Raw genomic sequence first — 115,343 nt, 5'->3', positions numbered from 1 at the left:
AATACTCGTCGGCCTTCTTCTCCTGGTCCTTGGTGGTGAAGATGCCCTGCGCCACGCTTGGATCGAATTCGTTGACAATCTTGGCGGCGCGCTCACGCAGCGCGGCAATTTCCGCCAGGCTCTTGAAGCCGGGGATGACGATGTAGCCATCGCGCTCGTATTGTTGCTTTTGTGCTTCGTTCAGCATGGCGGGGACGCCCTTGGTATGGATGGTGCGCCATTGTACGGCTGCCCCGGCGGCGTCACAATCGGCAAACGGTTGACACATTGTCCGCAAAATGAAGACAATGGCTGATGGATCAGCTCAGAGCAATGGAAATATTTGTCGAAGTGGCACGGCTGCGCAGCTTCAGCGAGGCGGGCCGCCGGCTGGGGCTGACGCGCGCCATGGTCAGCAAGCACATCATGCAGCTGGAGGACAAGCTGCAAGCGCGGCTGCTGCACCGTTCCACACGTGAAGTGAGCCTGACCGACATCGGCCAGGCCTATCTGGAACCGTGCATGGCCACGGTGGCGCAGGCGCGGGAAGCCGCGCGCGCGATTGCGCACGCCGGCGGCGAGCTGGCCGGGCCGCTGCGCATCCAGGCGCCGTCCAGCTTCGGCAGCATGTGGCTGGCGGACGCCGTGGCCCGCTTCAGCCTGCCGCATTCGCAGCTGACGCCGCTGCTCTACGTGGACGACGCGCTGCTCGACCCCATCGAGCACGGCTTTGATTTGACGATACGCGTGGGCGGTATTCCGGACAGTCACGCGCTCGCGATGCGGCCGCTGGCGCCGTGCAAGGGCGTGCTGTGCGCCAGCCCGGATTACCTGGCGCGGGCCGGCAAGCCTGCGGCGCCGGAAGACCTGGCGCAGCACCAGTGCCTGCACTTCAGCCATTTGACGGACGGCGCCACCTGGCACTTCAGCCAGGGCGAGCGGCGCACGTCGGTGCGCATCAACGCCGCCTTCACCGCGAACAACGGCCTGGTGCTGCACCAGGCCGCCTTGCGCGGGCTGGGCATCGTCTACAGCACCACCTTCCTCGCCTGCGAAGCGCTGCGCGACGGCACGCTGGTGCCCGTGCTGGACGACTGGGAACTGCCGCTCAACTACCTGAGCGCCCTGTACCCCGCCAGCCGCCAGCCCTCGCCCAAGGTCCGCGCGCTGATTGATTTCCTGGTGGCGGAATACCAGCCGGTGCCGCCGTGGGACAAGGCGCTGCCGGTTCAGTGAGCCGATGGCTATTGAATATCAAATCAGTAGATATTAATTATTTGATATTGATTAGTATTTAATTGACTCATAGGATTTTTTTTAATAAATTACGTTTGGTAAATAATTAAAATTTCCAAAGAGGCTATTAAATTGAAAGTATTTTTCCGGTTGGCTTTCGTGTATTTTTGCAGTGGCTTCTTTGCAAACCCTATTTTTGCGCAGGATAGTGACATCCCGCGAGTTTTTGTGCCGGGGGACAGGTGCGACGGCTATGTGGGGACGATGAAATATGCGTGCCAAAATGGTCGAGATACTTTCTATGAGGCCGGCGGTGGTAGCACGCCGTCGGCCGGTGGCGGCGGCGGAGGTGGCAGTCCCGCCACCCAAGAACAGCAGAAGCCGTCAACCGCATCAGATTCCGGAACTTCCGCCAAGACCTGCAAGCCGGTCATTTTAGCCACCGGCGAGAAAGTCAAAGAGGAAATAGATTACGTCGCGCACGGCGCGTATGGGCTTGGTGTATCCCGAATGTATCGCAGCAAGCAGACCAGCGGCGCGATGTTCGGCCCCAACTGGATGTCAAGCATCGAGGTTCCCCGGGTAATGTTCACCTTGGCTGGCTGCTCAGTAAAGCAAACCGGAGACTGCATTCCAGAGACCGTCACCATCGCCCAGCCGGATGGAACCAAGTTCACCTATAAGTTCAGCAGTATCGTCTTGGCCGCCGCGATGTCCTCCGCTGAGAAGACCAGGGCCAGCCGCGCACGCACTCTCATTAAGACTCCAGGCAAATCCGCTACCACGATGGCGGAAGGCGATACCTATGTCTATAACGTCGGCGGTTCAGCCTCTACCGGAGAGCTTTGGTATACGCCAAATAATAGCTGGATCCTTATTAAGGATGAAATTGAATACTATTATGATGCAAGCGGCTATATTATCAGCGTGCTTGAAAACAGCGGTGTTGGCGTCAGCTATACGTACGTCAACAGCACCTCCCGCGTGGATAAAATTACCCATACCAACGGCAAGTTTATCCAGCTGACGTATGGCAGCAATGGCCGCGTGAGTACGCTGAAGGATACATCGTCCAAGATTTGGACTTACGGCTACAACACAAATGGAATGCTGACATCGGTTACCGCGCCGGTGCAATCCGGTCAGACCGCCGACGTCCGGGGCTATCTCTACGAAAACGCCGATCCGACTTTATTGACCGGCATTACCATCAACGGCGTCCGCTACAGCACATACAGTTACTATCCCGACAAGCGTGTCAGTCAAAGCGCGCTGGCGGGCGGCGAAGAGAGCGATAGCTTTGTTTACGGCACGAACAAGACCACGGTAACGAATGCACTCGGGCAGCCCACGGTGTATAACTTTACGACTGTGCTGGGCGAGCAAAAAATCAGTTCCGTCGAACGCACCGGCACATCGACGTGCGGCGCTTCCAGCGCGAGCACCTTCTACACAGCCCAAGGCTACATTGACTACACGCTGGACTGGAAAGGCAACCGCACGCAATACAACGTCGATGGCACCGGCCGGATTCAAAGTGTGACGACCGCTTATGGCACGGCCGATGCCCTAAAGGTGAGCAACATCTGGTCGGGAAACCAGATCGACCATGTCGATTTCATCGGCACGAATGGGGTTGCCTATGCCCGTACCACCTACGGCTACCACACCTCCGGCGTGGCGAATGGCCGAATCGCCAGCATTACGATGGATGACCTGAAGACCGGCAAGCAGAAGAAGACCACGTACGCCTACACCTTCAACGCCAACGGCACCATAGCCACCAAGACCATCACGCGTACCCTGCCTGCGGGTACCACTTCGGTCACGACGATCACCTACGACGCCTACGGCAATATAGCAACGCGCACTAACGGGCTTAACCAGCAGGAATCCTGGAGCAACTACGATGGGCTGGGGCGCCCGGGCACGTACACCGATATCAATGGCGTGAGCACGACCATGGTGTTTGCGCCGAATACGAATTTGCTCAGCACGACCTTGACCGTGCCTGGCGGCGGGACGCGAACGACCACCTATACATATAACAACAACAGGCAGGTCACCGACATCAATTTTGGCGATGGCCGCGTCAAACGCTATCGCTACAACGCTGCGACCAGGCTCTACCAAACTGGCGACGCGCTGGGCAAGTTCGAGACGGTGGCAATCAACGCTCCCAATAAAACAGTGACCAGCAGTTCGGAACGGCATGTCGCCGCCGGCAGTACACCTACGGCATCTGTATCCGGCAGCTTCAGCTCCACTACCGCACTCGATTCGCAGGGCCGGCCGTACACGGCGTCCGGCAACGCGGGCCAGCTGGTGAACTATCGCTACGATCTCAACGGAAATGTGGAGAGCGTGACCGACGCGGCCAGCCACGTCACCCGTTACGAATACGACGCGCAGAACCGCCTGACCAAGAGCACGGCTGCCGATGGCGGCGTGACCACGCTTTCCTACGACAACGACGGCATGCTGGAGTCGGTGCAAGATCCGCGTCTGCTCACGACGACCTACACCTACAACGGCTTTGGCGATGTGGTCTCGCGCACCAGCCCCGACACCGGCACCACCACCTACGCGTACGACAGCATAGGCCGGCTGTACACGGAGACGCGGGCGGACAACGTCACCATTACCTACGGCTGGGACAAACTGGACCGTCCCACCACACGCACCAGTCCCGGCATTGCCAACACCTTCACCTATGACGAAGGCACCTACGGAAAAGGCCGCCTGACCCGCACCAACGACGGCACGGGCCAGATGGCCTTTACGTACAACGCCGCCGGCGAGCTGACCAGCAAGGCCAATCAAATCTACGGCAGCACCTACACGAACGGCTGGACCTACGACACGGTCGGCAGGCTGAGCACCATGACTTATCCGTACGGCCTGGTGCTGACGTATGCCTACGACAGCTATAGCCGCGTTTCCGGCATCACCAGCAACGTCGGCGGCGCGTCGGCCACGCTGGCTACCAACTTCCTGTACCAGCCGGCGAATTTGCAGCGCTATGCCTGGCGCTTCGGCAACGGCTTGCCGCGCCTAGTGACGCTCGACACGGATGGCCGCATTGCGCAGATGAGCAGCAGCGGCGTACACAACGTCACGCTGGGCTATAACAATGCAGACCTGATCAACAGCCTCACTGATGGCGTGTACAGCGCCATGACGTCCGGCTTCGGCTATGACGCTGCGGACCGCATCAACTCTGTAACCCGCAGCAGCGACGCGCAAAGTTTTAATTGGGATAGCGCGGGGAACCGTACCAGCCAGAGTCGCCAAGGCACGGCCTATACATTTACGCCCGACACGCAAAGCAACAGGCTCGCCTCCTGGAGCGGCGGCGGCAAGTCGCGCAGTTTTGGCTATGACGCTATCGGCAACGTCCGCACCGAGACGCGCACCGATGGCAACCGTACCTACGACTACGACCTGTTCAACCGGATGAGCGCCGTCACCATCAGCGGTGTGCAGGTCGGCGACTACCGCTCCAACATTTACAACCAGCGCGCTTACAAAAACATCGGCGTGGGTACCGCCTACGTGTATGGACCGCAAGGAGAGCTATTGACCGAAACCGGCGCCACGCCAACCAGCTACGTCTGGATAGGTGGTGAGTTGCTGGGAATCGTGCGGAGTGGCCAGTTCTATGCCAGCCATAATGACCACCTTGGCCGGCCCGAAGTGCTGAGCAATACCGCAGGCGCTGTGGTGTGGCGTGCGGAAAACGCGGCGTTTGACCGCAAGGTGGTTGTCGATACTGTAGGGGGATTGAATGTCGGCTTCCCTGGACAGTATATCGATAACGAAACTGGGTTGTGGTATAACTGGAATCGTTATTACGACGGCACGATTGGACGCTATCTTCAAAGCGACCTGATCGGTCTTGCTGGTGGGATCAACACATATTCCTATGTGGAAGGGAATCCGATCGGCAACATCGATCCGCAGGGGCTGGCCGACATGAACTTGTTTAATCCCCGAGGGCTTTATCATGATGAGGTTACCTATCCAGGTGGAAATGCTTGGTCAGCACCTTGGGCCTACACAGTAGCCGGCCACGGAAATCCAGGAAATATGGAGGATCGGCGGGATGGAATTAGACCTATTTTCCCTAATGATCTTGCAGAAATGATTCGCAATGATCCGAATTGGAAAGGTAAGCCCGTAATTTTAGGGGCATGTAATACTGGAGTCTCAGTCAATGGAAAACCTTCATTCGCGCAACAGTTGGCTAATAAACTTGGTGTAGATGTAACTGCGCCGCTGAATTTTACTTGGTATGATCTCTCAGGCTTGCGAGGATCTGGTCCTTACCCAAGCGGTCCTCCGCAAGGTGTTCCTGGCTCTTGGAAATCTTTTTCACCTATACTTAAATGAAGATAATTGCATTTTCTATGGTTTTTTTATTTTTGCTTTTGGTTGGCTATGCAATTTTAAAAAAGGAACCAAACTCTATGGCTGTAAGCCCCAGTTCAGAGTTTAATTTGACTTCGAAAGAGATCATTGATCTTGAAATAAGTGCACGTAACGGAGATTGTCAGGCAGCCTATAAGCTGGCTAGGTATCACGGAAACTTTACGCTTAAATCCGTAGACGCAATAATTTGGTTTCGTGAGGCAGTGAAATGCCCCGGGATCAATCCAAAGTTGGAATTAATTGCCTTATTGATGGGTGATGAAAATCCCATGCATAAAGCAGAAATTGCGAAGTTAATTCATGAGATAGGTAAGGCAGATCCCGCAGCCGCTAAGCGAGCCGAAGAGGCCGTGCAGGCGTCGAACAGTGCTCGGCGGCGTGGTGGTAAAGAACGGTAAACGTTGATGCTTCGCTCTAATATTTTGAAGTGGACTGGATACATATCTGGCTAACAGGGACTTGCAGTTTTTTGGGAGCTTCGCACGAAGCATGTCCAATCCGATAACTCATACATTTGTCGCTATAACTGGCAGTGATGGGGCTATCGACCTGACGTACAGCTGGGGAAATGATGCGAACTTGCGCGGATGGAATCTAAATCAACCACTCGAACTGAAGACCGCTCAGCAGGCATTGAAAGATGGTCTCGCGCAGAAGGTTGGTAATGCCACATTGGACCCATTTGTTCGGTTGGCATTCGACACTATGAACAACGCGAGGAATAAACATTCAAATGGAATCGTGACCAACAACTGCAAAAGCGAGGTGGCCAAGTTATTGGATCTGGAAAATCGCCTTCGCGTGAAAATCCCGGAGTAGAATGGAGGCGGTGATGAATGAACCCGGTATGATGTTGGGGGCTATTAGTTTTGCTCGTATCCTCGCTGCATCCGTTCTTATCCTATGTGCGTTGATTGGAGGATACCTCTGGGTTTTGCCGATGCTCGGAAAAAAATAATGGAACCTACATACCTTTGATGGTTGGGCTGCTTTTTTTGTTTTCATATAATGGATGGGTTTTTTATTCTGGATTTAAAGGAGCGGCACTGATTAGGATTATCCTCTCGATGGCTGTTGGTATTGCCACCGCAGGTGTGGCTCTGCTTGTTTTTCTGGGATTTGTGCTGAATGTGCGTGGCTCGTGACGCGCCTGGCAGGCTGCTGAAATACCGCCTCAACAAGGCTGCCGAGGCGGTTCATCCAATGGTTGGCTGACACCCTCCTACGCATATGTTGAGGGAAATTCATTGAGCCGGATTGATCCGACGGGGCTGGAACAATGTGATATTGATGCTGCAGAGAAGACTGCAAGAGAGCGTGTCCCTAATATGAATTTTGGTAAAGGTTCGCCAAAATTCGGCTACGCCGGAATGGGATGGTACGGGCAAGCTCAAATTCTAGGGCGGGAAGAAGGTTTTGACGGTTATATACACCTAAATAAAATGTTTCTCAAACCACTGGACGCGAGAATGCAATTCAAAGTCCTGGAAACCTATTATCACGAGGTCGGACATTTTACGTGGCAGGAAGCATATCACGATGTAATCTATCCTTACGCCGCCAAGAATGCCGAGGCAAGTTGGGAAAGATTCCAGGCCATGCGCAGTAAGCTCTGCAAATGTGCAAAATAATGTTGCTTTCATCTTCATCTATAAGTTGCAGAGCCCGGATGATGGTTCTCGTTATACTTGTCACCGCCTGCTCGATTCGTGTCCACGCTGGTGCTGTTGAGGAACAACCCACGCCCAAAGTGCCAATAACGTGCCTTTTGATTGAAAAGGCTTCAATTGTTACCAAGCGTTTTGATGAGCCGCCTTATGGGCAGGCCAATGTGGGGCACCAGATAGGTGTAGGCACGCGAAATGTATTGTCTATTCGAGCATGGGAGGACTTGGCTGACTCTGATACCTCGCAACTGTGGAAAGCAACTTTGGAGTTTGCGCCTATAACTGCTGCTATGACTTTAGGTGAAGTTAAGCATATTCCTGTGTTGCGCAGCTACTTCACGTACGGGGGATTGTTCTGGTTGAGTGGTGGGGGGTACGTTTGGGGCGAAAATACTATTCGCCAAATCGATTTAATCAGAACGAAAACAGGGTTCGAGGCAGTGGTTAATGGCCCAATTGCTGCTACTGCTGCGCTTAGCGGAGCCCCTACACGTACGAAAGGCGTATGGCGGTGTAATGTCATTCGGCGAAAAGTTACCCAACTTGATCTATGGGAGGGGAAGCCAGGAACGAAATTTGAGTCTTTTCACCCAGCTAACACGCTACGGCCGGTTGATCACCTGTAATAGTCAGCGTGGTACGGAGGCCCGATGCTGTTGAAAATAGAGTTGACTACGTTTTATTCGACGCGTGATGAGGATCGTTTTTTTCAAAGGCTCAAGGTTATTTCGTCCATAAAAGATGTTCGTCGCGTGGGACGTGGGCTTTTCATTGAGTTGACGTGCGCTCTCTTAGTAACGACGTGTTACGTGGGTTAATTGCGTTGCTTTGGCGCTATCAGATATGTCTGATGCCGTTGGGATAGCGCGGGGAACCGTACCAGCCAGAGTCGCCAAGGCACGGCCTATACATTTACGCCCGACACGCAAAGCAACAGGCTCGCCTCCTGGAGCGGCGGCGGCAAGTCGCGCAGCTTTGGCTATGACGCGATCGGCAACGTCCGCACCGAGACGCGCACCGATGGCAATCGTACCTACGACTACGACCTGTTCAATCGGATGAGCGCCGTCACCATCAGCGGTGTGCAGGTCGGCGACTACCGCTCCAACATTTACAACCAGCGCGCTTACAAAAACATCGGCGTGGGTACTGCCTACGTGTATGGACCGCAAGGAGAGCTATTGACGGAAACCGGCACCACGCCAACCAGCTACGTCTGGATAGGGGGCGAATTGCTGGGAATCGTGCGGAGTGGCCAGTTCTATGCCAGCCATAATGACCACCTTGGCAGGCCCGAAGTGCTGAGCAATACCGCAGGCGCTGTCGTGTGGCGTGCGGAAAACGCGGCGTTTGACCGCAAGGTGGTGGTGGATACCGTTGGGGGCTTGAACGTGGGTTTCCCTGGGCAGTATGTGGATGCCGAAACTGGATTGTGGTACAACTGGAACCGCTATTATGATGCCGCGCTCGGACGTTATATCCAATCCGATCCGAGTGGACTTGCGGGAGGAATAAATACATATGCCTATGTGGGCGGCAACCCGCTGAGCGGTATTGACCCGAGCGGCCTTGATGTAATGGTCATCACCGGCGGTGTGCGCGATGGAAGCCTCAATTTCTTCGGGCATACGGGGTCGGCCGTGCAGGGATATGGCATGGCGAGTTACGGAAACGACACGCCGCTGGGAAGTTCTGTTGGGGCATACCTCTCCAGCCAGAGTGCCTCACGTGCGCAGCAGGTGACCATCGTGCCGACGACTCCTCAGCAGGATGCTGCTGCAATTGCTTTCATCAAGGCGCACCCAGACATGAATGGCATCGGGAAGCTAGACAACTGTGCGGTTAGAACCAACCAGGTTCTCAACTCGGCGGGAATTCCAACCAATGGTGTGCCGTTCCCTGGCGGCTTGGCGCGTGATGTCCAAGGATTGCCAGGCGCCATGACGTATTTCATTCCCCAGGGTGGACCAATTCCTCCTGGATTGGCCGGGGTGCTTGGGAAGTTCGGACCATGACGGCGGCTTCAAAGGGAAAAAGCGTGCTGACAGTCGTTCTGCTGCTTATCGGTGTAGCCGTTGCCGGAAGCATTGGGGCATGCTCCTACAAGTCACGCGTTCGCAATTCGGCCTTCGACGCTGTACAGGTTGGAGACACGGAGGCTTCTGTGATTGCCCGCTTCGGCACGCAGCCATCTGTCCGAGAGAAACCTGGCGCGCTGTTCGCACGCTATGCAAGTCAACCGTGTGGCGGCGAGTGTGCAGAACGGCTCTGGTTTGAGAACCGGTTGTCGCTCGACACAGAGGCTTGGTCGGTGGAATTGGATAAGAACAGCCACGTCATCAAGAAGTCGCGCTGGGTCTCGCCGTAGAGCATTGTGGCTCGCGCGCTGTGTTCGAGGTGAAGCTGCGGGTCCAGGCTGACCGCCAAGCCACCCGCAGGGCTCGGCCTTGACGCGGCGGCGCAACACCCGACGCTCGCCGTGAGCGGTGCCTGCCGGGGTTCCTGGCTGGCACCGTGACGGCAGAGGGCGACTCGCTCCCTTCCCCGGGAAGGGGGGGATTGGGATGGAGCCGCTGCCGCAGGACAGCGGGCACGTCAGGCAGGCGCCTGGCCTCACCGATGGCAACCGTACCTACGACTATGACCTGTTCAACCGGATGAGCGCGGTCACCATCAGCAGCGTGCTGGTCGGCGACTACGCTCCAACATTTACAACCAGCGCGCCTACAAAAACATTGGCGTGGGCACTGCCTACGTGTATGGACCGCAGGGGGGAACTGTTGACCGAAACCGGCGCCACGCTAACCAGCTACGTCTGGATCGGCGGTGAATTGTTGGGAATCGTGCGGAGCGGTCAGTTCTACGCCAGCCACAATGACCACCTTGGCCGGCCCGAGGTGCTGAGCAATACCGCCGGCGCAGTCGTGTGGCGTGCGGAAAACGCGGCGTTTGACCGCAAGGTGGTCGTCGATACCGTGGGGGGACTGAATGTTGGCTTCCCTGGCCAGTATATCGATAACGAAACTGGATTGTGGTACAACTGGAACCGGTATTACGATGCTGCGCTTGGACGTTATATGCAAAGTGATCCAATTGGGATTGCAGGTGGGATCAATACGTACGCATATTTCGAGGGCAACCCCGTTAGCAATGTGGACCCAGGAGGGCTGCAGAAAGGGATGCCTCAGGGGACGATGTATCGAGGGACTGGCGACATCAACGGACAGATTTGGATTGGCAATCAGATGCGAAATGGTGCGATTCAGAATTTCAGTTCAAGAACGCGTAATGCCTACGATGCCTGGGGTCCTAAGGTTCAGTCGGTCTGCTTGGTGAGCGTTACCCATATTCCGCAGCCGCCGCTCCAGTGCTCTGCGTCCAACCCGACTGGTGCCGCTACGCTGCCGACGACTGGCCCAGTAATGTCGTCGCCGGGCCAGGGCGGCTCTACAACTTGCCTGCAATGGGGCTTGGCGATGGTGCAATAAAGATGGACCTCTTTGTCACCGTCATCCAGATTCTCAAAGACCTTCTCGGTAGCCTGAACCCATTGCGCTTATTCAAGCCGGGTTATCGAGATTCGTTCAGAGAGGTTTGGCGACAGGAGCCTCTTATCTTCCGTATCGGCTATGTCCTCGGAATAGTCGGCCTGCTCGTTTTGATTGCGCTGGTAGTGCTGTGGTTCGTGCGAGGCCCTTAATCTTGAGTCCCGAGTGCGGGGTAGAATTGGAGTCGCTGCCGGAGCGAAGCATAGGAAGCCAACCCGGCCGAAGACGGGGCGTCCAGCCACGAAGCGAGCGCTGGCACGGTGCACGTTCCTTGGCATATGCCTACGACAGCTATAGCCGCGTTTCCGGCATCACCAGCAACGTCGGCGGCGCGTCGGCCACGCTGGCTACCAACTTCCTGTACCAGCCGGCGAATTTGCAGCGCTATGCCTGGCGCTTCGGCAACGGCTTGCCGCGCCTAGTGACGCTCGACACGGATGGCCGCATTGCGCAGATGAGCAGCAGCGGCGTACACAACGTCACGCTGGGCTATAACAATGCAGACCTGATCAACAGCCTCACTGACGGCGTGTACAGCGCCATGACCTCCGGCTTCGGCTACGACGCGGCGGACCGCGTCAACTCCGTGACCCGCAGCAGCGACGCGCAAAGTTTTAATTGGGACAGCGCGGGGAACCGTACCAGCCAGAGTCGCCAAGGCACGGCCTATACATTTACGCCCGACACGCAAAGCAACAGGCTCGCCTCCTGGAGCGGCGGCGGCAAGTCTCGCAGCTTTGGCTATGACGCTATCGGCAACGTCCGCACCGAGACGCGTACCGATGGCAACCGTGTCTACGACTACGACCTGTTCAACCGGATGAGCGCGGTCACCATCAGCGGTGTGCAGGTCGGCGACTACCGGTCCAACATCTACAACCAGCGCGCTTACAAAAACATCGGCGCGGGTACGGCCTACGTGTATGGACCGCAAGGAGAGCTATTGACGGAAACCGGCGCCACGCCAACCAGCTACGTCTGGATAGGCGGTGAGTTGCTGGGAATCGTGCGGAGTGGCCAGTTCTACGCCAGCCACAATGACCACCTTGGCAGGCCCGAAGTGCTGAGCAATACCGCAGGCGCTGTGGTGTGGCGCGCTGAGAACTCGGCGTTCGACCGCAAGGTAGTGGTGGATACCGTTGGTGGCTTGAATGTCGGCTTCCCTGGGCAGTATCTGGATGCCGAAACTGGATTGTGGTACAACTGGAATCGGTATTACGATGCTGCGCTCGGACGCTACCTGCAAAGCGATCCGATCGGGATCGCCGGAGGAGTTAATACCTATGCATATGTCGCAGGAAATCCGATAAGTCGTGTTGATGCGAGTGGGTTAGATGACTCTTCGTACGATTTTTCGATACGATCCAACCAAAACCCAGTACGACAGCTTTGGATAGCAACAACAGATGCGCTCTCTGGAGCAGTCCGTGGCCCGGACTATATCGCTGCGTCCGGAAACATCTATATTGTATCCGTCGGAGCAGCAGTAAACCTTCATAATGGAAACGTCTACATGCAAGGCAGTCTATTCAGAGGATATCCTGCACCAGTTTCAAAGCCCGGGGCGTGCATCGTGGCGGGCAGCATCGTTGGATCCGGAGTGGATGGAGCCAAAACTGACTCCTTCTTAAACGGTGCGGGAAATCAAGCCACTATTTTCGTGCCTGCAGGCAATCCTTTCATTGGAGTGGGTGGCGGTGTATCGCACGCGATAGGTGGGGCATATTCGATTGAATACGGTGTCGGGTCTGTAGGGGCAAGCGTCTCGCCAATTACATATGGAAAATAATGAAAAAATCTATGCGGCAATTGCTTAGAGATGGGTTCACGAAAACTAGAAATGAACAATATGATGAAATGTCTCGAGGAGAGAAAATTGGGTATTGGATATTTTGCGGCGTCGTTTTTTCTTTAGTGTTAATAGGTTGGATTGTTGCGTGGAAATAATGCGTGAAATCCTCTTGGAGCGGCGGCGGCAAGTCGCGCAGCTTTGGCTACGATGCGATCGGCAACGTCCACACCGAAACGCGCACCGATGGCAACCGTGTCTACGACTATGACCTATTCAACCGGATGAGCGCGGTCACCATCAGCGGTGTGCAGGTTGGCGACTACCGGTCCAACATCTACAACCAGCGCGCTTACAAAAACATCGGCGTGGGTACGGCCTGCGGTGGTCAAGTAATTTCGGACACTACGATAGGTTCATGCACTGCCATTTTCCGTTCATAGACGGCGGGCGGCAGATTGCCCAGTGCTGAATTGATGCGCTTGCAGTTATAGAAGCCGACGATGTAGTCGGTGATGTCGGTCTTTGCCTCGGCGTGATTGGCGTATTGGCGCTGCCAGACGCGCTCCATTTTCAGGTTCAGGAAGAAGCGTTCTGCTACGGCGTTATCCCAGCAGTTTCCTTTCCGGCTCATGCTGCAAACAAAACCATGCGTCGCCAGCAGGTCTTGGTAGAGCTCGCTGGCGTATTGGCTGCCCCGGTCCGAATGGACGATCAGGCCGGGTCCTGGGCGCCGCTGCTGGATGGCCATGTTCAGGGCCTCGCAGACGAGCTTGGCAGGCATGCTTGGCGCCATGGACCAGCCGACCACCTTGCGTGCGTACAAATCTATCACGACGGCCAAGTACAGCCAGCCGGAGCCGGTGCGGATGTACGTGATGTCCGATACGTATGCCATGTTGGGCGCGGGCGGATTGAACTGCCGGTTCAGCACATTGGCGGCGATCGGCAGGTCGTGCTTACTGTCCGTCGTGTGAACGAACTTGCGTTTCCAGACGGGCTTCAAAGCCGCTTGGCGCATCAAACGGCGCACCTTGTAGCGCCCGATGTGGAAGCCGGCGTTGGCCATGGCCGAAACCAGACGGCGGCTGCCGTAGCTTTGCCCGCTGGCTTGAAATTCGGCTTTCAGATGCACGCTAGCCTTGCACACCGCCGGTTTGGCGGAGCGTCGTTGCGCGGCGTAGTAGCCTGATCGGCTTACCTCCAGAACGCGGCAGCTTTGTTGGGCCGGAATGGCCTCCTTTTGCAGTTGATGAACGAGCTGATAGATCATTTCATTTCGCGGGCAAAGAAGGCCGAGGCCTTTTTTAAGATGGTCACATCCTGCCGCAATTGCTGATTTTCCAGTTCGAGTTGCCGAATGCGCTGCTGCTCGGCGGTGAGTGGTTTGCCGATGCCCGGCTGGCCGCTTTGCTCGGCACTGTATTGCGCCAGCCAGCGCCGGATAGCAGGGTGTTCTCAAAGACCAAGTGCAACACCTTTTGCTGTAAGGTGCCGCCATGGCGAGAATCTACAAACATTTGACAACCCAGGAGCGCGCTGTCGTCATGACCATGCGCGACGACCAGTGCTCCACCCGATCCATTGCTAAACGCCTTTGTCGTTCTGCCAGCACGATCAGCCGCGAACTCAAGCGCACCAGCGGCGTCGGAGTCTATGACGCCGACGCCGCCCATGCGCAGTGTCAAGCCCGGCGCGTGCTGCCACGCCGCCTGCCGAAACTGCATCCGGACGGCGTGTTATTCCAGGTGGTCCGGCATCACCTGAATCTTTTCTGGTCACCGCAGCAAATAGCGCGCAAACTCAAGGCCCTTTGGCCAGACGACCCTACCGCGACCGTGTCCCACGAGACTATCTACAACGCCATCTACGTGCATCCGCGCGGTGAACTCAAGCGCGAGTTGATCGCCTGTCTGCGCCACCACAATCAAGTCCGCAAACCCCGCAGCCGGGGCACTGACCGGCGCGGCCAAATCCCGGATATGCAAAGCATCCATATCCGTCCAGCAGAGGTTGAGGACAGGCTCATCCCTGGCCACTGGGAGGGCGACCTCATCAAAGGCGCCGCCAACCGCTCGTCGGTCGGCACGCTGGTCGAACGCACGACCGGCTTTGTGGTGCTCGCCAAGATGGACAACGCCACCACCAAGGCGGTCATCGACAGCTTCTCCGCTGTGCTCAACCGCGAGCCGGCGGCGATGCGCAAGACCATGACTTACGACCAGGGCCGCGAGATGCACGGCCATAAAATCCTTACCGCGCGCACCGGTGTCCAGATCTATTTCGCCGACCCGCACAGCCCTTGGCAGCGCGGCTCGAACGAGAACACCAATGGGCTGCTGCGCCAATACATGCCGAAGGGGTCCGACCTGTCGATCTACTCGCAGGACGAGCTCGACGCCATCGCCTTATCGCTCAATACGCGCCCCAGAGCAAGGCTCAATTACGAATCGCCACTCGTCGTTTATACTCAACACATCGAACTGCTACAACATTCAACTGACACTGTTAATTAACCCAGTGTTGCGCTTGGTATTTGAAACCGCCCAGTTTGGCCGATGTCCATGCTTTCGCTGACGTTCTGGATGCTCAGGCCCTGTTCCTTGATCATTCTGACCACCTCCAGCTTCAGGCTCGGATCGAATGTCTTGCGTTTTCTTGTTGTCATGCTTTAACTCCTCAGATGGTGAATTTTCCACCTATTGAGGTGTCCAGGCAAATTAGACCACGGCAGCCTACGTGTATGGACCGCAAGGAGAGCTATTGACAGAAACCGGCGCCACGCCAACCAGCTACGTCTGGATAGGCGGTGAGTTGCTGGGAATCGTGCGGAGTGGCCAGTTCTACGCCAGCCACAATGACCACCTTGGCAGGCCCGAAGTGCTAAGCAATACCGCAGGCGCTGTCGTGTGGCGCGCGGAAAACGCGGCGTTTGACCGCAAGGTAGTGGTCGATACGGTAGGGGGATTGAATGTCGGCTTCCCTGGACAGTATATCGATAACGAAACTGGGTTGTGGTACAACTGGAACCGGTATTACGATGCTGCGCTTGGACGCTACATCCAAAGCGATCCCATCGGGCTTGCAGGAGGGATCAATACCTACGCCTATGTCGGTGTAAACCCGCTCGCTTACTCCGATTTCTTGGGCTTGGCGCCAGGCGATCCTTACCGGACCGCGAACTTGGCTGCTGTCGCGGCAATAAGGGACATTTTCCCGCTGACGGCGAAGTCCGGCAACGAGTAGGGTGGACGGGTCTATCAAATGCCTAACGGGAAATATTCATACACCAACCCAGAGGAGGGCAATACCAAGGACATGGGCAAGGTGCCGCCACTCGAGTGTCCGAACGGTGGCAAGAATGTCGGTATGTACCACACGCATCCGAATGTTGCCACTGCCGCCAACGGCACGGGCAACCCGAACATTGTGTCCGGTGGCGACCAGATATGGGGAGACAGAGAAGGCGCCATTTTCATCGGGGCTCCCAATGGAAATATTTTGAGATACACGGCAAATGGAACGGCTTTCGATGGAAAAGTCGACATTATCGGAAGAATCAGGTAGAAACCCATGGACAAACGTACTGCTCCGAGAGGAAGCAACTATATGAAAAGTGTGTCGGCATGGCTGCTATCTGTTCTTTTGGCATTGACGATTGGCGGTGCCGCGTACGCGGACGAACCCCGGGATGTGTCGATAATCCAGTTGATCACCAATCCGGAGCTGTTCGATGGAAAGTTGGTCCGCGTTATAGGGTTCATGCACCTCGAGTTTGAAGGCGACGCTGTGTATCTGCACCTGGAAGACTTTGAATATTCGATGGAGAAGAACTCACTGGCGATCGAGTTGAGTGATTCGCAAGGGCGATCGTGGCGCAAGTTGAACGATCACTACGTGATTATCGAAGGTCGTTTCAGCGCTACTGCGCAGGGCCATTTCGGTGCGCGTGCGGGATCGCTTCAGAATGTCATCAGGCTGGGTAACTGGTCCGTTAGACGGTCGTCGCTTAAACGGGATAGAAATAAGTTGTTAGCACGATAGTGATGTCGGACCTTTACATACAACGCCGCCGGCGAGCTGACCAGCATGCATAAAGCGGAAATTGAGAATTTAATTCATGAGATAGGTAAGGCAGATCTTGCAGCCGCTAAGCGAGCCGAAGAGGCCGTGCAGGCATCGAACGATGCCCGGCGACGTGGTGGTAAAGAACGGTGAACGTTGATGCCTTACTCGAATATTTTGAAAAAATAGTTGGCCCTGGGCGCCGCAGCGGGGCATTTGTCGTACCGAAAATATGGGGCCATCTGCGTAAGTGTGTGGGCTTATAATATCTAACTGGAGTAGTGGTGAGTGAGTTTGAAAAACTTGCGGTTTCTTGGATACGCCTGCATCACGCAGAATTAAACTCAGATGAATATATTAAGGAATTTTGGTCTTTTGATAAATTATCGGATTTTTGTAGAAAAAGGCCACATGATTCGTGGAGGGTTATAGTAGAAATATACGAGAGAAATTCGGACAATAAGATTATATCCAACCTGGCCGCTGGGCCTATAGAAGACCTTTTGGTGCATCATGGAAACTTAGCCTTGATTTTGATTAATCAGTACTGCCATGAAGAGCATAAATTTGTTGAGGTTATGAAGCTGATTTGGAAAAATTCCATGGCGGACGAGGTTTGGGAACAGCTTCAAAGATTGATTCGTATTCATTCTTAGGTTGGGTGACTGGTCGCTCAATAGGGCAAAAAATCCGTCAAAACGGCAAAATGGGAGTCGCTCAAGCCGCTATTTTCGTCCTTGCCGGCTATCCTTTTATTGGAGTGCGCGACGGTGTGCTGCACGCGATAGGCAGGGCATATTCGATTGAATACGGTCTTGGGGGTGGATCGTGTCTGTAGTATTAGATTGTTGTTTGTTTTAGAAAGAATCTTATATCCACGATTTTTCTTAAATGAAAATACTAGGCTTCAACTATGGGAAGGGCGGACCATAGCTGAAGGCAAGATTCTAGAAGCCGTGTAGGCTTACACCCGCCAGGCCCCATCCTGATACACCCTTTCCTCACCCAGCCAGACCGCCTCGGTCACGGCGAACACGTCCACGTGGTAGCGCGCGTCCTTGCGCTTGAATTGCGGTTTCTGGTACTGGCCGTGCTTGGCGCCCAGCGACAGGTGGATGCCGCACATGCGCTCGTAGGTGCCGATGTCGCTCACCAGCCGCTCGCGCGAGAAGGCGCGGTTCATGCCGAAGCCCAGTTCGCGCAGCCAGACTTCGCCTTCGTGGGCGCGGATGATCTCCAGCATGTTGTCGAACTCGGGCGTGGAGTCGATAGCGCCGGTGACGCGGCCGTTTTCCACGATCATGGTGATGGGCTGGGCCGGGTGGTTGACGTGGAAGGAGGTGTCGCCGAACACGAACACGCGCACGCGGCCGTTCACCGCTTCCAGGTCCTGCGCTTCGGTGAACACTTCGCCGATGGGGAACTGGCCGCCCACGTTGTTCATGCCGCTGTAGTCGCCGATGTTGAGCTTGGCCGCTTCCAGCGGCGAGTCGAAGCGCAGCAGCGCGCCCGCGCCGCTGTCCACCACGGCCGACGGCGCCGCGTTGATGCGCGCTTGCAGGGCACGGCCCACGCCGCGGTAGTAGGCCGGGTCGTAGGCCAGCGAGGCGATGTAGTGCAGCCCCTGCTCGCCGGGCATGCGCGACAGGTGCACGTGCTCGATCACTTTCAGGCCGCGCTTGAACAGTTCGATGCGGATGCGGAACGCTTCCAGGCGGAAGCTGGTGGACTGTATCAGCACCACCAGGTCGTGCTGGCCCAGCTCGGCGAACGCGGCCAGCACGTCTTCCGGCGCCACAGTGTCGAAGTCGATGAAGCGGCCGTCCGGCAGCGAGCGGCGGTAGGCTTCCGTCAGCGCCTCATTCAGCGCGCAGCGCCGGTCGTACACCACCAGCGCGCGCTGCGGCGGCGCGTATTCGATCGCCCCGGCCAGCAGGTCGCGCACGTTGACCGCCGCCGTGGCGATGGCGTCTGCGGGGAGGGCGCCGTGGGGCGCGGACGGGGGGAGGGGAGCCGACTGTGTCATTTTTTAATCAGAAGTAATACTTATTGGAAGCTTGAGCATTATATGCCCTGCATATTCCTTGTACAGCGCAAGGGAGCGGCGTAGAATCATTGCAATATAGCCGGACGGCAACTTTACAGATTCGGCGTCACATTACAGGTTGGAGGCAGCGATGAGCTCAGTGAAGGGAATGGATTTACCGCTGGAACGGCCTGATGACGGCGATGGACGGGCGGCGCTGTTCGTGCCGACCACGGCCATCAAGGAAGACGTGCTGCAACTGGTGCGCAAAGGGGCGGCCGTCGTGGGCTTCGGCAACCATGACCGCACCCTGACCATTTATTACGAGAGCAACCGCTTTTCGGAACCGGCGCTGGCGAAGTGGGAGCAGAAGGCGCGCAAGTGCTTCGAGCGCCTGCTGGACAACCTGCCGACCACCAACAAGATGGTCAGCAAGCCGGAGAACTTCGAGCAGGTGGGCTATATCAGCAACAAGGGCATCGTGATCCGCCGCATGGAAGTGCTGCAGCGCTGGCTGGAGTACTCGGACGCGCTGGACTCGGCGCCCGAGAGCGAAACGGTGGCGTTTGCGCCGCCGCCGCCGCCCAAGAAGATCGTCGCCGAGTAATCCTCCTCACACCACCATGATGCTGGCTTGCGCCTTCAGCGGGCAGGGCAGCGTATCGTCAAACGTGATCTCGACCGCGCTCGCCACGAAGAAGCCGCCGATGTGCTGGGCGGCGATCTCAGGCGGCGTGCCCGGCTTGGTCAGGTTCACGTCCTGCGCGAACAGGAAGATGCGCCATCTGCCATACACCGTCTGGCCGTACTTGAGCAGCAGCCGGTAGGCCAGCTCCAGGCTCAGGCTGGCCGCGTACACGCCGTCGTTGGCGCCGGGGTCGAAGCCCAGGCCGTCGTCGGTAAGCGGTATCACGAAGTTCAATCCTTGCGGCGCCTGGAAGATGGCGAAGGAATACAGGTCGGTGCCGTGGAACAGGCTGCCGTCCTCGCGGTGGAATTTCGCGCGCACCCACAAGGGACTGAAGGCCTGCACCTGCGGCGGCGCTTCCACGTCCACCGGGCCGGCGGTGTGGATGTTGGTTTGCGTCTCCGTCACGCTGTAGCTGTAGGTGGCGCCGGTGGTGATGCGCTGGTAGGTCCAGCTGACGTCGGTGGCGTAGGGCACGCCGGCGTTGGGCGCTTCCAGCATGGTCCACTCGGCCACCACGCGCTCGCCCACGGTCAGTTCGCCGGCGGCGGGCGGGGTGGCTTCCTGGCCGCGCCAGAACGGGTCGGCCGCGTCCGAGCAGGCCACGGCAATGGCCACCGAGGCGATGGCCGAGGCCACTCCCGCCACTGTGTATTCCGGCTCGCCCGAGCTGGCGCCCTCCAGCGAGCAGCAGGTGACGCTGGGGTCGGTTTCCTCCACGCTGCCGCCCACATTGAAGCTGGCCTTGCCCGCGCCCAGCGCCGCCGCGATGATGGCCACCAGGGCGGCGATGATGGCGATGATAATGGCGAGTATCTTCCACCACGGGTCGGCAAAAGGCAGCTCGCCGTGCAGGCCGGGGAAGGCGGGATTCGGCGCCCAGGCCATGGCCAGGCCGGTGGGCACGATGGGGCCGCCGCCCGGCGGGCAGATGCATTCCTTGCCGTCCGGCCCGGTCTGGCCCCAGCGCTTGCCGGGCAGGTGGCCTTTCAGATTGGACACCGTCAGCGTGCCTTCCTGCACCGTGCAGGTGTAGGTGTTGCTGGTGGCGTCGAAGCGGGTTTCGGATACGAAGATCTGCTGGATGGAGCGGCGCGGGGTAAAGCCGTCGGCGCGCGCCAGGATGCTGACCAGCGGCTTGCCGGGGCTGGCGTGCTGGAAGTTTGCGTCCCACATCACCAGCATGGCGGCGCCGGCGGGGATGGTGGCGAAGTAGTGGGTGCGCGCCACCGGCGCAATGCCGGGGTCGCCCACGCTCTCCAGCCAGACGGTGACGTTGGTCAGCGCGCTGGAGGACAGATTGGTGATGTGGGCGGCAATGCGCAGGCCGTAGATGGCGTTGTCGAATATGCCGTCCGGCAGCATGATGCTGGTCACGGGCTCGATGGCGAACGGGCGCGTGAGCACCTGGAGTGGGGTGGCGCTCATTTTTTGTCTCCTTGCAGCTGGACTACAACGTAGCTGACGCCGCCGGCCACCTTGCCCTGGCTGCGTTCGATAATGTGCACCAGCTGGTACTGGCCGGGCCGCAGGCCGTCCACGCTGAAGGCGGCGTACACGGCGGTGGCCGTGCCGCGCGGCAGGCGCACGCGCAGGCCGTGCTTGCCGCCGTAGTCCGCGTCCGGCCCGGCGCCGCCGGCGGCCGCACCCATGTCATCCTCGGCGGCGCCCGGTTCGTTGCCCAGTGTTTCGTCGCCGCCCACTTCCGAGCCTGCGCCGTAGCCGAGCGGCTCGGCGGCTTCATGGCCGTGCGGATGCCGGTCCTTGCCGCCGCACAGCGGCTGCAGGCTCAGCTCAACCTGCACGGCGCGTTGCGGGGCGGGCCGCAGCTGCAGGCCGCGCAAACCCAGCAGCGCGATCTGCCGCTCGTCCAGCTCGCCGCCGTATTCCACGCTGATGAAGGCTTCCTTGTCCTGCCTGGGCAGGGCGCGCACGCTGATGACCATGGCCGCTTGCAGCATGCCGGCCATCAGCACCGTGATATTGCGCTGCGCGATCTGGTCGTGCGCGGGCGGGTCGAACACATAGCCGTTGGGCAGCGGGTCGGGGATGGGATTGGTGTCGCCCGGCCCGTGCGCGACGGCCAGCAGGCATTCGTGGCCGCCGTTCACAATCACCGGCACCCACGGCACCAGGCACAGCACGTCCTGGCCCACGGGATTGTTCGGGTCCTGCTCCGGCGCCAGGTCGACAAAGGCCGAGCCGATGGCGGTGGCGTTGCCGACAATGACCTGGGCACTGGGATCGGCCCAGTAAAAGTCGATGCGGGTGCCGTTGGCCAGGCTGTTGCCGGTGTTGGCGGCGTGCGCCCACAGGTAGGCGGGCTGGCCGGCCACCGGCGTGCCGGGCGAGCCGTTCGGGTCGGTTCCTGGTACGACCCAGATGTCGGTGCTGGCCCACCAGTACGGCGAGCCATCGCGGATGGTAATGTGAGCAGGCATGGCAGTCCTTTCGGAAGCAGCGCGGGAAGACCCCGGAGTCCAGCTTATGCCGCTGCCGAATGGGCGATTTGATGTAAATCAGACTCGGGCGTCGGGTTTGCGCAACCGGCTTGCGGAAGTCGTAGGGTTGCTGTACGGCATGTGTTATGTTGGACGTGACGGGCAGCAACGATCTGTCCGCATCGACAAAATCCACCGGAGACGACAGATGATGAAGCATGCATTCCAGGTTGTATTCGCGGCCGTACTGGCCTTGTCCCTGGGCGGCGCCGCCCGCGCGCAGGACGCCACCCACCGTGGTACGGCCGACGAGGCGGTGGCCATGGTCAAGAAAGCCGGCGCCTTTATGGACAAGAATGGCCGCGACAAGGCGATTGCCGCCTTTAATGACCCCAAGGGCGAATTCATCAAGGGCGACCTGTACGTCTTCATGTTCGGTATGACGGGCGAGCAGCAGGGTGTGGCGCTGGCGCACGGCCAGAACGCCAAGATGGTCAACAAAAACCTGATGGAGCTGAACGCCGGCGGCGTGTTTCCGATCAAGGAGTTCCTGAAGGTGGCGAACAGCCCTGCGGGTAAAGGCTGGGTTTCCTACAAATGGCCCAACTCCATCAGCAAGAATATGGAAGACAAGTCCACTTATGTCGAGAAATTCGGCGATGTGCTGATAGGTGTTGGCATCTACAAATAGCCGCCGAGGGAAAGTTCGGCCAACAACCGCGATCCAGCGCAATACGCCCCGCAAAAATGGGGCGTATTTTTTTATGGCGGCTTGCCCGAACCGCTGGGCGCTGCGTTATGATGCAAAGGACAACTTGAGCTCGCCCAGGCGGAGCCCAGGTTCCGCAGGCGGGAATCTATCCGAGCATATTCGAGCATATACATGGCATACAGGTGGGAGACTTCCGACAGCGTCTGGCTGGAGGACGATGAAAGTGGGCAATTTGAGCTGGCGTCCAGCCAGGGTTTGAGCCGCATCGAGTGGCAGGCGCAAGCGCGCACGCGCTTGCCGGACGTGGCGCAGCTATTGGGCGCGTCGCTGCCTGCGGGCTGCGCGCACGCGGCCATTTATCCCGAAGGTTTTGCTTACTGCCCAGAGTGCGGCGCTGCGCTGCGCGTGTGTGCGGCGGCGCAGCGTCTGCCTGCGTGGTGGGGACCGAGCAGCGCGCCGCTGCCGGTGAATGAGGCGCCGCTGCCGCGCCATGCGCCGCATGGTTTGCCGCTGACGGCGCTGCCGCTGGCGGCCAGCCTGGAGACGCGTCCGCCGGAACCGCAGGTGGGGCAGGCGGAATTGAAGATCCCGGCGCCGCCGAACGCGGTGTGCGTGTTTGCGGCGGCCGATTTCGGCTTTGCGGCGCAGCGCTTGCTGGCGCTGGCTTACACGCGCAATGTGCTGCAGTACTGGGATCCGGCCGCCATGCGCTGGCATGTGATGACGTGCGAGGATCACCTGGCCGATTTGTCGTTCAGCGCGTCGGCGTATGCGTGGCTGCCGGCGCACGCGGAGGCGCGGCGCGGGGAGGTGGGGCTGGTGCCGTCGGCGCAGGGTCTGGTGCGGCTGCTGATTAATCCGGTCAGCGAGAGTTTTCATACCGAGGTGGTGCTGTCGGCCAGGCTGGCCAGCGCGCCGGGCATGGTGGGGCGGCGGATCGCTTGCCTGATCGCGGCGGCAGGCGGCGTGCGCTTGTGGACGGCGGATGCGCAGGGGGCGGATGGGGAGACGCTGGAGATTGCGGCGGAGCCGGCGGGTTACGCTGCGCTAACCCGCCCTACGGTTTTCTCCACCGAGGCTGATGTTATTCCGGATCCGGATGCCGATGGCGCTGTGCCGGTCGGCGGGTGGTCGCGTCCTTTGAGTTATGACGGGAAGCTGATGTGGTTGCACGCGCAGGGGCATCTCGTCTGGCGTCCGGGCAGCGTGCCTCAGTGGCTGCCCTGGCCTGCGGGGTGGACGCCGCGCTTGCAGTTCGGGGGTCCGGCGCGCAGCCGGGATGGGCGCTTGTGGCAGATCGGGCATGACGGCCAGGCTTATTCTTTCCGTGAACTGGGCGTGGCGCAGGCGCAGCAGCGCGAGTTGGATGGCGCGCGGCTGGGCTTTGGCACGCTGCTGTTCCGCCGTGGCCACCAGGTCAAGAACGAGCCGTGGGACGTGGAAGACGTGGAGGACCAGACCCGCAACGAGGCGCTGGTGCTGCCGCTGCTGGAGAATGTGAGCAGCACGCGCAGCCAGCCGACCGGGCTGGTGCTGCGCATGGAGCGTCCGCCCGCCATGGCGGAGGATGCGCTGGGCGGCGCGGTGATACAGCGCACGCTGATCGAGTGGGTGGGGCAGCGCAATGTCATTCTGGACGAAGCGGTGCGCTTGTCGCATCCGGCCGATTGCCAGCCATTCGTGTATGACAACTGCCTGTGGCTGCACCATCCGGGCTGGAACGAGATTCGCGGCTGGCATTTGAAAGCGCTGCCATGATGCGGGCGCTGATGCAGCCATCCGCGCTGGCGCTGGCTTGCGCGCTGGGTGCGCCGGTCGCGGCGCTGGCTGCGCCGGTGTCGCACGTCTTCCTGGTGCAGAACTCGGGCTGGATGGAGCCGTTTTATACGGACCCCGCCTCGCAATACAAGGCGCTGGTGACGGAGGTGGTGCTGGCCGCCGTGCAGCCGGGCGATGCGCTGGTGCTGGCGGCCTTCAATCAAAGCCTGCCGGGTGCGCCGTCGCCGAAAGCGCTGCTGGCGGCGAAGGTGGACGACAAGCCGCAGCGCGCCGCCGTCGCCGCTGCGCTTGCGCCGCTGGCGGCAGCCAGGAAGCCTGGCAGCAGCGCGCTGGCGGACACCGATCTGGGCGAAGCGGTCAGTGCCTCCATCACGTCGGCGCTGGGCGGCAAGCCGGGGCTGATCTGGCTGTTCACCAACAACAAGAACAGTCCGAACAACGACCAGGCCACGGCGCAGCGCAACCGCGAATTCTATGAGCTGATCCACCACGGCGGCAGCATCAAGAAGGCCTTGGCCTTCCCGCTGCACATGCCGGTGCATGGCCGCTACAGCGCCAACGGCATGATGATTTACGTTTTTGCGATCCAGGACGAAGGCAAGCGCGAGCTCGATGCGCTGCTGCGTTCGGGGCGTCTGCAAAAGGTGATCACCGAACCGCCTGCGCGCCTCAAGCCGCTCGACCAGGACACCGTGCGCCTGCTGCCGGTGAAGGTGGAGAACGTGCCCGGCGTGGCGTTTTCCACGCAGCCCAACGGTACCCTGCGCGCCGATATCGACGCCGCCGCCGCCACGCAGGCGCACGCGTCCCCTGGCGATTCGCCGGCCGCGCGTATCCAATGGCGGCTGGAGAACACGATTTATCCCTACACCATCACCAGCGCCCGGCTGGCTGCGCGCTCCGTGCTGGCGGGCGCCGAGAAGCCGATTGCGCTGGGCGCGGACAGAGTGCAGGGCCTGGCGCCCGGCAAATCGCTGCCGCTGGCGTCCAGCATGCAGCTGCCGGTGGCCAACCTGCCCGGCAAGTGGTCGCTGGAAGCGGTGCAGGCCGCCGGTTCCGCCGCCGTGCTGCCGGGCGCTATCGAAGTGCAGCTGAGCGAACAGAAACTGGAACTCTCGCAAGCCTTCCGCGAACGCATGGCCGCGCTGTTCCCCGGCGATCCGCTGCCGGACATTTTCACGCCGCCCAGCCAGGTGCAAGGTTCGCGCGCCGTGCTGCCGCTGGAAGTGCGCATGCAGTTCGGCTTGGCTCCCTTGCTGGCGCTGCTCGGCGGCGTGGCAGCCCTGCTGGCCGGCGGCGCCGCGCTGGCCGTGGCCGCAGCGCGTCCGCGCAAAGTGCAGGTCACCGTCGAAGGTGAGCTGCGTACGTTGCACGTCAAGGCAGGCAACAGCCAGCCCCTGTTCGACAAGGCCGGCAACAAAGTCGCCGTGCTTAACACCACCTTATTTGGCAGCACACTGACGGACCTGCGCGAAGGCGCGCAAGTGCGTCTCGGCCGTTAATATCCAGCTCATATTCCCGCCCATATCGAGGATCACCAAGAATGCAAAAAGAAAACGACATCCAGCTGGCGCAGGCCAATACCGACCCCGGCTTCAAGGTGCCCGGCAGCCAGGACCAGAACGCCAAGCCGTCGAGCGAGCCGGCGCTGTCCAGCGTGCCGCCCGGCGGCGCGCCTATCGAAGTGGCGCCGGTGCAGGGCGCGCCCGCCACCGACACCTCCACGCGCGACCTGGCGATAGGCGGCGCCGTCTTCCTGGTGCTGCTGATCGTGTTCTTCTTTGCCCGCAACGCCTACGCCAATCACCTTGTGCGCCGCCGCGTGGCGCCGTCGTCGGCCGACACGGCTGGCTGGCTGATGTTCTTCGGCCTGTCCTTCCTGAGCGCCGCCGCCGTGCTGGCCATCCTGAACGCCGGCAAATTCCTTACCGTGGCCATTACCGGCACCTTGCTTGTCTTCGGCATCGCCGCGCTGATCGGCGCGATGCTGACGGGCCGCCGCTAAACAGGGGAGCGATCATGGCAGATTTCCAGAACAATGGCAGCGGCAAGAAAGCCGAACTCAAAGTCGACCTGCGCCCCACGCTGTTCATCGGCGCGGGCGGCACGGGCATGGAAGTGATGATGCGCATCCGCCGCCGCATCCTGTCGGCGGTCTGGAACCGCCGCCATCCCACGCGGGTGGAGGCCATAGGCCAGTTCCCGGTAGCGCGCTTCCTGCACGTGGACCTGGACAGCGGCGCCGTCATTGACGAAGGCAAATCGCAGCGCACCGACCCGTGGTACGAGCTGGTGAAGCTGAGCGACGAGGAACGCCTGGTCGAGTCGATCGACCTGCAGCAGTACCACGAGTCCGACGACAGCCTGGCGCGTTTCCCGCTGATAGAAAACTGGATGCCGCTGCGCCCGAAAAAACTGCGCTCGCTGGGCATCGATCCGTCCAAGGGCGCGGGCCAGATCCGCGCCGTGGCGCGGCTTTACCTGTACGATAAATATCCCAAGCTGCGCGGCCGCATCAAGGGCGCCTTGAATTTCCTGAGCAGTAACGCGGGCAACGAGCGCAAGGAAAACTACCAGCGCCTCGGCCTGCAAGTGGACACGTCCAAGTTCCGCATCGTGGTCATCGGCTCCAACGCCGGCGGCACCGGCGCGGGCACCGCTATGGACCTGGGCTGGATCGCCAAGGCCATCGCGCGGCAGGAAGTGGCGGACAGCCAGGTGGATCTGGTGATGTTCATGCCGTCCGGCTACGCCAAGGCCAACAAGGAGCGCACCGAAGCGAATGCCTACGCTACCTTGATGGAGCTGGAAACGGCCATGCGCGACATGAACGCGCAGGTGCGCTGGGCTGACCCCGACAGCCTGACCGGCCGTGGCGCGCCGTTCGACGACGTCTACTTCGTCGACACCGCCAACCTGGCCAACAAGGCCACGCAGGACGTGAAGGACGTCTACCAGATGGTGGCCGACTCGCTGTTCGAGGACTTCGCTTCGGCCGATTTCGCCAACCGCAAACGCTCTGTGGCGGTGAACCAGCAGCAGCACAAGCTGGGACCGTTCAATCCGCGCGTGCCGGAACAGCGCTTTGGCGACATGCGGCTGTCCTACTCCAAGGTGTACTCGGCGTTCGGCCAGGCCGTGCTGGACACGCAGCAAAGCCTGCGCGAAGACATCCGCGCCTACGAGCTGGCGGGCCTGATGGTGAAAGCCTTCTTCGGCCTGCTGGGCAGCGACGGCACCAAGGCGCGCCGCGCCGGCGACCAGGAACGCGACATCTTCATGCGCGAGCAGATGGCGATGGCCGAGCATCCCTTCGACGAATTCCCCGATTTCAAAAAAGGCACGGTGGATGTGACGCCGTTCCAGGAATACGCGCTTACCGACCGGCTGCTGATGGACAAGGACGAACGCTCGCTGCTGGAGCGCGTGGAAAGCAAGGTGCAGCTCGAGATCGACCGCATCATGGGCGACTATGAGCTGAAGCAGTGGCGCGAGAAAGTGGCCGAGCTGCTGCCGCACCTGGAGCGCGACGCCATCCGCGAGGCCGGCGCGACCGCCGAGACCAGCGAGGACCGCCTGAAGCGCCACACGGCCGAACTGCTGCAAAGGCTGAAGGGCCGCGCGCGCGAGCAGCTCTATGCGCTGCTGGACGACCGCAAGCAGGGCGGGCTGGAATTCGTGCTGTCGCTGCTGGAGCAGATCAAGGCGCGCATTTCGCAGCGCGACCTGGTGCACATGGAACGCAACGGCAAGCGCTACCGCGACATCCGCGATGCGCTGCGCACGCGCCAGGTGGAGGAATCGCTGAACAACCTGTCGCAGGCCGCAGCCAAGATGTTCGGCAGCGAGGCGCAGTCGCGCGAAGTGATGGCGCACCTGAAGCGCGACATTGCGGACTATCTGCGCTTCCACATGCTGGCCGTGGCGGCCGGGCAGTCGGTGGAGCTGCTGAACGCCATGTCCACCTGGCTGGGCGACGCGCAGTCGGTGGACGAGCAGGGCCAGGCGGTATGGAGCGGCATTGCAGGCGAGCTGCAGGAAGGGCGCCGCTGCGTGGAGGCCATGCTGGGCGTGGTGGACCAGCGCATTGCGCAGCTGCGCGCGGATGCGCAGCATGAACACGCGACCTATATGAAGCTGGCCAGCGACACGGTGCCGGAGGCGGTCAAACTGAGCGGCGACATCAGCGTGTGGAGCGAGGAAGTGCTGCTGGAGTTCGGCGGATCGGCGCGCCTGTTCCCGCAGCTGGGCGACGAGCAGCTGCGCTCGGCCCTGCTGCTCAAACTGTTCCGCCGCGCGCAGACGCAGCTGAGCAGCGAGCATCTGGACGACGGTGAAGCGCCGCCCGATCCGCTGCTGGAACGCCTGATGGCGATGTCGCCGCAGGAGCGCCAGCTTACCTTCAACGAATGGATACGCAGCGCCATGCCGTGGGTGAACGCGCGCTTCTCGGCGGAGTTCACGCCGAACGCGGACCAGTTCAAGTGCTTTATCGGCGTGGGCGACGTGAACGCGTGGCGCAAGCTGGAGGCGGAGATCAAGGCGGCGGTGCCGACCGGCTTCTTCCACGGGGACCTGGTCAGCATCGTCAATACCGGCGTGGCCGGGCGGGCGGTGTGCTATATCGAGTTGTCCGGCATTCCGATGACGGTGCTGCGCGGCTTGCCGACCTGGCGCACGTCCTACCAGATCGAGAATCCCAAGATTCCGACCCATTTGCATTTCGATTCCACGCGCTTCCGCCATCCCATCGCGCCGTCGATGGATGAGCTGAACCGGCTGGCGGACGACTACGAGTGGTTCCTGCAGGCGATTGCGCTGGGCGTGGTCAAGCGCAAGGCCGACCTGGCGGACCGCGAGGCGCTGTTCCAGCCGCGCGGACAGTATCTGTTTGAAGTGGAGCAGGGTTCCGGCGAGTGGCTGCAGATCGGGAATGAGTTCGCCATCCGTTCGAACGGCTTGCCCGCGTATTACCGCGACCAGGTGATCGGTTCGGTGCAGCAGCGCCTGGCGCGCATGGGTGCCAGCCAGTTCGTGCTGCTGGCGGCGCTGATGCGCCACTACCAGCACCGCGTGTACCAGCCCAAGCTGGAAGTGGACGAGACGGGGGCGGAGCTGCCGTCGCCGTCGCTGCCGAATATCACGGCCAAGCGTCTGCACGATGAATGGGTGAAGCGCGCGCAGGCCATGCAGGCTGGCTTGGCGCCGGGCGCGGCGCCGACGGTGGAGCGCGCGCTGGAGGCGCTGGCGGCGTGGAGCGAGCCGGTGGCCGGATCGTCCACGGACGCGTACAGCTGGGAGGTGCAGCATGCGGTGGACAAGCGCGTGCTCAAGCCCGAGATGCTGGCCAGCGACGCGGCTGCGGCGCGCGTGTTTGGCGATGCATCCGCAGCGAGTGCCGTCGCGGCGGGCGGCGCTGCGGCGCCTGCGGCCGTTGTTGCCGCTGCTGTAGGCGCGCGGTCTGCGGCTGCGGGCGGTGTGCTGTACAAGGTGTTCGTCAACAAGACGCAGCAGGGACCATACGGGTTGCATGAACTGGCCCAGCGCATCACGGCGGGCGAGGTGGACGGCAACACCAAGGTCTGGAATATGCTATGGGTGCCGCGCGTGGACCAGTGGAAGCTGGCCAGCGAGATGCCGGACATCGCACCGCTGCTGAGCGCCGCGATCCCGGACCCGCATGACGATATCCCGGACCCGGAATAAGGAAGGCTGAGTAGTGGACGTAGTGACGTACCGATGCATCAACAATGATTGTGGCCGGGTTTTTCCGCGCCAGGTGAAGTTCTGCCCGTTCTGCGGCACGCGGCAAGCCGCCGCATCAGCGGCCGCAGCGGCGGCGGCTGCGAGGCCGTCGCAGGCGGCGCAGCCTGCGGCCTCGGCGCCGCCGGCTGGCCGTCCGCAGCCGGTGGGCAAGCAGTCTGCGGCGCACGCGCAGCCTTCCGAACCGCCTTCGCAGCCTTCGCAGCCGCAGTTCAGGCAAACGGTGCCGCCCGCATCCAAGCCCGCGGCGGAGGAGCCTGTCGTCATGACGCCGGAGCAGATCGCTGCGGCCAAGGCGCGGCTGGACAAGCTGCGCGGTGCGCAGACCGCCGGCAGCGCGCCGCCCGGACGCGCCACCGGCGGCCAGCAAGGCAAGCCGCCGCTGCGCGAACCGATAGGCTGGAGCACCTGGCTGCTGGTCGCCATGATCCTGGCCGTGATCTGGTATTTGGCCAAGCCGGCCAGCAAGGACGACATCCTCGACAAACATGGCGACAAGGTGCTCGCACTGATAGGCGAATGCAAGCTGGATGCAGCGCGCGCCGAAGTCACGGCCATGCGCGCGGACAAAGCCAGCGATTTGCAGATCAAGAAGGCCAACGACGCGATTCACAGCGCCGCGCTCAACTGCGAACGAAACCGCCAGCGCACCAAGGCCTGGGCAGACTTGAAGCCTGCGCTCGAAACCGCTTTGCAAACCGGCGCCGTGGAACGCGCGGACGCCCGCCTGGCTGCCTTCACCAAGAAATGGGGCGCCGACGACGAAACCCGGGACTGGGACAAACGCATCGACGTGAAGAAGGCCGAGCGCCTGCTGGACGACGCCGACGGCTGCCTGAAAATATCCAACAGTGCCTGCCTGGAAGCCAAGCTGGTGGCCGCCGAGAAGCTGAATCGCAGCGAAGTGGCCGACCGTATCCACTCCTTGCGTGAAGCCCTGTCCAAGCTGCTGGAATCGACCGTGCTGGAACAGAAGGCGCCGCCTGCGCTGAGCAACGAACCGCCGCGTGCGGCGCCGGCGCCCCAGGTGCTGAGCACCGCGCCGCAAGTGCCGCAAGCAGCCCAGCAGGCGCGCAAGATCCTGGCCGACGCCGAGCGCGAACTCAGCCAGGGCAATTACAAAGGCGCGATGGACAAGGCGGAAATTTGTGCCACGATGATAGACGTGGGCAACCGCGAATGCGTGGGCCTGAAGCAGCGCGCCGAGCGCTTGAACCGCGACATGCTGCGCTGCGTGGCCAGCGGCGCGGACTGGATCAACGATAAATGCCACAACTAAGCAAGGAGGCGTCATGAAACGTACACTCGGCCTCACCCTGATCGCCGCACTGGTGGCTGGCTGCGCCGCGCCGGATGCAGGCCGTTCCGGCCAGCGCGGCGGCAGTAGCAGCACCGGCGGCACTGGCAGCGCCGCTGAAAACGCCGCAGCGGGTGCGGCCATCGGCGCCGTGGCCGGCTGCGCGCTGGCCGCCCTGGCGGGCAAGAAATGCGCGCAAGGCGCCGCGATAGGCGCGGCCATGGGCGCAGCCATCGGCTGGACCTCGTACTCGGAGAAAATCGCCAACGCGCAGACCGTCAACAACGAAGCGCGCCGCCAGGGCATTCCCGTCCCGGTCAATGAAATCCGCGTGAAGGATTACCAGGTCTATTCCACTTCCAGCGTGGCGCGCGCCGGCGGCGAGCCGGTACGGGTGGTTGGCGAAATCAAGCTGTACGGCGAATCGCAACGCGTGCCGGAAGTGGTGCAGAGCATGACGTTGTTGAAGGCCAACGGCGAGAAGGCGTCCGACAAGCCGCAGATCGCCCGCGTGGAACGCATCGACGGCGCGGGGCAGTACCGTGCGGTGGGCGTCTATAAAATCCCGCGCGGCATGGAGCAGGGGCAGTACACCGTGCAAAGCGTGCTGCTGCTCGACGGCCTGGAGGTGGCGCGCCGCACCACCGTGTTCCAGGTGGCGCAGATCGCCCCGCCGGCGATGGCCAAGCTATAGCGTATCAAGCCGCGCGCGCACCGCGTCCGCCTGCGCGCGCAGCGCCTGCACGGCGGACGGCTCCATCTTGCGCAGTTGCGGATACACCATGCCGATGCGCGGATTGCCCGCCAGCGTAGCCTCGTTGCGTGAGAAAAAATCCCAGTACAGCGCGTTGAACGGGCAAGCGTCCTCGCCGATGCGGGCCTTCCTGTCGTAGCGGCAGCCCTTGCAATAGTCGCTCATGCGGTCGATATACGCCGCGCTGGAAACGTAGGGCTTGGTGGCCAGCAGGCCGCCGTCGGCAAACTGGCTCATGCCCAGCGTGTTCGGCATTTCCACCCACTCGAAGGCGTCGATGTACACGCCCAGATACCACTCGTGCAGCTCTTGCGGATCAAGCCCCGCCAGCAGCGCGAAATTCCCTATCACCATCAGGCGGTGGATGTGGTGCGCATGCGCGTGCTGCAAGGAGTCGCCGATGGCGCTGGCCAGGCAGCGCATGCCGGTCTGGCCGTCCCAGAACCAGCGCGGCAGCGGCAGGCGGTGGCCGAACACATTCTCTTGCCCGTAGCCGGGCATGCGGCTCCAGTACACGCCGCGCACGTACTCGCGCCAGCCCAGCACCTGCCGGATAAAGCCCTCGGCAGACGCTAGCGGCGCGCGGCCCTCGCGCCACGCCTGCTCCACCGCCTGTACCACCTCGCGCGGATTGAGCATCTTGGTGTTGAGCGCAAAGGACAGCAGCGAATGGAACAGGCGCGATGCGCGGCTGCTCATCGCGTCCTGGAATTCGCCGAAATGCGGCAGTGCATGTTCGATAAAGCCATCCAGCTGCTGTAAGGCTTCCTGCCGGTTCAGGGGCCACGCGAAGCGCGCCGCGTTGGTCTCCCCGAAGCTGCGCGCACCGGACGCTTCGATCTCCAGCCATAGCGCCGAGTGGTCGTGGCAGGGACGGAAATCGTCCGGCTGCGGCGGCGTGCCGGGCCAGGACTTGCGGTTGTCGTGATCGTAGTTCCACTTGCCGCCTTGCGGCTTGCCGGCTGCGTCCATCAGGACGCCGTGCTTCACGCGCATGGCGCGGTAGAAGTGCTCCATGAGCCAGTGCTTGCGGCCTTCAAACAGCTGTTCGGCTTCGTCGTGGCGCGTATAGAAATGTTCGCTGTCCACCATGCGGCTGGGGATGGGCAGGTTGCGCGTGTAGCGCGCCAGCTGCTGCTCCAGGCGGTATTCATCCGGCATCTGGTATTCGAATTCGGCGGCGTCGAAATGTTCGATGGCGTCGTCCAGGTTGGCCGGTAGCGACTGGCGGTTGCGCGCGTCGCTGATCTTCAGGTAGTGCAACCGGTGCCCCTGCGCGCGCAGCTGGCGCGCCAGCTCGCGCATGCCCGCGAAGATGGCGATGATCTTCTGCGCGTGGTGCAGCACATAGTCGGTTTCCTGGCGCACCTCCATCATGACGTAGACCACGTCGGCATGGCGGTGGCGGAACCAGCTGTGTTCGGGGTTGAGCTGGTCGCCGAGTATCAGGCGTAGCGTGGTGTCGGTTTTCATGCGGCGACTGTATGCCTTGCCGCGCCCCGCGTCCAGCCGCCGCCTGTGCTGCGGCGGTTCAACTCCGGGTCAACGCGCTTGCTGTCATAGGCCTTCCTTGCGTATTTGCCGGAACAGTTTTTCCACGGTCCAGACCCGGTCCGCCTGGCGCCACTGCAGCGCGGTGCCGGCCGCCAGCACCAGCAGGTAGAGCGGGCCTATGGTCCATTGGCCGGCGTGCGCCGTCCAAGACGCCAGCACCAGGTAGGCGATGCCTATGGCGATGGCGGTCGCGCCCGCAAAGCCGAGCAGGCGGCGCGACGCGATGCCGCGCATGACCACGGCCGCGCTGGTGGTGAAGGCCAGTTCAAAGGGTAGGATGGCTGCTGCCGCAATGCGCTCCAGCGCTTCGTTCAGCGCGTTGCCGGTGGCGAGCTGGAACGCCAGGTAGGCCAGGGCGATGGCGGCCAGTGCGCACAGTTGTAGCGTCAGCGTGGAGCGGATGATGTGTGTGCCGACGCCGCTGCGGCGCAGGCCGCCCGGCAGCAGCAGCGAGCGCCAGTGCAGGTCGCGCACGGCGAGCCGGTTTGCCGTCACGGTACAGATGATGTATAGCGCCAGCGCGCGCAGCGGCGTGACTGCGCTGCCCCATTTCGAGGTCAGCATTTGCAGCAGCACGAGGTAGAACAGCAGCTCGCCCTGGAAGACATACGGCAGCTTGCTGAAGAAGGTGGGACGTGCGGATGCGTTGGTCTCGTCGTGCCAGCGCACCATGCTGTAGCGCTTGAACAGCGTGGACAGCTTGCCGGGGCCGAGTGCGCCGGGCTTGCGTTCACGCGGACGGTAGGCGGGCATGGCACCCAGGCTGCGGCGCCACAGCATCCAGCCCAGCGCGGGCCATGCCAGTGTGCACAGCAGCAGCACCGGCGCGGGCGCGGAGACGATGGCGTGCACCACGGCGCGCCAGCCGTGCAGGGTGGCCCAACCGAAGCCTGCGATAAAGCCGACGGCGCCGAGCGCGCGGCTCCATTCCAGGCCGTGCCGGGCGAGGCCGATGCGGGACAGCGCGCCCAGCACGGCCAGGCACAGCGAAAGCGACAGCAGCGCGGGCGCCACCAGCCACGGCGCCTGCGAGGCGGGCGCCAGGTAGTGCGCGGCCAGTCCCACGCACAGCGCGGCCCAGCAGCGCGTCAGCCATACCAGCGTGCCGCGCGTCCAGGCCTGCCACAGCGCGTCCGGCGCGCGGCGCGCAGCCAGCACGCGCCAGGCGTTCTCCAGCACTTCAAGCCGGTAGTTCGCCGCCAGGCCGATGACGACGCAGGCGGCGCCGGTCAGCATGGCGAGGCCGAGGTCCGCGCCGCTGGAGGGCGCGCCCGTCGTCAGCATCAGCAGCAGGATCCAGCCGATCGCCAGGAAGGCCAGCATGCCTCGGCCGGTGGCGACGGTCCACTCCGGGTACAGCAGCGCGGGCAATGCGAGAACGGCGGCGGTTTTCATGCGTTCAGCTCCATGAACAGTTCGTCGAGCGTGAGCGCGCGGCTCGCGCTGGCCAGTTCCGGCGCCAGCCGGGTGTCGATCAGTGCGCGTTCGCCGGCCTTGTTGCGCCAGACGATGGCGGCGCCGGGCGGCTCGCTGCCGGCCGGCGCGACGCGGTAGTGTTCCAGCATCGCGTCCCAGCTGTCGAGCACTTGCAGGCGGCCGCTGCGGATGAAGGCCAGGTGGGTGACCACGCGTTCCAGGTCGCTCAGGATGTGGCTGGAGATGATGACGGTGCGCTCGCGGTCCTCGCCGCTGAAGATAGCGCGCATGAATTCGCGGCGGCTCAGAGGGTCCAGGCTGGCCACGGGTTCGTCGAACAGCAGCACGTCCGGATCATGCGCGAGGGCCAGCACCACGGACAGTTTCTGCTGGTCGCCGCCGGACAGGTCGCGCACCTTGTGCGCCAGCGGCAGGTCCAGCCGCGCCGCCAGCGCCAGGCAGCGCGCCTCGTCCCAGCGCGGGTAGGCGCGGCCGATGGCGCGCAGGTGTTCCTCCGCGCTCATCCAGCCGAACAGGTCCGGCGTCTGCGCCACATAGCCCAGGCGTTCGCGCACCGCGTCGCTCAGGTCCAGCGAAGGGCAGCCCAGCAGCTCGCAGTGGCCCGCGTCCGGCGCGGCCAGGCCGGTCAGACATTGCAGCAGCGAGGACTTGCCCGCGCCGTTGCGGCCCACCAGGCCGACCACGGCGCCGGCGGGGATGTCGAAGGAAATATCGTGCAGCACGTCGATATGTTTGCGGCGCAGCGTGAGGCCGCTCGCGCGGATGACGGAGTCAGTCATGGTTTTCCTTTTTGGAGGGAGCGTTCAGACAGTGTTCAAACAAGGCGAGCGCCTCGGCGGGCGGCAGGCCGAGCTGGCGCGCCATCTGCGCCGCCGCCTCCAGCGCGGGCAGCAGCATGGCGGCCTTGTCCTGCGCGGTGGAGGCGGGCCGGGCGTCGGCGATCACCATGCCCAGGCCGCGCCGGCGCGCCAGCAGGCCTTCCGCCTCCAGCATGCTGTAGGCCTTGCTCACGGTCATGGGATTGATGGCGTGGTGCTGCGCCACCGCCCGCACCGACGGCAGCTCGTCGCCCGGCTTGAGCTGGCCGCTGGCCGCCATGCGGCGCAGCTGGTCCACGATCTGGCGATAGATCGGGACCGGGGAGGTGGTGGCAATATCGAAGTTCATGCGAATCAGTGTATCACTGCATTAATACACTGTGCAATACACTTCTCGCGGCGGGCGGATCTGGGGCCAGGGGATTCTTACTGCAGCGGCGCCATAGTGATGGGCACGCCGGACAGCACCGCGTTGCCGGACAGCGGATCGCGCAGGTTCTCGTCCAGCAGCACGTTCAGGTTCACGCCCGGGCGCTCGGCCGCCACGCCCATCTGCGTGCCGGGCAGGTTGTGGCCCCAGCCGTGCGGCAGGCTGACCACGCCGGGCATCATGTCGGCGCTCACCTCCACCTGCACCTCGATCTGGCGCGCGCCGTTGCGCACCGTGGCCTGGCCGCCGTCGGCCAGTTGCAGGCGCGCGGCGTCGTCCGGATGGACCAGCGCCGTGCAGCGGTAGGCGCCCTTGGCCAGCACCGGCAGGTTGTGCATCCAGCTATTGTTCGAGCGCAGCTGGCGGCGGCCGATGATGACCAGGTCCGCCGCCGGCGCGGCCAGGTCGGCCGCCACGCGCGCCAGGTCGTCCAGCAGCAGCTGCGGCGCCAGTTCGATCTGGCCGGACGGCGTGCGCAGCGCCTCGGGGATGCGCTGCGTCATCGGTCCCAGGTCGATGCCGGACGGCGCGGCCTGGATCTTCGCCAGGGTCAGTCCGCCGGGCGCGCGGCCGAACTGGTCGCCGTAGGGGCCGCTGCGCAGGCCCAGGTCGAGCAGGCGCTGCACGCCGCGCTGCGGCGCCAGCATGCCCATGACCGTGTCGGTCAGCGGGCCGACGGCTTTCTCCAGGTCCTCGCGCAGCAGCGCGTCGTCCAGCGCAGCGATGTCGGCGTTGGCGCCCTGGCCTTTCAGGATGGCGACCAGGCGCAGCAGGGTTTCCCACTCGTCCGGCTGGCCCGCGCTGCGCGCCAGCACCGGCGGGCTGTAGCGCGCGTGGTTGCGGTGCGAGAACTGGGTGAAGGTCACGTCGTAGTGCGCGTCCTCCAGCGGCGACACGCCGGGCAGGATCACGTCCGCATGGCGCGAGGTTTCGTTCAGGTAGATGTCCATGCTCAGCATGAATTCCAGCTGCTCCAGCGCGGCCGCAAGGCGCGGTCCGTTGGGCGCCGACAGCACCGGGTTGCCGGCGATGGCGATCAGCGCCTTCACCTGTCCCGGGCCGGGGGTGTCGATCTCCTCGGCCAGGCAGGTGATGGGCAGCTCGCCGACGACTTCCGGCGCGCCCGACACGCGGCTGCGGTAGCGTCCGCTCGTGACGCCGCGCCCGCTGCCCGGCTTGCCGCGCGTGTTGGCGGCGAAGGCGGCGGCCTTGGGGAACATCATGCCGCCTTCCTGGTCCAGGTGGCCGGTGAGGATGTTGACCACGTCGATCAGCCAGGATGCCAGCGTGCCGTATTGCTGCGTGCAGGTGCCGATGCGGCCGTACACCGCCGCCCGCTCCGTGCCGGCCAGCGTGCGCGCCAGTTCACGCATGGTGGCGGCGGCGATGCCGCAGCGCGCGGCCACGGTTTCCGGCGCGTAGGGCAGGGCGGCCTCCCGCAATTGTTCCAGACCCGTCACATGGCCGGCCAGGCGGCCCAGCTTGACGAGCTGCTCGTCGAACAGCGCATGCACCAGGCCCAGCAGGAAGAACACATCGGCGCCGGGGCGGATGAAATGGTGCTGGTCGGCCACTTCGGCGGTCTCGGTGCGGCGCGGGTCCACCACCACGATGCGGCCGCCGCGCGCGCGCAGGGCCTTGGCCTTGCCTCGGAAGTCCGGCACGGTCCACAGGCTGCCGTTGGAGACCATGGGATTGGCGCCCAGGATCAGCAGGAAGTCGCTGCGCTCGATATCGGGCACCGGCACCGACAGCCAGGAGCCGTACATCAGCCCCACGGACAACATTTTCGGCACCTGGTCCACGCTGGAGGCGGAAAACATGTTGTGGGTAGACAACGCTTTTGCCAGTTTGGGGAAATAAAGCATCAAGCTCATTTTGTGCGACACCGGGTTGCCCAGTACAGTGGCTACGGCATTGCCGCCGTCGCGTTCGATGATGGGCAGCAGGCGGCGCTCGATTTCGGCATAGGCTTCGTCCCAGCTGGCGGGCTCGAACACCCCGTTGCGCTTGATGAGCGGAGTGCGCAGGCGGTCCCCGTCCTCGTGCAAGTCCTTCAGGCCCACCGCTTTCGGGCAGAGGAAACCGGCGCTGAAGACGTCGGCCTGGTCGCCGCGCACGCGCGTCACCCGGCCCTGGCTGAGTTCCACTTCCAGGCCGCAGGCGGCCTCGCAGAAGGGGCAGATGCGGTGGGCAGTGCTGGCTTGCTGGCTGGCTTGCTGCGGGCTGGACTGTTCCATGACGGCTTCCTTGTTTAAAAGTGAACGCTCGTGCTATTGTCAGGATTTGTTACATTGATGTCAATCGTGTTGTCGTGGCCCGGGTGTATGCTGGGCTCGTTAGGAGAAGAATCATGAAACCAAGAAATCTATTCTACGCCGCGCTGGCGGTCGCCATCGTGGTGGCCAGTCTGGCGGGCTGCCAGAAGCAGGAAGAACCGGGCCCGGCCGAGAAGGCGGGCCGCAAGCTGGACCAGGTGACGCAGCAAGCCGGCGCCGAACTGACCCACGCCGCGCGCGAGACCAACGAAAAGCTGAGCGAAGCGGCCAAGAACACCAGCGAGATCCTGAACGAAGCCACCGAGCAGGCGGGCCGCAAGATCGAGAAAGCCGGCGAGAAAATCCAGGAATCCGCCCGCGAAGCGCGCGACAAGTAAGGCCCAAAAAACAAAAAAGGGGTCAGGGTTAATTATTCCGCAGGCGAATAATTAACCCTGACCCCTTTTTGCGGTTCTACAGTTTTATGGCGGGCTTGAGCTGGACGACGTTGCTGTGCTCGCCCGGAGGGGGAGACGGGTCTTGCGGGCCGCCCAGCACCACGCTGAGGTCGACGTAGCCAGCGCGCCAGGCGCGCTCGAGGTCTTGTTCGATGGCTTCCATCGAGGTCTGGTGGAAGCGGTCGAAGCCGCGCACGCCGTAGGCGCGGTTGCGGCCGTGGGCCTTGGCCAGGTAGAGCGCCATGTCCACCAGGTTGACCGCGCGCTCCCACGGCAGCGGCGTTTCGGCCGGCACCAGCGGGAAGGGCGCGAAACCCACCGACACGTTCACGCTCAGCACATGGTCCTGGTAGACGATCTGCTGCGCGGAAATGCTGGTCAGGATGCGGCGCGCGATCTCCTCCACGCCGCTGCGCGGTATCGCCGGCAGGAAGGCCAGGAATTCTTCGCCGCCCCAGCGCACTATCATGTCGGTCTCGCGCAGCGCCACGCGCAGCGTTTCGGCGATCATCTTCAGCACGATGTCGCCGGCGGCGTGGCCGTAGGTGTCGTTGACATGCTTGAAATGGTCCACGTCGAGCAGGAAGAGCGCGCCGACGATGTCTTCTCCGCCCGGGCCGCGCTTGTCCACCTGGTTGTGGCTGCGCATGAATTCCTGGAAGTGGCGCCGGTTGTAGAGCGAGGTCAGCGGGTCGAGCGAGCTTTGCGCCTTCAGTTCCAGATTCTTCACTTCCAGCTGGGCGTTGGCGTGCCGCACCTTGCGGTACAGCAGGCCGACGATCACCGCCGCCAGCGCGAACACCACCGCCAGCAGCCACCACACGCGCTGCTGCAGGCGCTTGTTGTCCAGCTCGGCGCTTGTGACCTGGTTTTCACGGCTCAGCAGTTCAATCTGGCGCTGCTTCTTCTCGGTCTCGTATTTCTCCTGCATCTCGTAGACCGCCTTCTGGCGCTGCTTTTCGAACAGCGCTTCGGAAATCGTGCGCTCGCGGTGGTAGGCCGAGACGGCGCCGCGCATGTCGCCGGCGCGCTCCAGCGCCTCGCCGTATTCCTTCAGGATCACTTGCAGCTCGGGCTGGTCGCCGGTTTTTTCGTAGTAAAGCAGGCCCGCTTCGAAGTGCTTGCGGCCCTCCGCCAGGTTGCCCAGTCCCAGGTGCGCCTGGCCCAGGTTGATCAGGGCGGTGGCGCGGGTGCTGGCGTCGCGCGTTTCGGCCGACGCGGCCAGCGCTTCGGTGGCGTAGCGCAGGGCGCGCGCGTAGTCCTGCTCTTTCAGGTAGCTGTCCGACAGGTTGACCAGGGTGTTGGCGATGAGGGTCTTGGCGCCCATCTTGCGCGCCACTTCCAGCCCGGCCTGCAGTGCCGCCAGCGCGCGTTTGGGCTGGTGCGAATCGATCGCCAGGCCGTATTCGGTGCCCTTGGCGGTGGCCAGGCGGCCCGGCGAATTGAGCTTTTCCGCCACCCGCACGGACTCGTCCAGCACGGCCCAGCCCTTGTCGTATTCCTTCATCTGCGTGTACAGCAGGGCCAGCGCATTGAGCGCCTGCGCCAGCGGCACCATGTCGTCCAGCTGGCGGCCCAGGTCGACGGCGGTTTGCAGCTTGCCCAGCGCGGCCGGGAAATTGCCCTGCTCGGCGTAGGACTGGCCGGAGGTAATGGTGGCCTGCACCCGCAGCGCCAGGTCGGCGGTGCCGTTGGCCATCTGCTCCGCTTCGAACGCGAGCTGGTGCGAGGCCTTGCGGTCGGCCATGGAGGACAGCACGTAGGCTTTGGTGAGCAGGCCCTTGGCCAGGATGGCCGGATTGTTCTGGCTGCGGCCGTATGCGATCAGTTCTTCCGACAGCAGCAGCGCCGTCTCGAGCTGGCCCAGCGCGCGCCAGGCGTTGCTGAGCTGGGACAGGAATTCAGCCTTGGTGGGCGGCGCCGCAGCGCGCGCGGCCGGCTCCATTTTCTGCAGCTGGACCAGGGCCTTGTCCGGCACGTAACGGGCCTGGTCGCGGATCTCGGCGATGCTGGCGTCCATGGCGGACTGGCCCCAGGCCAGCGCGGGCGCAAGCAGGCATGCAGCCGCCAAGTTGCGTATGCCGCGCGAAATCGCCTTATCCCCGAAGCCAGCCAACGTGTTGTCCTTGTGTGAACGCGGTAAGATGTCCAGACAATTATATTCTTGTTGCAGGCGAGAAATCAGCCGTTCAAGGGAGATATTCTCGAAAAACGCACAGTTTTCTGTCCGGCTTATTGTTATGACAATAAGCCGTTCACACCGCCAGCTGCTGCAGCAGATACAGGCGCTGGTAGAGGCCGCCTTCAATCCGCATCAGTTCCTCGTGCGCGCCGGCCTCGGCGATGCGGCCGTGGTTCAGCACCACGATGCGGTCGGCATCGCGGATGGTGGACAGGCGGTGCGCAATGGCGATGATGGTGACGCGCCCGCGCAGCTCGTCCAGCGCGGTCTGCACAATCTGCTCGGTCTGGCTGTCGATGCGCGAGGTGGCTTCGTCCAGCAGCAGGATGCGCGGCTTGCCGGCCAGCGCGCGGGCGATGGCGACCAGCTGCTTCTGCCCGCTGGACAGGCGCGAGCCGCCTTCGCCCAGCTCGGTGGCGTAGCCGTGCTCGAGCGCGGCGATAAAGCCGTGCGCGTGGGCGGCGCGGGCTGCCGCCTCGATGTCCGCGTCCGACAGGCCGCGCCCCATGTCGATGTTCTCGCGCGCCGAGGCGGCCAGCAGGAAGGGGTCTTGCGGCACCAGGCCGACGTCGCTGCGGAAGCGCGTGTTGGGGATGCCGGCCAGCGCTTCGCCGAAGATGGCGATGCTGCCGTGCTTGACCGGGTAGTAGCGCAGCAGCAGCGACAGCAGCGTGGACTTGCCGCTGCCGGTGTGGCCGACGATGCCGAAGAAGCCGCCCTGCGGAATGTCCAGCGACAGGTCGTGCAGCACGGTCTGGTCTTCATTGTAGGCAAAGCGCAGGTGGCGGATGGAGACGGCGGGCGTGCCCGGCGGATGCTCGCGGGACTCGGCCAGCTGGGCCGCGCCGGCCATGTGCTCGTCCGCCACCGGCTCGTCCAGCAGCGCCGATACGCGCGCCGTGGCCACCACCGATTGCTGCAGCTGGCTGAACTGCATGGTGATCTGGATCAGCGGCTCGATCACGCGCGCGATGTAGCTGATGAAGGCGTACAGCACGCCCACCTCGGCCGCGCTCATGGCGCGCTGGCCGAAGGCGTAGATGACGGCCGCCAGCAGGATAATGTTGAGCATGTCCAGCGCCGGGCGCAGCAGCCAGGCGTTGGCGCGGATTTCGGCCAGGCGCTGGGTGTAGTGCTCGGTGTTGGTCTTGCCGAAGCGGGCCGCGAAGCGCGCCTCGGCGTTGTTCGCCTGCAGCACCGGCATGCCGCCGATGGACTCGGCCATCTGCCCGTTGATCTCGCTGCGCAGCTGGCGCGCGCGCGTGACGGCCGGCGCGCTCCAGCGCTGGTACAGCCAGACGATGCCCAGCACCGCCGGCAGCAGCGCCAGCACGATGAGCATCAGCCGCCAGTCCAGCCAGGCCATGGCGATGATGGTGCCCACCAGCACGATGGTACTGTCGAGCATAACGAACAGCACCTGCACGTACAGGGTCTTGACGGCCTCGGTGTCGTTGGTCACGCGCGACACCAGCTGGCCGATGATGGCGCGGTCGAAGAAGGCCATGGGCAGGCGCAGCACATGGCCGTAGACCTGCTCGCGCAGGCGCTGCACCGAGCGCATGGCCAGCCCGGACAGGCGCACCAGCTGCAGGTAGCGCAGGCCGCTGGCGACCCAGCCGGTGAGCAGCACGGCGGCCAGCAGCATGGCCATGCGCGGCCAGTCCAGGTGGCGCGGCAGCAGGTGCTCGTCGATCAGCGCCTTGCCGGCGATGGGACCCAGCACTTCCAGGAAGGCGGCGGCCACCAGCCACAGCAAGGCCCAGCCCAGGTGGTGCTGGTCGGGCCGCGCGGCGCGGCGCAGCAGGCCGATGGCTTGCGCCGCTTGCTTGCGGGTGGAGGTTTCGTCGGGTTTAGAGAGCATCGAGGCTGGCCTCCAGTTGTTGATAGCGCCACTGGCTGGCGTACCAGCCGTCCTGCTGCAGCAGGCTGTCGTGGCTGCCGGATTCGCTGATGCGGCCGTCGCGCAGCACGATAATCAGGTCGGCGTTGACCACCGCGCTCAGGCGGTGGCTGGCGATAATGGCGCTGCGCTCGGCGCCGCTCTGGTGGCCGGCGCGGCGCAGCTCCTCCAGGTGCTCGAGGATGCGCGTTTCGGTGCCGGTGTCCACCGCCGACAGGGCGTCGTCGAGCAGCAGCAGGGAGTTGTTGGCCAGCAGCGCGCGGGCGATGGCCACGCGCTGGCGCTGGCCGCCGGACAGGGTGATGCCTTTCTCGCCCACCTCGGTCTCGTAGCCTTGCGGGAAGAGCAGGATGTCGTCGTGGATGGCGGCCAGGCTGGCGGCGTGCTCCACGTCGGCGCGGCTGGCGTGCTCGCGCGCCAGGGCGATGTTGTCGGCAATGGAGGCCGAGAACAGGAAGGACTCCTGCGGCACCCAGCTGATGGCCGAGCGCAGCGCGCTCAGCGTGTACTGGTCCAGCGCGTGCCCGCCCCAGCGCACGGTGCCGTGCTGCGGCGTGAGCTGGCGCAGCAGCACGCGCAGCAGGGTGGACTTGCCGCTGCCGGTGGGGCCGACCAGACCCATGGTCTGGCCCGGCTTCAGCCGCAGCGAGATGTCCTTCAGTGCCGCTTCGGCGTCGGCGGCCTGGCCGGGATAGCGGTACTCGACCTTGTCCAGCACCAGCTCGCCCGGCGGCAGCTGGGCGATGGTGCCGTGGTCGTCCACCGCCAGCGGCGCGTCCAGCATGGGCTGCAGGCGGGCGTAGGCGGCGCGGCCGCGCTCGATCAGCGACAGCACCCAGCCGGCCGCGAACATGGGCCAGATCAGCTGGCCAAGATAGATGCTGAAAGCGGTCAGCGAACCTATGGTCAGCTCGCCCTGCCAGACCAGGTAGCCGCCCAGGCCCAGGGTCAGTCCGGTGGCGGTGGTCAGCGTCAGGCCCACGGCCGGTTCATAGGCCGCTTCCCATACCTGCGCGGTCAGGCTGGCCTTGGCGGCGTGGCCGGCCAGCTCGCCGAACTGCTGGCTGCTGCGCTGTTCCAGGCCCAGCGCGCGCAGGGCGCGCACGCCGGACAGGGTTTCCTGCACGTGGCCGTTGAGCGCGGAGAAGCGTTTCAGCGAATCGGTGGAAGCGGTGTGGATGTGGCTGGAGATGCGCCAGAACGCCAGCGCCATCAGCGGGAAGGGCAGCAGGGCGATGCAGGCCAGGCGCCAGTCCACGCCCAGCAGCATCACGCCGAGCACCATCACCAGCGTCAGCGTGCCGTCGAAGCCGGCCAGCATGGCTTCGCCGGCGGCCATTTCGATGGCGTCGATATCATTGGTGGCCAGCGCCATCAGGTCGCCGGTGCGCTGCTTCTGGTAGAAGGCCGGGCCTTGCAGGGACAGGCGCGCGTAGAAGCGCGTGCGCAGCTGCACGCCCAGCAGGTAGGCGGCCGCGAACAGGCGCAAGCGCCAGCCCACGCGCAGGAAATAGATAGCCACGCCGATCAGCAGCAGCTCGCCGAGCTGCAGCAGCAGGCCGGAACCGGACAGGGTGTGGGTGGCCAGGCCGTCTATCATGGCGCCGATGCGGCGCGGCACCAGGATGCCCAGGAAAGCCACGCCGGCCAGCATGGCGCCGGCGGCAAGATAGGCCGGCCAGTGCTGGCGCACAAAACCGGCGATCAGCCTCGATAAACTCATTGTCAATCCTTGCAGCGTCAAGCCCGCTAGGATACCTCAATGAGCCCGGCTGCGCAGCGCCCTGAGCGGCGCCGGTAGCGCTGGTATTGCCGGTTTTACTTCTGGTTTTTTGCGGACTTCAGAACGACAGGCTCGCCGTTGGCGGTGGCTTTGACGGTGGCGGGCTTGGCCTTGCCGGATTTGGCGGCAGGCGCTTCTTCCTGCGCAGGCGCGCTGACGGCTTCGGACACGGCTTGGGCAACGGCTTTAGGCGCAGGCGGCGTGACCACCGTGGCCGGAGCGGCTTCGGCGGCCGGGGCGGCAGCGACGGGCTCTACAGGAGCGGCAACGGGAGCTGGCGCAGGCGCTGCCTTCGCTACGGGCGCGGCTGCCGGCGCCGGTGCGGACACAGGGGCGGAAACCGGGGCCGAGAACGGCGTTGCGCCGGCGCTTGCCAGCGGCAGCTGCTTGGCCGCAGCGGCGGCGGCGGCCGTGCCGGCGGCGGTCACATCCTTGATCTGCTCCTTCACCACCTCCAGCAACTCGGCCTGGGTGCGGCTGGCGATGTTGTAGAGTTCGCGGCTATAGGCCAGCAGGCTGTCGAGGCTGGGGCTCTGGGCGGCGTTGAGCTTGAAGAACTCGGCCGGCTCCTTGACGTCGAACAGCTGTTTCGCGGCGGCGGAGGTTTTCTCCACCGAGGCTTTGGTGGTGCTGACATTCAGGGCAATGATCTGCTGCACGCCGTCGAATGCCGTGGTGGCGTATTCGCTGGCGATATTCAACTGTTTACTCAGTTGCTGGTCCAACTGCGACTTGGCCGTGGCAGTGGCGGCGGAAAACTGTTCGGTGAACGAAAACATGACTTCTCCTGAGAACGTTTATATTGCGCTGCAATAAAATCCATTCTAGCGGCGATTGTTGGCGAAGAAAAGTTATTTTTTACGCCAAGCCAGCAGCTTGCAGAACGATATTAATGCACTGCAACATCGAGATAGTGTTTGCGCCCCGGAGCGGGCTCTGCCTACAATCGGCCATCGCAGCCTTGGGAGACAGCATGGACGCCGTGATGGACACCGTAATCAGAAACGCCACCCTGCCGGACGGCCGCCGCGGCATCGACCTGGCCATACTGGAGGGCAAAATCGCCGCAGTCGGCGCGGCGCTGGCGGCGCGCGGCGCCCGGGAGATCGACGCCGGCGGCGACCTGGTCTCGCCGCCCTTTGTCGACGCCCACTTCCACATGGACGCCACGCTGAGCTACGGCCTGCCGCGCGTGAACCAGTCCGGCACGCTGCTCGAAGGCATCGCGCTATGGGGCGAACTGAAGCCGCAGCTGACCCAGGACGCGCTGGTCGAGCGCGCCATGCGCTACTGCGACTGGGCCGTGGCGCGCGGCCTGCTGGCCATCCGCACCCATGTGGACGTGTGCGACGACCGCCTGCTGGCCGTGGAAGCGCTGCTGGAAGTGAAGCGCCGCGTGGCGCCCTACCTGGACATGCAGCTGGTGGCCTTCCCGCAGGACGGCCTGCTGCGCAGCCCCACCGCGCTGCCCAACCTGAAGCGCGCCATCGCCCTGGGCGTGGACGTGGTGGGCGGCATCCCGCACTTCGAGCGCACCATGGCCGACGGCGCCGAATCGGTGCGCATCCTGTGCGAATTCGCGGCCGGGCAGGGCCTGCGGGTGGACATGCACTGCGACGAATCGGACGACCCGCTGTCGCGCCATATCGAAACCCTGGCCTACCACAGCCACCGGCTGGGCCTGCACGGCCGCGTGGCCGGTTCGCACCTGACCTCCATGCACTCCATGGACAACTACTACGTCAGCAAGCTGCTGCCGCTGATGAAGGAAGCCGGCGTGGCGGCCATCGCCAATCCGCTGATCAACATCACGCTGCAGGGCCGGCACGACAGCTACCCCAAGCGGCGCGGCATGACGCGCGTGCCCGAGCTGATGGCCGCCGGCATCGACGTCGCCTTCGGCCACGACTGCGTGATGGACCCCTGGTACAGCCTGGGCTCGGGCGACATGCTGGAAGTGGCCCACATGGGCCTGCACGTGGCGCAGATGACCGGCCAGGACGCCATGCGCGCCTGCTACGCCGCCGTGACCGAGGCGCCGGCGCGCATCCTCGGCCTGCACCACTACGGCCTGGAGCCGGGCTGCCACGCCGACCTGCTGCTGCTGGACGCTGCCAGCCCGGTGGAGGCGATACGCCTGCGCGCCGCGCGCCGCATGGTGATGCGGCGCGGGACGGTGATCAGCGAATCGCCGCGCGCCGTGGCGCGGCTGAACCTGCCGGGCCGCCCTGAGCAGGCCGATTTCCGTCAACTCCCCTAAGCCATGCTGATACTCGAAACCGAACGCCTGCAACTGCGCACCGTCAGTCCCGACGACGCGCCTTTCTACCTGGAACTGGTGAACGAACCGTCGTGGATACGCTTTATCGGCGACCGCGGCATCCGCACGCTGGACGCGGCGCGCGCCGCCATCCTGGACGGCCCGGTGGCCATGTACGAGCGGCTGGGCTATTCGCTCTACCTGGTGCAGCGCCGCAGCGACGGCGCCGCGCTGGGCATGTGCGGCCTGATCAAGCGCGACGTGTTGCCGGATACCGACATCGGCTACGCCATCTCGCCGCGCTACTGGGGCCAGGGCTACGCCTACGAAGCGGCCGCCGCCGTGGTGGCGCACGCGCGCGGCCCGCTGGGGCTGGCGCGCCTGATGGCCATCACCTCGCCCGACAACGCCGCCTCCATCCAGCTGCTGGGCAAGCTGGGCATGCAGTTCGTCGAACGCACCCAGCTGCAAGGCTGGGACGCGGCCAGCAACGTCTACCGGCTGGAGTTGTGAAGGACAAATCTTGGCTTTTCCCTTTCCTAAGCGCATGATAGATGGACGTGGCGCAGACCACATCTCGTGCTGTATTTCCAAGGGGAATCATCATGAAGTTCTCAAACCTGAAGATAGGTGTGCGGCTGGGCATGCTCAGCGGCTTTTTCTTCGTGGCGCTGCTGGTGGTCGGCTACGTCGGCTGGGACGCGCTCAATTTCATCAAGGAACGCAACGGCGAGGGCATGCAGCGCTCCGTCACGCTGACAGAGGCGGTGGACGCGGCGCGCAGCGCCCAGGTGGAATTCAAGACCCAGGTGCAGGAATGGAAGAACATCCTGCTGCGCGGCAATGACCCCGACAATTTCAAGCGCTACTCGGCCGCCTTCGTCCAGTCCGGCAAGCAGGTGCAGGGCGAGCTGCGCAAGCTCGACGGCCTGCTGGCGAGGCTGAAGCTGGCCACGCCGCTGGTGGGCGAAGCCATCAAGATGCAGGAAGAACTGGGCGCGAACTACCTGCAGGCGCTCAAGCAGTACGACTCCGCCAATCCGGACAGCGCCAAGACGGTGGACGGCCTGGTGAAAGGGATGGACCGCGCGCCGACCCGGAAGATAGACGACATCGTGGCCTACATCGGCGCCGAGGCGCGGCGGCTGGCCGCCGACATGGAAGCGGACAACCAGTCGGCCCACCGCAGCGCCAGCATCTCCCTGCTGGTGATGCTGCTGGCCACGCTGGCGCTGGGCAGCGTGCTGGTGACGTGGATGATACGTGGCATTACGCGGCCGCTGAACCAGGCCATCGGCATCGCCAAGACGGTGGCGGGCGGCGACCTGCGCTGCCGGGTGGACGGCGCGGCGGCGGCGCGGCAGGACGAAGTGGGCGAACTGCTGGCCGCGCTGCAGCAGATGAGCGACAACCTGGCCGGCATCGTCGGCCGCGTGCGCGCCGGCACGGACACCATCGCCACGGCCAGCGCCGAAATCGCCACCGGCAACCTGGACCTGTCCTCGCGCACCGAGCAGCAGGCCAGTTCGCTGGAGGAGACCGCCTCGTCGATGGTCGAACTCACCAGCACGGTGCGGCAGAACAACGAGAACGCCGGGCAGGCGCGCCGGCTGGCGCACGCCGCCTCGGAAGTGGCGGTGCGCGGCGGCGCCACGGTGTCGGAAGTGGTGCAGACGATGGGCGCGATCAACGAATCGTCGCGCCGTATCGTCGACATCATCGCGGTGATAGACGGCATCGCCTTCCAGACCAACATCCTGGCGCTGAACGCGGCGGTGGAAGCGGCGCGGGCCGGCGAGCAAGGGCGCGGCTTCGCGGTGGTGGCCAGCGAAGTGCGCAACCTGGCGCAGCGCTCGGCGGCGGCGGCCAAGGAAATCAAGGAGCTGATAGGCAACTCGGTGGCGCGGGTGGAAACGGGCAGCCGGCTGGTGGGCGAGGCCGGGGTGACGATGGCCGAAGTGGTGGCCAGCGTGGAGCGGGTGAACGCCATCATCGGCGAGATCGCGCTGGCCAGCGGCGAGCAGCGCGACGGCATCGAGCAGATCAGCACCGCCATCAGCCAGATGGACAGCGTCACGCAGCAAAACGCGGCCCTCGTCGAGCAAGCGGCCGCGGCAGCAGATTCCCTGCAACAGCAAGCCCAGATGCTGACCGAAGCGGTCAGCATCTTCAAGCTGCACGACGGCGCCAGCGCCCCCATTCTCCCCCGCCGCCCTCTGCAAGCCCTCCCCACCTAAGCAAGCTGAGCCGCATTCCCCCCACTTCGGGGTCAGACCCCGGGGTGGGGGGAATGCGGCTCAGGCTGCTAGTAGGAAGGGAAGAACCAGCGTAGGGGGATTCCGACGCGGGCGGCCCAGGATTTTTCGTTGTGGCTGCCGCCGGCGGCTTCGTGGTAGTAGAGGTTGTCGCCTTCGCGGTAGCCTTGCGCCAGCATCACGGCGCGCATCAGGGCGGTGTCTTCCAGGCCGTCGTCTATGGTGCCGGCGTCGAGGTAGAACTTGACCGGCAGCACCGGCAGCTTGCCGATCAGGTTGCGCTGGTTCCACCAGAAGGAGCTGGAGACGCCGCCGGCCTTGGAGTAGATGTCGGGCCGGTGCGCGGCGATCAGCACCGACGCGATGCCGCCCAGCGAGGAGCCCATGATGGCCGTGTCTTCCTTGCCGGGCCGCGTCCGCAGCGTGCGGTCGATATAGGGCTTGACCGTGTCGACCAGGAAGCTTTCGTAGGCGGCGAGCTTGCCGCCGCCGTATTTGGCGTCGCAGCAGGGCGTGTATTCGTTCATGCGGTCCGGCGTGTTGTCGATGCCGACCACGATGATCTCGGCCATCTTGCCTTCCGCGACCAGCTGGTCCACGGTTTCGTCTATGCCCCATTCGGCGCCGTAGGCGGCTGTCTTGGCGTCGAACAGGTTTTGGCCGTCGTGCATGTAGAGCACGGGGTAGCGGCGCTCGGGCTGCTTGCCGTAGCTGGGCGGCAGGTAGATGCGCAGCGCGCGCTTGTTGCCCAGTTGCGGCGAGGCGAATTGCTCGATGATGCGCACTTCGCCGCGCGGCACGGCGGCCTTCTCCGCCGGCGCCGCCGCTTCCAGCTCCAGCACCAGCGCCGAGCGGGCGGGTAGCGTGATGTCGCCGTCCAGCGCATAGCGCTTGCCGCTGATGACGTCGGTTCCGCCCGGCACGCCGGCCAGCATCTCGTGGAAGCGCGCCGCCTGCAGCGTGACCGGCTTGGCATTGCGGTTCAGCGCCACCATCACCTTGTTCTGGCCGTCGTAGCGGAAGTAGACGTAGGCGTCCTGTTCTGGGCCGTAGTGCATCAGTTTGCCGTTGTGGATGACGCTGGCGCCCTTGCGCCAGTTGAGCAGCTTTTTCATGAAGGCTTGCGCGCTGCGCTGCTGCTCGCTCAGCCCAGCGCCGGTGAAGGCGTTCACTTTGTCGCCCGCCCAGCCGCCGGGAAAGTCGTGGCGGTAGGTGGCGTCCTCGCGCGTGCCGGTGCTGCTGGTCATCTGGATTTCGGTGCCGTAGTACAGCTGCGGAATGCGCGGCATGGTCAGCACGTAGGCGATGGCCATGCGGAACAGGGCGTCGTCGTTCTTCAGCTCGCTGAACAGGCGCGGCATGTCGTGGTTGCCTTCGAATAGCACCAGATTGTTCGGCATGGCGTACAGGTGGTCCTGCGATAGCGTCTCGTACAGATTGGTCAGGCTGGGCTCGTTTTCGCCCTTGCCGGTCAGGCCCTTGCGCAGCGCTTCGTTGAGCGGGAAGTCCATCATGCTGGGCATCCAGGAGGCGTAGCCGTCGTGGTTGCGCTTGCCGTACTGCCAGCGCGCCACCACGGGGACCTGGCTGCTCCATTCTTCGCCTACCAGGTTCAGCCTGGGGTATTCGGCGGTGATGCGGCGCGACCAGGCGCTGAGGAAGGCGGCGTCGGAGTAGCCGTAGGTGTCCACGCGCAGTCCGGACAGTCCGGCGTACTCTATCCACCAGATGTTGTTCTGGATCAAATAGGTGGCCACGTGGGGATTGGCCTGGTTCAGGTCCGGCATATTGGGCGAGAACCAGCCTTGCGTGAAGTTGCGCTTGTCTTCGGCGGAGCCGTAGGGGTCGGCCACCGCCACGCGGTGGTGGCGGGTGGGCACGTATTTGCCGCCGTAGTTGATCCAGTCCGGTGTGGGCAGGTCGCGCATCCACCAGTGCTTGGCGCCGATGTGGTTCAGCACCACGTCCTGGATCACGCCTATGCCCATGCTGCGCGCCTTGGCGCTGTAGCGGCGGTAGTCCTCGTTGCTGCCGTAGCGCTCGTCCACCTTGTAGTGGTCGGTGGCGGCGTAGCCGTGGTAGGAGTAGGCCGGCATGTCGTTTTCCACCAGCGGCGTGGGCCAGACCATGGTGTAGCCCATGCCGGCGATGTAGCCGATCGCGTTTTCCATGCCTTGCAGGTCGCCGCCGTGGCGGCCGCCGCCCTTGCTGCGGTCGGCCTGCTCGGACAGGCGCGGGCTGTTGTCGTTGGCCGGGTTGCCGTTGGCGTAGCGGTCCGGCATTACCTGGTAGATGGCGTCCTTGCCGGAGAAGCCGGCGCGGTCGGCCGAGCCGGCTTCGCGCGGCAGCAGTTCGTAGCGGTAGGTGGCGCCCGCACTGCCCGGGGCGGCGAAGCGGATGTCGAACTTGCCGGGCTGGGCGCTGTCGTCCAGCGCCAGGTCGATGAACAGGTAGTTGCGGTTGGCCACGCGCTCCACTTTATCGATGCGCACGCCGGGGTAGCTGATGCTGGGTTCCAGGTCGGCGATCTGCTTGCCGTGCACCATCAGCTGCAGCGTTTTGACGCGCATGCCGGTCCACCACATGGGCGGTTCCATGTGGTCGATGCGATAATCTTCGGCCGCCAGGGCGGGCAGGGCGCAGGCGGCCAGCAGGGCCGTGGCGATCAGGCGTTTCATCAGGCTGTCTCCGTGTTTTTGCAGCGTAGTACTGCTACATGTTTAACATGCTTATCGGGTGTGTCGAGGATAATACATGGGAAATGCGGAGTTTTTATATCTAGTTTGGGTACAGGAGGGGTAATGGCGCAACGCGGCCGTGTACAAGTTTTGGCTGGCCTGGGGCTGGCGCTGCTGGGCGTTTCGTTGCCGTGCCGGGCGCAGCCGGCGGCCGGCGAGGGCAGTTTTGTTGTTCTGGATAATTTCCCGTCGGCCCAGGTGGCGCCGCGCAAGGTGGTGGTGTGGCTGCCGCCCGGCTATGACCCCAAGGGCGAGCGCTACCCCGTGCTGTATATGCACGACGGCCAGAATCTGTTCGATCCGGCCACCGCCATGGGCGGCCAGGCCTGGGAGGTGCACAAGCGCCTGGCCGCGCTGGCGGCGACGGGTTCGGTGCGGCCCGCCATCATCGTCGGCATCGCCAGCACGCGCGACCGGGCGCGCGAGTATGCGCCGGCCGAGGCGGTTGAGGCGCTGGCGCCGGAGCTGCGCGCCGCGCTGCTGGGCGATCCGCCCACGCCGGGCGGCCTGCCCACGCTGTCCGGGCAGTATCTGCGCTTTATCGTCGACGAGCTCAAACCCGCCATCGATGCGCGCTTCCACACCAGCCCGGAGCGCGCCGACACCTTCATCATGGGTTCGTCCATGGGCGGCCTGGTGTCGCTGTACGCGCTGGCGCGCTATCCGGAGGTGTTTGCCGGCGCCGCCTGCCTGTCCACGCACTGGCCGCTCACCACCAATTTCAACATGCTGTTCGACAAGGAAGATCCGCGCCCGGTGCGCTACGCGGCCGCGTATTTCGACTGGCTGGCCCGCAAGCTGCCGCGTGCCGGCCGCCACAAGCTGTATTTCGACCATGGCGACGCCACCCTGGACGCGCTCTACGCGCCTTACCAGCAGCAAGTGGACGGCATCGTGCGCGCCAAAGGCTACCGTACGGGCGTGGACTGGATCTCCCAGGTGTTCCCCGGCGCGGACCACAGCGAGCCGGCCTGGCGCGAGCGGGTGGAGGTGCCGCTGCGCTTCCTGCTGTCGCGCTGAAGTGGTCTGGCAGCATATTCTGTAGTTCAACTACAGCCCCTCATGGAAGGGCATGTAGCTGAAATACAACGAGGACAGCATCTTCATAGGCAGGACAAGGGAGCAAATGCGTGATATTGCGTAGCCCGGATGAACTTTAATTGACTCCCTATCTAGTTTTAGTACAAAATTCCACATAGAACGTCTTGAGAGCGTTTGCTTTGCTGGCTCCCGTGTAGTCGAAAAACAGCCTGCGGGACTTTTGATCTGTCTAAAGAGGGGACATCCTTATGAAGAATTTCGCATCTGAGCGCTCGCAGCGCGCAGCCGTGCAACTGAGCCTGCAGCTGAGCCCTGTGGCCGCGGCATGCGCCTTGTTCGTTTCGGCACTGGCCGGTTCGGCCCACGCCCAAGTGGCAACCAGCGGCGCCGCCGCAGAAGCACCGATGGCTTCGGTCACCGTATCGGGCATCCGCCGCGGTATTGAAGATGCGATCTCGGTCAAAAAAGACGCTTCCTCCATCGTGGAAGCCATTTCGGCGGAAGACATCGGCAAGCTGCCTGACGTGTCCATCGCTGAATCGATCGCCCGCCTGCCGGGTCTGGCTGCGCAGCGCGTGGCCGGCCGTGCCCAGGTGATTTCCGTGCGTGGCCTGTCCCCCGACTTCTCCACCACGCTGCTGAACGGCCGCGAGCAAGTGTCCACCGGCGACAACCGCTCCGTCGAGTTCGACCAGTACCCGTCCGAGCTGCTGAGCGGCGTGACCATCTACAAGACCCCGGACGCCGGCCTGGTAGGCCAGGGCCTGTCCGGCACCATCGACATGCAGACCGTGCGTCCGCTGGCCTTCGGCAAGCGCACCGTGGCGCTGAACGCCCGCGGCGAGAAAAACTCGCTGGGTTCGATCGCCAACGCCAAGTCGACCGGCAACCGCTTCAGCGCCAGCTACATCGACCAGTTCGCCGACCGCACCATCGGTATCGCGCTGGGCTTCGCCCACCTGGAATCGCCCGTGCTGGACAACGAGACCGGCCTGTACGAGCCATGGAAGAAGGATTCCCGCCCGGGCGTGCCTGCCGGCACCTACATCATGGACGGCATCAAGGCCGTGGCCCGCAGCGGCGTGAACAAGCGCGACGGCGTGATGGGCGTGCTGCAATACCGTCCTAACAAAAACTGGACCAGCATCGTCGACGTGTACGCGTCCGAATTCCGCCGCGAAGAAACCGCCAACCAGATCGAGATCAACCTGAGCGGCTGGAACGGCAACAACACCCCGGCCTTCGGCTACAGCAACGCCAGCATCGTCGGCGGCGCCCTGGCCAGCGCCAACGCCAACGGCGTGTACCCGCTGGTGCGCGGCATGTACAACGACCGCAAGGACAAGATCCACGCCATCGGCTGGAGCAACACCCTGAAGCTGGACGACTGGACCCTGTTCGCCGACCTGAACTACTCCAAAGCCAAGCGCAATGAGCTGAGCCTGGAAAACAATGCGCAGCTGGGCAACGGCCGCGGCACCAACGACGGCGCGGGCAATGCCTACCTGGACTCGGCCAAGCTGACCTTCAACACCGGCACCTACTCGACCATCGGCCTGGGCCGCAACTACAGCAACCCGGCCACGCTGTTCATCGGCCCGACCATCTACGGTTCCGGCTACGGCAAGACGCCGCGCGTGGAAGACGAGCTGACCGGCTTCAAGCTGGTGGCCAGCGCGCCGGTGCCGACCATGCTGGAGAAATTCGTTTCCGGCATCGACGCGGGCATCAACTACACCGACCGCAGCAAGAAGAAGCGCCAGCCTGAAGGCAACATCAACCTGAACGGCACCAACCCGGTCAGCCTGAACACCGACTTCCTGTACGGCGCGGCAGACCTGGGCTTCGCCGGCGCGGGCATGATCCCGACCTGGAACGTGCCGGCCATGGTGGCCAAGTACATGACCTTCAAGCCGACCGATACCGAGAGCTACCTGATCTCCAAGGGCTGGGACGTGAACGAGAAGATCACCACCACCTTCGTCAAGGCCAACCTCGAGGCGGACCTGGGCAACGTCACCATGCGCGGCAACGTGGGCATCCAGGCGCAGCACACCGACCAGTCGTCGGACTCGAACTACTACGACGGCACCGCGCCGGTGGGCCAGCAAGTCAAGCCTGTGCATGACGGCAAGAAGTACACCGACTACCTGCCAAGCATGAACCTGGCGTTCGCGTTTGAAGGCCAGCAGACCCTGCGCCTGGCGGCAGCCAAGCAGATCGCTCGTCCACGCGTGGACCAGCTGCGCTCCGCGCTGGACTTCGGCGTGTCCGACACCACCTTCAAACCGGGCGGCAGCGGCGGCAACGCCAAGCTGGACCCATGGCGCGCCAACGCCTTCGACATGTCGTACGAGAAGTACTTCGACAAGAAGGCCTACTTCGCCGTGGCCGCGTTCTACAAGAAGCTGAACACCTACATCTTCACCCAGACCAAGGACTACGACTTCTCGAAGTTCATTCCTGGCACCAAGGCGCGCCAGGCGATCGGCGACTACTCGGCGCCGTACAACGGCACCGGCGGCTCGCTGAAGGGCGCGGAACTGTCGGCATCGCTGCCGCTGAACCTGGTGACCAAGACGCTGGACGGCTTCGGCGTACAAGCCAGCCACACCTACAGCGACAGCTCGATCACGATCGAAGATCCTAGCGGCAGCATCGGCTCCAAGATCCCGCTGCCAGGCCTGTCGAAGCACACCACCAACCTGACGGTGTACTACGAAAAGAACGGCTTCGAGACCCGCATCAACCAGCGCAAGCGTTCGGACTTCGTGGGTGAGATCGGCAACTTCTCGAACGACCGCGCTCTGCGTTATGTAGTCGGCGAGAACATCATCGACTTCCAGGTTGGCTACACCTTCGGCGAAGGTACGCTGAAGGGCCTGGGCCTGGTCGCCCAGGTGAACAACCTGCGCAACGCCGCGTATGAAACCTACACCGGCACCCGCAACCAGCAGCTGGAATACCAGAAATACGGCCGCACCATCCTGGTGGGCGCGAACTACAAGTTCTAAGCCTGTTTAGCTGGACGTAAAAAAACCCGCCATGCACCGCATGGCGGGTTTTTTTTTTGTGCTGTGGTGTGGCGGGTTACGCGCTTTGCGCTAACCCGCCCTACGGTTTCCGGGCTAGGTACGTAGATACTGTTATGCCGGTCAAGCGTTTTGAAGCTCCTGATTGAATGGTTTGCCAGATTTTAAGACGCCGAAAGCAACGTGGACGAGCTTGCGCATCATGGCGCCGATCACCAGCTTGGCCGGCTTGCCTGCTGCTTCCAGGCGGGTGCGGAACTGGCGCCCCCAGTCGGTGCGGTACAGCGCCACCATAGCCGGCATGTACAGATTTTTGCGCAGATGCGCGTGGCCGATCTTGGACATCCGGGGCCGCTGCTTCACGCTTGATCCGGACTCATGTTGGCGCGGATCGAGGCCTGCAAAGGCGGCAGCCTGCCGGCCGTTGTCGAAGCGCCCGGCATGCATGCCATAGGCCAGCAGTAACGCAATGGTATTGTCCCCGACACCGGGAATGGTATCGAGTAAGTCGCGTCTGCCGCGCATGTCGGGATCGTCGTTGATGTGATCACGTACGCGCTTGCGCAGCTGTTTAATCTGCTCGCCGAGCCAGGCAATATGCTGTTCGATATCGGCCCGGACCGATTCGCGCGCCACGTCCAGGCGGTTCGTTTCCTGCGTCTGCATGGCCAGCAGCGCATCCAGGCGCAGCACCATCGCTTTCAATTCCTGTTCGCTCAGCGGCGGCGGCTGCCATGCTTCCGGACCATGCTTGGCGCAGAACTCGGCAATGACCTTGGCGTCGACCTGGTCGGTCTTGGTGCGCACCAGCTGCGCCTGGGAAAACGCCTTGATCTGGGCCGGATTGACGACACTGACGCGGTAGCCCCGACGGGCAAAGAACTCCGCGATCGCCTCCCAATAGACGCCAGTGGCCTCCATGCAGATATGGGGCAACCCGTCCGTATGACTCTGCAGCCACGCTTCCAGTTTGGCAAAGCCAGCCTGGGTGTTTTCTACAACTTTCGCACGGTGTTTGCCCGTTTCCAGGCGCAGTGCGCAATCGACCTTCAATTTGGCGACATCTATACCAAGACACAACATTACTCTTCTCCTGATCAACCTTGCAAATGCGGGCTCACGGCACGCCGGGCCAAAGATACTGTTCGATCTTTAATGGAATAAGAGCAACTGCTGCGAAATCTACATCACGATCTTGGCGACCAAGGGCGGGTACGGCATCCAGTTGCTCTGCCCCGACGTTCCGTTTTCGGGGCAGATGGAATAATACAAGGGCGGGTTAGCGCCGCGAGGCGCGTAACCCGCCATGCCGGCGCCGCTTACTTCTTGGCCGCTTCGGCTGCCGCCAGCTGGCGGTTCTGGTCGTCGAGCCAGGTTTTCAGCGGGGCGAAGTAGTCGAGCAGGGCGGAGCCGTCGATGCGGTCTTCGCCGGTGGCCGCTTTCAGCGCTTCAGGCCACGGCTTGCTCGCGCCCATGGCCAGCATCTGCTGCAGCTTGGCGCCCGCTTTCTGGTTGCCGTACACCGAGCAGCGGTGCAGCGGACCGGTGTAGCCGGCTTCGCGGCACAGCGCGCGGTGGAACTGGAACTGCAGCATGTGCGCCAGGAAGTAGCGCGCGTAGGGCACGTCGGCCGCAACGTGGTACTTGGCGCCGGCGTCGAAGCCGCCCGCCGCGATCGGCGCCGGACGGCTCACGCCCATGTACTGCTCGCGCAGCTGCCACCAGGTCTTGTCGTAGTCGGCCGGCTGGGTCTTGCCGGCGTAGACGTCCCAGCGCCATTTGTCGACCGAGTAGGCGAACGGCAGGAAGGCCACCTTGGCCAGCGCGCGCTGCAGCAGCTCGCCGATGTCGGCGTTGGCTTCCGGCTCCTGGTCCATCAGGCCGACTTTCTTCAGGTAGTCCGGCGTGATCGACAGCGCCACGGTGTCGCCGATGGCTTCGTGGAAGCCGTCGTTGGCGCCGCCCTGGAACAGGAAGGACTGCTTGTTGTAGGCCAGGTCGTAGTAGATGTGGCCCAGCTCGTGGTGGATCACCTTGAACTCTTCGTCGGTCGGGCGGATGCACATCTTGATGCGTACGTCTTCCTTGCCGTCCATGGTCCAGGCGGAGGCGTGGCACACCACGTCGCGGTCGCGCGGCTTGGTCAGCAGGGAGCGCTGCCAGAAGGACTCGGGCAGCTTCTGCATGCCGAGCGAGGTGTAGAAACGCTCGGCGTATTGCGTCATCTGCTTGGCGTCGGTCTTGCGCTCTTCCAGTACCTTGGTCAGATCGAAGCTGCTGGCGTTGCTGGCGGGTTTCAGCAGCGGATAGATGTTCTCCCAGCTCTGGCTCCACATATTGCCGAACAGGTGGGCCGGGATAGGGCCGCTGGCGGGCACCACATCCGGGCCGTAGGCGGCGCGCAGCTTGTAGCGCGTGTAGGTGTGCAGCGAGTCGTACAGCGGCTTGACCTGCTGCCACATGCGCTCCATCTCGGCCGAGAAGGCTTCCGGCGGCATGTCGTACTGCGAGCGCCACAGGGCGCCGGTGTCGGCGAAGCCCATTTCGCGCGCGCCCTTGTTGGACAGGGTCACGTAGTCGGTGTACATCTGCTTGTACGACGGCGACTGCGCGTGCCAGCCCAGCCATACTTCCTTCAGCTTGGCCGGATCGCGGCTGGTGGCCAGCGTCTTTTCCAGCTCGCCCAGCGGCAGGCATTCCTGGCCGCCGGTGGGGCAGTATTTGGCTTTGCCGTAGGCGCCGTTCAGCGCGGCGTTCTTGGCGGCGTAGGCTTCGCGCTCTTTCGGATCGGACAGCATCAGGGTCAGCTGCAGCAGCTTGAGCTTGCGCGCGTAATCTTCCTTGAGTTTCAGACCGTTGTAGCGGCGCGCGCCCAGGGCGGCTTCGCCTGCGGCGCTCAGCTGGCGTTCGCCGAAGTAGGTGGCCAGCGCTTCGGTGTCGTCGGTGATGAAGTTCTGCGCGACCCATTGGGCGCGGGCGCCGTCCAGGTTCAGCTTTTCCAGCTTGGCTTCGGTATCGTTCAGGAAGCGTTCGGCTTCGGCGACGGTGGGCTTGCTTGGCGTGCTTTTGGCAGGCGCTTTTGCACCCTCGGCGTGGGCGGGCTGGAACGCGCAAGCGGCCAGCATCACGGCGGCGGGGATGGCTTTCAGATACAGCGGTTTTGGCACTGCAGTCTCCTTCTGGTTGGTGAGCTGGCTAATATACACCTGCCAGCAGATAGGAGACAGACCCGCAGGCATAGGCTGCCACGCCGAGCAGGGCGGCCGCGCGCGTGGCGTAGGAAAGCAGCAACACCAGCAGCAGGCAGGCGCCGGTCAGCGCTCCCACCCAAAGCAGGAAGCCGTGCGTGCCGCCCATGGCGTGGACAGCGGCAGACAGGGCCAGCGCCAGTGCGGCCGCGCCGCCCAGTTGCAGCCGGCGGCGCAGCGCCGGCGCCGGTTCGGCGCCGCGTCCGCGCAGGTCGGCGTAATGGCGGTCCATCGCCATGCTCAGTGCGAACATGCCGCCGTAGCTGAGCGTGAACAGCGCGAGCTGGTGGAGGTCGATGTGCAGGGCGCTCATGTGGTCTCCGGCATAGGCGCGGGGGCATAGTCGCGCGCAGCGGCGGAGGGGCGCGGCGCGGCCACGGCGTCCTTGGCGCGGCGGCCGAGGCGGTGGGCGGCGCAGGCCAGCAGGAGGCCGAGCGCGAACACGGTCAGGTCGAAACCGGCGACGGCGGCAGGGCCACGGCTTTGCAGCAGCGTCACGCCCAGGTGAGAACTGGTGGTGAACACATTGAGCACCGGTATGCCCATCAGCAGCAGCGCGCCGGCGCCGAGCTGGAGGCGCCACATCAGCCGGTCCGGGCGGATTTGCGCCAGCACCATGGCCGCTCCCCAGGCAATGAAGAACCACGCGATCTCGGTTTCCGGCCGCTCCGCTATGCCGACCGGCACCAGCCGGCTGGCCCAGAAGTAAGCGCCGTAGGCGATCGGCAGGCCTGCGATGGCGCCCAGGTTGAGCGCCTCCACCAGCCGCGTGCCGAAGCCCACTTTGCCGCCGGCCTTGAGCGCCTTGGCCTGCCGCTGCCGGCTCTTGACCGCCCACAGCAGCGCGCCGGTGGCCACCATCGCGCATCCCGCCAGGCCGGAGAGGAAGAAGAAGCCGCGCATGAGCGGATCGGCGAAGCGCGCGATATGCAGCCCGTACATCACGCCGTGCGTGGCCGCCGCGCCGCTGGGCGCATCGCCCGCCTGCGCCAGCAGCGCGCCGCTGGCGCCGTCGAACTGCATGGCGGGCTGCTTGTTCGACAGTTCGCGCCCGGCCGCGCGCGTGACCGAGATGCGCGCATTGGCGTCGTTCGGATTGGCCACGCTGAAGCCGCCCGCCGCGCGTCCGCCCCAGTGCCGCTCCGCCTCTTCAATGATGGGACGTATCGCCGCCAGCGGCGCCGCCACGCCCGCAGGCTTGGCCGGCGCGCCGGCGCTGGGGAAAACCTCGGCATTCATGGCTTCGCGGTCGCCACGGTAGGCCACTTGCGTGGCGGCCGGCATATACAGGAACATCAAGGTCACCAGGCCGGTGTAGGTGATCATCAGGTGATAGGGCAGGGCCAGCACTGCGGTGACATTGTGCGCATCCAGCCAGGAACGCTGGCCCTTGTTGCCCCGGAAGGTAAAGAAGTCCTTGAAGATGCGCTTGTGCGTAATCACGCCGCTCACGATGGAGACCAGCATGAACATGGCGCAGAAGCCCACGATCCAGCGTGCCCACAGCGGCGGCATGTAGTGCAGGTCGAAATGCAGGCGGTAGATGAATTCGCCGCCGCGCGTCTCGCGCGGGTCTTTCAGCTCCACGCCGCTGGCCGGGTCAATCAGGGCGGACTTCAGGCCGCGCTTGCTCTTGTCCGGATCGGAATAGGCGATGCGCACGGCTGGCGTGCGTTCGGTGGGCAGCGTGACGAACCAGCGCTTGGCGTCCGGCGCGCGCTCCTGCAAGGCCTGCACCGCCATGCTGGCCGCGCTGGCAGTGGCCACGCCGCGCACGTGCACGGCGTGCAGTTCGGGCTTCATCCACAGGCTGATCTCGTCGCGGAAATAGCTGGCGGTGCCGGCGCTGAAGACCAGGAACAAGATCCAGCAGACCAGCAGGCCTGACCAGGTGTGCAGCCAGGCCATCGCCTGGCGGAAGCCGTCTTTCATGGGAACCTCAGGAGGACGTAAGCGGCGCAGGCCAGCGCCGCAGCGGGCAGCATGAGGCCCAGCCAGGCGCGCGCCGCGCTGCGGGCCGCAAACACCCACAGCACCGCGCATACGTAGATGGCGAAGGACAGCAGCGTGGCGGCCATGACGGCGTCGGCACGGCCGAAGGAAAACATGGGCAGCAGCAGCGCCAGGAAGGCGGTGGCTGCCGCCGACAGTGCGTAGCCGCCGGCGATGGCGGCCACGGCGCGCGCGGCCACGCCGAGCCGGTAGGCCAGCGGTGCGGTGAGTATGGGCGCGCGCATGGCTTTACCAGGCGTAGCGCGCGGTCAGTGCGGCGGTGCGGCGCTGGCCGTAGAAGCAGTCGCCGCGCGCCAGGCAGGTGGTGATTTGCACCTTGTCCGCCAGGTTGGTGACGTTGAGGGCGAAGCGCCACGGTCCGCTGCTGTAGGCCAGCATGGCGTCCAGCAGGGTGGCGCCCGGCGTTTCCAGCGCGTCCAGCCCGTCCCACGAGGACGACAGGTGGCGCACGCCGCCGCCCGCGCTGAAGCCGTTGCGGCCGGCGATGGCGAAGCGGTGCGTCAGCCAGGCGGAGACATTGTGTTCGGGGACGCCGCTCAGGCGCTTGCCCTGGTCGGCGCCGTTGCTGCGGGCGACCTTCGCGTCGGTGTAGGCGTAGCCTGCGGTCCAGCTCCAGTTGCGTCCCAGGCTGCCGCCGCTTTCCAGTTCCAGGCCCTGCACCTGCACTTCGCCGATCTGGATGCTGTTCAGCGGATTGGCCGGGTCGGTGGTCTTGCGGTTGGTGTCGCGCAGGTCGTACACGGCCAGCGTGGTGTTGAAGTCGCCGTTCTGCGGCTGCCACTTCACGCCCGCCTCCCACTGTTTGCCGCGCTGCGGCGCGAAGGCCTTGCCGTTCAGGTCCACGCCGCCCAGCGGCAGGAAGGACTCCGAGTAGCTCACATACGGCGCCCAGCCCTGGTCGGACAGGTAGAGCAGGCCGACGCGCTTGGTGGTGGCCTTGTCGTCGGTGCGGCTGGCGGCGCGGCCTTCGATGTCGTTTTCGGCGGCGTCGCGGCGCAGGCCGAGCAGCGCGGTCCAGTTGGGCGTGAACTTGAGCTGGTCCTGCAGGTACAGGCCTTTCTGGTGCAGATTGGTGGTGGGCAGATGGGCCAGCGAGGCGGGCGCCTTGTAGCTGCCGTACACCGGGGCATACACGTCCAGCGGTGCGGCGGTGCCGGTGCCGCGTGCCTGGCGCGTTTCCACGCGCTGCAGGTCGAAGCCGGCCAGCACCGTGTGCTGGATGGCGCCGGTGGCGAACTGCGCTTCCAGCTGGGTGTCGGCCAGCAGCGTGTCGAGTTCATTGAACTGCTGGATGAGGTCGCGGTTGATGGTGCGCTGGTCGGCATTGAAGACGGGGCGCGCGGGACGGCCGGTGGCCGGCACGGCGGTGAAACTGGTATAGGCGCTGCGGTAGTCCACTTCGCTGTTCGACTTGCGCACCGTCTGGCGGAGCTGGATGCCGTTCCGGAAGCGGTGGCTGACGATGTAACCCAGATTGGTCTGCTCGGTGTTGTAGGCGTCCCAGCCCGGTTCACCGGTGAAGGTGCTGGTGTCGATGCGGCCGAACTTGGACGGCAGCAGCGTGCCCTGCCACGGGAAGAAGCCTATCATCGAGCCGCTCTTGTCCTCCTGGCGCAGCGCCATCAGCGTGAGCGAAGTGTCGCCGTTGGGCGACCAGGTCAGCGAGGGCGCGAACACGCGGCGGTCGTCCGCCACATGGTGCACTTGCGTACCGCTGTCGCGCGCAATGGCCACCACGCGCGCCGCCCAGTGGCCTTGCTCGTCCAGCACCTGGTTGATGTCGGCCGAGATCTGCTTGCGGTCATGGCTGCCCACCTGCAGCTGCACTTCGCGCTGGTTGCTAGACACCGGGCGCTTCGAAACTAGGTTGACCACGCCGCCTATGCCGCCCTGGCCGTACAGCACGGAGGAGGGGCCGCGCAGCACTTCCACGCGCTCCAGCGTGTACGGGTCGGGACGGGTGGTGTTGTAGGAGCCGAAGTTCATCTGCACGCCGTCCTGCAGCAGGGCGGGGTTGCCGCCGCGCGAGCTGATGGAGTCCACGCGGCTGTCGAAATAGGCCGAGACCAGGCCGGCGCTGTAGTTCACGGTCTGGCGCAGCGTTTGCGCACCCTGTTCCTCGAAGCGCTCGCGCAGGATCACGGAGATGGACTGCGGCGTTTCGATCAGCGGGGTGTCGGTCTTGGTGCCCACGCCGCCGCGCCGGGCCGCGTAGTTGTCGTCCTCCTTCTTGCCGTCGACGGTGACCACCGCCATCACGGCGGGCGCGGCTTCCGGGCTGTCAGCCGGATTGTCGTTGGCGAAGGCGAGGGGCGCGCCGCCGCCGAGGGTGGCGAACAGCAGGGCCGAGCGTACGGCGGCGCTCAGTGGTGAAAGGGGAAAACGAGGCATCGGACCATCCTTGCAGGGTTGGATGGCTGGCGAAGCGCTGGCTGATTTAAATGAGAATGATTCTCATTATATTGCTAACTACGAAATCATGCAAGTTGCAGATGCTGGATCAACGCGCGGGCTCCGGCGGGGTTTCCTCCAGATCGGCCGCCAGCAGCTGGTTCATGCGGTCGCTGGTTTCGCGCAAGGCCACGGCGAACTTCTCCTCGTCGCCCCACACCTTGGCCAGCGCCGCCACCATGTCCTCGTCGTGGCGGCGGAAGCTGGCGCTGGCCTTGGCCGCCGCTTCCGGCGCCAGGCCCAGCGCGCGCAAGGCTTTCTCGCCAATGGCCAGGCCGCCCTCGAAGGTTTCGCGTTCGACGACGTGGGCGCCCCGGTCCAGCAGGCGGTAGGCGTGGCGGCGGTCGTAGGCGCGCGCCAGGATGGTGAGGTTGGGGAAGTACTGCTTGGCGATTTCCACCAGCGCCTCGGCCTGGTCGCGGTCGTCGATGGCCACGATCAGCAACTTGGCCTGGGCCGCGCCGGCGGCGCGCAGCAGGTCGAGCCGGGTGGCGTCGCCGTAGTAGACGCGGCGGCCGAAGCGGCGCACCAGCTCCACCTGCTCGGCGCTGGCGTCCAGCGTGGAGATGTTGAATTTGTTGACCATCAGCAGACGCGCGGCGATCTGGCCGAAGCGGCCGAAGCCTGCCACGATCACGTCCGGCTCGTGCTCCAGCGCGCCCGCTTCCGGCTCCGGCTTGCTGGAGAAGCCCGGGCCGGCCAGGCGTTCATACAGGATCAGCGCGAAGGGCGTGAGCGCCATCGAGATGGCGACGGCGGCCACCGACAGCGACGAAACGTCGGCGGCGATGACCCCGGCGGCCGAGGCGAGGCCCAGCAGCACAAAGGCGAACTCGCCGCCCTGGCTGAGCGCCGCGCCGGTTTGCGCCGCCGTGCGCGAGGGGATGCCGAACACGCGCATGATGCCGTAGACGATGGCGGTCTTCACCGTCATCAGACCGAACACCATGGCCGCCAGCAGGCCGAGGTGCTGTGCCGCCAGCGCCAGGTTGACGCTGGCGCCCACCGACATGAAGAACAGGCCAAGCAGCAGGCCCCGGAACGGCTCGATGTCGCCCTCCAGCTCGCGGCGGAATTCGCTGTCGGCCAGCACCACGCCGGCCAGGAAGGCACCCAGCGCGGCGGACAGGCCCACAGCCTGCATCAGCAGCGACACGCCCACCACCAGCAGCAGCGCGGCGGCGGTGAAGATTTCGCGCGAGCGTATCTTGGCGATGTAGCGCAGCGCGGGCCGCATCAGGAAGCGGCCAACGACGATGACGATCACCACCGCGCCGATCACGGCGGCGGCATGCACCCAGGCCGGATAGCCTTTCAGCAGGCCGGTTTCGGCGGCGTTGCTCACGTTGTCGTCGGCCAGCAGCGGCAGCGCTGCGATCATGGGAATGGTGGCCACGTCCTGGAACAGCAGGATGCCCTGCGCGGCCTGGCCGGTGGGCGTTTTGCGCAGCCCTTTTTCTTCCAGCGACTGCAGCACCACGGCGGTGGACGAAAGGGACAGGATGAAGCCCAGTGCCACGGCGGCTTGCCAGTCCAGGCCGAAAGCGACGCCGATGGCGGCCAGCGCCAGGCCGCTGAGCAGCACCTGCAGGCCGCCCAGGCCGAAGAAGGCGGTGCGCATATGCCACAGCAGGGAGGGCTGCACTTCAAGGCCGATCAGGAACAGCATGATGACCACGCCGAATTCGGCGAAGTGCATCACCTCGGCCGGGTCGTGCACGAAGGCCAGCGCGGAAGGGCCGATCAGCAGGCCGGCCACCAGGTAGCCGAGCACCGAACCGAGGCCGAGCCGCTGCGCCACCGGCACCGCCAGCACGCCGGCGGCCAGGTAGACCAGGGCCATCAAGAGGAGATTGGAGCCTTCCATCGCAAATCCTTTACTGTGTGAGACAGCAGTATGCGATGGCGTGGCGGATTTTACAATTGCGCGTGAGGGGGAGGCGCGGGGTGGCGGCGGGTGTTGGCGGGCTACGCAGCGTCCATGGATATTTGCGGATCGTAGGGCGGGTTAGCGAAGCGTAACCCGCCGATCGGCCGCAGCAGCCTAGCGCAGCGAGACCGCGACGGTGCTCGCCGCGCGCGTGGTGGCGGGCACCTGCACCGTCAGCAGCTGCCGCTTGGCGTCCCAGCCAAACTTGGCAGGCTTGCCTTCCAGCGTCACGCCTGCCGGCTTGGCGGCCACGTTGTGCACGGTCAGCGCCACGCTGCGCTCGGGGCGCTGATACTGCTTGCCCACTTCCGACTCCAGCGTAATCACCAGCTGCTGCGCACTGGCCGCGCTGGCGAAGCGCACGATCTCGTACTTGCCCTTGGCGTAGGCATCCGGCGTCGCGCCATCGTCGTCATACAGCTTGCCGCTGCCCGACAGCACAGCCGCGTCGTGATAGTAGTGCAGCTCCAGCTTGCGCGTGCTGTACTCGCGCGTGCTCTGCACCGGCGCCACCATCGGAATGAACGCGCCCGCGCGCACGAACACCGGAATATGATCCAGCGCGACCGGCACCACGGCGGTAATGCCGCCCGGGTAGCGGCGTCCGCTGTTAAAGTCGAACCACGCAGGGCTGGTGCCCGGCAGGTAGACCTCCTTGCGGCGCGCACCCGGCTCGGTGATCGGCGCCACCACGAACTCATGCCCCCACAAATAGGACGACACCAGGTTGCGCGCGCCTTCGTTCTGCGGCTCCTCGTACAGCATGGGGCGCATCAGCGGCAAGCCTTGCTGGCTGTTGTCGAAGCCCAGCGTGTAGTTATACGGCAGCATGCTGTAGCGCAGGCGGATGGCTTCGCGCGCCAGCGCCTTGGTGGCCTCCTCGCGGAACACCGGCTCCGACGGCACCTCCTGCTGCGCGTGCGGACGGAACACAGGCTGGAATACGCCGTACTGCAGCCAGCGCGTGTACAGCTCGTCGTCCAGGTAGGCGTTGGCGAAACCGCCCAGGTCCGAGTGCATATAACCCAGGCCCTGCATGCCCATCTGCACCGCGATCTCCGGCTGCGCCTTCAATCCGCCCCAGCTGCGGTTCACATCGCCCGACCATGGGATCAGGCCAAAGCGCTGCGAACCCGAATAGCCGGCGCGCATCAGGATGAAGGGCCGTTCGTTCGGGAAGTCCTTCTGGTAGCCCTCGGCGATCAGGCGCGCCCAGTCATGGCCGTAGGTGTTGTGCACCTGGTCCGCCGTGCCCGTGCCGTGCTGCACGGTGGATGGATGCACTTCCGGTTCGCCCAGGTCGCCCCACCAGCCGGCCACGCCGTAGTCGTTGCGCAGGCCCTTGTAGATATTCCAGAACCAGTCCTTGCCTTCCTTCTTGTAGATGTCGATCAGGCCCGTGTTCCCGAAGTAGAAGTCGTAGCGCGCCGGAGCGCCGGTTGGATCGGTGGCCAGCGCCTTGCTGTCCACGGCGTCCTGCCATTTGCTGGAGGAGGTCAGCACGAAGGGCTCGGTGATCAGCACCGTCTTCACTCCTTGCGCGGAGAAGTCCGCCACCATTTTCTTCGGCGTGGGGAAGTTGTCCTTGTCGAAGGCCAGGTTGCCCATGGTGCCTTTAATGTCCTTGCCGAACCAGTACAGGTCGAACACGATGGCGTCCAGCGGGATCTTCTCGTCGGCGAACTTCTTCACCACCGCGCGCGCTTCCTGCTCGCTGTGGTAGCCGAAGCGGCTGGCGAAATTGCCGAAGGCCCAGCGCGGAGGCAGCGGCTGGCGGCCGGTCAGACTGGTGTAGCTCCCCACCACGTCTTCCCAGCTGTCGCCTGCGATTACCTGGTAGGTCTTGCGGCCGCTGATGGTCTCGTAGGCCAGCGTGTTGTCCTTCTTGCTGTCGAAGTCCAGGTGGCCGATGGCCGCGTTGTCGAAGTGGAGCGCATACATCTTGGACGACATGGCCACCGGCAGCGTGAAGTTCAGCAGTTCCGAGCGGTCGTCGTAGCCGTAGTGCGCCTTGTTATATAAGGTGAAGCGGTTGCCGCGCCGGTTCATGCCCACCGCGCGCGCGCCGGCGCCGTACAGGGCTTCGTCCGCATCAAGCTCGAAGTCGATCACCTCGGCTCCTTCCTTTTTGGCGTAGCCGCGCTTCTCCATCACCAGCGGCTTGCCCTTGTAGGCGTAAGCGATGCGGAACGGCGCCTTGGTCAAGGTGACGCTGATGCCGCCCGCCACCGCGTATTCCAGCTTGCCGCCGTTGTCCTTCAGCGTGGCGCTGTCCTTGCCGGGCGCCAGCACCACGGCGTGCGAGGTCGGATCGTAGGCTTCTCCCTGCGGGATAAACGTGGTTTCCACGATACGCTGCGAATACGGTTTGATGAGGTATTTGCCGTCGCTGGTAGTAATCTCTAGCTGGTTGCCGTTCAGGGCTGCGCTTTGCAGCTTGCGGTCGGCGTTCTGGGCCAGCGCGAGGGGGCTGGCCAGCAGCAGGAGGGCGATCTTGGCTAAGGTAGGTGTTGTCATATAGTTTTCTGTTATTTGACTACAAAACAGTGTCTCGAAGTGGGCTGAAAGCAGGCTAACCTTCTAATTCTACTATGAGTACGTGGATTGACATCGCAATATCACCGTGTTACTTTACTACAAAGTAGCGCTACACATTCCGTCCGGCATCCAGCCAGGACCATAAAAATCGGGGACAGGCAGGTATGCAATCACCATCCATCAAGCCCAGGCTGAGTTTCTGGCAGCTCTGGAACATGAGCTTCGGCTTTTTCGGCATCCAGTTCGGCTTTGCACTGCAGAACACCAACACCAGCCGCATCTTCGCCACGCTGGGCGCCGGAGCCGACGACCTGCCGCTGTTCTGGCTGGCCGCGCCCGTCACCGGCCTGCTGGTGCAGCCGATTATCGGCTACCTGAGCGACAACACCTGGCACCCGCGCTGGGGCCGCCGCCGTCCCTTCTTCTTTGTCGGCGCCGTACTGGCTTCGCTGGCGCTGTTCCTGATGCCCAATTCCAGCGCGCTGTGGATGGCCATTGCCGTCCTGTGGCTGATGGACGCGGCCATCAACGTGTCCATGGAACCGTTCCGCGCCTTCGTCGGCGACAAGCTCGATTCCTCGCAGCAGACCACCGGCTTCGCGATGCAGACCTTCTTCATCGGCTGCGGCGCGGTGATCGCCTCGCTGCTGCCCTATCTGTTCGCGGACGTGCTGGGCGTGAGCAATGTGCCCGTCAACGGCGCCATTCCGGACAGCGTGCGCTACTCCTTCTACGCCGGCGGCGCCGCCTACTTCCTGGCCGTGATGTGGACCGTGCTGACCGCCAATGAAATCCCGCCGGAGAACCTGGAAGCCTTCCGCGCAGAGCGCAAGCCTGGCCTGAAGCACGCCATCGTTGAAATCCTGGGCGGCTTCATGAGCATGCCGAAAACCATGGTGCAGCTGGCCTTCGTGCAGTTCTTCACCTGGGTGGCGCTGTTCGCCATGTGGATCTACACCACCAACGCCGTGGCCGACAATGTGTTCGGCACCGCCGACGCGCAATCGGCCGCCTTCCAGGAAGCGGGCAACTGGGTCGGCATCATGTTCGCGGTCTACAACGGCGTGTCCGCGCTGGCCGCCTTCATCCTGCCGGTCTTCGCACGCGCAACCAGCCGCAAATTCGTCCACATGGTCTGCCTGGTCATCGGCGGCGCCAGCCTGATGAGCATCATGCTGATCCATAACCTGAACCTGTTGATGCTGCCGATGATAGGTGTGGGCATTGCGTGGGCCAGCATCCTGACCATGCCCTACGCCATCCTGGCCGGCGCGCTGCCCGCCAAGCGCATGGGCTTCTACATGGGCGTGTTCAACTTCTTCATCGTGATTCCGCAAATCCTCAGCGGACTGCTGCTGGGCTTCGTCACCAAGCACTTCTTCGCCGGCCACACGGTCAGCACGGTGGCGCTGGGTGGCGCCAGCATGGTGCTGGCGGGCGTGCTGACGCTGTTCGTGCACGAGCACGGCGCCAAGCGCGCCGCGCTGCCGGACGGCGCGGCCAAGCAAGCTTCCTGACGGCTAGCGCAGGCCAGCCGCGCGCCGTTTTGCCGCCAAACGCGGTAAAACGGCGGTTGCGCCGCCGCCTGGCGGCATCGATCACCGATCATCGAGCGGAGCAACCATGGCTATCCAGACAGTTACCACCCATCCCATTCCCGGCCAGCGGCCCGGCACTTCGGGCCTGCGCAAAAAGGTTCACACCTTCAGCCAGCCGCACTATCTTGAGAACTTCATCCAGAGCGTGTTCTATACCCTGGGCGACTGCGCCGGCAAGACGCTGGTGCTGGGCGGCGATGGCCGCTACCACAACCGCGCCGCCATCCAGACCATATTGAAGATGGCCGCCGCGCACGGCTACGCGCAGGTGCTGGTGGGGCGGAGCGGCATCCTGTCCACGCCGGCCGTCAGCTGCGTGATCCGCAAGCGGCAGGCCTCGGGCGGCATCATCCTATCGGCCAGCCACAATCCCGGCGGGCCGGATGGCGATTTCGGCGTGAAGTACAACATCGCGGCGGGCGGCCCGGCGCCGGAGAGCGTGACCGAGGCCATCTTCCACCACAGCGAAACCATCACCCAGTACCGCATCAGCGACGCGGCCGATATCGACATCGACACCATAGGCACGGTGCAGCTGGACGGCATGCAGGTGGAGGTCATCGACCCCGTGGCGGACTACGCCGAACTGATGGCGCGCCTGTTCGACTTCGAGGCCATCCGCGCACTGTTCGCCGGCGGCTTCACCATGCGCTTCGACGGCATGCACGCCGTCTCCGGGCCGTATGCCAAGGCCATTATCGAAGGCATGCTTGGCGCGCCGGCCGGCACCGTCATCAACGCCGTGCCGCTGGAGGACTTTGGCGGCCACCACCCGGACCCCAATCCCGTCAACGCATCCGAGCTGATTGCGCTGATGGCCGCCGCCGACGCGCCCGACTTCGGCGCCGCCTCGGACGGCGACGGCGACCGCAACATGATCCTGGGCCGCAAGTTCGACGTCACGCCTTCCGACAGCCTGGCCATCCTGGCGGCCAACGCCGCCGTGGCGCCGGGCTATCGCGGCGGACTGAAAGGCATCGCCCGCTCCATGCCCACGTCGCGCGCGGCGGACCGCGTGGCGGCGGCGCTCGGCATCCCTTGCTACGAAACGCCCACCGGCTGGAAGTTCTTCGGCACGCTGCTCGACGCGGGCATGGCCACGCTGTGCGGCGAGGAGAGCTACGGCACCGGCTCGGACCACGTGCGTGAGAAAGATGGCGTGTGGGCCGTGCTGTTCTGGCTCAACCTGCTGGCCGCGAGCGGCAAGCCGGTGCAGCAGATCGTGGCGGAACACTGGGCGCGCTTCGGCCGCCACTACTACTCGCGGCACGACTACGAAGCCATCGACAGCGAAGGCGCGCGCCTGCTGATGGCCGACCTGCGCATCAAGTTGCCCGCGCTGGCGGGCACGGTGCTCAACGCCCACACCGTCGACTTCGCGGACGACTTTGCCTACACCGACCCGGTGGACGGCTCCACCGTGCAGCAGCAAGGCGTGCGCATCGTCATGCGCGACGGCTCGCGCATCGTCTACCGCCTGTCCGGCACCGGCACCGAAGGCGCCACCCTGCGCGTCTACCTGGAACTGTTCGAAGCCGACCCTACCCAGCACCACCGACCCACGCAGCAAGCGCTGGCAGGCTTGATCGCCGCCGCCGAGAGCGTGGCCAGCATCGCCCTGCACACGGGCCGGGCCACCCCGACCGTCATCACATAACCATAGGAACGCACTGCATGAAACTATCTCCCATCGCATTGTCTTTGGCGCTGCTCGCGGGCAGCATGAACGCACAGGCGGCGCAGCCCGCAAAGGCAAGCCCGAAGCCATTCCTGTGGGAGAACGCCACCGTCTACTTCCTGCTGACGGACCGTTTCAACAATGCGGACCGCAGCAACGACCTGTCCTACGGCCGCAAGGCCGACGCGGCGCCGCAGCGCGGCTACATGGGCGGCGACCTGAAAGGCGTGCTGGCCAAGCTGAAAGCGGGCTACTTCGACAGCCTGGGTGTGGACGTGCTGTGGCTTACGCCGCCGGTTGAACAGCTGCACGGCTCGACCGACGAAGGCACGGGAAAATCCTATGGCTTCCACGGCTACTGGGCGAAGGACTTCACGGCGTTGGACGCCAACCTGGGCACGGAGAAGGACTTCAAGGACGTGGTCGACGCGGCCCACGCGCGCGGCATCCGCGTGCTGCTGGACGTGGTGATGAACCACACCGCGCCGTTCACGGACGCGGAACCAGCCTGGCCGCTGGACTGGGTGCGCCTCGATCCCGCCTGCACCTACAAGGACGTGGCGACCAATGTCGACTGCACGCTGGTGAAAGGCTTGCCGGACGTGCTCACCAACAGCAACGCGAACGTGGCGCTGCCGGACGCGCTGGTGCAGAAATGGAAGAAGGAAGGGCGCTATGAGCGCGAAGTGAAGGAGCTGGACGCGTTCTTCGCCCGCACCGGCTACCCGCGCGCGCCGCGCTACTACCTGATGAAATGGCACGCCGACTGGGTGCGCAAGTTTGGCGTGGACGGCTTCCGCGCAGACACCGTGAAGCACACCGAGCCTGGCGTGTGGAAGGAATTGGGCTCGGTGGCTGCGGCAGCGCATGAGGACTGGAAGCGCGCGCATCCTGGCAAGGTGCTGGGCGACGGCAAGTTTTACATGCTGGCCGAGGTCTACAACTACAACATCGCGCACGGCCGGCAGTTCGACATGGGCGGCGGGGCCATGGTGGACTTCTACGACAACGGCTTTGACAGCATGATCAACTTCGGCCTGGTGTGGGATGCGAAGCAGGACTATGAAACGCTGTTCAGCAAGTATTCGGCGGCGCTGCAAGGGCCGCTGAAAGGGAAGTCGGTGCTCAATTACACCGCTTCACATGATGACGGAAATCCGTTCGACCCGGAGCGCAAGAAGCCCTTCGAGACGGCCAGCAAGCTGCTGCTCGCGCCGGGCGCCGCGCAGATCTACTACGGCGACGAAACCGCGCGCCTGCTGGACGCGCCGGGCGCGCAGGGGGACGCTAAGCTGCGCACCTATATGAATTGGGACGACCTGGCGAAGAATGCCGCGCGCGACGGCTACAAGGTGGCCGACGTGCGCGCGCACTGGGCCAGGCTGGGACAGTTCAGGCACGCGCACGTGGCGGTGGGGGCGGGTGCGCATGAGAAGATTGCGGACCAGCCTTACACCTTCAAGCGCACTTACGAGAAGGATGGCGTGAGCGACAAGGTAGTGGTGGCGCTGGATGTGCCTGCGGCTGCGAGCAGCATCATCAAGGTGGGCGGCGTGTTTGCCGATGGGCAGAAGGTGAAGGACTACTACTCGGGCGCCAGCACGGTCGTCAAGGATGGCGGAGTGACGCTGACGGTGAAGGGCGGGGTAGTGCTGCTGGGCGCGGCCGCGCAGTAGACGCTGTGGCGGCGCTGTGGCGGGTTACGCGGCGCTGCGCGCCGCTAACCCGCCCTACGGGCCTTCCACGCACCCTGGATACAACGTAGGGCGGGTTAGCGGGCGGAGCCCGCGTAACCCGCCATGCCGGCGCGCCGCTTACTCTACAAAGACCACCGCCGTCCGCGCCGGAATGGTGAACCGCCCCGTACCGCTGTCGTACCTGGCCGATTGCGCGCGTTGGTCTGCGGCGCCTGGCGCTGCATGCACCGGATGCAGGCGGTAGCGCTTGCCTTTCTCCTCATCCGCCACAATGCTCTGCTCCACCTTATCCACGTTAATCAGATAAGTCACCGTCTTGAACGCGGCGCCCGGATAGCCTGCGCCATCGATGCGCGCTGCCACCACCGTCGGCACCTGCGCCGAGCCGGTGTTCAGGAAATGCAGGCGCTGATTGATGTCCGCCGCCGTGCGCATGCGGAACAGCGTGCTGCTGGCGCGGATCTTGAGCAGGTCGCGGAAGGCGTCGCGTGCAAACGCGATATCGGCCGGTGCAGGCTTGAGCGCAGGATTCGCCAGCAATGGCTTCATCAACGCATAGTCCTTGCCATTGTCCGCCTCCGGCGGCAGGCCCACGCCGAAGTAGTTGTCCTGATACGTCCAGTCCAGGCGGTTGAACCAGTCACCCGACTCGAAGCTGTTGCGGTCCAGCGACTTGGAACGCAGGATGTCGAATCCCGCGTGGTAGTAGGCCACTCCCTGGCTGAACGCATTGATCGCCGCGCCCAGCATCTGCACGCGCGCGCGCTCGGCGCCGCTGGTGGCCAGCGGCAGGCGGAACACGTTCACGTCGTACATGGTCTGATTGTCGTGGTTCTCCACGTAGTTCACCACCTCGCCCGGCTCGCTGGCGTAGCCCGCAGGCTGGCCGCTGTAGTCGATGGCCTGCAGCTCCAGTTCCTTGTCCTGCCAGGTCTTCATCTTGTAAGTGCGCACGCTGCCCGCCAGGCCCACGCGCACCAGATCGGCCGTGCGCAGCAGGTCTTCCTTCGGACGCTGGCCCGCATGCGCGTTGGCGTCGTACACCAGGCCGTTGATATAGCCCTGCATGCTGAACATCTTCTCGCCCGAATCGCCCGCGCCGCCGCCGCGCACCGCATCGCGGCCACGGTCGCTGAAGGTGCCGATGCCGCTGCCGTTCAGCGAAAGTTGCGACGCCTGTACGAAGCGCGCGCCGTTCTCCACTTCGCCGAAGTTCCAGCCTTCGCCGATCAGGTTAATCGGTGCGCCGCCGCGATGGCGGCCGGCGGCCTTGTCCACGCGCGCCTGCAAAGCCTCCATCGCCGCGCGCGGCTGGTGGCCCATCAGGTCGAATCGGAAGGAGTCGATCTTGTAATGGCGGGTCCACAGCTCGGCCGAATCGATCATCAGCTTGGCCATCATCATATTCTCGGTGGCCGTGTTGTCGCAGCAGGTGGAACGCTCGACCACGCCCTTGGCGTTCAGGCGGTGGTAATAGCCCGGCACCACGCGGTCCAGCACGGATTTTTCTTCCTGGCCGCCACGGTAGGTATGGTTGTAGACCACGTCCATACCCACGCGCAGATTGGTCTTGTGCAGCGCCATCACCATCTGGCGGAATTCGATGATGCGGCGCGCGCCGTCGGCCGGATCGGTGGCGTAGCTACCCTCGGGGGCGCTGTAATGGTAGGGGTCGTAGCCCCAGTTGTAGCAGTCCTTGATGAAGGTGGCCGCCACCAGCGCCTGCTGGCCTTCGCCATCCGGCGCACCGCTTGGCTGCGGTACCACGCAGCCTTGCTCGGGCACGGAGCCGATGTCGTACACCGGCAGCAGGTGGATGTCGGTCATGCCGGCGCGGCTTAGTGCGGCCAGGTGCTTCATGCCGTTGGAGCCGGTCTCGGTGAAGGCGGTGTACTTGCCTCGGTTGGCTGCGCTGACGGTGCTGTCGTTGATGGAGAAGTCGCGCACGTGCAGCTCGTACACGGACATATCGGTCTGCGCGGCGACCTTCTTCGGCACGGGCGCCTTGTCCCAGCCTGCTGGCTTGAGCTTGGGCGAGTCCAGGTCGGCGATGTAGCTGCGCAGCGAGTCGGTGGTGAGGCTGACGGAATAAGGGTCGGTGACGAGATTGCGCACCAGGCCCTTGCTCGGCGCGACAACGTCCACCGCGTATTTGAAATACTTCCCGGCCAGGTTGCTGCGGCGCGAAGCGGACCAGACGCCGGTGGTCGCGTCGAAGCGCATGTTTTCGATACTTGCCGCTTTGCCGTAGCCGTTGTCATAGATGCAGACGGAAACCTGCTGCGCAGTCGGCGCCCACAGCTTGAAGGCGGTATGGCCTTTCGCCACGGTGGCGCCAAGATCTGTAACGCGGGCAGCCCGCGCATACAGGTCATCCAGCGCGCCGGCGATCTGGAGGGTGGTGGCGTCGCGCACGGTGCCGTCGGCGTTCTCCTGCACCAGCACCAGCTGCTGCTTGAGCAGGGCGGGGAGTTTGGACTGGTCCGCCGGCTCCACGGCCAGCACGGCACCGTTGCCCACGTACTTGAAGCGCTGGGCTGCGTCGGCGGGGATGGCGGCGGTGTGGAGGCCCATCGCCAGCGCGCCGTCCGCGCCTGAGACTTTGGCGCCTGCGGCGGCGCTGATCTGGCCGGAGGCCGAGTGATAGAGCTTGAACGAGCCGCTGGCGTCGGCGCCCGGCCACTTGGCGAGCTGGCGGTTCAGCCAGACCGCGCGCGCGTCGAAGGTGTTCGACTGCTGCAGCACGGTTTCAAACGGCGCGTCGCAAGCGCCCAGCTGCACGGACGCCTGCGCCCCGAACGCCGCCGTCACCAGCGCCGCGCCCAGCGTCAGGCGCACTCCCATCTTCCCAGCCATAGACTCGTCTCCAAAGTAGTTGAGCTACAAAATTGGCATTTGCAGCTTGGATTTGTCCGATATGGTAATCCAATTGCTGTAGCTTTACTACGATTCTATGGTTTGTAGACGTCGCGCCTATGTCCGACAGTAACCACAAGGACCCGAAGAATGCCATCGTCCAACTCGCAAATTATCCGATAGTTACCCATGCGGTAGCTCCAGTACGAACTGAGATGGCCGTGCAGAGGCTTCCCTACGCTGCGTGGGGATGGCGCCACGCGCGTTTCGAGGAAGTGGATAATGCGGGCCGAAATGGCAGTATCGAGTTTCCGCAGTTGCTTCCTCGCCGCGGTGGAGTAGTCAATCTGCCAGGCCAAGGTGAGCCTTGACTTCAGCGGAGCTAAAGACTTGCTCCTCGCCAGTACGCACCTTCTCCGCTATTTCCACCGCCGAGTAGAAGTGCTCAAGCTCTTCTACTGCAATGTCGACAAGTTGACGCAGCAACTCTTCCTTGGTCTGGCCTATCCTTGCTGCCAGATCTTCCAGTATCAAGTCGTTCTTGGGGTCCAGTTGAATCGTGGTAGCCACAGCTTCACTCCTCTAGATGGATTCTGATCCCCATGCTAATCCCGCTGTCTACTTCTTGCCAGTGCTGATTTGATACTTCTTGAGCTTATCGTACAAGGTTTTGCGGGGCACGCTGAGGTTGTCGGCGGCGAGGGCGACGTTGCCGTCGGCGGCGGACAGGGCTTGCGCGATCAGGTCGCGTTCGAAGTTGTCGACCTGCTGGGGGAGGGAGGACGCGTCTGCCGCCGCGCCGGAGACCGGAGCGGGGGACGCGGGGATGCTGGCGGAGGTTGGCGCCGAGGGCGCGAGAACAGGGGCCATGCCCAGCGTCAGGCGTTCGGCGAAGTTGCGCAGCTCGCGCACGTTGCCGGGCCAGTCGGCGGCCTGCCACGCCGCCATGTCCTGCGCGCTCCATTGCGGCAGCGGGCGCTGGTAGCGCAGCGCGGCTTCCTGCACGAAGTGGGCCAGCAGCAGCGGGATGTCCTCGCGCCGCTCGCGCAGGCGCGGCAAGTCTATCGTCACCACGCCGATGCGGTAATACAGGTCTTCCCTGAATAGCCCCTGCGCGCTCAGTTGCAGCAGGTCCGCCTTGCTGGCGGCGACCACGCGGCAATCCAGCGTCACGCCCTCGTTGGCGCCCAGGCGCTCCAGGCGGCGCTCCTGCAGCACGCGCAGCAGCTTCACCTGCAGCGCCATCGGCATGCTCTCGATTTCGTCCAGGAAGACCGTGCCGCCGTTGGCGTATTCCAGCTTGCCAATGCGGCGTTTCTGCGCACCCGTGAACGCGCCCGCTTCATGGCCGAAGATTTCGCTCTCGAACACGGACTCCGGCAGCGCGCCGCAGTTGATGGCGACGAAGTTGCCCTTGCGGCCGCTGGCCGCGTGCAGCAGGCGCGCCATCACCTCCTTGCCGGTGCCGGTCTGGCCGTTGATCAGGATGTCCACGCCCGCCGGCCCCACATTGCGCACCAGGACTTTCAGCTGTTCGATGGCGGGCGAGCGGCCGATCAGGTCCGGCGTGTCCGGATGCAGGGCGCGCGCGGCGCGCAGCTCGCGGTTTTCCAGCACCAGCGTGCGGCGCTCCTGCGCGCGGCGCACCGCGTCCATCAGGCGGCCGGAGGCGAAAGGCTTCTCGATGAAGTCGTAGGCGCCGCTGCGCATCGCCGCCACGGCCATGGTGACGTCGCCGTGGCCGGTCACCACGATGACGGGCAGCTCGGCGTCCAGCGCCGCCACGTGCGCCAGCAGTTCCAGGCCGGAACGGCCGGGCAGGCGCACGTCGGTCACCACCACGCCGGGGAAATCGGCGCGCAGCAGCGGCAGCGCCTCCTCCGCGCTGGCGCAGGCCTGCACGGTGTAGCCGTCCAGTTCCAGGGTCTGCGCGGTGGCCAGGCGCAGCGCGGCTTCGTCTTCAATGAGGATGGCTTGCATTGGTGCTTTCCAGTTGCAGCGGCAGGCGCAGCACGAATTGCGCGCCGCCGCCAGGCAGATTATGCGCCGTCAGCTGGCCGTTCATCGCCTGCACGATGGACGACGAGATGGCCAGGCCCAGCCCGAGGCCTTTGCCGGACGGCTTGGTGGTGTAGAAGGGTTCAAACAGGTGCGCCGCCACCTGCTCGGGGATGCCGCCGCCGCTGTCGCTGATGCGCACTTCGGCGTGGTCGTCCACGCGCGCCAGGGTGATGCAGACCTGGCGCTCGGGCGACTCCTCAACGGCGTCCAGCGCATTGCGCAGCAGGTTGATGAGCACCTGCTCGATGCGCACCGGATCGCCGGCCACCAGCAGCGGGACGGCGTCCGGCTCCGCGCCCGCATCAATGGCGAGCGCCACGCCGTGGCGGCGGAACTCGCTCTCCATCATGAAGGCCGACGCGCGCACCGGCTTGGCCATGTCCACCGCGCAGATGGCTTCATCCTTGCGCGCAAAGCCCTTCAGCTGCGAGATGATGGCGCCCATGCGCGCGCTGGCGTCGCCGATGTGGCCCAGGTTGGCCTCCGCCTGCGCCGCCTGGCCGCGCTGCAGGAAAGTGCGGGCGTTGTCCGCAAAGGCGCGGATGGCCGCCAGCGGCTGGTTCAGCTCATGCGTCACGCCCGCCGCCATCTGGCCCAGCATGGCCAGCTTGCCCGCCTGGACCAGTTCATTCTGGGTCGAGCGCAGCATCTGCTCGGCCGCTTTCAGGCGCGCGTACTTGTTCTCCAGGTCATGGTTGGTCTCGCGCAGCTGCTGCGTGCGTTCAACGATGCGGCTATCCAGCTCGCGCGCCGCCTGCTGCAAGGCCTGGCGCGACTCCTTGCGCTCCTCCAGCCTGCGCCGGCGCTGGTGCAGCGCCCACCACGACGCGGCCGCGCAGGACAGCAACAGCACGGCCGCCAGCGCCCACTGCAAGCCCGCGCGCGCCACCCGCGCCTGCGACGGAAACAGCATCAGCTGCCAGCCCAGGCGGCCCACCGGCCGCGCCGCGAACTGTCCCGGATGCGCGGGCAGCGGCGCCACCGTCTGCCCCATATACTGCTGCGTGTGCGCCAGCTCCTGCGTGGTGGCCGCGCTGAGCGGCTGCAGGCTGCGGTAGCGCCATTGCGGCTGGTTGCTGAGGAAAATCACGCCGTGCCGGTCCGCCAGCGCAATGGCGTGCTCGCTGCTGCGCCAGGTCTGCTCAAAGTCCGCCAGACTGATCTTGGCCACCACCACGCCCGCCACCGGCCCGCCTGCCGTGCCGTTGCGGTACACCGGCTGCGCGATGAAATAGCCCGCCTCGCTGGTGCTGGTGCCGATGCCGTAGAACAGTCCCGCGCGGCCATGCAGCGCCTCGTTGAAGTAGGGACGGTAGGAGAAGTTCTTGCCGACGAAGCCGAGCGGCTGGTCCCAGTTGCTCGCGCCCAGCGTGAGGCCGGTGCGGTCCATCATGTAGATGGCGCCGACCTTGGCTTGTTGCTGGATGGTTTGCAGGGATTGATTCAGGCGCGCGATGGTGGGCGCGTCGTCGGTATGGGCCAGGGCCTGGATCAGGTCCGGCTGGAAGCCCAGCACGAAGGGCAGGGTTTCATACTTCTCCATGGCCGACTGCAGATCCGGCGCCAGCAGCTCCAGCTGGCGCCGGCCCTGCTCCATCAGATCCGCCTGCGCGCGCAGCGTACCGGTCCACCAGGCCGCCGCGACAACCCCGGCAGTCCCCAGAAAGACCAGTACCCTGAACAGTTTTGCGCGCATGGTGCGATTTTACATCGGGGTCAGTTCTGTCATCACGTCATGCCGGCAGGCATGACGTGATGACAGAACTGACCCCGAAGGTTTAGTCGACGGCGGCCATGCGCATTTCGTCGTTGTGGTGGCGCTGCTGCTCTTCCATCACCAGCATGCCGAGTTCGCGCTTGAGGGCGTTGAATTCGGCGGCGGAGGGGTCGCGCAGGCGCGGCAGGTCGACCATGATGTCGCGCTTGACGGTGCCGGGACGGTAGGTCATCACCACGATGCGGTCGGCCATGTAGATCGCTTCTTCGATGCTGTGGGTGACGAAGATGATGGTCTTTTTCAGCTCGGCCCAGATGCGCAGCAGCTCGTCCTGCAGGTTGCGGCGCGTGAGGGCGTCCAGCGCGCCGAACGGCTCGTCCATCAGCATGATGGGCGAGTCCAGCGCGAGCACGCGGGCGATCGCCACCCGCTGGCGCATGCCGCCCGACAGGTCTTTGGGGAAGCGGTGGCGGAAGTCGCTCAGCGAGAGCATGTCGAGCAGCTTGGCCACCGTCTGGTTGATCTCGCCCTGGGACATGCCTTTGATTTCGAGGCCGAAGGCGATGTTCTTTTCCACCGTCATCCACGGGAACAGCGCGTATTCCTGGAACACCATGCCACGCTCGGGGCCGGGACCGGTCACGATGCGGCTGTCGGCCGTGATCTCGCCGCTGGACGGCGGCGAAAAGCCTGCGATGGCGTTGAGCAGCGTGGACTTGCCGCAGCCCGATGGTCCCAGCAGGCAGACGAACTGGCCCTGCGGGATTTCCAGGTTGATGTCCTTGAGCGCCACCACTTCGCGGTCGCTGCTCTTGAAGACCTTGTTTACGCCGCGCACGGTGATGTGGCTGAAGTTCTTTTCCATTTTGCTCATCTCAGTTCTCCAGGCCACGGTGCCAGCGCAGCAGGTGGTTGTTCAGTTTGTTCATGCCGATGTCGATGAAGAGTCCCAGCAGGCCGATGCTGATCATGCCGGCGATGATTTTGTCGGACCAGAAGTATTCGCGCGCTTCCAGGATGCGGAAGCCCAGGCCGTTGTTCACGGCGATCATCTCGGAGACGATCACCACGATGAAGGCGGTGCCGATGCCGATCCGCACGCCGGACAGGATGTAGGGCACGGCCGCCGGCAGCATCACGCGGATGAACATGGTGCGCTGGTTCACGCCCAGGTTGCGCGCGGCGCGGATGTAGATGCCGTCCACCTGGCGCACGCCGGCGATGGTGTTCATCAGCACCGGGAAGAAGGCGCCGATGGCGATCAGGAACACGGCCGGCGCGTTGCCCAGGCCGAACCACAGGATCGACAGCGGAATGTAGGCGATCGGCGGAATGGGGCGCAGCAGCTGCATCAATGGGTTGAACCAGGCGTAGGCGCGCTGGCTCGATCCCATCATGAGGCCCAGCGGCAGCGCCAGGCCGGCGCCGATCGCGAAGCCGACCAGCACGCGGTACATGCTGCCCAGCGTGTCGAGCCACAGCTCGCCCGATACGGCCCAGGCCAGCCAGGAGCCGGCGGCCGAATCGTAGGCGGTGAGCGGCAGCGCGTATTCAAGCAGTTTCTGCACCACCGCCACCGGCGACGGCAGCACTTGCGGATTGACCCAGCCCAGCATGGCGCTGGCCTGCCACAGCAGCACGACAACGGCGGGCACCACCAGTCCGGTGCCGATTTCCCGCCAATTCATTTTTTTCATGGTGTCCCCGCTTTACTTGATGTTCAGGCTTTTCTTCGCTTCGTCCAGCAGGTCGGTCTTCACCCACTCGCTGGCCACCGGCGCTTTGCGCATCTTGCCCACGCCGGTCTTGGCCATCACGTCCGTGGTGATCTGGATGTGCTGGGCGGTCACGTCATAGGTGTAGGGCGAGTTGCTGATGGCGTCCTGGAAGTCGTCGGCCGTGATCTGGCTCTTGAAGATCACTTCGCGCACGTACTTCTCGGCGGTCGGCTTGCTGTCGATGAAGGTCTTGGTGGCCTGCACGAAGCAGTTCATGAATTTGGCGGCGGTGGCGCGGCGCTCCTTGTAGAACTTCTCGCTCATCACCATGGTGCGCACCGGCTCGCCGATCGGCGTGTCGTATGGCTTCATCACTTCCACGCCGAAGCCCTTGTTGATGGCCTGCGACGATTGCGGTTCCGATTGCATGATGGCGTCCAGGTTCTTGCCGAGCAGGGCCTGGTTCAGGTCCGCGAAGGCCAGGAAGATCAACTGCACGTCCTTGCCCGGCTGGTCGGAGAAGGTGATGCCGGCCTGCTGCAGCTCTGCCGCCAGCAGCACTTCGTGGATGCCGCCGCGCGTGACGCCGACCTTTTTGCCTTTCAGGTCCTTGATGGATTTGATGCCGCTGTCCGGGCGCGCAACCAGGCGCGCGCCGCCCTTGGCGAAGCCTGCCACCACGTAGATCGGGGCGCCGTTGGCGCGGCCCTGGATAGCCGCTTCGGAGGCGGTGGCGCCCACGTCCAGCTCACCGGCCAGGATGGCCTGCATCACGTCCGGGCCTTTGGCGAAGGTGTGCTCTTCGACCTTGATGCCGCATTTGGGCGCGATCTCTTTGATGTACGACACGGCGCCGTAGTGCGCGAATTTGAGGTTGCCGAGGCGGACCACTTCCTGCGCGCTGGCGGAGGTGGCGGCGAATGCGGCTGCGATGGCGATAGCGAGGGGAATGGTGCGGGTGATGCTCATGCTCGTCTCCTAAGCGGGTTTGTTGTGAGGAGCTATTGAGCAGATTTCGTGCCAAGCAGTCCTGAAAAGGCAAGTGCTTGATTTGATTCGTTTGGTGCGCTGCGGCAGAGTGGCGGGGAGGGGAGGGGAGCGGCGGAAATCCGGAATTACCGCCGGGCTTGTGCGGATTTCCGCCTCAATGGCGGGTTACGCGGGCATGGCCCGCTAACCCGCCCTACGCGGTTACGCTGGCTTTGGGGTGGACGTCTGCGGGGCCGTCGTGGTGCCGTAGCAGAGATTCGGATCTGGCTCGGGGCGGTAGTTGTCCACCATGCGGTAGCGCGTGGCGTACCAGGCGAAGATGGCCGCCGCCAGTCCCGCGAAGGCGGCGAAGAAGTACATCTGGAAGGCCATCACGGAGAAGCCCGTGCTGGCGATGTAGGCCGATACCGCTTCGTTCTTCACGCTGGAGTTCAGTATCAGCACCCACAGGTTGCCGACGGTGACCGCCAGGTACCACAGCGACATGATGGCGCCCTTCATCGAGGACGGCGCCTGGCTGTAGGCGAATTCCAGGCCGGTGGCCGACACCAGCACTTCACCGAAGGTCAGCAGCGCGTAAGGCAGGATCTGCCACGCCATGGACACCGGCGTGCCGCCGTCCATCACCACCTGGATGGTGCCGATCACCACCCACGACAGCGCGGAGAAGAAGATGCCGGCGCCCATGCGGCGCAGGGCGGTCGGTTCGATGCCGATCGCGCGCAGGATGGGCAGCAGGGCCAGGTTGTTGAAGGGGATCAGCAGCATCACCAGCAGCGGATTGAGCGCCTGCATCTGCGCCGGCACGAAGCTGAAGCTCCAGCCCAGCAGCTCGTAGGTCGGGTGGGTCATGTCGTTGGCCTGCACGATCCAGGTGGATGCCTTCTGGTCGAACAGGGACCAGAACGGCGTCACCAGCGCGAACACGATGAAGATGCGCAGCACGGCGCGCACGCCGTCCACGCCTTCGTCGCTATGCTTGCCGCGCGCGCGCTCCAGCTGCATGGAGGTGCCGATGCCGCCGAAGGCCAGCAGCAGCACCAGCGCGGTACAGGCTGCGATCACGAAGCCCCACTTGGGCGTCATGGCCAGCGAGCCCAGTGCGCCGATCACGCCGATGACGGCGAAGTGCAGGCCCACGCGCGACTTGCCCGGCGCGGTGCTGAGCAGGGCGGTTTTCGCCACGTTCATGAAGGAGTTGGGATTCGGCGCGGCCGGCGGCACGTGCACGTATTTTTTGCGGCCCAGCCACAGCACGAAGGTGGCCACGAACATCAGGATGCCAGGAATGCCGAAGGCCACGGCGCCGCCGTAGTCGCGCAGGAAGATGGGCATCAGCAGCGAGGCGAAGAAGGAGCCGAAGTTGATGCTCCAGTAGAAGGCGTCGAACACCACCTTGGCGCGGTTCTTGTTGGTCTGGTCGAACTGGTCGCCCACAAAGGAGGCCACCAGCGGCTTGATGCCGCCCGAGCCGAAGGCGATCAGCGCCAGGCCCAGATAGAAGCCTTCCAGGTTTTTCTCGAACACCGCAAGACAGGCGTGGCCCGCGCAGTAGATCAGGCTGAACCAGAACACCGTGTTGTATTTGCCGAAGAAGCGGTCGGCCAGCCAGCCGCCCAGCAGCGGGAAGAAGTACACGCCGATCACGAAGGTGTGGAACACGTGCTTCGCTTCGCTGGGGCGGTCGGCCAGCGGAATGAACAGCAGCAGGGTGCTGATCAGGAATGGGGTGAGGATGTTGCGCATGCCGTAGAAGCTGAAGCGTTCGCAGGCTTCGTTGGCGATGATGTAGGGGATTTGTCGCGGCAGTGGCCCGTTGCCCTGCTGCGCTGCGGATTGTGTCATTGGTTCTCCCTGTTGGTCTTTGCGGGATGCTATGCCGAACCGGCTGCGCTTGGCAACTGGTATATGCAAGTTGCTGCACGGTAAATAACGGTGGGTAAATTGTAGTTTGACTACTCTTCGAGTTTGACGTGAAAACGTTATGTCATTGATTTTAAAGTGTATTGTTCAATTTAATGCGCGTAGTTCGTGATTGAAAAAAACAAATACATCATGTATATTCTCTACAAACTCCCTCTATGGATACCGACATGAGCAAAGAATTGTCTCCGAACTGGTGGCGCGAAGCGATCATCTACCAGGTTTATCCGCGCAGTTTCAAAGACAGCAACGGCGATGGCGTGGGCGATCTGCCCGGCATTACCGCCAAGCTGGATTACATCGCCCAGCTGGGCGTGGACATCGTCTGGATCTCGCCCTTCTTCAAGTCGCCGATGAAGGACTTCGGCTACGACATTTCCGACTACTGCGACGTCGATCCCCTGTTCGGCACCCTGGCGGACTTCGATGCGCTGATCGCCAAGGCGCACAGCCTGGGCCTGAAAATCATGATCGACCAGGTGATGTCGCACACGGCCGAAGACCATCCGTGGTTCGCCGAGAGCCGCAAGAGCCGCGACAATCCCAAGGCCGACTGGTACGTCTGGTCCGACCCGGCGCCGGACGGCTGCCCGCCCAACAACTGGATGTCGGTGTTCGGCGGCTCGTCCTGGCAGTGGGACTCGCGCCGCAAGCAGTACTACATGCACAACTTCCTGGTCAGCCAGCCGGACCTGAACTTCCATAACCCGGAAGTGCAGCAGGCGCACCTGGACGCGCTGCGCTTCTGGCTGGAGCGCGGCGTGGACGGCGTGCGCATGGACGCCTGCAATTTCCACTTCCACGACCGTACGCTGCGCAGCAATCCGCCGGCGCTGGTGCGCGACACCTCCACCGTCACGGACGTGAACCCATACGGCATGCAGGCCCACATCCACGACAAGACCCAGCCTGAGAACGTGGCCTTCCTGAAGAAGCTGCGCGTGCTGCTGGACGAATACGGCGCCGTCGCCATCGGCGAAGTGGGCGCGGACGATTCGCTGGCCGTCATGGCCGAATACACCGAAGGCGGCGACAAGCTGCACATGGCCTATAGTTTCAACCTGCTCACGCCGGTGTGCTCGGCCAAGCATATCCGCTCGCAGGTGGAGCAGTTCGGCGCGCGCGTGAAGGATGGCTGGGCCTCCTGGTCGGTGGGCAACCACGATTCCATCCGCGTGATGACGCGCTGGGGCGGCGAGAACCCGTCGCCGGAAATGGCCAAGCTGGTGCTGGCCATGCAGCTGTCGCTCAAAGGCACGCCTTGCCTGTACCAGGGCGACGAGCTGGCCTTCACCGAGGCGGACGTGCCTTACGAACTGCTGCAGGACCCTTACGGCATCACCTTCTGGCCCGAGTTCAAGGGCCGCGACGGCTGCCGCACGCCTATCGCTTGGAACAAGGACGCCAACGGCGGCTTCACCAGCGGCAAGCCGTGGCTGCCGGTGGATGAGAAGCACATCGCCCGCGCCGCTTCGGTGCAGGAAGCCGACGCCGCTTCGCCGCTGGCGTTTGCGCGCAAGATCATCGCCTGGCGCCGCACCATGCCGCAGCTCACGCGCGGCGACGTCGTCTTCTTCGACGCGCCGGAGCCGGTGCTGGCTTTGCGCCGCGACCTGGCGGGCGAGCGCAGCGTGCTGGCCGTGTTCAATCTGGGCAAGGAGCCGTTGACGTTTGCGCTGCCGCAGGCGGCAGGCGCGGAGACGATCGGCGCGCCGGGGCTGCCGGGCGCGATGGCGGCCGACGGCACGGCGACGCTGCCGGCTTACGGCGCCTGGTTCGGCTACGCCGCCTGAGGAATCCGGGGTCAGACCCGTCGGGTCTGACCCCGGCCTTTCGGTTTAGGGTCCAACGCATCGCATATTTCGGGTATCCTTGCCGCCTTCACGGGCGTTATATTCCCAACAAAATAAAATCGACGATGAGACTAGCTGAAGTTGACCAAAAATCCAGCCGCACCGCTTTCGCGGACGGTCCGCGCCTGCTGGCCGATATCGGCGCCACGCACGCGCGCTTTGCGCTGCAGACCGGCCCGTCCGAGTTCCGCGCCGTGCGCGTGCTCAAGTGCGACGACTTCACCGGCATCGTGCCGCTGCTGCGCACCTATCTGTCCGACCACGCCGACATCACGCTGAACCACGCGGCCCTGGCCGTGGCCAACCCGGTCAGCGGCGACTACGTGCGCATGACCAACCGCGACTGGGAATTCTCCACCGACGAAGTGCGTCGCGCGCTGGGCCTGCACACGCTGCTGGTGGTGAACGACTTTACCGCGCTGGCCATGTCGCTGCCCGGCCTCAAGCCGGCGGACCTGATGCAGGTGGGCGACGGCGCCCCGGCCAGCAACTCCGTGATCGGCGTGCTGGGGCCGGGCACCGGCCTGGGCGTGTCCGGCGTGATTCCGACGGTGGACGGTTTCGTCACCCTCGGCTCGGAAGGCGGCCACACCAACTTCGCGCCCGCCGACGAGCGCGAATACGCCATCCTGCAGTACGCATGGCAGACCTGGCCGCACGTCTCCACCGAGCGCCTGATTTCCGGCCCCGGCATGGAGATCATCTACCGCGCCATCGCCAAGCGCAACGGCCGCAACGTGAAAGACCTGAACGCGCAGGAGATCATGGCCGGCGCGCTGACCGACAAAGACCCGCTGTGCATGGAAGTGCTGGAGTGCTTCTGCGCCATGCTGGGCGGCGCCAGCGCCAACCTGGCGGTGACGCTGGGCGCTTTCGGCGGCATCTTCATCGGCGGCGGCATCGTGCCGCGCATGGGCGAGTGGTTCGCCTCGTCGCCGTTCCGTGCGCGCTTCGAGGCCAAGGGCCGCTTCACCACGTATCTGTCCGAGATTCCCACCTACGTCATCACCACGCCGAATCCGGCGTTCTACGGCGTGGCGACGATACTGTCCGAACACCTGCGCGGACGCAGCGGCGCCAACACGCTGATGGAACGCGTGCAGCATCTGCAGCATGAGCTGACCCCGGCCGAGCAGCGCGTGGCCGCGCTGGTGCTGGAGCAGCCGCGCCTGGTGCTGAACGAGCCGATCGCCGACATCGCGCGCCTGGCCGAAGTGAGCCAGCCGACCGTGATCCGCTTCTGCCGCTCGCTGGGCTTCTCCGGCCTGGCCGACTTCAAGCTGAAGTTCGCCAGCAGCCTGACCGGCGCCATCCCTGTGCGCCATAGCCAGGTGCGCGTGTCCGACAGCACGCACGACCTGAGCGCCAAGGTGATCGACAACACCGTGTCCGCCATCCTGAAATTCCGCGACCAGCTGGACGTGCGTTCGCTGGACAAGGCCATCGCGCTGGTGGCCAAGGCCAAGCGCATCGAGTTCTTCGCGATGGGGAATTCGCGCGTGGTGGCGCTGGACGGCCAGCACAAATTCTTCCGCTTCCGCATTCCTACCGCAGCCTATGGCGACTCGCATTTGTTCGTGCTGGCCGCCGGTTTGCTGAAGGCGGGCGACGTGGTGATCGCCATCTCCAATTCCGGCAAGCTGCCGGAGCTGCTGGACGCGGTGGACGCGGCGCGCGCGGCCGGTGCGGACGTTATCGCCATCACCAGCAGCCAGTCGCCGCTGGCCAAGCGCGCCTCGGTGTGCCTGGCGGTGGACCACTCGGAGGACAGCACGACCTTCCTGTCCATGATCTCGCGCATTTTGCAGCTGCTGCTGATCGACATTCTGTCGGTGGGCATTTCGGTGGACGCGCAGAACGCGGAGCTGGTGCTGGAACGCAAAGCGGGCGAGGGCGTGGAGGCCGACAGCCGCCGCCTGCTGATTTCCCACCTGGACAGCTGATATGAAAATCTACGCCGCCGCCCTGGCCTTGGCGCTTGCCCTGCCGGGCGCCGCGCAGGCCGCAGAGGCCTGCACCTTCCAGCCGCCGTCCCCGGCGCTGCAGGCGCAGGCCTATCCGCAGCAGACCTTTGTGCGCAAGAAGAACAACGGCGCCGCCGAATCCGCGCAGGTGGAGAAGGACGTGCGGCTGGAGATCCTGCATTCGCAGTGCGTGGACACGCTGGTGACGGAATATACGCTGGTGCTGCCGCGTCCCGCCGGCGCGCATGATTTGAACTACTGGCTGGACTTTGCTGCGGCGGAAATGCAGCGCCTGAAAACCAGCAAGGCGGCGCGCGACGTGCCCGGCCTGCTGGCCTTCCTGAAAAAAGCCCACGGGCTGAAACCGGCGGCGGGCAAACTGGCCATCTGCAAGGACGGCACCGCGCCGGTGGATGGCGAATGCGATTTCGAAAGCCTGGGCGGCTATATTTTCAAGGTGGACGCCACGCGCAACGCGGTGCGCATCACCATCACCGACTACGCCAGCGCGTAATTACTCGCTGGCCTGGCGCACCACCAGGTCCAGCAGCGTTTGCGCGCTCTGGATGGCGGAGGACGCGCGCGCATCCTTGGCCAGCACTTCAAACGTCCCCTGCGTGAAATACAGCCCGTCCGACGCCAGGAAGCCGATGCGCAGATGGCCCGGACCCGGCGGCGGCATGCGGCCGCCCTTGGCCGGCGTGGCCTGGCGCAGCGCCGGCTTGGCCGTCTCCACCAGCGCCTTGGCGCTGTCCGCCACCGCGTCCGGCGCGCCTTCAAATACCGCGAATTTGCCGGTCTGGTTGATGTAGCGCACGGTGCCGTCCGCGTAGGCGGCCAGCACGTCCAGGCCCTCGTCAAGGGGCACTTCCACGATTACACCCAGCAGCTCGTGCGCGGGTACGGCATGGCCGTTCTCGCGCAGCCAGTTGCAGGCCAGGATGCGCACGCGGCTTTCCTCGTCGCTGTCCTCGGCGATGGTGCGCACCACGGCGGCGTCGGCCTGTTCGCCGAACAGCGCCGTTTCCGTACCTTGCGGCTGGTACAGCGAGGATTCGTCGCAGAACAGCAGGTTGTAAATCAGATTGAGTTCGTCCTGCTTGTAGGGCGCACTGGGGGCAGCGGGGCCGGCTGGCGTCGCTGAAGCTTTTTTGCCAAAGAGGGCGAGTAGTTTCTTGAACATGGACGTGGACAACGGGACAGAGCTTGCATGATACGGCAATGCGCGAAAGCGGGTGGCACAAAAAAATCTTGAAATCCTGAAAAAACAGGTTAAGATATATCTTACTTCGATATATCTTATGGAGATTCCCATGTTCCACTTTTTCAAAGGCCATCATCGTTTCCACCCGCATATGCACGGCCACGGCCACCATCGCGGCGGCGGCGGGCGCGGTCCCAAGATGTTCGACTCGGGCGCCATGCGCTACGTGGTGCTGCAGCTGATTGCGGAAAAACCGCGCCACGGCTACGAGATTATCAAGGAGCTGGAGCAGCGCACCGGCGGCAGCTACACCCCCAGCCCGGGCGCGATCTACCCGCTGATGGCAATGCTGTACGATATGGGCCATGTGTCCATCAGCCATGACGGCGCCAAGAAGCTGCACACGGTCACGCCGGAAGGCCAGGCCTTCCTGGACGAGAACCGCCAGATGGTGGACGCCATGATGGCGCGCCTGAGCGAGCCGGCCGAGGCGGGCGGCGACCTGCGCTCGCTGATGCATGCGCTGAAGGAAGCGGTCATCACGCGCGCCCGCGACGGCGCGCCGAACGAAACCCGGCTGCAGCACATCCGCGCCATCCTGCGCAACGCCGCCAACGAGATCAATCAGCTGGACTGAAGGGAGCGCCTATGGCAACTGTTACACCCGTCTCGCCGGCCCGCGAACGCCTGATTTTGTGGCTGCTGGCGCTGACGCAATTCACCGTCATCATGGACTTCATGGTGATGATGCCGCTCGCTCCGCAGCTGATGCAGGCCTTCGGCAAAACGCCGGCGGCCGTGTCGGGCGCGGTCTCGGTCTATTCCTGGTGCGCCGGCCTGTCCGGCCTGCTGGCCATGACCTATATCGACCGCTTTGACCGCAAGCGCCTGCTGCTGGCGATGTTCTTCCTGTTCACCTTGTCCAACCTGGCTTGTGCGATGGCGCCCAATTTCCATGTGCTGGTGCTGTCGCGCGCCTTTGCCGGCGTGACAGGCGGCGTGCTCGGTTCGATCTGCATGGCCATCATCGGCGACCTGGTGCCGCCCGAGCGGCGCGGCGCGGCCACCGGCATTGTCATGACCTCGTTCAGCCTGGCCGCCATAGCCGGCGTGCCGGCGGGCGTGATGATGTCGGCGCATTTCGGCTGGCAGTCCGCCTTTTATCTGCTGGTGGGGCTCTCGCTGCTGATCTGGGGCGTGGCGCTGCGCGCGCTGCCGTCCATGACCTCGCACCTGAAGGCGCAGCCGGTGCCGGTGGCGCGCATCCTGCCCGAGCTGCTCGCCATGTTCCGCGTGCCGGCGCACCTGAAGGCCTTCGCGCTGAGCGGCATGACCATGATGTCCGGCATGCTGGTGATACCCTTTATTTCGCCGGTGCTGGTGGCCAATTACGGCGTGCAGCCGGCGGAGATCACGTGGATTTATCTGGCCGGCGGGCTGGCCACGCTGTTCAGCGCGCGCAATATCGGCGCCTGGGCGGACAGGGCGGGCAAGCAGCGCGTGTTCCGCTACGTGGCCGGCTTTTCCATCGTGCCGCTGATGCTGATCACGCACCTGCCGCACGTGCCGCTGATCGGCCTGGTGCTGATGTTCCCGTTCTTTATGACGGCGCTGTCGGGCCGCACCGTGCCGCTGCAAGCCCTGATGACCACGGTGCCCGAGCCGTCGCGGCGCGGCGCCTTCCTGAGCGCCAACTCGGCGGTGCAGCAGATGGGGACAGGGCTGGGCGCCTTCGTCGGCGGCCTGTGGCTCAGCACCGGCGCCGGCGGGCAGATAGAAGGCTACGGCTACAACGGCTGGCTGGCAGCCGCGCTGACGCTGGGCGCGATATTGTGGATAGGCCGCGTTCAAAGTGCGGCGGTTGCAGCGCCCGCCACAGTGCGCTCAGCCGCATAACAGTGCGTTTGCGGCGCGTTCCGGCATATTGCATCGCGTGGTGTCGCGTCATGTTGCGTAGGGCGGGTTAGGCGGCACGCCGTAACCCGCCAGCGTCACTCGCCCGGCCCGCTGCGCTGCAGCGGCTTCTTGTCCTTGCGCCACTGCTCCAGCGTGAGCGCCTCGCCGGACACGTCGTCATCCACCAGGATTTCGCCGTCCGACTGCGCCACCAGGAAGCTCTCCCAGCGCTGGGCCGCGTCGCTGCTGTTCTCGACAAAGCTCAGCTGGTAATACTGTTTTCCCTTCACGGCGCGCAGCTGCGCGTCGTACTCCATCAGCGCGCCATGCGCCTTCCCGTTCGACGACTTCTCGATCCGGTCCGCCCAGGCCTTCAGTTCAGGCAGCGCCATCAGCGCCGCCACCGCCTGCTCGCGGCTCAGCGCGCCCTTTGCGGCGGGAGCCTGCGCCCCGGCCATGCCGCCTTGCAGCGCCACCGCGCCCGCGCTTGCCACCGTGGCCACCTGTGCGCGTGGCTGGGCCTCATGGCGCACGGTGTACACGTAATAGGAGCCCAGGGCAGCCGCAAGCAGCCCGGCCAGCGCCCCGGCAATCGCAGCGGTTTTCGAGTTTGGGGAGCGCGGAGCCATCGGATGCCAGCCTTGTCATAGAGAGAGGAAAGTTGCGGCCATACTAAACCAAAGGGTCACCAGCGGCAACCAGACCCTTTGCTCCGCCGCAAAAGCTTAACTCGTTATGTACTCAGTCAGGGACAGGTGAAAGGAGGGTATGATTTCTTCAGAAAGCAGGAGGGATGGACAATGCAATCATGCGAAATCAAGGTGGTACGGCGTGGTGATTTGGCTGCAATCAGTCATTTGACGGTCATGCCGACGGTTTGCCCGGTGGCGTTTCAAAACCCTGCGGCCTCGTCCGAGATCGACTTGTTGGCCAAGGCCAGTCTCGCAGTCGGAACCGAATCGTTCGCCCTGTACGGCCCCCACGCAGACGCGCTGGAAGATGACATCGACTTTGTTCTGGAGCAGGGCGAACCCTCCTGGTTGAACATTTCGACGACGTCACATCAGGGAGAATCGCCGCAGGATGTGGCGCAGTTCGTTTTGCATGCGGCACATCCTGGAGACGAGCCATTCCGCTGCTTGCTTGTATTGGATGATCAGCTTGCCGCAGCGGAAGCGCTCATGTACGAACTGGTGTAAGGGATTGCAAAAAAGCCCGCAAGGCGCGAACCTTGCGGGCTTTTTTTTAGCGATGAACCGGTGCGGTTCGGCGCGGAACGGCTATTACATCATGCCGTCCATGCCGCCCATGCCACCCATACCGCCCATGCCACCCATACCGCCGGCTGGCTTGTCTTCGGTGATTTCAGCCACCATGCAGTCGGTGGTCAGCATCAGGCCAGCGATCGACGCTGCGTTTTGCAGTGCCGAACGGGTCACTTTGGCTGGGTCCAGAACGCCCATTTCAACCATGTCGCCGTAGGTGCCGTTGGCGGCGTTGTAGCCGTGGTTGCCCGAACCGGCCAACACTGCTGCAACGACGACCGATGCTTCCTCGCCGGCGTTCTGCACGATCATGCGCAGCGGCTCTTCCATCGCGCGCAGAACGATCTTGATGCCAGCTTCCTGGTCAGGATTGTCGCCTTTGACGGTCAGTTGCGAGCGGGCGCGCAGCAGGGCTACGCCGCCGCCTGGCACGATGCCTTCTTCAACCGCAGCGCGGGTGGCGTGCAGTGCATCTTCCACGCGGGCTTTTTTCTCTTTCATTTCAACTTCGGTGGCTGCACCGACTTTGATCACGGCAACGCCGCCAGCCAGCTTGGCTACGCGCTCTTGCAGTTTTTCACGGTCGTAGTCCGAGGTCGCTTCTTCGATCTGCACGCGGATCTGCTTGACGCGCGCTTCGATGTTGGAACCGTCGCCGGCGCCATCGATCACGATGGTGTTTTCCTTGCCCACTTCGATACGCTTGGCCTGGCCCAGTTCCGCCAGGGTGATTTTTTCCAGGGTCAGGCCGATTTCTTCAGCAACCACCTGGCCGCCGGTCAGGACAGCGATGTCTTCCAGCATGGCTTTGCGGCGGTCGCCGAAGCCTGGGGCTTTCACTGCGCAGGTTTTCAGGATGCCGCGGATGTTGTTCACAACCAGGGTGGCCAGCGCTTCGCCTTCGATGTCTTCTGCGATGATCAGCAGCGGACGGCCAGCTTTGGCAACTTGTTCCAGTACCGGCAGCAGGTCACGGATGTTGGAGATTTTCTTGTCGCACAGCAGGACGAATGGATTGTCCAGGATGGCAACTTGCTTCTCTTGGTTGTTGATGAAGTATGGCGACAGGTAGCCGCGGTCGAACTGCATACCTTCCACGATGTCCAGCTCGTCGTTCAGCGACTTGCCGTCTTCCACGGTGATCACGCCTTCTTTGCCCACTTTTTCCATCGCTTCAGCGATGCGCTCGCCGATCGAGTAGTCGGAGTTGGCCGAGATCGCGCCAACCTGGGCGATTTCCTTGGTGGTGGTGCATGGACGGGCCAGGATGGCGATCTGCTCGACGGTGGCAGCCACTGCCTTGTCGATGCCGCGCTTCAGGTCCATCGGGTTCATGCCGGCGGCTACGAACTTCATGCCTTCGCGCACGATGGCCTGGGCCAGCACGGTCGCGGTGGTGGTGCCGTCGCCGGCGTTGTCGCTGGTCTTGGAAGCAACTTCCTTGACCATTTGCGCGCCCATGTTCTGCAGCTTGTCTTTCAGTTCGATTTCTTTGGCGACCGATACGCCGTCCTTGGTAACGGTAGGGGCGCCGAAGGAGCGCTCCAGCACCACGTTACGGCCCTTAGGACCCAGGGTTACTTTGACTGCGTTGGCGAGGATGTTCACGCCTTCAACCATCTTGGCGCGCGCTGCGTCGCCGAATACTACGTCTTTAGCTGCCATGTTCGAATTCTCCTGTGATTACTTGTTAACAACGGCCATGATGTCTTCTTCGCGCATCACCAGCAGCTCGTCGCCGTCGACTTTGACAGCTTGGCCGGAGTATTTGCCGAACAGAACGCGGTCGCCCACTTTCACTTCCAGCGGACGCACTTTGCCGTCGTCCAGCACTTTGCCATTGCCCACAGCCAGGACTTCGCCCTGGTCTGGTTTTTCGGCGGCTGCGTCAGGAATGATCAGGCCGGATGCGGTTTTGGTTTCCTGGTCGAGACGTTTGACGATGACGCGATCGTGCAAAGGGCGAAGGTTCATACAAAACTCCTTTATCAATGGTTGTCGTGCTGAGAGGCTGCGGCCAGAACATTTCTGCAGCGCAACCTCGGTATCCTTGTTAGCACTCTCGGCTAACGAGTGCCAATTATAGGGACGCTTATGCCCTATTTCAAGGCGGGCATGAACTTATTTGATTAATCGCCGGCCACAGCGCCACTGTTTGCGCCAGATCAAGGTCGATCAGATGGTGCAAAAGGCAAGCTTTCAAATAAATCAATGCGGCTTATACTAAGGACGGTGACTCAACCATTCGACGCGACCGTCGACGCTTGAGGCCTATCTGACCGGAACGCTGCGGCGCCGCGAGCGCTTGGTTTGCCAGTGGTAAGGCGCGGAGCTTTGCGGCGGGATGGCTCGTCTTCATAAGGAGAAAAAGATGAAAGCGGTGATCTGCTTGGCGGTGCTGATGGTCTTCCTGGCTGGATGTGGCGTGAAGGGCGGCGGTGAGTATGTCGGTAGGTGGGTGAACGTGCAGTACGACGATTATCGCCTCAACATCGAGCGCAACGGCGAAGGATTTATGGTGCGCGACTCTCACCCAAGTCCTGCCACTGGCAAGCCGGAAACGAAGTACATTCCCGCGACTTACAAAGAGGGGCAGCTTTTAATCGCGACCGATTTCGGCAACGTGGCGCTGGCCATTGATAAGGCATCCGGCCATCTCACGAACGGCAAGACGGAATACAGGAAAGTGCCGTGACCAAGCCGATCATCTGGCACGGTGCCCTGCGGTAGCGCATAGCCTTCCCGCTGCAGGCGCAGTTCGTCCTGGACGGCGGCGCGCGGTTCGGCCGCCGTCCATGCCGCCAGGCACATCAATATGCGGCGCGCCACGCCTGGCATCTTTCCCATCGCCCGAGGACTCCTCCTAAATATGTGCATCATGCGCGTGTAGCTGTTGACGCGCCTTCCTTTGCCATCCTATAGTTGCGGGATGATTTCAGAATTCCAAGAACTTTCCGACAAAATCGACCAGCTCGCCGAGATGAGCCTGGCCCTGCGGCGTGAAAACGCACAGCTGCGCCAGGCCAATGCGGCCCTGGTGGCCGACAATATGGCCTGCCAGCGGCGCCTGGCCGAGGCGCACGCGCGCGTGTCGGCGCTGCTGGGAAAGATACCCGCCATTGAAGGCGCAGCGGCCGCCGCGCCGGCGCAAGAGGACGTGCAATGATACATCTGGACGTGAGCATCATGGGCCAGCCCTATCGCCTGGCGTGCAAGGAAGACGAAGAGCGCGCGCTGCGCGAAGCGGCCAGCTTCCTCGACAAGAAGATGACGGCCATCCGCGATGCCAACCGCGTCAAGGGCAACGACCGCATCGCCGTGATGGCGGCGCTGGGCATGGCGGCCGAATTCCTGTCGGCGCGTTCGCCGCAAGGACCGTTGTCGGATATGTCGGTGCTGGACATGCAGGACAAAATGGCGGCCATGAACAAGGTGCTCGACAGCGCACTGACGCCGCAAGAAATTCTGTTTTAAGTCGCGAAAGCCCTTTCCCTGGCGGCGATACAGGAGTAAACTCCGTGTCACCCTGCGGTGTTCGCGGATGCCATATATTCCTTGAACCATTTGTTTGCAACGGTCGCGGAAATTTGTTTGATGGGAGTGAGCGTCGCTAGCCCGATGAACCCGAAATTGAACTAACTGTGACCACCTGAGCCACCAGGTTCGGGATGCCGGCATAGCGGCACAGGCGGGGTTTCATTCCCAAAAGAGCGGTTGTTAGCACCTTGGTGCGCAGCCGCTTTTTTACGCCTATACCTTTTGAAGGAGCGCCATGGCTTACTGGTTGATGAAGTCCGAACCGGACGAGATGAGCATAGACGACGTGCTGGCCAGGCCGCAGTCCACGGTGCCGTGGTTCGGCGTGCGCAACTACCAGGCGCGCAACTTCATGCGCGACGGCATGCAGGTGGGCGACGGGGTGCTGTTCTATCACTCCAGCTGTCCGCAGCCGGGCATCGCCGGCATTGCCGAAGTGGCCAGCAGCGCTTATCCCGACCACACGCAGTTCGATCCCAGGAGCCACTACTACGACCCGAAGTCCAAGCCGGAGGAGCCGCGCTGGCAGATGGTGGACGTGAAGGCCGTGCGCAAGACGCGCTTGCTGCCGCTGTCCGAACTGCGCGCCAACCCCGCGCTGGAAGACATGGTGCTGCTGCAAAAAGGCAGCCGCCTGTCCATCACGCCGGTCACCCCGGCGCAATGGAAAACCATCCAGGCCCTGCTGAAATAGCTAAGCCGCCGCAGGGGCGGTGGGGACGATGTTGCGCTTGTAGGACCACAGCAGCAGCAGGATGGCGCCCACGATCATCGGCAGCGACAGCAGCTGGCCGGACGAGATGGTGAAGCCGAGGAAGTCCACTTCGTAGTCCGGCGTGCGGAAGTATTCGGTGAAGAAGCGCGCGCAGCCGTACAGCAGCGTGTACATGGCGCCCACCGCCAGGCGCGGCCGCGCATGGCGCGCAAACATCCACAGGATGGCGAACACCAGCAGCCCGTCCACCAGCGCCTGGTAGATCGGCGACGGATGGCGCGGCAGCGCGTCCACGTTGGGCCAGATCATGGCCCACGGCAGCGACGGGTCGGCTATGCGGCCCGGCAGTTCGGCGTTGATGAAGTTGCCGATGCGCCCGGCCGCGTAGCCCAGCGGCACCAGCGGCGCGATAAAGTCGTACACGTCCAGCACATTGCGCCCGGCCTTGCGCGCCCACAGCCACATGGCCAGCATCACGCCCAGGAAGCCGCCGTGGAAGGACATGCCGCCGCGCCACACGGCGAAAATCTCGAGCGGATTGTGCAGGAAAAACTCGGGACGGTAGAACAGCACCTCGCCCATGCGCCCGCCTATCACCACGCCCAGCATGCCGTAGAACAGCATGTCGTCCAGGTCCTGGTTCTTCCAGCCCAGCCGGGCAATATGCGGCTGCCTGATGCGCACCCGGCCCAGCGCCACGAACATGGCGAAGGCCAGCACATACATCAGCCCGTACCAATGGACTTTGACCGGACCTAGCGAGAAGGCGATGGGGTCGGGCAGCGGGTGTATCAGCATTGCGTGTTCTTTCTTAACAGTTCGAGGAAGCCCTGCAGCACCGGCGAGGGATTGTCGCGGCGCCAGGCCAGGCCCGTCTCCACCAGCGGTGTGGGGTCGAGCAGCGCGCGGTATTCTACCCCGGGGCGCTTCAGATTCGACACCGATTGTGGCACAAGTGCGAGGCCCATGCCAGCCGACACCAGGCTGACGATGGTCTGCATCTGGATCGCTTCCTGGCCGATCACTGGCGTGATGCCGGCCGCGCGGAACACGCCCAGCACCGCGTCGTACAGCGCCGGCGAAATCGCGCGCGGGAAGATAATCAGCGGCAGCGCGGGCAGGGCGCCCAAGGCCACCTTGCGCTTGCCGTGCAGCGCGGGCAGGCCGGCCGGTGCGGCCAGCACCAGCGGCTCCTTCAGTACAGGCAAATAGTCCAGCTCCGCGCGCGCGCGTTCGGGCAGCGGCGGGATCAGCAGGCCGGCGTCGATGCGCGCGTGCAGCAGGTCTTCCAGCTGCAGGTCCGAGGTGGCTTCCTGCAGCGCGATCTGCACCTGCGGATAGGCCGCGCGGTAGGCGCGCAGGAAGGGCGGCAGCACGCTGTAGTCGGCCGACGAGACGAAGGCCAGCGCCAGGCGCCCCACCTCGCCGCCGGCGGCGCGCTGCACCAGCTGCGGCAGCTCCTGCGCCTGCGCCAGCATGCGGCGCGCCTCCGGCAGCAGGGCCACTCCGGCCGCCGTCAGCGCCACGCCGCGCCGGCTGCGCTCGAACAGCGGCGCGCCCAGCAGCTCCTCCAGCGCCTGGATGGCCTGCGACAGCGGCGGCTGCGTCATGTGCAGGCGCTGCGCCGCGCGGCCGAAATGCAGCTCCTCGGCCACGGCGGCAAAGTAGCGCAGCTGGCGCAATTCGACATTCATATGGAATCCTATGGTATTTCGTTGCTGTGATATGCAAAGTGTATCACAGGGCGCGGAATCTAATATTTGACAGGGCAGCGCGGGGAAGGCACTCTGCTAGCACATCATAGGAGTAAAGCCATGCCCCAATACCGTTCCCGCACCACCACCCACGGCCGCAACATGGCCGGCGCCCGCGCCCTGTGGCGCGCCACCGGCATGAAAGACGGCGATTTCGACAAGCCCATCATCGCCGTGGTCAATTCCTTTACCCAGTTCGTTCCCGGCCACGTGCACCTGAAAGACCTGGGCCAGCTGGTCGCGCGCGAGATCGAAGCGTCCGGCGGTGTGGCGAAGGAATTCAACACCATCGCGGTCGATGACGGCATCGCCATGGGCCACGGCGGCATGCTGTACTCGCTGCCTTCGCGCGACCTGATCGCCGACTCGGTGGAATACATGGTCAACGCGCACTGCGCCGACGCCATGGTCTGCATCTCCAACTGCGACAAGATCACCCCCGGCATGCTGATGGCCGCCATGCGCCTGAACATCCCCGTGGTGTTCGTGTCCGGCGGCCCGATGGAAGCGGGCAAGGTGGTCAAGGTGGTCAACGGCAACCAGAAGATCATCAAGCTGGACTTGGTGGACGCCATGATCAAGGCCGGCGACAGCACCGTTTCCGACGCCGACGTGGCCGAGATCGAGCGCTCCGCCTGTCCTACCTGCGGTTCCTGCTCCGGCATGTTCACCGCCAACTCCATGAACTGCCTGACTGAAGCGCTTGGCCTGTCCCTGCCGGGCAACGGCACCATCCTGGCCACGCACTCGGACCGCAAGGAACTGTTCCTGAAAGCCGGCCGCCTGGTGGTGGAACTGGCCAAGCGCTACTACGAGCAGGACGACGCGACTGTCCTGCCGCGCTCCATCGCCACCAAGGCTGCGTTCGAGAACGCCATGGCGCTGGACGTGTCCATGGGCGGCTCCACCAACACCGTGCTGCACCTGCTGGCCGCCGCGCACGAAGCCGAAGTCGAATTCAGCATGGCCGACATCGACCGCATCTCGCGCAAAGTGCCCTGCCTGTGCAAAGTGGCGCCGATGACGGACAAGTTCCACATCGAAGACGTGCACCGCGCCGGCGGCATCGTCTCCATCCTGGGCGAACTGGCGCGCGCCGGCCTGCTCGACACCTCGGTCTACAGCATCCACGCGCCCACGCTGGGCGACGCCATCGAACGCAACGACATCAAGCGCAGCGACGACCCCGCCGTGCACCAGATGTTCCGCGCGGCGCCTGGCGGTGTGTCGACCCAGACCGCGTTCTCGCAGTCCGAGCGCTTCGCGTCGCTGGACCTGAACCGCGAAACCGGCTGCATCCGCGACAAGGCGCACGCCTACTCGCAGGACGGCGGTTTGGCCGTTTTGTACGGCAACCTGGCGGAAAAGGGCTGCATCGTGAAGACGGCCGGCGTGGACGAAAGCATCCTGAAGTTCAGCGGCAAGGCGCGCGTGTTTGAAAGCCAGGACGCGGCGGTGGAAGCCATCCTGGGCGACACCGTGCACGAAGGCGACGTGGTCATCATCCGCTACGAAGGCCCGAAAGGCGGTCCGGGCATGCAGGAGATGCTGTATCCGACCTCCTACATCAAGTCCAAGGGCCTGGGCAAAGCCTGCGCGCTGTTCACCGACGGCCGCTTCTCGGGCGGCTCGTCCGGCCTGGTGATCGGCCACGCTTCGCCGGAAGCGGCCGAAGGCGGCGCCATCGGCCTGGTGGAAGAGGGCGATATGATCGATATCGACATCCCGAACCGCACCATCAATTTGCGCATTAGCGACGCCACGCTGGCGGAGCGCCGCGCGGCCATGGAAGCCAAGGGCGCGGACGCCTGGCTGCCGGTCGACCGTGAACGCTATGTGTCGCAGGCGCTGCAGGCCTACGCGGCGCTGACCACGTCCGCCGACCGCGGCGCGGTGCGCGATTTGTCGCAGCTGAAGCGCTGAGAACGGCGGGTGACGCGGCGGTGCCGCTAACCCGCCCTTGTATTATTCCATCTGCCCCGAAAACGGAACGTCGGGGCAGAGCAACTGGATGCCGTACCCGCCCTTGGTCGCCAAGACCGTGATGTAGATTTCGCAGCAGTTGCTCTTATTCCATTAAAGATCGAACAGTATCTTTGGCCCGGCGTGCCGTGAGCCCGCATTTGCAAGGTTGATCAGGAGAAGAGTAATGTTGTGTCTTGGTATAGATGTCGCCAAATTGAAGGTCGATTGCGCACTGCGCCTGGAAACGGGCAAACACCGTGCGAAAGTTGTAGAAAACACCCAGGCTGGCTTTGCCAAACTGGAAGCGTGGCTGCAGAGTCATACGGACGGGTTGCCCCATATCTGCATGGAGGCCACTGGCGTCTATTGGGAGGCGATCGCGGAGTTCTTTGCCCGTCGGGGCTACCGCGTCAGTGTCGTCAATCCGGCCCAGATCAAGGCGTTTTCCCAGGCGCAGCTGGTGCGCACCAAGACCGACCAGGTCGACGCCAAGGTCATTGCCGAGTTCTGCGCCAAGCATGGTCCGGAAGCATGGCAGCCGCCGCCGCTGAGCGAACAGGAATTGAAAGCGATGGTGCTGCGCCTGGATGCGCTGCTGGCCATGCAGACGCAGGAAACGAACCGCCTGGACGTGGCGCGCGAATCGGTCCGGGCCGATATCGAACAGCATATTGCCTGGCTCGGCGAGCAGATTAAACAGCTGCGCAAGCGCGTACGTGATCACATCAACGACGATCCCGACATGCGCGGCAGACGCGACTTACTCGATACCATTCCCGGTGTCGGGGACAATACCATTGCGTTACTGCTGGCCTATGGCATGCATGCCGGGCGCTTCGACAACGGTCGGCAGGCTGCCGCCTTTGCAGGCCTCGATCCGCGCCAACATGAGTCCGGATCAAGCGTGAAGCAGCGGCCCCGGATGTCCAAGATCGGCCACGCGCATCTGCGCAAAAATCTGTACATGCCGGCTATGGTGGCGCTGTACCGCACCGACTGGGGGCGCCAGTTCCGCACCCGCCTACAAGCAGCAGGCAAGCCGGCCAAGCTGGTGATCGGCGCCATGATGCGCAAGCTCGTCCACGTTGCTTTCGGCGTCTTAAAATCTGGCAAACCATTCAATCAGGAGCTTCAAAACGCTTGACCGGCATAACAGTATCTACGTGCTGGACCGGTAGGGGGATCGTGCGATCCTCCTATTTTTTTTTGTTGAAGCTCTGCTTCACGCGGTCCTTGCGGCGCTGTTCGTCCACGTTGTGGGCCTTGCGCTTGTCCAGGCCCAGCATCGGCTCCAGGAACTCGAACCAGACGAAGGCGAACACCATCAGGCCGACGATCCACCACCAGGACACCTCGGCAAAGCGCCACACCTCGAAGTAGCGCAGCCCGCACAAGGCCAGTATCAATAAAATCAGCGGCATAGAAATTCTCCTTTACATCATCTTACAAAAGAAAGACCTATACCGGGGGCGATATTGTGGGCGAGGTCAACCCCGGCTATCATGCCAGCGTTGTGGAAAAGCGTTAGAATGAATGTAGTTACTTTGGAGAAAACGATGAAACGATTTCTGATGATAGGTATGGTGGCCGTTTCGGCTTTCGCTACGCAATCCGCAATGGCGAACGCAGACTTGGCCAAGGCGAAGAACTGCATGGCTTGCCACGCGGTAGCCAACAAGCTGGTCGGTCCGGCTTACAAGGATGTGGCAGCGAAATACGCCGGCCAAAAAGACGCCGAAGCCAAGCTGGTGGCCAAGGTCATGAAGGGCGGTTCCGGCGTCTGGGGCGCGATCCCGATGCCAGCCAACCCACAGGTCAGCGAGGCGGAAGCCAAGACCCTGGTGAAATGGGTCCTGGCCCAGAAATGATGAAAGGAGCCCTCGGGCTCCTTTTTTTTAGCGGACAACTTCGATCAGTTGGCGCTTGCCGTCCTTGTAGCCGTACAGGGTCAGCGAGCCGTTGTTGATGTCGCCGAACTTGTCGAAGCTGATCGGGCCGGTGATGCCCTGGTATTTGATCTTGGCCAGCACCGGCAGGTATTTGGCGGGATCGGCGGACTTGGCTTCGGCCATGGCGGCCGTCATGGCCATCACGGCGTCGTAGGCGTAGGGCGCGTAGATCTGCACTTCGGAGTTGTACTTGGCCTTGTATCGGGCCGCGAACTCGTCCAGGCCTTTGCGCTGGCTAGGCAGGATGCCGCCCGCTTCGGCGCAGGTGACCAGGCCGTCCGCGCCGCCCGACAGCTTGGGCAGCGCTTCCGTGCACACGCCGTCGCCACCCATGAAGTGGGCCTTGATGCCGAGCGCCTTCATCTGGCGCAGCAGCGCGCCGGCAATGGCGTCCATGCCGCCGAAGAACACCAGGTCCGGGTTCTTGGCGCGGATGGAGGTGAGGATGGCGGTGAAGTCGCTGGCCTTGTCGGTGGTGAATTCCTTGGCGACGATTTGCGCGCCCTTGGAGCCCTTGATGAACTCGGTGGCCACGCCCTGGCCGTAGGCGGTGCGGTCGTCGATCACGGCGATTTTCTTCGCGCCCAGCTTGCTCACCGCGTATTTGCCCAGCGTGCCGCCCAGCTTGTTGTCATTGGCGACGATGCGGAAGGCGGTGTTGAAGCCCTGGTGGGTGTAGACCGGGCTGGTGGCCGAGGCGGAGATCTGCGGGATGCCGGCGTCGTAGTAGATCTTGGAGGCGGGTATCGAGGTGCCGGAGTTCTGGTGGCCGATAATGCCGTTGATCTTTGCGTCCACCAGCTTTTGCGCCGCGGCTGTGCCCTGTTTCGGGTCGCCCGCGTCGTCTTCGGCCAGCAGCACGAACTTGACGGCTTTGCCGTTGATCTTGAAGCCTTTGGCGTTTAAATCCTCAACCGCCATGCGGGCGCCGTTCTCGTCTTCCTTGCCCAGGTGGGCCGAAGGGCCGGAAGTGGCGGCAACGTGGCCTATCTTGACGACTTCCTGGGCCGCAGCCAAGTTGGAGATGCTGCCTGTGAATGCCAGCGCGAGCGCAGCAGCGATGTACTTTATTTGCATGTTGCTATCCTTAAAATGAAAAAAGGCCGTCCAGCGCTGGACGGCCTAGGGCAATTATCGCCGATTATGTGTAACCAGGTTATTTGATGACTTCGGTTTTGGTTTTGACGCCGTTACGGTAGGTGAACAGGGTCAGCGAGCCGTCCTTGATGTCGCCCTTGGAATCGAAGGCGATCAGACCGGTGACGCCCTGGTATTTGATGTTGGCCAGGTAAGGCAGGTATTTGGCCGGGTCGGACGATTTGGCGTCCGTCATGGCCTGGGCGATCACCATCACCGAGTCGTATACGTAGGGCGCGTACAGCTGCACTTCCTGGTTGTATTTCTTCTTGTAGCGGGCGCGGAAGTCGTCCATATTCTTCTGCAGTTCCGGCGAGACGCCGCCCGCTTCGGCGCAGGTGACCACGCTTTCCGGCGCGTTGTCGCCGGACAGGCGCGGCAGCGCGTCGGTGCACAGGCCGTCGCCGCCCATGTACTTGGCGTTGATGCCCAGCGCCTTCATCTGGCGCAGCAGCGGGCCGCCGACCGAGTCCATGCCGCCGAAGAACACCAGGTCCGGGTTCTTGGCCTTGATGGTGGTCAGGATGGCGTTGAAGTCGGTGGCCTTGTCGGTGGTGAATTCCTTGGCGACGATCTGCACGCCAGGCTTGGCCTTGGTCGCGCCCTTCACGAACTCGTCCTTCACGCCCTGGCCGTAGGCCGTGCGGTCGTCGATGACGGCGATTTTCTTCGCGCCCAGCTTGTTGACGGCGTAAGCGCCCAGCGTGCCGCCCAGCTTGGCGTCGTTGGCGACGATGCGGAAGGTGGTCTTGAAGCCTTGCTGGGTGTATTTGGTCTGGGTGGTGGCGGGCGACACCTGCGGAATGCCGGCGTCCGAGTAGATCTTGGAGGCGGGGATGGAGGTGCCGGAGTTCAGGTGGCCGACCACGCCATTCACGTGGGAGTCGACCAGCTTCTGCGCCACGGTGGTGCCTTGTTTCGGATCGCTGGCGTCGTCTTCGGCCTGCAGCACGAATTTGACGGGTTTGCCGTTGATCTGCGGGTTCTTTGCGTTCAAATCCTCGATCGCCATGCGGGCGCCGTTTTCATTGTCCTTGCCGAGGTGGGACGAAGGGCCGGAGACTGGGCCGACGTGGCCGATCTTGATAATTTCCTGCGCGCTTGCGCTGCCAGCAAAAGCCATTGCGATGGCAAATGGAATCAACTTGGTGTTGAACTGCATGAACATTCTCCGATGGATTAGTAACGGCGGCGTCTCATGAACGCCACTTCTGGTTCCGCTGCACGAGAAGGTACAACAAAATATCCGTCGCGCAAAGCGCGAAGCGGAGGTTTTGTGCAATTTGACTAAATTGATACTATTTTTTCTGCGCTTGCAGATGGGTCAGCTCTTGCGCCACGGCGCGGCTGACGATCTTGGACAGGGTGTCGTGCAGGCCGCTGCGGATCTCCGCCGTCAGCCCGCGCAAGGCGTGGCTCAGCACTTCTTCCATGCTGTCTTTGATGCGCTGCTCCAGCACGAAATCGACGCGCGATTGCAGCTGTGCCAGGATGCGTTCGCAGAGCTGGCGCTCCAGCGTTTCCCATTCGTTCGGCTGCGGCTGCGGAACGGGAGCCTGCTGCACCGCAGCAGGCTCGAGAACAACGGGCTCATCGTCCAGCACTTCGGTCAGGACGGGGATGGACGCATCAAACGGATGGGCTGGGCTCATGATTTGTTGGCGACGAAGTGGGTGGGTTGGTATTCCTGCTGTTTATACGACACATAGCGCTTGCGTCCGGCCGCTGCGTCGTTTTCTTCCGACGACACCACTTCGATCACGCGCTGGAAGCGGGGGAAGATGGCGGGCGTGCGGCTCGACAGATTCACCAGCAGGTCGGTATGCGGCAGCTCGGCCTCGTCGCTGCAGGCCAGCACGATGGGCGTTTCGGCCGCCAGCGCGTCGCCGCAGAGCACATGCGGCAGGTAGTCGACGCCGGAAAACGTCCATAAAGCCTCGTCAAGATCGGCCAACTGCTCCATATCCTCGGCCATCAGCACGATGCGGTTGCGCGCCGCATAGGCCTTGCGCACCAGGCGGCAGGCGTAGGCTATCTTGTCGGGAACGTTGGTGTGGAAATCGATACGGGTCATGGCTGGACTGGCAAAGCGAGTGTCGGTCCAGCATTTTAACCGTAGCCGGACTTTAGAATTGGAAATCCGGCGGGGCGTTGACGGGGCGCAAACGGCGTTCACGATCCGCTTGCTCCGCAGCCGCTTTTGCGGCAGCTTTCGACTCCGCCAGCGCGCGCTCCTGGGCGCTGGGACCGGGCGGCGGCGCAGCCGGGGCGGGCGCAGGATTGCTGTAGCCGGCGGGCAGCATGGGCTGGGTGGGATAGCCGGCGTCGGACAGCAGCGTGTCCCAGGTGCTTTGCTCAAAGCCGACCTGCTTGCCGCGTCCTATCAGCAGCAGCGGCAGCTGGCCCGCGCTGCCGGCGCGCTTGAGCACGGCGTGGTCTTCCACGCTGTTGACGGTTTTTTCGGTGTAGGGAATGCCGCGCGCCTGCAGCAGGGCGCGGCCCTGGTCGCAGCCGGCGCAACTGGCGGTGGTGTACAGCGTGACCGGGCGGCTTTGCACGGCGGCTGCCAGTTCGGCCGGCAGCGCGGGCTGGCTGCCGGTGCTGAAGGATTTCAGCTCCACCGCCTTGCCCGGCGCGGATGCCGGCGGGGGCGTGTCGCTGTAATGCGTCACGCCCTTGGCGTCCTTCCATTTATACATCTGCGCGCTGGCCGTGCCTGCGCACATAAGTAAAACCATTGCCAGCCGCAGTTGCATCATTCCTCCTTATGCCGCCATGCCGCTGTGGCGCAGCAGGGCGTCTATGCTGGGTTCGCGGCCGCGGAAGGCCGTGAACGATTCCAGCGCAGGGCGCGAGCCGCCCACCGACAGGATTTCGCGCAGGTAGCGCTTGCCGGTTTCCGATACCGCGTCTTCGCCCAGCGCCTGGGCTTCCTCGAAGGCTGCGTAGGCGTCGGCGGACAGCACTTCGGCCCATTTGTAGCTATAGTAGCCTGCCGCGTAGCCGCCCGCAAAGATGTGGCCGAAGGAGTTCTGGAAGCGGTTGAACGCCGGCGGGATCACGATGGAGAACTTGGCGCGCACTTCGTCGATCACCTGCTGCACGGTCTTGGCGCCGTCCGGCTGGAAGTCGTAGTGCAGATGCATGTCCAGCAGCGAGAACTCGACCTGGCGCAGCGTCTGCATGCCGGACTGGAAGTTCTTGGCGGCCAGCATCTTGTCGTACAGCGCGCGCGGCAGGGCGGCGCCGGTGGCCGCGTGCGCGGTCATGTGGCTCAGCACTTCCCATTCCCAGCAGAAGTTTTCCATGAACTGCGACGGCAGTTCCACAGCATCCCATTCCACGCCGGAGATGCCGGACACGCCCAGCTCGTTTACCTGGGTCAGCATGTGGTGCAGGCCGTGGCCGAATTCGTGGAACAGGGTGATGACTTCGTCGTGCGTGAACAGCGATGGCTGCACTTTGCCGTCGATAACGGCCGGTTCGGTGAAGTTACAGGTGAGATAGGCGACCGGCGTTTGCAGCTGGCCGTTCGCGCCCAGGCGGCGGCCGCGCGCGTCGTCCATCCAGGCGCCGCCGCTCTTGCCGGCGCGCGCGTACAGGTCCAGGTAGAACTGGCCCAGCAGCTTGCCGTCGCGCTCGATGCGGAAGAAGCGCACGTCCTTGTGCCAGGCGGGCGCCTCGTCCGGGGCGATGGTGACGGAGAACAGCGAGGAAATCAGGCGGAACAGGCCGTCCACCACCTTGTGCTCGGGGAAGTACTGCTTCACTTCCTGCGCCGAGAAGGCGTAGCGGGCTTCCTGCAGCTTTTCGGACGCGTAGGGGATGTCCCAGGCTTGCAGCTGGTCTATGCCCAGCTCGTCCTTGGCGAAGGTGCTCAGCTCGGCGTAGTCCTGCTCGGCGTAGGGCCGCGCGCGGCGCGCCAGGTCTTCCAGGAAGGCGATCACCTGCTCGGGATCCTTGGCCATCTTGGGCACCAGCGAGACTTCGGCGAAATTCTTGTAGCCCAGCAGCTTGGCTTCCTCGTCGCGCAGCTTCAGCAGCGTGACGATGTTGCCGGTGTTGTCCCAGTCCTCGCGCTTGCTGAACACCTCGCCCAGATCGGACGCCTTGGTGGCGTTGGCGCGGTACACGGTTTCGCGCAGCGCGCGCTTGTCCGCGAATTGCAGGATGGGGTAGTAGGACGGGAAGTGCAGCGAGAACATCCAGCCCGGCTTGCCTTCTTTCTCGGCCAGCGCCTTGGCGGCCTGCCTGGCGTCGTCCGGCAGGCCGGCCAGGTCGGCCTCGTCCTCGACCGTCAATTTATAGTCGTTGGTGGCGTCCAGCACGTTTTCCGAGAAGCGCGTCGAGACCGCCGCGTGTTCTTCCTGGATGGCGGCGAAGCGCTCTTTCTGTTCGGCCGGCAGTTCCGCGCCGCCCATGCGGAAGTCGCGGATGGCGTTGTCGATGATGCGTTTGCGCGCCGGTTCCAGCGCGTCGAAGCCGGCGCTGGCGCGCAGCGCCTTGTACTTGGCGAACAGCGCCTCGTTTTGCGCCACGGCGGTGCCGAACTCGGTCATCTTCGGCTGGTTTTCGTTGTAGGCCGCGCGCAGCTCGGGCGTGTCGACCACATTGTTCAGATGGCTGACCACGCCCCAGGCGCGGCCCAGCAGCTCCGAGGCGTCTTCCAGCGGCGCCACGAAGTTGTCCCACGTCACTTCGTCGGTGGGGGCTTCCAGCGCGGCGACCACGGCGTAGCTCTTTTCCAGCAGGTGGTCGATGGCCGGCGTCACGTGTTCGGCCGTGATGGCGTCGAAACGGGGCAGGCCGGAGAAGTCCAGCAGGGGATTGTTGCTTGCGTCAGTAGTCATAGTCTGTCCAATGAAGGCTGGGGGCAGACCCCGACGGGGTCTGACCCCGGGGTGGCCTGCGGTTAATTATTTACGCTCGGCCGATTCGATGGTGTTCATCAGCAGCATGGTGATGGTCATCGGACCCACGCCGCCTGGTACGGGCGTGATGTGCGATGCCACTTCCTTGATGCCGGCAAAATCCACGTCGCCGCACAGCTTGCCCGCGTCGTCGCGGTTCATGCCCACGTCGATCACGATGGCGCCCGGCTTCACCATATCGGCGGTGAGCGTGTTGCGGCGGCCCACTGCGGCCACCACCACGTCGGCCTGGCGGGTGTACAGGCCCAGGTCCGGGGTGGCGCTATGGCAGATGGTGACGGTGGCGTTGGCTTGCAAGAGCAGCAGGGCCATAGGCTTGCCCACCGTGTTGCTGCGGCCGATGACGACGGCGTGCTTGCCGCGCAGGTCCACGCCGGTGGATTCGATCAGCTTCATGCAGCCGTATGGGGTGCAGGGGCGGAAGCCTTCCAGGCCGGTCATCAGCTCGCCGGCGCTCAGCACCGAGTAGCCGTCCACGTCCTTCGAGGTGGAGATGGCTTCGATCACCTTGTGCGGGTTGATGTGCTTGGGCAGCGGCATTTGCACCAGGATGCCGTGGATGGCCGGGTCGTTGTTGAGCGCATCGATGCGCGCCAGCAGGGCCGCTTCGCTCAGGTCCGCCTCGTACTTCTCCAGCACCGAGTGGAAACCGACGTCGCCGCAGGCTTTCACTTTGTTGCGGACGTAGACCTGCGAAGCCGGGTCTTCGCCGACCAGGATCACGGCCAGGCCGGGCTGTTTGCCCTGGGCGGTGAGTTTGGCGGCGCGTTCGGCAATTTCAGCGCGCAGTTTTTGGGAGAGGGCGATACCGTCGATCAGTTGAGCAGACATGATTTTTGGAGAGGTGGGAGGGAAAAGCAGAATTATACAGGCAAGCAAAAACGGGATATTTCACTATATGAAATGATGTATCGCAATTTGAAAAATAGGGAAATCACTGTTAGAATCTTCACACTAATCCGAAGTCTTAGTAAATAATCACGCAGCACCGTCCGACAGCGATCCGGGCACTCACACTAGGAGACTCAACGCATGGCACCTCAACTTGACCAGGTCACGGCACTCACCGCCAACGATTCTGACGCGCAGGAAACCAAAGAATGGCTGGAGGCGCTACAAGCCGTCCTGGAAAAAGAAGGCCCGGACCGCGCGCACTATCTGATGGAACGCTTGATCGATCTGGCCCGCCAAAGCGGCTCGGATATCCCATTCTCGGCCAACACGGCCTACGTCAACACCATTCCGGCCCACCTGGAGCAGCACTGCCCGGGCAACCTGGAATATGAAGAGAAGCTGCGCTCGTGGATGCGCTGGAACGCCATGGCCATGGTGGTCAAGGCCAACCGCGTGGACGGCGACCTGGGCGGCCACCTGTCCTCCTTCGCCTCGCTGGCCAATATGCTGGGCATCGGCTTCAACCACTTCTGGAAAGCGCCTAGCGAAAGCCATGGCGGCGACCTGCTGTACATCCAGGGCCACTCCTCGCCCGGCGTGTACGCGCGCGCCTTCTTGGAAGGCCGCCTGAGCGAAGAACAGCTGACCCATTACCGCCGCGAAGTCGGCGGCAAGGGTCTGTCGTCGTATCCGCACCCGAAACTGATGCCGAACTTCTGGCAGTTCCCTACCGTGTCCATGGGCCTGGGCCCGCTGATGGCCATCTACCAGGCGCGCTTCCTGAAGTACCTGCACGCCCGCTCCATCGCCGACACCACCGACCGTAAGGTCTGGGCATTCTGCGGCGACGGCGAGATGGACGAACCGGAATCGCTGGGCGCCATCGGCATGGCTGCGCGCGAACGCCTGGACAACCTGGTTATCGTGGTCAACTGCAACCTGCAGCGCCTGGACGGCCCTGTGCGCGGCAACGGCAAGATTATCCAGGAACTGGAAGCGGACTTCCGCGGCGCCGGCTGGAACGTGGTCAAAGTCATCTGGGGTCCGGGCTGGGACGCGCTGCTGAAGCAGGACAAAGAAGGCATCCTGCAAAAAGTGATGATGGAAACGCTGGACGGCGAATACCAGAACTACAAGGCCAAGGACGGCGCCTATGTGCGCGCCAACTTCTTCGGCAAGCATCCGAAGCTGCTGGAAATGGTCGCCAACATGACCGACGACGACATCTGGCGCCTGACCCGCGGCGGCCACGATCCGCACAAGATCTACGCCGCCTTCAAAGTGGCGCAGGAACACAAGGGCCAGCCTACCGTCCTGCTGGTGAAGACCATCAAGGGCTTCGGCATGGGCAAGCACGGCGAAGCGCGCAACACCGCGCACAACACCAAGAAGCTGACCGACGAAGCCGTGCGCGAAATGCGCGACCGCTACTCGATCCCTATCCCGGACGACAAGCTGGCCGACATCCCGTTCTACAAGCCTGCCGACGACGCGCCGGAAATCAAGTACCTGCACGAGCGCCGCGCCGCGCTGGGCGGCTACCTGCCGCAGCGCCGCATGCAAGCCGACGAGAAGCTGACCGTGCCGGCGCTGACCGCATTCCAGAACGTGCTGGACGCGACCGCCGAAGGCCGCGAAGTGTCGAGCACCCAGACCTTCGTCCGTATCCTGACCACGCTGCTGAAAGACCCGAGCATCGGCGCGCGCATCGTGCCTATCCTGGTCGATGAATCGCGTACCTTCGGTATGGAAGGCCTGTTCCGCCAGGTTGGCATCTTCAACCAGCAAGGCCAGTTGTACGAGCCGGTCGACAAAGACCAGGTGATGTACTACCGCGAAGACAAGGCCGGCCAGATCCTGCAGGAAGGTATCAATGAAGCGGGCGGCATGAGCTCGTGGATCGCAGCCGCGACCTCGTACTCGACCAACAACCGCGTGATGATTCCGTTCTACACGTACTACTCGATGTTCGGCATGCAGCGTATCGGCGACCTGGTATGGGCCGCCGCCGACATGCGCGCCCGTGGCTTCCTGATGGGCGGCACCGCAGGCCGCACCACGCTGAACGGCGAGGGCCTGCAGCACGAAGACGGCCATAGCCACCTGTTCGCAGCGGCTGTACCGAACTGCATGCCTTACGATCCGACCTTCGGCCACGAAGTCGCCGTGATCATCCAGGACGGCCTGCGCCGCATGGTGGAAGACCAGGAAGACGTGTTCTACTACATCACCATCATGAACGAGAACTACCCGCACCCAGGCATCAAGCCGGGCCAGGAAGAGGGCATCCTGAAGGGTCTGTACCTGCTGCAGGAAGGCGACAAGTCGCTGAAGCAGCGCGTGCAGCTGATGGGTTCCGGCACCATCCTGCGCGAATCGCTGTTCGCACAGGAGCTGCTGAAGAACGACTGGAACATCGCCGCCGACGTGTGGTCCGCACCATCGCTGACCCTGGTGGCGCGCGACGGCCAGGATGCGGAACGCTGGAACCTGGTCAACCCGACCAAGGAACCGCGCGTGCCTTACGTGGCGCAGCTGATGAAGGACACCACCGGTCCTATCGTGGCGACCACCGACTACATGCGTGCATTTGCTGAACAGATCCGCGCCTTCATCCCGAAAGACCGCACCTACCGCGTGCTGGGCACCGACGGTTTCGGCCGCTCGGACACCCGCGCCGCACTGCGCGAGTTCTTCGAAGTGAACCGTTACTACATCACGGTCGCTGCGCTGAAATCGCTGTCGGAAGAAGGCAAGATCGACGTGTCCGTGGTTGAACAGGCTATCGTCAAGTACGGCCTGAACGCGGACAAGCCAAATCCGGTGACCCAATAATCCGCTGAGAAAAAGAAACGGAGCAAACGCTATGAGCATTGTGGAAGTTAAAGTCCCGGATATCGGCGATTTCAAAGAAGTTGAAATCATCGAGCTGATGATCAAAGTCGGCGACACGATCAAAGTAGACCAGTCGCTGATTACCGTTGAATCGGATAAGGCCAGCATGGAGATTCCTTCGAGCGCCGCCGGCGTGGTGAAGGAAATCAAGGTCAAGGTAGGCGACAAGGTTGCGGAAGGTTCGCTGCTGCTGTTGCTGGAAGCTGACGGCGCTGCCGCGGGTGCTGGCACTGCCAGCACGCCGGCCGCCCCTGCCGCTGCTGCTCCGGCAGCTGCAGCACCAGCGCCTGCCGCTGCTGCACCGGCTCCGGCCGCCGCACCGGCTGCCGCCTCCGGCCCTGTCGAAGTGAAAGTACCCGACATCGGCGACTTCAAGGAAGTGGAAGTCATCGAAGTGATGGTCAAGGTTGGCGACACCATCAAGGTGGACCAGTCGCTGCTGACCGTTGAATCGGACAAGGCCAGCATGGAGATTCCTTCGTCGCACGCTGGCGTGGTCAAGGAAGTCAAAGTCAAGCTGGGCGACAAGGTTGCCATGGGCACGGTCGTGCTGGTGGTTGAAGCCACCGGCGGCGCAGCTTCGGCGCCAGCCGCTGCCGCCCCTGCCGCTGCACCCGCCGCCGCTTCGGCTCCTGCCGCCGCGCCAGCCGCAGCTCCGGCGCCAGCCGCTGCAGCAGCTCCGGCCGCATCGCAAGGCTCGGTTGAAACCAGCAAGCTGGCGCACGCATCGCCATCGATCCGCAAGTTCGCCCGCGAACTGGGCGTGGACCTGGGCAAAGTGCCAGGTAGCGGCCAGAAAGGCCGCATCACCCAGCTGGACGTGCAGAACTACGTCAAGGGCGTGATGGCCGGCACCACCGCAGCTCCTGCGGGCGCTGCCGCTCCTGCCGGCGCTTCGGGCGGCGGCAACTTCAACGTGCTGGCATGGCCGTCGCTGGACTTCAGCAAGTTCGGCGAAACCGAACTGCTGCCGCTGTCGCGCATCAAGAAGATCTCCGGCCCGAACCTGCACCGCAACTGGGTGCAGATCCCGCACGTCACGCAGTTCGACGATGCAGACATCACCGATCTGGAAGCGTTCCGCGTCGAGACCAACAACGCCAATGCCAAGAACAAGGACGCAGCCAAGCTGACCATGCTGGCCTTCGTCATCAAGGCATCGGTCGCCGCACTGAAGAAATTCCCGACCTTCAATGCCTCGCTGGACGCCAATGGCGAAAACCTGATCCTGAAGAAGTACTACAACATCGGCTTCGCAGCCGACACGCCGAACGGCCTGGTGGTGCCGGTTGTGAAGAACGCCGACCAGAAGTCCGTTTCGCAGATCGCCCGCGAAATGACCGAGCTGTCGCTGCAAGCGCGCGAAGGCAAGCTGAAGCCGACCGACATGCAAGGCGCCACCTTCACCATCTCGTCGCTGGGCGGCATTGGCGGCACGCACTTCACGCCTATCGTCAACGCGCCGGAAGTGGCCATCCTGGGCCTGTCCAAAGCGTCGATCAAGCCGGTATGGGACGGCAAGGCCTTCCAGCCGCGCCTGATGATGGGTACGTCGCTGTCCTACGACCACCGCGTGGTCGACGGTGCAATGGGCGCCCGCTTCTCCGTGTACCTGAGCGAAGTGCTCGGCGACATGCGCAAAATTCTGCTGTAAGGAGCGACTATGAGCACAGTAGAAGTCAAAGTCCCTAACATCGGCGACTTCGCCGAGGTGGAAGTGATTGAAGTGATGATCAAGGTCGGCGATACGATCAAGGCCGACCAGTCGCTCATCACCGTCGAATCGGACAAGGCCAGCATGGAAGTGCCTTCGTCGCACGGCGGCGTAGTGAAAGAACTGAAGGTCAAGGTTGGCGACAAGGTCAAGGAAGGCGTTGTGCTGCTGGTGCTGGAAGCCGCAGCGGGCGCCGCTGCAGCAGCTCCGGCCGCCGCAGCACCTGCACCTGCCGCAGCAGCTCCGGCGCCAGCCGCCGCCGCTGCCCCAGCCGCGCCGATCGCCGCACCAGCCGGTAGCAGCTATGCCGGCCAGGTCGACATCGACTGCGACATGATGGTGCTGGGCGGCGGCCCTGGCGGCTACTCGGCCGCCTTCCGCGCTGCCGACCTGGGCCTGAACACCGTGATCGTCGAGCGTTACGAAACGCTGGGCGGCGTGTGCCTGAACGTGGGCTGCATCCCGTCGAAAGCGCTGCTGCACGTGGCGTCCGTGATCGACGAGACCGCGCACATGGGCAACACCGGCGTCACCTTCGCCAAGCCGACCATCGACATCGACCAGGTACGCAAGTACAAGGAAGGCGTGATCAAGAACATGACCGGCGGCCTGGCCGGCATGGCCAAGGCACGCAAGACGCAGATCGTCACCGGCGTAGGCCAGTTCCTGAGCGCGAACCACATCGAAGTGACGGCGAAAGACGGCAGCAAGAAAGTCGTCCAGTTCAAGCAAGCCATCATCGCGGCCGGTTCGGCTGTAGTGAAGCTGCCGTTCGTGCCGGAAGATCCGCGCATCGTCGATTCGACCGGCGCGCTGGAACTGCGCCAGATCCCGAAACGCATGCTGGTGATCGGCGGCGGCATCATCGGCCTGGAAATGGCGACGGTGTACTCCACCTTCGGCGCGCGCATCGACGTGGTTGAAATGA

Annotated in this window: 95 protein-coding genes, 1 other RNA gene and 2 pseudogenes (2 of these 98 only partly in view); 51 read left to right on the top strand and 47 right to left on the bottom strand. The window is 63.7% G+C overall.

Annotation, left to right across the window (positions count from 1 at the left end; genetic code table 11):
* Positions 1-187: the start of a phytanoyl-CoA dioxygenase family protein gene (locus tag KT882_RS26200; protein WP_228893683.1), read on the bottom strand. Its footprint begins 653 nt before the window's first position; only the first 187 of its 840 coding nucleotides appear in the window; its start codon is at positions 185-187; its stop codon lies beyond the left edge, outside the window.
* Positions 188-312: 125 nt separating this feature from the next.
* Here KT882_RS26200 and KT882_RS26195 point away from each other — a divergent pair, with 125 nt between their 5' ends.
* From KT882_RS26195 to KT882_RS26140, 12 genes are all read left to right on the top strand, one after another.
* A complete protein-coding gene (locus KT882_RS26195) occupies positions 313-1,215 on the top strand; it encodes a LysR family transcriptional regulator (protein ID WP_228893682.1) in 903 nt (300 codons plus the stop codon).
* Between the two features lie 132 nt (positions 1,216-1,347).
* Positions 1,348-5,607 (top strand): RHS repeat-associated core domain-containing protein, encoded by a 4,260-nt coding sequence (locus tag KT882_RS26190; protein ID WP_228893681.1) that lies wholly within the window; start codon positions 1,348-1,350, stop codon positions 5,605-5,607.
* A complete protein-coding gene (locus tag KT882_RS26185; RefSeq protein WP_228893680.1) occupies positions 5,604-6,044 on the top strand; it encodes a hypothetical protein in 441 nt (146 codons plus the stop codon). Before KT882_RS26190 ends, KT882_RS26185 begins: the two co-directional genes overlap by 4 nt.
* A gap of 91 nt (positions 6,045-6,135) precedes the next feature.
* Positions 6,136-6,465 carry a hypothetical protein gene (locus tag KT882_RS26180; RefSeq protein WP_228893679.1) on the top strand — a complete coding sequence of 110 codons (330 nt, stop codon included), beginning with the start codon at positions 6,136-6,138 and terminating at the stop codon, positions 6,463-6,465.
* Between the two features lie 428 nt (positions 6,466-6,893).
* A complete protein-coding gene (locus KT882_RS26175; RefSeq protein ID WP_228893678.1) occupies positions 6,894-7,277 on the top strand; it encodes a hypothetical protein in 384 nt (127 codons plus the stop codon).
* A gap of 38 nt (positions 7,278-7,315) precedes the next feature.
* Positions 7,316-7,939, top strand: coding sequence for a hypothetical protein (locus tag KT882_RS26170; protein WP_228893677.1), 624 nt, complete (start codon positions 7,316-7,318; stop codon positions 7,937-7,939).
* 432 nt (positions 7,940-8,371) lie between these two features.
* Entirely contained in the window at positions 8,372-9,328 is a 957-nt protein-coding gene (locus KT882_RS30850; protein WP_407682024.1) for an RHS repeat-associated core domain-containing protein, read from the top strand.
* A complete protein-coding gene (locus KT882_RS26160; RefSeq protein WP_228893676.1) occupies positions 9,325-9,681 on the top strand; it encodes a hypothetical protein in 357 nt (118 codons plus the stop codon). Before KT882_RS30850 ends, KT882_RS26160 begins: the two co-directional genes overlap by 4 nt.
* Positions 9,682-9,877: 196 nt before the next feature.
* Positions 9,878-10,801, top strand: a complete 924-nt coding sequence (locus KT882_RS26155; protein ID WP_228893675.1) for an RHS repeat-associated core domain-containing protein — start codon at positions 9,878-9,880, stop codon at positions 10,799-10,801.
* A 2-nt stretch (positions 10,802-10,803) separates the two neighbouring features.
* Positions 10,804-11,013, top strand: a complete 210-nt coding sequence (locus tag KT882_RS26150; RefSeq protein WP_228893674.1) for a hypothetical protein — start codon at positions 10,804-10,806, stop codon at positions 11,011-11,013.
* Between the two features lie 119 nt (positions 11,014-11,132).
* Positions 11,133-12,650: an RHS repeat-associated core domain-containing protein gene (locus KT882_RS26145; protein WP_228893673.1), complete on the top strand. Its 1,518-nt coding sequence runs from the start codon at positions 11,133-11,135 to the stop codon at positions 12,648-12,650.
* A gap of 161 nt (positions 12,651-12,811) precedes the next feature.
* Positions 12,812-13,093: a hypothetical protein gene (locus KT882_RS26140; RefSeq protein ID WP_228893672.1), complete on the top strand. Its 282-nt coding sequence runs from the start codon at positions 12,812-12,814 to the stop codon at positions 13,091-13,093.
* Here KT882_RS26140 and KT882_RS26135 read toward each other — a convergent pair.
* Positions 13,039-14,096 (bottom strand): annotated as a pseudogene (locus tag KT882_RS26135) (IS3 family transposase); the annotation flags it as partial. The gene KT882_RS26140 and the pseudogene KT882_RS26135 sit on opposite strands and share 55 nt — an antisense overlap.
* 53 nt (positions 14,097-14,149) lie before the next feature.
* Between KT882_RS26135 and KT882_RS26130 the strand changes: the two are divergent.
* The gene (locus tag KT882_RS26130; protein WP_267478617.1) at positions 14,150-15,166 is read left to right on the top strand and encodes an IS30 family transposase; all 1,017 of its coding nucleotides are present in this window, start codon (positions 14,150-14,152) and stop codon (positions 15,164-15,166) included.
* On the opposite strand, the gene KT882_RS26125 is transcribed toward KT882_RS26130, so the two are convergent.
* Positions 15,163-15,318, bottom strand: coding sequence for a transposase (locus KT882_RS26125; RefSeq protein ID WP_228893671.1), 156 nt, complete (start codon positions 15,316-15,318; stop codon positions 15,163-15,165). The two genes, KT882_RS26130 and KT882_RS26125, sit on opposite strands and share 4 nt — an antisense overlap.
* A gap of 95 nt (positions 15,319-15,413) precedes the next feature.
* Here KT882_RS26125 and KT882_RS30845 point away from each other — a divergent pair, with 95 nt between their 5' ends.
* The 4 genes and pseudogenes from KT882_RS30845 to KT882_RS26105 all read left to right on the top strand — a co-directional run bounded on the left by KT882_RS30845 (position 15,414) and on the right by KT882_RS26105 (position 17,371).
* The gene (locus KT882_RS30845; protein ID WP_321170301.1) at positions 15,414-15,896 is read left to right on the top strand and encodes an RHS repeat-associated core domain-containing protein; all 483 of its coding nucleotides are present in this window, start codon (positions 15,414-15,416) and stop codon (positions 15,894-15,896) included.
* 15 nt (positions 15,897-15,911) lie between these two features.
* Positions 15,912-16,217 (top strand): annotated as a pseudogene (locus KT882_RS26115) (DUF4329 domain-containing protein); the annotation flags it as partial.
* A gap of 6 nt (positions 16,218-16,223) precedes the next feature.
* Entirely contained in the window at positions 16,224-16,694 is a 471-nt protein-coding gene (locus KT882_RS26110; RefSeq protein WP_228893669.1) for a hypothetical protein, read from the top strand.
* A gap of 305 nt (positions 16,695-16,999) precedes the next feature.
* On the top strand, positions 17,000-17,371 hold the full coding sequence (locus KT882_RS26105; RefSeq protein WP_228893668.1) for a DUF6869 domain-containing protein: 372 nt from the start codon (positions 17,000-17,002) through the stop codon (positions 17,369-17,371).
* A 308-nt stretch (positions 17,372-17,679) separates the two neighbouring features.
* Here KT882_RS26105 and KT882_RS26100 read toward each other — a convergent pair whose 3' ends face one another.
* Positions 17,680-18,741: a M29 family metallopeptidase gene (locus tag KT882_RS26100; RefSeq protein ID WP_161073328.1), complete on the bottom strand. Its 1,062-nt coding sequence runs from the start codon at positions 18,739-18,741 to the stop codon at positions 17,680-17,682.
* Positions 18,742-18,892: 151 nt separating this feature from the next.
* Here KT882_RS26100 and KT882_RS26095 point away from each other — a divergent pair, with 151 nt between their 5' ends.
* The gene (locus KT882_RS26095; protein ID WP_228893667.1) at positions 18,893-19,348 is read left to right on the top strand and encodes a hypothetical protein; all 456 of its coding nucleotides are present in this window, start codon (positions 18,893-18,895) and stop codon (positions 19,346-19,348) included.
* Positions 19,349-19,354: 6 nt separating this feature from the next.
* Here the strand turns inward: KT882_RS26095 and KT882_RS26090 are convergent, their stop codons facing one another.
* The gene (locus tag KT882_RS26090) at positions 19,355-20,857 is read right to left on the bottom strand and encodes a choice-of-anchor X domain-containing protein (RefSeq protein WP_228893666.1); all 1,503 of its coding nucleotides are present in this window, start codon (positions 20,855-20,857) and stop codon (positions 19,355-19,357) included.
* Positions 20,854-21,870 (bottom strand): hypothetical protein, encoded by a 1,017-nt coding sequence (locus KT882_RS26085; protein ID WP_228893665.1) that lies wholly within the window; start codon positions 21,868-21,870, stop codon positions 20,854-20,856. Before KT882_RS26085 ends, KT882_RS26090 begins: the two co-directional genes overlap by 4 nt.
* 208 nt (positions 21,871-22,078) lie before the next feature.
* On the opposite strand from KT882_RS26085, the gene KT882_RS26080 reads away from it, so the two are divergent.
* The 7 genes from KT882_RS26080 (at position 22,079) to KT882_RS26050 (ending at position 32,115) form a co-directional block, all read left to right on the top strand.
* Positions 22,079-22,561, top strand: a complete 483-nt coding sequence (locus KT882_RS26080) for a cache domain-containing protein (RefSeq protein ID WP_308807748.1) — start codon at positions 22,079-22,081, stop codon at positions 22,559-22,561.
* Positions 22,562-22,753: 192 nt separating this feature from the next.
* A complete protein-coding gene (locus KT882_RS26075) occupies positions 22,754-24,340 on the top strand; it encodes a hypothetical protein (protein ID WP_228893664.1) in 1,587 nt (528 codons plus the stop codon).
* Positions 24,337-25,863 carry a hypothetical protein gene (locus KT882_RS26070; RefSeq protein ID WP_228893663.1) on the top strand — a complete coding sequence of 509 codons (1,527 nt, stop codon included), beginning with the start codon at positions 24,337-24,339 and terminating at the stop codon, positions 25,861-25,863. The genes KT882_RS26075 and KT882_RS26070 overlap by 4 nt, the downstream gene beginning before the upstream one ends.
* Positions 25,864-25,904: 41 nt before the next feature.
* The gene (locus KT882_RS26065) at positions 25,905-26,366 is read left to right on the top strand and encodes a hypothetical protein (RefSeq protein WP_228893662.1); all 462 of its coding nucleotides are present in this window, start codon (positions 25,905-25,907) and stop codon (positions 26,364-26,366) included.
* 14 nt (positions 26,367-26,380) lie between these two features.
* Positions 26,381-30,067 carry a tubulin-like doman-containing protein gene (locus KT882_RS26060; protein WP_228893661.1) on the top strand — a complete coding sequence of 1,229 codons (3,687 nt, stop codon included), beginning with the start codon at positions 26,381-26,383 and terminating at the stop codon, positions 30,065-30,067.
* A gap of 73 nt (positions 30,068-30,140) precedes the next feature.
* Positions 30,141-31,403, top strand: coding sequence for a hypothetical protein (locus KT882_RS26055; protein ID WP_228893660.1), 1,263 nt, complete (start codon positions 30,141-30,143; stop codon positions 31,401-31,403).
* 13 nt (positions 31,404-31,416) lie between these two features.
* Positions 31,417-32,115: a hypothetical protein gene (locus KT882_RS26050; protein WP_228893659.1), complete on the top strand. Its 699-nt coding sequence runs from the start codon at positions 31,417-31,419 to the stop codon at positions 32,113-32,115.
* Here the strand turns inward: KT882_RS26050 and KT882_RS26045 are convergent.
* The 5 genes from KT882_RS26045 to KT882_RS26025 all read right to left on the bottom strand — a co-directional run bounded on the left by KT882_RS26045 (position 32,110) and on the right by KT882_RS26025 (position 38,654).
* Positions 32,110-33,648, bottom strand: coding sequence for a cryptochrome/photolyase family protein (locus KT882_RS26045; RefSeq protein WP_228893658.1), 1,539 nt, complete (start codon positions 33,646-33,648; stop codon positions 32,110-32,112). The genes KT882_RS26050 and KT882_RS26045 overlap by 6 nt on opposite strands.
* An 84-nt stretch (positions 33,649-33,732) precedes the next feature.
* Positions 33,733-35,124: a hypothetical protein gene (locus KT882_RS26040; RefSeq protein WP_228893657.1), complete on the bottom strand. Its 1,392-nt coding sequence runs from the start codon at positions 35,122-35,124 to the stop codon at positions 33,733-33,735.
* Entirely contained in the window at positions 35,121-35,945 is an 825-nt protein-coding gene (locus KT882_RS26035; RefSeq protein ID WP_228893656.1) for an ABC transporter ATP-binding protein, read from the bottom strand. The genes KT882_RS26040 and KT882_RS26035 overlap by 4 nt, the downstream gene beginning before the upstream one ends.
* Positions 35,938-36,333, bottom strand: coding sequence for a GntR family transcriptional regulator (locus KT882_RS26030; protein ID WP_228893655.1), 396 nt, complete (start codon positions 36,331-36,333; stop codon positions 35,938-35,940). Before KT882_RS26030 ends, KT882_RS26035 begins: the two co-directional genes overlap by 8 nt.
* Positions 36,334-36,410: 77 nt before the next feature.
* Entirely contained in the window at positions 36,411-38,654 is a 2,244-nt protein-coding gene (locus KT882_RS26025; protein ID WP_228893654.1) for a molybdopterin-dependent oxidoreductase, read from the bottom strand.
* A gap of 113 nt (positions 38,655-38,767) precedes the next feature.
* Between KT882_RS26025 and KT882_RS26020 the strand changes: the two genes are divergently transcribed.
* Complete coding sequence (locus KT882_RS26020; RefSeq protein ID WP_161073343.1) at positions 38,768-39,070, top strand: apolipophorin; 303 nt, start codon at positions 38,768-38,770, stop codon at positions 39,068-39,070.
* Positions 39,071-39,146: 76 nt separating this feature from the next.
* On the opposite strand, the gene KT882_RS26015 is transcribed toward KT882_RS26020, so the two are convergent.
* From KT882_RS26015 to KT882_RS26000, 4 genes are all read right to left on the bottom strand, one after another.
* Positions 39,147-41,201: a tetratricopeptide repeat-containing diguanylate cyclase gene (locus tag KT882_RS26015; protein WP_321170300.1), complete on the bottom strand. Its 2,055-nt coding sequence runs from the start codon at positions 41,199-41,201 to the stop codon at positions 39,147-39,149.
* Positions 41,202-41,385: 184 nt separating this feature from the next.
* A complete protein-coding gene (locus KT882_RS26010; RefSeq protein WP_228893653.1) occupies positions 41,386-43,176 on the bottom strand; it encodes an ABC transporter ATP-binding protein in 1,791 nt (596 codons plus the stop codon).
* Positions 43,166-44,938 (bottom strand): ABC transporter ATP-binding protein, encoded by a 1,773-nt coding sequence (locus KT882_RS26005; RefSeq protein ID WP_228893652.1) that lies wholly within the window; start codon positions 44,936-44,938, stop codon positions 43,166-43,168. The genes KT882_RS26010 and KT882_RS26005 overlap by 11 nt, the downstream gene beginning before the upstream one ends.
* Positions 44,939-45,033: 95 nt before the next feature.
* The gene (locus KT882_RS26000; RefSeq protein WP_161073346.1) at positions 45,034-45,777 is read right to left on the bottom strand and encodes a phasin family protein; all 744 of its coding nucleotides are present in this window, start codon (positions 45,775-45,777) and stop codon (positions 45,034-45,036) included.
* Positions 45,778-45,983: 206 nt separating this feature from the next.
* Here KT882_RS26000 and KT882_RS25995 point away from each other — a divergent pair, with 206 nt between their 5' ends.
* From KT882_RS25995 to KT882_RS25985, 3 genes are all read left to right on the top strand, one after another.
* Positions 45,984-47,258 (top strand): amidohydrolase family protein, encoded by a 1,275-nt coding sequence (locus KT882_RS25995; RefSeq protein WP_161073347.1) that lies wholly within the window; start codon positions 45,984-45,986, stop codon positions 47,256-47,258.
* Positions 47,259-47,261: 3 nt separating this feature from the next.
* Positions 47,262-47,771, top strand: coding sequence for a GNAT family N-acetyltransferase (locus KT882_RS25990; RefSeq protein ID WP_161073348.1), 510 nt, complete (start codon positions 47,262-47,264; stop codon positions 47,769-47,771).
* A gap of 92 nt (positions 47,772-47,863) precedes the next feature.
* On the top strand, positions 47,864-49,495 hold the full coding sequence (locus KT882_RS25985) for a methyl-accepting chemotaxis protein (RefSeq protein ID WP_228893651.1): 1,632 nt from the start codon (positions 47,864-47,866) through the stop codon (positions 49,493-49,495).
* A gap of 68 nt (positions 49,496-49,563) precedes the next feature.
* On the opposite strand, the gene KT882_RS25980 is transcribed toward KT882_RS25985, so the two are convergent.
* The gene (locus KT882_RS25980; protein WP_228893650.1) at positions 49,564-52,191 is read right to left on the bottom strand and encodes an alpha-amylase family glycosyl hydrolase; all 2,628 of its coding nucleotides are present in this window, start codon (positions 52,189-52,191) and stop codon (positions 49,564-49,566) included.
* 123 nt (positions 52,192-52,314) lie between these two features.
* Between KT882_RS25980 and KT882_RS25975 the strand changes: the two genes are divergently transcribed.
* Complete coding sequence (locus KT882_RS25975) at positions 52,315-53,271, top strand: alpha/beta hydrolase (protein WP_228893649.1); 957 nt, start codon at positions 52,315-52,317, stop codon at positions 53,269-53,271.
* A gap of 269 nt (positions 53,272-53,540) precedes the next feature.
* Complete coding sequence (locus KT882_RS25970) at positions 53,541-56,306, top strand: TonB-dependent receptor (RefSeq protein ID WP_228893648.1); 2,766 nt, start codon at positions 53,541-53,543, stop codon at positions 56,304-56,306.
* Positions 56,307-56,447: 141 nt separating this feature from the next.
* Here the strand turns inward: KT882_RS25970 and KT882_RS25965 are convergent, their stop codons facing one another.
* The 8 genes from KT882_RS25965 to KT882_RS25930 all read right to left on the bottom strand — a co-directional run bounded on the left by KT882_RS25965 (position 56,448) and on the right by KT882_RS25930 (position 68,483).
* A complete protein-coding gene (locus KT882_RS25965; RefSeq protein ID WP_228893647.1) occupies positions 56,448-57,407 on the bottom strand; it encodes an IS110 family RNA-guided transposase in 960 nt (319 codons plus the stop codon).
* A 236-nt stretch (positions 57,408-57,643) separates the two neighbouring features.
* Positions 57,644-59,491, bottom strand: coding sequence for a M2 family metallopeptidase (locus KT882_RS25960; protein WP_228893646.1), 1,848 nt, complete (start codon positions 59,489-59,491; stop codon positions 57,644-57,646).
* A 28-nt stretch (positions 59,492-59,519) separates the two neighbouring features.
* Positions 59,520-59,885, bottom strand: a complete 366-nt coding sequence (locus tag KT882_RS25955) for a DUF3325 domain-containing protein (protein WP_161073353.1) — start codon at positions 59,883-59,885, stop codon at positions 59,520-59,522.
* A complete protein-coding gene (locus KT882_RS25950; protein WP_228893645.1) occupies positions 59,882-61,504 on the bottom strand; it encodes a PepSY-associated TM helix domain-containing protein in 1,623 nt (540 codons plus the stop codon). The genes KT882_RS25955 and KT882_RS25950 overlap by 4 nt, the downstream gene beginning before the upstream one ends.
* On the bottom strand, positions 61,501-61,809 hold the full coding sequence (locus KT882_RS25945; protein WP_161073355.1) for a DUF3649 domain-containing protein: 309 nt from the start codon (positions 61,807-61,809) through the stop codon (positions 61,501-61,503). Before KT882_RS25945 ends, KT882_RS25950 begins: the two co-directional genes overlap by 4 nt.
* A 4-nt stretch (positions 61,810-61,813) precedes the next feature.
* Positions 61,814-63,976: a TonB-dependent siderophore receptor gene (locus tag KT882_RS25940; RefSeq protein WP_228893644.1), complete on the bottom strand. Its 2,163-nt coding sequence runs from the start codon at positions 63,974-63,976 to the stop codon at positions 61,814-61,816.
* A 109-nt stretch (positions 63,977-64,085) separates the two neighbouring features.
* The gene (locus KT882_RS25935; protein ID WP_161073356.1) at positions 64,086-65,903 is read right to left on the bottom strand and encodes a monovalent cation:proton antiporter-2 (CPA2) family protein; all 1,818 of its coding nucleotides are present in this window, start codon (positions 65,901-65,903) and stop codon (positions 64,086-64,088) included.
* A 177-nt stretch (positions 65,904-66,080) separates the two neighbouring features.
* Entirely contained in the window at positions 66,081-68,483 is a 2,403-nt protein-coding gene (locus KT882_RS25930; protein WP_228893643.1) for a glycoside hydrolase family 31 protein, read from the bottom strand.
* Positions 68,484-68,668: 185 nt separating this feature from the next.
* Between KT882_RS25930 and KT882_RS25925 the strand changes: the two genes are divergently transcribed.
* The 3 genes from KT882_RS25925 to KT882_RS25915 all read left to right on the top strand — a co-directional run bounded on the left by KT882_RS25925 (position 68,669) and on the right by KT882_RS25915 (position 73,456).
* Complete coding sequence (locus tag KT882_RS25925; protein ID WP_161073358.1) at positions 68,669-70,021, top strand: MFS transporter; 1,353 nt, start codon at positions 68,669-68,671, stop codon at positions 70,019-70,021.
* A gap of 106 nt (positions 70,022-70,127) precedes the next feature.
* Positions 70,128-71,759, top strand: coding sequence for an alpha-D-glucose phosphate-specific phosphoglucomutase (locus KT882_RS25920; RefSeq protein WP_161073359.1), 1,632 nt, complete (start codon positions 70,128-70,130; stop codon positions 71,757-71,759).
* A gap of 17 nt (positions 71,760-71,776) precedes the next feature.
* Complete coding sequence (locus KT882_RS25915; RefSeq protein ID WP_161073360.1) at positions 71,777-73,456, top strand: alpha-amylase family glycosyl hydrolase; 1,680 nt, start codon at positions 71,777-71,779, stop codon at positions 73,454-73,456.
* 138 nt (positions 73,457-73,594) lie between these two features.
* On the opposite strand, the gene KT882_RS25910 is transcribed toward KT882_RS25915, so the two are convergent.
* The 9 genes from KT882_RS25910 to KT882_RS25870 form a co-directional block, all read right to left on the bottom strand.
* On the bottom strand, positions 73,595-76,333 hold the full coding sequence (locus tag KT882_RS25910) for an alpha-1,6-glucosidase domain-containing protein (protein WP_161073361.1): 2,739 nt from the start codon (positions 76,331-76,333) through the stop codon (positions 73,595-73,597).
* Positions 76,334-76,428: 95 nt separating this feature from the next.
* Positions 76,429-76,692, bottom strand: coding sequence for a type II toxin-antitoxin system RelE family toxin (locus tag KT882_RS25905; protein WP_161073362.1), 264 nt, complete (start codon positions 76,690-76,692; stop codon positions 76,429-76,431).
* Positions 76,676-76,903, bottom strand: coding sequence for a type II toxin-antitoxin system RelB family antitoxin (gene relB, locus KT882_RS25900; protein WP_161073363.1), 228 nt, complete (start codon positions 76,901-76,903; stop codon positions 76,676-76,678). Before relB ends, KT882_RS25905 begins: the two co-directional genes overlap by 17 nt.
* A gap of 48 nt (positions 76,904-76,951) precedes the next feature.
* Entirely contained in the window at positions 76,952-78,313 is a 1,362-nt protein-coding gene (locus KT882_RS25895; protein WP_228893642.1) for a sigma-54-dependent transcriptional regulator, read from the bottom strand.
* Entirely contained in the window at positions 78,294-80,090 is a 1,797-nt protein-coding gene (locus KT882_RS25890; protein ID WP_228893641.1) for a sensor histidine kinase, read from the bottom strand. Before KT882_RS25890 ends, KT882_RS25895 begins: the two co-directional genes overlap by 20 nt.
* Positions 80,091-80,172: 82 nt before the next feature.
* Positions 80,173-80,976, bottom strand: coding sequence for an ABC transporter ATP-binding protein (locus KT882_RS25885; protein WP_161073416.1), 804 nt, complete (start codon positions 80,974-80,976; stop codon positions 80,173-80,175).
* Positions 80,977-80,986: 10 nt separating this feature from the next.
* On the bottom strand, positions 80,987-81,808 hold the full coding sequence (locus KT882_RS25880; RefSeq protein ID WP_161073366.1) for an ABC transporter permease: 822 nt from the start codon (positions 81,806-81,808) through the stop codon (positions 80,987-80,989).
* 12 nt (positions 81,809-81,820) lie between these two features.
* Entirely contained in the window at positions 81,821-82,798 is a 978-nt protein-coding gene (locus KT882_RS25875; RefSeq protein WP_161073367.1) for an ABC transporter substrate-binding protein, read from the bottom strand.
* 222 nt (positions 82,799-83,020) lie between these two features.
* Positions 83,021-84,664 (bottom strand): POT-type proton-dependent oligopeptide transporter, encoded by a 1,644-nt coding sequence (locus KT882_RS25870; protein WP_161073368.1) that lies wholly within the window; start codon positions 84,662-84,664, stop codon positions 83,021-83,023.
* Positions 84,665-84,912: 248 nt separating this feature from the next.
* Between KT882_RS25870 and KT882_RS25865 the strand changes: the two genes are divergently transcribed.
* The 3 genes from KT882_RS25865 (at position 84,913) to KT882_RS25855 (ending at position 89,073) form a co-directional block, all read left to right on the top strand.
* Entirely contained in the window at positions 84,913-86,535 is a 1,623-nt protein-coding gene (locus KT882_RS25865) for an alpha-glucosidase (protein WP_228893640.1), read from the top strand.
* Between the two features lie 125 nt (positions 86,536-86,660).
* A complete protein-coding gene (locus tag KT882_RS25860; RefSeq protein WP_228893639.1) occupies positions 86,661-88,538 on the top strand; it encodes a glucokinase in 1,878 nt (625 codons plus the stop codon).
* A gap of 1 nt (position 88,539) precedes the next feature.
* The gene (locus KT882_RS25855) at positions 88,540-89,073 is read left to right on the top strand and encodes a hypothetical protein (protein ID WP_228893638.1); all 534 of its coding nucleotides are present in this window, start codon (positions 88,540-88,542) and stop codon (positions 89,071-89,073) included.
* Here the strand turns inward: KT882_RS25855 and KT882_RS25850 are convergent, their stop codons facing one another.
* Positions 89,074-89,742 (bottom strand): hypothetical protein, encoded by a 669-nt coding sequence (locus tag KT882_RS25850; protein ID WP_161073372.1) that lies wholly within the window; start codon positions 89,740-89,742, stop codon positions 89,074-89,076.
* 130 nt (positions 89,743-89,872) lie between these two features.
* Between KT882_RS25850 and KT882_RS25845 the strand changes: the two genes are divergently transcribed.
* Positions 89,873-90,400, top strand: coding sequence for a PadR family transcriptional regulator (locus KT882_RS25845; RefSeq protein ID WP_228893637.1), 528 nt, complete (start codon positions 89,873-89,875; stop codon positions 90,398-90,400).
* Positions 90,401-90,411: 11 nt separating this feature from the next.
* Entirely contained in the window at positions 90,412-91,659 is a 1,248-nt protein-coding gene (locus KT882_RS25840) for an MFS transporter (protein ID WP_161073373.1), read from the top strand.
* A 95-nt stretch (positions 91,660-91,754) separates the two neighbouring features.
* On the opposite strand, the gene KT882_RS25835 is transcribed toward KT882_RS25840, so the two are convergent.
* On the bottom strand, positions 91,755-92,288 hold the full coding sequence (locus KT882_RS25835) for a hypothetical protein (RefSeq protein WP_187358748.1): 534 nt from the start codon (positions 92,286-92,288) through the stop codon (positions 91,755-91,757).
* A gap of 171 nt (positions 92,289-92,459) precedes the next feature.
* On the opposite strand from KT882_RS25835, the gene KT882_RS25830 reads away from it, so the two are divergent.
* Positions 92,460-92,858, top strand: coding sequence for a hypothetical protein (locus tag KT882_RS25830; protein ID WP_228893636.1), 399 nt, complete (start codon positions 92,460-92,462; stop codon positions 92,856-92,858).
* Between the two features lie 84 nt (positions 92,859-92,942).
* Here KT882_RS25830 and groL read toward each other — a convergent pair whose 3' ends face one another.
* Positions 92,943-94,589 carry a chaperonin GroEL gene (gene groL / locus KT882_RS25825; protein WP_161073375.1) on the bottom strand — a complete coding sequence of 549 codons (1,647 nt, stop codon included), beginning with the start codon at positions 94,587-94,589 and terminating at the stop codon, positions 92,943-92,945.
* An 18-nt stretch (positions 94,590-94,607) separates the two neighbouring features.
* Positions 94,608-94,898 carry a co-chaperone GroES gene (gene groES, locus KT882_RS25820; RefSeq protein WP_056393686.1) on the bottom strand — a complete coding sequence of 97 codons (291 nt, stop codon included), beginning with the start codon at positions 94,896-94,898 and terminating at the stop codon, positions 94,608-94,610.
* Between the two features lie 397 nt (positions 94,899-95,295).
* On the opposite strand from groES, the gene KT882_RS25815 reads away from it, so the two are divergent.
* The 5 genes from KT882_RS25815 (at position 95,296) to KT882_RS25795 (ending at position 97,155) form a co-directional block, all read left to right on the top strand.
* A complete protein-coding gene (locus tag KT882_RS25815) occupies positions 95,296-95,619 on the top strand; it encodes a hypothetical protein (protein ID WP_228893635.1) in 324 nt (107 codons plus the stop codon).
* Between the two features lie 234 nt (positions 95,620-95,853).
* A complete protein-coding gene (locus KT882_RS25810) occupies positions 95,854-96,090 on the top strand; it encodes a hypothetical protein (protein WP_161073377.1) in 237 nt (78 codons plus the stop codon).
* Entirely contained in the window at positions 96,087-96,398 is a 312-nt protein-coding gene (locus tag KT882_RS25805) for a cell division protein ZapA (protein WP_161073378.1), read from the top strand. Before KT882_RS25810 ends, KT882_RS25805 begins: the two co-directional genes overlap by 4 nt.
* Positions 96,399-96,444: 46 nt before the next feature.
* Positions 96,445-96,623: non-coding RNA, 6S RNA (gene ssrS, locus KT882_RS25800), on the top strand.
* Between the two features lie 73 nt (positions 96,624-96,696).
* Complete coding sequence (locus tag KT882_RS25795) at positions 96,697-97,155, top strand: EVE domain-containing protein (RefSeq protein WP_161073379.1); 459 nt, start codon at positions 96,697-96,699, stop codon at positions 97,153-97,155.
* Here the strand turns inward: KT882_RS25795 and lgt are convergent, their stop codons facing one another.
* Both lgt and KT882_RS25785 read right to left on the bottom strand, forming a co-directional pair.
* Entirely contained in the window at positions 97,156-97,974 is an 819-nt protein-coding gene (gene lgt / locus KT882_RS25790; RefSeq protein ID WP_161073380.1) for a prolipoprotein diacylglyceryl transferase, read from the bottom strand.
* Positions 97,968-98,870, bottom strand: a complete 903-nt coding sequence (locus tag KT882_RS25785; protein WP_228893634.1) for a LysR family transcriptional regulator — start codon at positions 98,868-98,870, stop codon at positions 97,968-97,970. Before KT882_RS25785 ends, lgt begins: the two co-directional genes overlap by 7 nt.
* 120 nt (positions 98,871-98,990) lie before the next feature.
* Between KT882_RS25785 and ilvD the strand changes: the two genes are divergently transcribed.
* Together ilvD and KT882_RS25775 are read left to right on the top strand one after the other, a co-directional pair.
* Positions 98,991-100,853 carry a dihydroxy-acid dehydratase gene (gene ilvD / locus KT882_RS25780; RefSeq protein WP_228893633.1) on the top strand — a complete coding sequence of 621 codons (1,863 nt, stop codon included), beginning with the start codon at positions 98,991-98,993 and terminating at the stop codon, positions 100,851-100,853.
* A 226-nt stretch (positions 100,854-101,079) separates the two neighbouring features.
* Complete coding sequence (locus KT882_RS25775) at positions 101,080-102,039, top strand: IS110 family RNA-guided transposase (protein ID WP_228892791.1); 960 nt, start codon at positions 101,080-101,082, stop codon at positions 102,037-102,039.
* A gap of 52 nt (positions 102,040-102,091) precedes the next feature.
* On the opposite strand, the gene KT882_RS25770 is transcribed toward KT882_RS25775, so the two are convergent.
* Positions 102,092-102,316, bottom strand: a complete 225-nt coding sequence (locus KT882_RS25770; protein ID WP_161073383.1) for a TIGR04438 family Trp-rich protein — start codon at positions 102,314-102,316, stop codon at positions 102,092-102,094.
* A gap of 135 nt (positions 102,317-102,451) precedes the next feature.
* Here KT882_RS25770 and KT882_RS25765 point away from each other — a divergent pair, with 135 nt between their 5' ends.
* Positions 102,452-102,763, top strand: coding sequence for a c-type cytochrome (locus tag KT882_RS25765; RefSeq protein WP_161073384.1), 312 nt, complete (start codon positions 102,452-102,454; stop codon positions 102,761-102,763).
* Positions 102,764-102,790: 27 nt separating this feature from the next.
* Here KT882_RS25765 and KT882_RS25760 read toward each other — a convergent pair whose 3' ends face one another.
* From KT882_RS25760 to folD, 7 genes are all read right to left on the bottom strand, one after another.
* A complete protein-coding gene (locus KT882_RS25760; RefSeq protein ID WP_228893632.1) occupies positions 102,791-103,921 on the bottom strand; it encodes a branched-chain amino acid ABC transporter substrate-binding protein in 1,131 nt (376 codons plus the stop codon).
* 79 nt (positions 103,922-104,000) lie between these two features.
* Positions 104,001-105,143 (bottom strand): branched-chain amino acid ABC transporter substrate-binding protein, encoded by a 1,143-nt coding sequence (locus KT882_RS25755; RefSeq protein WP_161073386.1) that lies wholly within the window; start codon positions 105,141-105,143, stop codon positions 104,001-104,003.
* 136 nt (positions 105,144-105,279) lie between these two features.
* Complete coding sequence (locus KT882_RS25750; RefSeq protein WP_228893631.1) at positions 105,280-105,633, bottom strand: hypothetical protein; 354 nt, start codon at positions 105,631-105,633, stop codon at positions 105,280-105,282.
* Positions 105,630-106,055 carry a DNA polymerase III subunit chi gene (locus KT882_RS25745; RefSeq protein WP_161073388.1) on the bottom strand — a complete coding sequence of 142 codons (426 nt, stop codon included), beginning with the start codon at positions 106,053-106,055 and terminating at the stop codon, positions 105,630-105,632. Before KT882_RS25745 ends, KT882_RS25750 begins: the two co-directional genes overlap by 4 nt.
* Positions 106,056-106,107: 52 nt before the next feature.
* Positions 106,108-106,740 carry a glutaredoxin family protein gene (locus KT882_RS25740; protein ID WP_161073389.1) on the bottom strand — a complete coding sequence of 211 codons (633 nt, stop codon included), beginning with the start codon at positions 106,738-106,740 and terminating at the stop codon, positions 106,108-106,110.
* 6 nt (positions 106,741-106,746) lie between these two features.
* Positions 106,747-108,831: a M3 family metallopeptidase gene (locus tag KT882_RS25735; protein WP_161073390.1), complete on the bottom strand. Its 2,085-nt coding sequence runs from the start codon at positions 108,829-108,831 to the stop codon at positions 106,747-106,749.
* Between the two features lie 66 nt (positions 108,832-108,897).
* Positions 108,898-109,743 carry a bifunctional methylenetetrahydrofolate dehydrogenase/methenyltetrahydrofolate cyclohydrolase FolD gene (gene folD, locus KT882_RS25730; protein WP_161073391.1) on the bottom strand — a complete coding sequence of 282 codons (846 nt, stop codon included), beginning with the start codon at positions 109,741-109,743 and terminating at the stop codon, positions 108,898-108,900.
* Positions 109,744-109,944: 201 nt separating this feature from the next.
* On the opposite strand from folD, the gene aceE reads away from it, so the two are divergent.
* The 3 genes in view from aceE to lpdA are tightly spaced (at most 31 nt apart) and all read left to right on the top strand, a layout consistent with a single transcriptional unit that may run on beyond the window.
* On the top strand, positions 109,945-112,641 hold the full coding sequence (aceE, locus tag KT882_RS25725) for a pyruvate dehydrogenase (acetyl-transferring), homodimeric type (protein ID WP_161073392.1): 2,697 nt from the start codon (positions 109,945-109,947) through the stop codon (positions 112,639-112,641).
* 31 nt (positions 112,642-112,672) lie between these two features.
* Positions 112,673-114,355 carry a dihydrolipoyllysine-residue acetyltransferase gene (aceF, locus tag KT882_RS25720; RefSeq protein ID WP_228893630.1) on the top strand — a complete coding sequence of 561 codons (1,683 nt, stop codon included), beginning with the start codon at positions 112,673-112,675 and terminating at the stop codon, positions 114,353-114,355.
* 9 nt (positions 114,356-114,364) lie between these two features.
* Positions 114,365-115,343 carry the 5' portion of a dihydrolipoyl dehydrogenase gene (gene lpdA, locus KT882_RS25715; protein WP_228893629.1) on the top strand. 812 nt of this gene lie beyond the right edge of the window, so the window shows 979 of its 1,791 coding nt (coding positions 1-979); the start codon lies at positions 114,365-114,367; its stop codon lies off the right edge, out of view.

The organism is Pseudoduganella aquatica (genome assembly GCF_020865585.1).
Taxonomy (GTDB): domain Bacteria; phylum Pseudomonadota; class Gammaproteobacteria; order Burkholderiales; family Burkholderiaceae_D; genus Rugamonas; species Rugamonas aquatica_A.
This window is presented reverse-complemented; position numbering and strand designations above follow the sequence as displayed.

Coding starts and splice junctions, on each gene's coding strand:
- KT882_RS26195 (WP_228893682.1), top strand. CDS start 313: ATGGAAATATTTGTCGAAGTGGCACGGCTGCGCAGCTTCAGCGAGGCG.
- KT882_RS26185 (WP_228893680.1), top strand. CDS start 5,604: ATGAAGATAATTGCATTTTCTATGGTTTTTTTATTTTTGCTTTTGGTT.
- KT882_RS26180 (WP_228893679.1), top strand. CDS start 6,136: ATGTCCAATCCGATAACTCATACATTTGTCGCTATAACTGGCAGTGAT.
- KT882_RS26170 (WP_228893677.1), top strand. CDS start 7,316: ATGATGGTTCTCGTTATACTTGTCACCGCCTGCTCGATTCGTGTCCAC.
- KT882_RS30850 (WP_407682024.1), top strand. CDS start 8,372: ATGAGCGCCGTCACCATCAGCGGTGTGCAGGTCGGCGACTACCGCTCC.
- KT882_RS26160 (WP_228893676.1), top strand. CDS start 9,325: ATGACGGCGGCTTCAAAGGGAAAAAGCGTGCTGACAGTCGTTCTGCTG.
- KT882_RS26155 (WP_228893675.1), top strand. CDS start 9,878: ATGGAGCCGCTGCCGCAGGACAGCGGGCACGTCAGGCAGGCGCCTGGC.
- KT882_RS26150 (WP_228893674.1), top strand. CDS start 10,804: ATGGACCTCTTTGTCACCGTCATCCAGATTCTCAAAGACCTTCTCGGT.
- KT882_RS26130 (WP_267478617.1), top strand. CDS start 14,150: ATGGCGAGAATCTACAAACATTTGACAACCCAGGAGCGCGCTGTCGTC.
- KT882_RS26125 (WP_228893671.1), bottom strand. CDS start 15,318: ATGACAACAAGAAAACGCAAGACATTCGATCCGAGCCTGAAGCTGGAG.
- KT882_RS26110 (WP_228893669.1), top strand. CDS start 16,224: ATGGACAAACGTACTGCTCCGAGAGGAAGCAACTATATGAAAAGTGTG.
- KT882_RS26100 (WP_161073328.1), bottom strand. CDS start 18,741: ATGACACAGTCGGCTCCCCTCCCCCCGTCCGCGCCCCACGGCGCCCTC.
- KT882_RS26095 (WP_228893667.1), top strand. CDS start 18,893: ATGAGCTCAGTGAAGGGAATGGATTTACCGCTGGAACGGCCTGATGAC.
- KT882_RS26090 (WP_228893666.1), bottom strand. CDS start 20,857: ATGAGCGCCACCCCACTCCAGGTGCTCACGCGCCCGTTCGCCATCGAG.
- KT882_RS26085 (WP_228893665.1), bottom strand. CDS start 21,870: ATGCCTGCTCACATTACCATCCGCGATGGCTCGCCGTACTGGTGGGCC.
- KT882_RS26080 (WP_308807748.1), top strand. CDS start 22,079: ATGATGAAGCATGCATTCCAGGTTGTATTCGCGGCCGTACTGGCCTTG.
- KT882_RS26075 (WP_228893664.1), top strand. CDS start 22,754: ATGGCATACAGGTGGGAGACTTCCGACAGCGTCTGGCTGGAGGACGAT.
- KT882_RS26070 (WP_228893663.1), top strand. CDS start 24,337: ATGATGCGGGCGCTGATGCAGCCATCCGCGCTGGCGCTGGCTTGCGCG.
- KT882_RS26065 (WP_228893662.1), top strand. CDS start 25,905: ATGCAAAAAGAAAACGACATCCAGCTGGCGCAGGCCAATACCGACCCC.
- KT882_RS26060 (WP_228893661.1), top strand. CDS start 26,381: ATGGCAGATTTCCAGAACAATGGCAGCGGCAAGAAAGCCGAACTCAAA.
- KT882_RS26050 (WP_228893659.1), top strand. CDS start 31,417: ATGAAACGTACACTCGGCCTCACCCTGATCGCCGCACTGGTGGCTGGC.
- KT882_RS26045 (WP_228893658.1), bottom strand. CDS start 33,648: ATGAAAACCGACACCACGCTACGCCTGATACTCGGCGACCAGCTCAAC.
- KT882_RS26040 (WP_228893657.1), bottom strand. CDS start 35,124: ATGAAAACCGCCGCCGTTCTCGCATTGCCCGCGCTGCTGTACCCGGAG.
- KT882_RS26035 (WP_228893656.1), bottom strand. CDS start 35,945: ATGACTGACTCCGTCATCCGCGCGAGCGGCCTCACGCTGCGCCGCAAA.
- KT882_RS26030 (WP_228893655.1), bottom strand. CDS start 36,333: ATGAACTTCGATATTGCCACCACCTCCCCGGTCCCGATCTATCGCCAG.
- KT882_RS26025 (WP_228893654.1), bottom strand. CDS start 38,654: ATGGAACAGTCCAGCCCGCAGCAAGCCAGCCAGCAAGCCAGCACTGCC.
- KT882_RS26020 (WP_161073343.1), top strand. CDS start 38,768: ATGAAACCAAGAAATCTATTCTACGCCGCGCTGGCGGTCGCCATCGTG.
- KT882_RS26010 (WP_228893653.1), bottom strand. CDS start 43,176: ATGCTCTCTAAACCCGACGAAACCTCCACCCGCAAGCAAGCGGCGCAA.
- KT882_RS26005 (WP_228893652.1), bottom strand. CDS start 44,938: ATGAGTTTATCGAGGCTGATCGCCGGTTTTGTGCGCCAGCACTGGCCG.
- KT882_RS26000 (WP_161073346.1), bottom strand. CDS start 45,777: ATGTTTTCGTTCACCGAACAGTTTTCCGCCGCCACTGCCACGGCCAAG.
- KT882_RS25995 (WP_161073347.1), top strand. CDS start 45,984: ATGGACACCGTAATCAGAAACGCCACCCTGCCGGACGGCCGCCGCGGC.
- KT882_RS25990 (WP_161073348.1), top strand. CDS start 47,262: ATGCTGATACTCGAAACCGAACGCCTGCAACTGCGCACCGTCAGTCCC.
- KT882_RS25985 (WP_228893651.1), top strand. CDS start 47,864: ATGAAGTTCTCAAACCTGAAGATAGGTGTGCGGCTGGGCATGCTCAGC.
- KT882_RS25980 (WP_228893650.1), bottom strand. CDS start 52,191: ATGAAACGCCTGATCGCCACGGCCCTGCTGGCCGCCTGCGCCCTGCCC.
- KT882_RS25975 (WP_228893649.1), top strand. CDS start 52,315: ATGGCGCAACGCGGCCGTGTACAAGTTTTGGCTGGCCTGGGGCTGGCG.
- KT882_RS25970 (WP_228893648.1), top strand. CDS start 53,541: ATGAAGAATTTCGCATCTGAGCGCTCGCAGCGCGCAGCCGTGCAACTG.
- KT882_RS25965 (WP_228893647.1), bottom strand. CDS start 57,407: ATGTTGTGTCTTGGTATAGATGTCGCCAAATTGAAGGTCGATTGCGCA.
- KT882_RS25955 (WP_161073353.1), bottom strand. CDS start 59,885: ATGAGCGCCCTGCACATCGACCTCCACCAGCTCGCGCTGTTCACGCTC.
- KT882_RS25950 (WP_228893645.1), bottom strand. CDS start 61,504: ATGAAAGACGGCTTCCGCCAGGCGATGGCCTGGCTGCACACCTGGTCA.
- KT882_RS25945 (WP_161073355.1), bottom strand. CDS start 61,809: ATGCGCGCGCCCATACTCACCGCACCGCTGGCCTACCGGCTCGGCGTG.
- KT882_RS25940 (WP_228893644.1), bottom strand. CDS start 63,976: ATGCCTCGTTTTCCCCTTTCACCACTGAGCGCCGCCGTACGCTCGGCC.
- KT882_RS25935 (WP_161073356.1), bottom strand. CDS start 65,903: ATGGAAGGCTCCAATCTCCTCTTGATGGCCCTGGTCTACCTGGCCGCC.
- KT882_RS25930 (WP_228893643.1), bottom strand. CDS start 68,483: ATGACAACACCTACCTTAGCCAAGATCGCCCTCCTGCTGCTGGCCAGC.
- KT882_RS25925 (WP_161073358.1), top strand. CDS start 68,669: ATGCAATCACCATCCATCAAGCCCAGGCTGAGTTTCTGGCAGCTCTGG.
- KT882_RS25920 (WP_161073359.1), top strand. CDS start 70,128: ATGGCTATCCAGACAGTTACCACCCATCCCATTCCCGGCCAGCGGCCC.
- KT882_RS25915 (WP_161073360.1), top strand. CDS start 71,777: ATGAAACTATCTCCCATCGCATTGTCTTTGGCGCTGCTCGCGGGCAGC.
- KT882_RS25910 (WP_161073361.1), bottom strand. CDS start 76,333: ATGGCTGGGAAGATGGGAGTGCGCCTGACGCTGGGCGCGGCGCTGGTG.
- KT882_RS25895 (WP_228893642.1), bottom strand. CDS start 78,313: ATGCAAGCCATCCTCATTGAAGACGAAGCCGCGCTGCGCCTGGCCACC.
- KT882_RS25890 (WP_228893641.1), bottom strand. CDS start 80,090: ATGCGCGCAAAACTGTTCAGGGTACTGGTCTTTCTGGGGACTGCCGGG.
- KT882_RS25885 (WP_161073416.1), bottom strand. CDS start 80,976: ATGGAAAAGAACTTCAGCCACATCACCGTGCGCGGCGTAAACAAGGTC.
- KT882_RS25880 (WP_161073366.1), bottom strand. CDS start 81,808: ATGAAAAAAATGAATTGGCGGGAAATCGGCACCGGACTGGTGGTGCCC.
- KT882_RS25875 (WP_161073367.1), bottom strand. CDS start 82,798: ATGAGCATCACCCGCACCATTCCCCTCGCTATCGCCATCGCAGCCGCA.
- KT882_RS25870 (WP_161073368.1), bottom strand. CDS start 84,664: ATGACACAATCCGCAGCGCAGCAGGGCAACGGGCCACTGCCGCGACAA.
- KT882_RS25865 (WP_228893640.1), top strand. CDS start 84,913: ATGAGCAAAGAATTGTCTCCGAACTGGTGGCGCGAAGCGATCATCTAC.
- KT882_RS25860 (WP_228893639.1), top strand. CDS start 86,661: ATGAGACTAGCTGAAGTTGACCAAAAATCCAGCCGCACCGCTTTCGCG.
- KT882_RS25855 (WP_228893638.1), top strand. CDS start 88,540: ATGAAAATCTACGCCGCCGCCCTGGCCTTGGCGCTTGCCCTGCCGGGC.
- KT882_RS25850 (WP_161073372.1), bottom strand. CDS start 89,742: ATGTTCAAGAAACTACTCGCCCTCTTTGGCAAAAAAGCTTCAGCGACG.
- KT882_RS25845 (WP_228893637.1), top strand. CDS start 89,873: ATGTTCCACTTTTTCAAAGGCCATCATCGTTTCCACCCGCATATGCAC.
- KT882_RS25840 (WP_161073373.1), top strand. CDS start 90,412: ATGGCAACTGTTACACCCGTCTCGCCGGCCCGCGAACGCCTGATTTTG.
- KT882_RS25835 (WP_187358748.1), bottom strand. CDS start 92,288: ATGGCTCCGCGCTCCCCAAACTCGAAAACCGCTGCGATTGCCGGGGCG.
- KT882_RS25830 (WP_228893636.1), top strand. CDS start 92,460: ATGCAATCATGCGAAATCAAGGTGGTACGGCGTGGTGATTTGGCTGCA.
- groL (WP_161073375.1), bottom strand. CDS start 94,589: ATGGCAGCTAAAGACGTAGTATTCGGCGACGCAGCGCGCGCCAAGATG.
- groES (WP_056393686.1), bottom strand. CDS start 94,898: ATGAACCTTCGCCCTTTGCACGATCGCGTCATCGTCAAACGTCTCGAC.
- KT882_RS25815 (WP_228893635.1), top strand. CDS start 95,296: ATGAAAGCGGTGATCTGCTTGGCGGTGCTGATGGTCTTCCTGGCTGGA.
- KT882_RS25810 (WP_161073377.1), top strand. CDS start 95,854: ATGATTTCAGAATTCCAAGAACTTTCCGACAAAATCGACCAGCTCGCC.
- KT882_RS25805 (WP_161073378.1), top strand. CDS start 96,087: ATGATACATCTGGACGTGAGCATCATGGGCCAGCCCTATCGCCTGGCG.
- KT882_RS25795 (WP_161073379.1), top strand. CDS start 96,697: ATGGCTTACTGGTTGATGAAGTCCGAACCGGACGAGATGAGCATAGAC.
- lgt (WP_161073380.1), bottom strand. CDS start 97,974: ATGCTGATACACCCGCTGCCCGACCCCATCGCCTTCTCGCTAGGTCCG.
- KT882_RS25785 (WP_228893634.1), bottom strand. CDS start 98,870: ATGAATGTCGAATTGCGCCAGCTGCGCTACTTTGCCGCCGTGGCCGAG.
- ilvD (WP_228893633.1), top strand. CDS start 98,991: ATGCCCCAATACCGTTCCCGCACCACCACCCACGGCCGCAACATGGCC.
- KT882_RS25775 (WP_228892791.1), top strand. CDS start 101,080: ATGTTGTGTCTTGGTATAGATGTCGCCAAATTGAAGGTCGATTGCGCA.
- KT882_RS25770 (WP_161073383.1), bottom strand. CDS start 102,316: ATGCCGCTGATTTTATTGATACTGGCCTTGTGCGGGCTGCGCTACTTC.
- KT882_RS25765 (WP_161073384.1), top strand. CDS start 102,452: ATGAAACGATTTCTGATGATAGGTATGGTGGCCGTTTCGGCTTTCGCT.
- KT882_RS25760 (WP_228893632.1), bottom strand. CDS start 103,921: ATGCAAATAAAGTACATCGCTGCTGCGCTCGCGCTGGCATTCACAGGC.
- KT882_RS25755 (WP_161073386.1), bottom strand. CDS start 105,143: ATGCAGTTCAACACCAAGTTGATTCCATTTGCCATCGCAATGGCTTTT.
- KT882_RS25750 (WP_228893631.1), bottom strand. CDS start 105,633: ATGAGCCCAGCCCATCCGTTTGATGCGTCCATCCCCGTCCTGACCGAA.
- KT882_RS25745 (WP_161073388.1), bottom strand. CDS start 106,055: ATGACCCGTATCGATTTCCACACCAACGTTCCCGACAAGATAGCCTAC.
- KT882_RS25740 (WP_161073389.1), bottom strand. CDS start 106,740: ATGATGCAACTGCGGCTGGCAATGGTTTTACTTATGTGCGCAGGCACG.
- KT882_RS25735 (WP_161073390.1), bottom strand. CDS start 108,831: ATGACTACTGACGCAAGCAACAATCCCCTGCTGGACTTCTCCGGCCTG.
- folD (WP_161073391.1), bottom strand. CDS start 109,743: ATGTCTGCTCAACTGATCGACGGTATCGCCCTCTCCCAAAAACTGCGC.
- aceE (WP_161073392.1), top strand. CDS start 109,945: ATGGCACCTCAACTTGACCAGGTCACGGCACTCACCGCCAACGATTCT.
- aceF (WP_228893630.1), top strand. CDS start 112,673: ATGAGCATTGTGGAAGTTAAAGTCCCGGATATCGGCGATTTCAAAGAA.